This window comes from Aquimarina ulvae (assembly GCF_053613295.3).
Genome location: NZ_JBSIBP030000001.1, coordinates 230,687 through 346,029, shown reverse-complemented (window position 1 = coordinate 346,029; position 115,343 = coordinate 230,687). Strand labels below are relative to the sequence as shown.

The window sequence follows — 115,343 nt, the reverse complement described above, 5'->3', positions numbered from 1 at the left end:
AGAGCATATGAGCTTACCGACGATGAATCTTATTTAGAGGCAGCATACACTGCTATGGATTATATCTTTGGTAGAAACGGAACTGGGTATTCTTATGTAACCGGGTTTGGAGATAGACAGGTATTTGAACCCCATCATAGAATATCCGATGCAGATGGTATTTCTGCCCCCATACCAGGAATGATTGTAGGTGGACCACAAAATGAAAACAATCCAGATACGGGTGATTGTTCTGGTTCTGGTGTTAGTTTTCCTTCAAATCTACCAGCTTCAAAATATGTCGATCACTGGTGTTCTTATTCTACAAACGAGATTACCATTAATTGGAACGCCCCTTTGGTCTATGCGATGCACGCGTTAGATTTCTATCAAAAAGAAGCGGTTACCTTATCAATCGATGAACTTAACCAAAACGTAAACGCCATAAAAGTTTACCCCAATCCTACTAGTAACATATTGAATATAAAACTTCCAACAGTTTCTTCAGCTTCTACTATTGAAATTTATTCACTTCAAGGTAAAAGGATCTTAACTAAAGAAATAAGCACATCCTCTAGTGTAGATATTAGTAATCTTACTATTGGATTTTACCTGTTAAAGATCACTACCAACGGTCAAAGTAAAATAACCAAAATTGCTAAGCAGTAAAAAACCTGAGTTAACTAAGAAACTCTAAAGAACTAGAACAGTTTTATTAATCGGGGAATTATTAACAGTTATCTCCTGACAAAATTAGATTTAAAAGAAGGAAAATTGTGCCGCCCTTTTGCTAAATCTCTGTTAGTGTAATCACTGTTCATAAGTACCAATACTGACCAAATTCTAAACAAAAGGCTCAAAACATATTTGTTCTGAGCCTTCTATATTTTAAAACCAGATTATTATTTTGAGAGCTTGCGTAATGTAACCCATTGCTTGAGCATATCTCTAGAATCACAGGCAGGGTAGCCTAAAACAGTTTTCCCTGCAGGAACATCATTCATCACACCTGATCCTGCACCTACTATAGCTCCAGAATGAATTGTAGTATGATCTTTTATCGAAGCACTTCCACCAATAACGACTCCATCTCCTAACGTAACAGAGCCTGCCAGACCGCTACTCCCTGCCATGACACAGAAACGACCTAATACACAATTGTGACCAATTTGTACTAAATTATCAATTTTACAACCATCCCCTAATATAGTAGAACTAAACTTTGCGCGATCTACACAAGAATTAGCTCCAATTTCAACCCCATTACCTATGACAACATTACCAATATGCGGTATTTTTATAAGTCCACGACCGTCTTCACTAGGAAGATATCCAAAACCATCGGAACCGATACTGACGTTATTATGAAAAATACAATCATTCCCAATTTCAGAACGTTCTCTAATTACTGTACCAGACCAAATAATGGTATTATCACCTATAACAGAATCATCAAAAACAGTTACATTAGGGTAAAGTACAACACCATCTCCCAAAACAACGCCTTTACCTACATAACAACCTGCACCTATTTTACATCCAGCTCCTATAATAACGGATTTATCGATCACTGCTGTTGGGTGAATATCAACATCAAAAATCGGATCATTCAAGCGAAACATTTCTAATAATTTAGACATTGCTACATCTGCATTCTTCACCATAATAAATGCTCGATCCAGACCAGGTTCGATATCCAAGGTTTCATTCACAACAGCAATACAAGCTTTAGATGCACCCCATAAACGTGCATATTTTTTACTTCTTACAAAGGTAATCTGATCATTTTTTGCATTCTTTAATTGATCTAATCCTGTTATTCTTTGCTTTGCACTTCCTATTAACTTTCCTTGTAAAATAGTATTGATTTCCTCTATTGTAAATGATATCATTATGTTTTATTAATGGGTTATTTAATTCTTTGATGTATCATTCTATAAATTCACAAAGTCGTTTTCAAAAAAAGGAATATTAAAATAATAAAAAAACACAATTTAGCATTTTTTTAACAAATCCAATATCAAAAATCAAAATATATCATCTTTGCTTTCATTTTTCTATAAAACATAACCTGTTATATAGAGTATTAGAGCTACTTTAAATAAAAAAACCTCAACTCCTAAAGGAACTGAGGTCTTCGTAAAATATAAGATAACACTATAATTACATTTCTAGTGCCTTGTTTATATTGTTATCCATTAATAATTCTTCTGGGTTTTCTAATGCTTCTTTAACAGCTACTAAAAACCCAACAGATTCCTTCCCATCAATAATCCTATGATCATAAGATAAGGCTACATACATAATCGGAGCTACTACAATTTGTCCGTCTCTTACGATTGGTCTTTCTACAATATTATGCATTCCCAAAATTGCACTCTGTGGAGGATTTATAATCGGAGTTGATAACATACTGCCAAAAACCCCTCCATTTGTAATAGTAAAAGTTCCGCCAGTCATTTCATCGACCGTTATTTGTCCTTCACGAGCTCTGATCGCTAATCTTTTAACCTCAGATTCAACACCTCTAAAACTAAGGTTTTCGGCATTTCTAATCACAGGAACCATTAATCCTTTGGGTCCGGAAACTGCAATACTGATATCTTGAAAATCGTAAGAAATCATCTCTTTACCATCGATCATTGAATTTACAGCAGGATACATTTTTAATGCTCTTACGCAGGCTAAGGTAAAAAAGGACATAAATCCAAGGCTTACTCCGTGTTTACTTTTAAATGTTTCTTTATACTTCTTTCTTAGGTCAAAAATCGGCTGCATATCCACTTCATTAAAAGTGGTTAACATCGCTGTTTCGTTTTTTACAGAAACTAATCGTTCGGCAACCTTACGACGCAACATGGATAGTTTTTTACGTGACTCCCCTCTGCTTCCTGGTCCTGGAGTTCCCATAGATGGTTTAGCATCAATAGCATCTGCTTTTGTAATTCGACCGTCACGTCCAGTTCCTTTAACATCAGAGGCGTCTATTCCTTTTTCTGCCAACACTTTTTTTGCAGCTGGAGAGGCTGTTCCTGTCGCATATGTATCTTGTTTTTGTGCTGGAGTTGTGGGCTTAGATGGAGCTTGAGTCAATGCTTCAGCTTTAGGACTCTTTATTGTATCTTCAGATTTATCACGTTGTTCGTCTAGATCCATAGCTGCATTACCTGGACCACCTTCATCTCCTTCGTTATCTGCATTCCCGTCAGGAGCTTCTGCTTCTGTATCAATTAAGCACACCACCTGGCCAACTGCTACAGCATCGCCTTCTTCCGCTTTCAGCGTTATGATCCCGCTAGCTTCTGCAGGAAGTTCTAATGTTGCCTTATCACTATCTACTTCCGCAATTGCTTGATCTTTAGTGACATAATCACCATCTTCTACAAGCCATTGAGCTATTTCTACTTCTGTAATGGATTCTCCCGGAGAAGGGACTTTCATTTCTAAAGCCATAATTCTAAGTTTATACTTTATATCGCTTTCGCGAAAATATTTCTATTTGTCGTTATTTTACCTTATTATTTCTTTTTTCTTCTCTGATTATCTTTTGTCTTATCAAAAACATAATCAATCACTTCCTGATGTCTTCTCTTAGACCTTGTGGCACTACCTGCTGCAGGCGCACCATAAGGTCTTCTGCTGGCAAATCTAAATGAACTTGCCTCATCATAGTGCATCAAAACATGGCTCAATGCTCCCATATTACGAGGTTCTTCTTGCGCCCAAACGACATCGGTCGCCTTATACTTTTTAATCAGTGTATCCATTTCTTTTGACGGAAGTGGAAATAATTGCTCTATTCTTACCAAAGCAACATCTTTTCTTTCTAATTTTTCTTTTTCTTCCAACAGGTCATAATAAAATTTACCGGTGCAAAATACCAATGTTTTTGTTTCTTTTGCCTTGGCATCTTGATCATCAATGACTGTTTGGAAACTACCCTTTGCAAATTCTTCTACTGTAGAAACCACTTTAGGATGACGTAATAAACTCTTTGGTGTAAAAATAATTAAGGGTTTGCGATAGCCAGCTTTCAATTGCCTTCTTAGCAAATGAAACATATTGGCTGGTGTTGTTACATCTGCCACAAACATATTATCTTTTGCACATAATTGAAGGTAACGTTCCATTCTAGCAGAAGAGTGCTCTGCTCCCTGACCTTCATATCCATGAGGTAACAATAGCACCAATCCGTTCTGTAGTTTCCATTTATCTTCTGCAGAAGAAATGTACTGGTCGATCATAATCTGAGCACCATTACTAAAATCTCCAAACTGTGCTTCCCAGATAGTCAACGTGTCGGGACTAGCCATGGCGTATCCGTAATCAAATCCTACCACTCCATACTCAGAAAGTAAAGAATTATAAATATAAAAATCTCCTTGATCTCCTTCTAGATTATTGAGTAACAATACTTCTTCTTCACTATCTTCAACCTTTACAACAGCGTGCCTGTGAGAGAACGTCCCTCTTTCTACATCCTGACCGCTCATTCGAACATCATACCCTTCTTTTAGCAAGGATCCATAGGCAAGTAATTCTCCCATAGCCCAATCTAACTGATCCTTTTCGAAGTACATTTTATGTCTTTGATCAATCAATCGTTCTATCTTACGAAGAAACTTCTTATCTGAAGGCAATTTTGTAATCACCTCAGCAATTTCAGTAAGACTATCTTTAGGAAATGTCGTATCGACGGCTGTCATCATTTCATCCTCCTGAACTCTAGTAAATCCGGCCCATTCGTCTTGCATAAACGGAGTTATAACCGTTTTTTCTTGTTTACGAGAATCTTCTAATTCTTCTTCAAGAGACGCTTTATATTCTTTTTCAAGTTCAGCTACGTGATCTTTATTAATAATCCCTTCAGCAATTAATTTTTCTGCATAAATATCTCTTGGATTTTTATGCTTTGAAATGGCCTTGTATAACTTTGGCTGTGTAAAACGTGGCTCATCACCTTCGTTATGACCGTACTTTCTGTATCCCAATAAATCGATAAATACATCTCGTCCAAAATTCATTCTAAAATCCAATGCAAAATTTGTTGCGTGTACCACTGCTTCTGCATCATCCGCATTCACATGTAACACAGGAGATAACGTTACTTTACCAACATCAGTACAATAGGTAGAGGAACGTGCGTCTAGATAGTTGGTAGTAAATCCTATTTGGTTATTTACAACAATGTGGATTGTTCCTCCTGTTTTAAACCCATCTAACTGTGCCATCTGTACAATTTCATATACTATTCCCTGACCAGCGATAGCTGCATCACCGTGAACGACAATTGGTAAAACCTGTGATATATTTTCTTTGTAATATTTATCTTGTTTTGCTCTGGTAATCCCCTCTACTACAGCACCAACAGTTTCTAGATGAGAAGGATTAGGAGCGATATTCATATTGATTGCTTTACCAGAATCTGTTTTTCGTTTGGAGGTCCAACCTAAATGATATTTCACATCTCCGTCAAATACAGCTTCTTCATAATCTTTCCCATCAAACTCACTAAAAATATCTTTAGGACTTTTCCCGAAAATGTTAGTCAATGTGCTGAGACGTCCACGATGCGCCATACCCATTACGAACTCTTTAACTCCCATATCAGCAGCTTTCTCTACCAATGCATCTAACGCAGGTATTAATGATTCTCCTCCCTCTAGAGAAAAACGTTTCTGTCCGACATATTTGGTATGTAAAAAGCTCTCAAAAGAAACTGCTTGATTCAGCTTTTTAAGAATATGCTGTTTCTGCTCCTCAGAAAACTTGGTCCTATTTGTATTGAAATTTATTCGCTCCTGTATCCATTCTCTTTCTTCGGGATTACGGATATACATATACTCAATACCTATAGCGTCACAATATATCTGTTCCAGATGTACAATGATATTGTTTAAGGTATCTGGCCCCAAAGCGATAATCTCACCAGCATTAAATACAGTATTGAGATCACTCTGACTTAATCCAAAGTTTTCTAATGCTAGAGAAGGATGATACTTTCTTCGTTCCCGTACCGGGTTTGTTTTGGTAAATAAATGCCCACGTGTTCTGTAAGCATCTATGAGACGTACTACCTGAAACTCCTTCTTAAAATTCTCGGGAACTGCAATCGTGGTGTTCTCTGATTCTTTTTCTATGTAAATCGCTTCTCCCGTGTCATCTGCACTTTCTAATCCAAAATCAAATCCTTGAAAAAATGCTCTCCAACTAGGTTCTACACTATCTGGGTTTTGCAAATATTGATCATATAAATCTGCAAAAAATGCGGTATTAGCCGCATTCAAAAATGAATATTTATCCATATGTAAGTATTCAACCGTCTTTTTATTATAAAACATAACAAAAATACAATAATTACAGTATATTAAGTACCGAATTACATATATTTATTGTAACATTTTTTTATAAATTTAACAATGAAAGTGTTTCTTCTTCACAAAATCAAATTTCCGATCTTAGCTTTCTCGCTTTTACTTTATCTTCAGCAGGGATATGCTCAAGATGATAGTTTCTGGTCACATGTTAGGATTGGAGGAAACATTGGGATTGGATTTACTAATGACACCTTTAACGGTGTTTTGGCACCATCGGCGATATATGACTTTAACAATCAATTCAGTTTTGGGTTTGGTCTTAATTTTGGATATACTGATTCCAGAAATTTTACCGCTACTAACTATGGCGCCAGCATTATAACTTTATACAATCCACTACCTGCATTACAACTATCCACAGAGTTCGAACAAATGGGAGTAAGCAGAAGTTTTGAGATCGAAGGACAAAATATAAACGATAATTATTGGTACCCAGCACTATTTATAGGAGCTGGTTATCGAATTGGATTCGTCAGTATTGGTCTACGTTATGATGTTTTATATGATGATTATAAAAGTATTTATGCCAGTGCATACGCCCCTTTTGTGAGGGTTTTTTTCTAAAAAACCATACTATAAACCTCCAAAATGCGTTTTTAATCCATAAGAAACTACCAGTTATCTAATATACAAAGGAATACCTATGGCTTTATTTAATTTTTTTTATTTTTATCGATCATTTTATTATTAAAACCCCAAAATACAATGAAAAAGTATATACTTTTGCTATCAATTGGGATAGCCATCGCGTCATGTTCCAGTAAAAAAAATACGGTAACCACAAAATTTGATCCCAATAACAATCCTTATTATACCAAAAAGGAAAAAAAAGGATTAGGTGAAGTAAATGACCCAAAAATACAAAGGAGAATTAATACCATTATAGAAAAACACCTTGGTATTTCTATATCTTCTATTGCTATATCTCCTATTACACAAACAAATTCGGGCTATCACTGGAAATTTATGAATGTAAGAAATGGTAAAACTTTTGTTGGATCTACCGATCTTACATTTAAATCTGTTAAAATAGTAAAGAACAATAAAAAATCAAACACTCAAGTTTCTGATTTTTAGTAAATTACATTTACTTACCACATATGAAAAATGCAGTTAGGTTTTCGGTTCGAATAACTTTCTAGTTTCTTTTCCGCTTTTCGTAGCAATTTATATTTAAAACGTATATCTTCAACATCTTCTACGCAGTTCCCTTTTTCAAAGGAAAGGGAATTAAAATAATCTTGATCCCAGTCTGATAATTTTTTGCCGTGTCTTCTTTCGAAGCACATTTTGTTATGTTCATTTTTAAAAAACATTCGTTGTTCTGATACTTCTACAACTTTCTCTAGGCTTGTTGATGAAACGCCCTGACTGCTTTCTTTATACAAGGTATTCATAAACATTTCTTCAGAAATTGAAGATTTTATCCTTAACGTATCATTTTCTAAATAGTAATTTTCTAAAGATGTGGCATTGCCAAAGCCCTGTTTGTAAATATGAGTCATTAATAATAATTTCTTATTTAGATAATAAAACTCGATTCTACCAGACAAATCTTCTCCGCATTTATAATATTTTGTTCTCTTTTTAATCAACGTATCCTTATCCTTAATTCTCTTCATCAAGGATTCGTATGAGCTGTTGGTATCATCATAAACATCTTGACCAAAACCAAGGGTCAAAACAAACAAAAACAGAACATTGGTAAATATTTTCATAAGTTATCTGTACGTTATAATGTATTTCTAAAGCATACTTTTTGCCATTCTCTTTTTAAAATCAGAAATGTAGCATATTTTGCAATTACCATACTTTCATCTGATTGGCAATTTTTAATAGCATTTTCAGACACATCAACTGCATATAGCAAATTCAAGAAATCGTTAAATGTGTTATTCAACTTTTCTAAAAGTAATGCTTCTATTTCTAAGAAGAGTTTTTGGGGAGTGCGATTTTCGAATACCTTATAATCAATCCCAGCCCGATTAATATCTTTTTGAAGCTGCAAAATTAATTGAGGATATAATTGAGATTCCACAAGCTGCTTCATCAATTGATCAATAGATACAATATGCGAATTATTAGACATCTCTATTCATTAATTGTTCTCCAAAAGTTTGTAAAACTTTCTTTTTATCTTCCGAAATTGATAAATCATCCAAAACCTTAAAGGCTTTTCTGGTATATTGTTCTATTTCCTGTCTTGTTTTCTCTCTGGCACCAGTCGCTTCAAAAATAGTTTTTACTGTTTTGATTTTTTCTGAGGGGTTTTCAGGGTTCAAAGAAAACAAGCCTTCTAACTGCTTTCTTACACTGATATCTGCATGTTCTATTGCCATTAAGTACAAAAAGGTTTTCTTGTTTTCGATAATATCTCCTCCTACTTGTTTCCCAAAATTAGCAGGATCACCAAAGGCATCTAAATAATCATCTTGTAATTGAAACGCCAATCCCAACAATCTTCCAAAATTATAAATTGCCGATCTGCAAGTTTCTGAAGCATCTGCAATAATAGCACCCATCTGCATAGCAGCAGCGACCAAAACCGCAGTTTTATATTCAATCATTTTTAAATATTCAGGAATGGTTACATCATCCCTGGTTTCAAAATCAATATCGTATTGTTGCCCTTCGCAAACCTCTATGGCGGTTTTTGTAAACAATTTAGCCAATTGCCTAAACGTTTCGCCATCATAATTTTCAAAAAGTTGATATGCATTAATCAACATAGCATCTCCAGAAAGGATACCTGTATTAACGTCCCATTTTTCATGAACCGTTTCTTTACCTCTACGTAGAGGAGCATCATCCATAATATCATCATGAATTAGCGAAAAGTTATGAAACACTTCAATAGCCAAAGCAGCATCCAGTGCTTTTTTGTAAGAACTACCAAAAATTTCAGAAGTCATCAACACCAATGTCGGTCTTAACCTTTTTCCTCCAAGATTCAGAATATACGCAATAGGTGTATAAAGATTCTTTGGCTCTTTTTGTATGGTTTTTTTTGATAAATAGTCTAAAAAATACCCCTGATAATCCGAAATCGTATGCACTTTCAATTTTTTTTGTGCTAAGGTAAAATAAATATTAAAAAACTATTCATTTTGATGCGTTATCAATAAACAAAAAAATAAGTCCTATTTCTTTGAATTTAAAAGTTTTCGGACTTCAAAAAAAACCTTAAAGCTAGTTTTGCTCTAAACATTAACAATAACAATTTTTAAATCATGAAAAAAATCAAACTTAAAACCTTAATGATCCCGTTGCTTATCCTTGTTTTTTATTCTTGTGAACTCGAAGAAACAAATGAGGCAATCGATTTTGATCAAACTACAGTTGAAGCACCAGAGAACTTTGTTGAGAACCAGCCTAAAGCAAGCATTATCGCAACAATTCAGAATGATGGAATGGAGTACACATTTATTGAAATTGAAAACGAAAATAAGAATGACTATGATATATTTTTAAAAGGAAAAGTATATGATTATGAAAAACTAACTGATATAGATTGGATGCGAGATATTGAAGGAAGAAATCCATTTGAAACATTTGTAGCGATCACGGACGACAATATTTCGATTCCAGAAACATTAGCTAAATTAGGCGGTTTAGAAGCAGTAAAAGCATCTGGCAGAACTATTGAAAATGCTAAAACAGCCATCTATATTTCAGATCCTAATTTTGAGCAAATCAAACAGAAAAGTAGTGCATGCTATAACGAGAGTGAAAGCACTTTCAGAAATCAAAGGTGTTTAGTCCCGCTAAGTTCGAATCCGGATTATATCGAATTTTGTGATTCCGGAATTTGGACAAGTCATACAAGAAATTCTACTTTTGGTGGGAATTGGCGTAAATTAAATGAAGCTTTTACATGGACTAACGTAATCTGCGGAAGTACCTCGGTAAAATTTTATCGACATAAAGGCTCTTGGCAATTAAGAAAAGAAGTTCAACTCGACAGTGGTATATGGTATTCTAGTTACTGGACTGTAACCATAACCCAGCAAAACCCTTGGCTCCCTTTTAGTCCTGAAATTAGAACCGGTAGCAGATTAAGAGTAAAACGCAATCAAAATACTTCGAACAACTCTTTTAGAGCATATACCAGATTCCGGAAAAAATTATACAACTAATGTCTCTTATTGTAATCAGCGCACTATAATTAGTAAAAAAGGTTGTCCAAATTGGGTAACCTTTTTTCGTTATATAAAAAACCTTGTAGTACTAATTACATATCCGACCAACTGATAGTTTTTGTTAGGTCATTGTTAAAAAATTGTGAAACTTAGGAAACTTTTAATGTTTTTAAAGTTTCCTGTTCTATATTTGCGCATCATTAAATCCCCCCTTAGATGAAGGAAAAAATAATTGAAAAAGCAAATGATATGTTTTTGAACTTTGGTTTCAAAAGTGTAACGATGGATGATCTTGCTTCAGAGATGGGAATTTCTAAAAAAACAATCTATGCACATTTTCAGAATAAAACAAAACTGGTAGAAGCTACTACAGAACATTTGTTTTGTACAATTAGCGATGGTATTGATGCAATTTTGGAAGAAAAAAAAGAACCTATAGAAGAATTATACGCCATCAAAGCTTTTGTGATGTATCGTTTGAAGGATGAAAAAACATCCCCGCAGTATCAACTTCAGAAATACTACCCTAAAATACATAACAGTCTTAAAGTACGACAATACGAAACCATGCAGGAATGTGTTATTGAGAATCTGGAAAGAGGTATCAAAAAAGGTGTTTTTAGAAAAAATATTGATGTTAAGATCATCTCACGCCTATATTTTATGGGAATGTCAGGAATAAAAGATCAGGAAATTTTTCCAAGACAATTGTTTCCAGTATCAAAATTGATGACTGACTACTTAGAATATCATATACGGGGTATTGCCACTGAAAAAGGATTAGAAATTTTAAACAAGCTAATAAAAGAACAATAAATTATGAGAAACCACCTTTGGTCTTTATGCTTCTTTAGTTTATTCTCGGTAGTTGTTGTTGCGCAGGAAACACCTGTTTCCTCTCAATATACATTTACATTAGATGAAGCTATTGAATTTGCACTAGAGAACAGTTATCAGTCTATTAACGCTAGGCGTGATGTAGCTAAAGCCTTAAAACAAAAATGGGAAACCACAGCAACTGGTTTACCACAAATTAACGCAGCAATTGACTATCAAAACCAGTTAAAACAACAACCTATTTTATTTCCGGAAATCGATCAATCCACAGGACAGCCTATTGAAGGTCAGTTTCAGGAGTTTTTTACACCTCAGCAACAAGCTTCAGCAACTGCTACATTATCCCAGCTTTTGTTTGACGGCTCCTATCTTGTAGGGTTAGAAGCTGCCAAAAGTTTTTTGCAATACAGTAATGATTCTGAAGAAAAAACACAGCTTAGTGTACGCGAAAGTGTTATCAATTCTTATGGAAGTGTTTTAGTCTCTGAAGACCTTGTAAAAATTCTTCAAAAAAACAAAACTACTCTGGAACAAAACTATGAAGAAAGAAAGAAAATTTTCGAAAATGGTCTTGCCGAAGAAGAAGATGTAGAGCAATTACAAATTACATTACTACAAATTTCCAATCAATTAAGTAATGCAGAAAGGCTAGCCAAAATTGCATTACAAATGTTTAACCTTACTATAGGAGTCGATGTAGATTCTAATACAATCCTAGCCGACACCTTGGATAGCTTAACGCTTAAAAACGTGGATCAAACTGTAGGATTAAAACCCTTTATGATCGAAAATAATATTGACTATAGATTAGGTTATTTATTGACTGAGCAAAGACGGTTAGAGTTAAAACTAGAAAAAAGTAAAGCACTGCCAAAGTTATCCGCATTCGTAAATTATGGTACAACTGCTTTTGATAATGACTTTGTTTTCTTCGAAAGTGAAACCCGATGGTATCAATCTTCGGTATTAGGATTTAGTCTTAACATACCTATTTTTAGTTCTCTGGGAAGAAGCGCAAAAACGCAAAGAGCAAGAATTGCCTTTGAACAAGCAAATACTTCTTTTATAGAAGCGCAACAACAAATTCAACTTCAATATAATTCCACACTCAGTGATTACCAACTTTCTTTGGAAACGTACCAGACCTCCAAGCAAAATCTTGCACTGGCAGAAAGGATAGAAAATAAAAATCAAATTAAATATACTGAAGGATTAGCATCGAGTTTTGAATTACGGCAAGCACAATTACAATTATACAGTGCGCAACAAGAAGTCCTTCAAGCGATGCTTACTATTATAAATAACAAAGCCAAACTAGAGTCAATTCTTAATACACCAAATAACTAAACATACCCATGAAAAAGATACTTATCATATTATCTGCTTTCCTTCTTATCGTTTCTTGTGGGCAAGAAGGCGGAAAATCCATAGAAAAAGTCATTGAGAAAGGTGACTTAACAGCAATCAGAGCCAAAAGAAGTGAGATTGTTGCAGAACAACAAGCGATTAACGATAAACTAAAACAATTAGATGAAGCCATTGCTTCGTTGGATACAATTAAAAAACTTCCATTAGTTACAACAATTACTGCTAAGGATACTGTATTTACCCATTATCTCGAACTACAAGGAAGCGTAGAAACTAAAAAGAATATTGTGTTATACCCAGAAACCTCTGGTACACTGGTACGGGTTTTAGTAAAAGAAGGGCAGCGGGTTTCTAAAGGACAAGTGTTGGCCAGAATTGATGATGGTGGTCTTAGTCAACAAGTAGCACAAATGGAAGTACAGGCAGAACTGGCAAAAACTACTTTTGAGCGTCAGAAAAAATTATGGGAACAGAAAATAGGTTCTGAAATTCAATACCTACAAGCTAAAACAAATTATGAGTCAACAAAAAGTGGGGTTGCACAAATGAAGAGCCAATTGGCAAAAGCTACGGTAAGTGCACCATTTTCTGGAATTGTTGATGATATTATAGCTGAACAAGGAAGCGTAGTGGCTCCTGGACAAACTGCATTGATACGTATTGTTAACCTAGATGATATGTATATAGAAACAGAGATTCCTGAAAGTTATCTTTCGAGTATTGTAAAGGGTAAAGAAGCTAAAGTATACTTTCCAGTATTAGGTGAAACCGTCGACACAAAAATTCGTCAGGTAGGCAATTACATAAATCCTAATAACCGTTCGTTTACCGCAGAAGTAGCAATACCTAACAAAAACGGACTGATCAAACCCAACCTTACCGCCAAAGTAAGAATTAATGATTACACCAGCGAAAAAGCGATTTTAATTCCACAGAGTATTATCTCAGAAAATGCTGATGGAGATCAATACACCTACATAGCCAACAGTAAAGATGCTAAAAACATTGCAAACGCTAAAAGGGTCATTGTAAAAACAGGTAAAACCCAGGGTGATTATATTGAAATTCTTGAAGGAATCACTAATGGTGATAACATCATAAGCGAAGGAGCCAGAAGTGTAAAAGATGGTCAGAAAGTAGAAATCATAAACTAAATTGTATGGAAAAGAAGAAGAAAAATGTAGATAAAGAGTTTATTCTATCCTCTTGGGCAATAGATAATCCAACGACGATCTACGTGATGATAGGTATCTTTTTGGTCTTAGGTTTATCAGCATACTTTTCGATGCCCAGAGAGAATTTTCCTGAGATCAATGAAACTAAAATATATATCAGTGTTCCTTATCCTGGTAACACTGCAGAAGATATAGAACGTTTAATTGTTGATCCGCTAGAGGATAAACTAAAAAATGTTAGTAATGTTGTGGAAATTACATCTACTTCTCAAGAAGATTATGGTATCATAACTGTAGAATTTGATGAAGATCTAAGTGTGCCGGAAGCTAAGCAGAAAGTAAAAGATGAAGTAGACTCTGAAACGGCAAATGAAGACTGGCCCACATTTAATGGTGCCAAGGTAGAACCAAATGTTTTTGATCTATCCATCTCTGAAGAAACTCCAATCATGAATATCAATATTACAGGAGATTATCCAGTAGATAAATTAAAGGAATATGGTGAGTATCTAGAAGATGAGATTGAAGATCTTTTAGAAATCAAAAAAGTGGATATTAGAGGAGCACAAGAAAAAGAAGTAGAAGTAGCTGTGGATATCTATAAAATGATGGCAGCAAAAGTGAGTTTCGATGATGTGATAAACACTATTAGAAATGGTAATGTCACTATGTCTGCCGGAAATATGATCAGCAGTGGACAACGCAGAACCATAAGAATTCTTGGAGAAATTGATCAACCATCTCAATTGAATGATTTTGTTGTAAAATCTCAAAATGGCGCCGTGTACTTAAGAGATATCGCTAAAGTCACTTTTAAAGAGGAAGACAAAACCACCTTTGCCAGAGAATTTGGTGATAACGTAGTAATGTTAGAAGTCAAAAAACGTTCTGGAGAAAACATGGTAGAAGCCGCAGAACAGATCAACAAAATTGTAGAGGATGCTATAGAAAATATATTTCCAACAGATTTAAATATAAGCATTGCCAATGATCAATCTACTAAAACAATTAATCAGGTAGATGACCTTGTAAATAATATCATTTTTGGTATCATCCTGGTTGTTGGAGTATTGATGTTCTTTTTAGGATTTAGAAATGCCTTGTTTGTGGGGTTTGCAATTCCTATGTCGATGTTCATGTCATTTATGATTTTATCCTTATTAGGGTATACGATGAATACCATGATCCTCTTCGCATTAATCATGGGGTTAGGGATGCTTGTTGACAATGGAATTGTGGTTGTTGAAAATGTATTCCGCCTGATGGAAGAAGAAGGAATGTCGCGTATCGAAGCTGCTAAAAAAGGAATTGGTGAAATTGCGTTTCCTATTATTATTTCTACCGCCACAACGGTAGCAGCCTTTGTTCCGCTGGGATTATGGCCCGGAGTAATGGGACAGTTTATGATATATTTTCCAATTACATTATCTGTCGTACTGGGCTCGTCGTTATTCGTAGCCATTTTTATTAATTCTATGCTAGTCTCGAGATTTATGGAAATTGGTGAAAAAGTCTTAACCATAAAACAATTGATCAGATTAAGTATTATTCTTGGTGGATTTGGAATTTTTATATTGATTTTTGGTGGTCCCGTGAGAGGTTTAGGTACACTAATGATATTTACCGCTATTATGTTTTGGATATATCGCTTTGTCCTTAAAAATGCTGCTAATTTCTTTCAAAGAAGAATTTTAACTTGGTTAGAAAATAGCTATCAACGCTTTTTAAACTTTGCATTAAAAGGCTGGAGATCGTACGGTTTTGTAATTGGTACGTTTCTTCTTTTGTTTATAGTATTCGGGGCGTTTGGTGCATCTGTAGGGAGTCAACGTACTAAAATTGAATTTTTTCCTGATAATAAACCCAATCAAATTATCGTATACATCGAATATCCACAAGGAACAGATATTAAGAAAACCAATACAATTACTAAAGAAATTGAAAACCGGGTTTATGCTGTACTCAATGATGAAGAATATATCGAAGGTGAAGATTATAATTACTTGGTAGAAGCAGCAGTTTCTCAAGTAGGTGAAGGAGCTGGTAACCCTCAAACAGATGGAGGTAGTAGTGCAGAAATGCCACATCGGGCTAAAATTATTGCTGCGATGAGAGAATATAAATTTCGAAAAGGAAAAGACTCTGAAGTACTCAGACAAAAAGTACAGGATGCTCTTAAAGGGATTTATCCAGGTGTTGCGATTTCAGTAGAAAAAGATGCTGTAGGACCACCTGCTGGCTATCCTATTAATATAGAAATAGAAGGTTCTGACTATGATGAATTGATTACCATAGCAGAGAAAATGCGAAACTTTATTAGTGAAAAAAATATTCCAGGGATAGAGGAATTAAAAATTGATGTGAATAAAGGGAAACCTGCAATGCAAGTTGTAGTAGATAGAGAAAAAGCTGGTGAACTGGGCGTAGCTGCTGGACAGGTAGGTAATCAATTGAGACGTTCTATATTTGGAGAGAAAGCTGGGGTATACAAAAACGATGGTGAAGATTATGATATTTATGTTCGTTTTAATGAAGATAATCGATACAATACCAGTGCACTGTTTAACCAGAATATCACCTTTAGAGATCAAGCCACAGGAAAACTGAAAGAAATTCCTGTTGCTGCGGTTGCATCAAAAAAGAACACTTCTTCTTTTAGTGCTGTCAAGCACAAAGACACCAAAAGAGTAGTTACTGTCTATTCTGGATTACAACCGGGATATACGGATGCTGGAGCCATCGTATCTCAAATACAAACGGAAATGGCAAGTTTTGAAAAATTGCCAAGAGGTGTGAAGATAGATTATACCGGGCAAATTGAAGAACAGAATAAACAAATGTCTTTTTTAATGGGCGCATTTTTCTCTGGGTTAGGATTAATTATGCTATTGCTGATTTTTCAATTTAGTTCTATCTCTAAACCAACGATCATTATGATCGCTATATTTTTAAGTTTTATAGGAGTTTTTGGTGGTATCTTAATCACTGGAGCACCATTCGTAATTATGATGACTATGATGGGGATTATCTCACTGGCAGGAATTGTAGTAAACAACGGAGTGGTTTTACTAGATTATACGCAATTGCTCATTGACCGTAAAGCTGTAGAGTTTGATCTTGAAGAGGATGAATTATTACCCAATGATGAAGTTAGAAAACTAGTCGTACAAGGTGGTCGAGCACGTTTGAGACCCGTAATACTAACTGCAATAACAACAGTACTTGGGTTGATTCCGCTGGCAGTAGGGTTTAATGTAGATTTCTTTTCATTATTTACTGAGTTCGATCCTAAAATTTATATAGGAGGAGATAATGTAATTTTCTGGGGACCATTAGCCTGGGCGGTAATTTATGGGTTGATTATTGCCACATTCTTAACCTTAATTATTGTGCCCTGTTTATTTTTTATTGTGCATAAGGTGAAAGTGCGATTTAGCAGTAAAAAAATCGCAACCACTGAAACTCCTGTAACTACTGCAACCGCTTAGGTATTTTAATCTAATTATACAACATTACATAAACAAAAAAACGCCGCAAAATTGCGGCGTTTTTAAAACTAAATTTTATTTAAATTAAAGATTCTCTGATAATGGTATTGGTAAAACATTAAAAATTTGATCTCCTGCTCTATCAATTGGTAGTGTATTTGACAATCCATATCTTCTAAGGTCAAACATTCTATGATTTTCTGACCATAAAGAATATCTTCTTTGAGTTAACATCTCGGATGTTAAATCCGCGGCGTTTAAAAGTCCTCCATAATTTGGTAAACTAGCGGAGTTACGAATTACATTTAACGCATCCTCTGCATCATCTAGATTGTTCGCTAAGATACTCGCTTCTGCATATACCAAAATTAGTTCCTCATTTCTTATGATATCAATATCCGAAACATTAGAAGCATATAATCTAGTCTCATGAGTACCAGATAATCCATCCTGAGTACTTGGATCAGGTCTTACTGCTGTTTTAGTCGTTACTCTTGTATCCCCAGCCTCAGCCTCATTTATCCAACTGTTATGTACAATAATCTGATCTCCATTATTTGGTTCTGAAGCAGAAATAGAAGGTACTCTAAATACTGGATTTGCGATATCTCCTCCACCTAAACCAAAAACATGTTTTGGACCTAAATTAAGGTCTCCCGTTAAACTAAAATAGGAGGCGTTTAATGCCGTCAATGCAGCTACACCATCTCCATCGTACACTGCCGCAATAGAAAATATAGCCCTATTAAATTGAGTAAAAGTGGAAGGGGTGTTAAAACCATCGAAACCACCACTTAAAGGAAAAGCAAATGATGTTCCTGCATTTGCTAAATCTGTACTGGCTTCATTCAATAAACCTCTAACAAATGTTAGCACTTCTCCTATCTCAAGAACTGGTCCTAAATTGTTTGGATCAGCAACATCAACTCTAGCTCTCCCGTAAGATTTCAAAATCTGGAGTAATTCATAAGAAATCATTGTTTTTGCATATCCTAAATAGCCATTCCTTTCTTGATCTGTAACCGAATTTGTATTACTTACCGCTTCAATCAAAATATTAGCATTTTTTATGCATCTATAACTTCCGTTCCACTGAGCTGTACTATAAAAAGAATTATTATCAAGGGTTATTCCTTCTTTTCCTAGTAGGTCTCCGGTATTTCTTGGATCCGCATCAAACAAATACAATTCCCTAGCCATCGTACCACTTGCAGTAGTTTCAATCCCTAAACCATTTCTAGTCGTAGACTCTACTCCTACTGCTAGTTCATTTAATTGGGCTACGGATGCATTTGTAAGTACTCCTCCTATACTGGGCCCATTAGGATCAACGACCTCATCTATAGAACAAGAAGTCGTTATAAAAGCTAGTAAGAATACAACTATTGTATTTCTAACTGCTACTCTAAATATATTTTCCATTTTCATTTTATTAAAAATTAACATTTAAATGCAAGTAAAACTGTTGAGAACTAGGAAATGGTGTTACCTCTATACCACTAGATAACCCTGCTCCACCATTTACAGAAACTTCTGGATCATAACTACTATAATCTGTAATAGTAAATATGTTTCTACCTGACACACCAATTTTAATATCACTAACCGTATCTCCAAATAAAGACTCAAGGTTTCCCGAAGGGAAACGATAATAAATAGCTGCTTCTCTTAATCTTACATATCCAGCAGGTTCTACGAAACGGGCTGCATTAGCCGGGGTAGCTAAACGTGCCTGACCCTCTGGAGTCTCTAAATCAGGAGTAGTACCTCCTAAATCAGTAAGAAATCTGGATAAGTTTAAGTTATCTCCTCCTTCTTTCCACTGTAATAAAAATGACACATCCCATTGTTTAAATAATGTAAGTTGATTGTTGAAAGCCATTTGAAAATCAGGCTCTACATTACCAACTTGTGTCAAAGTTCCATCAATATTACCTACTAATTGTGTAACAGGCTTGCCTTCTTCAATAAAAAATGTACCTAATCCCGTTCCAAAACCAGCTCCAGGTTGTGCAAAAGCAGGAACATCTAACCGAGTTACTTCAGATCGATTTAGATAAAATTGAATTCCAGTATTCCAATAAAAATTATCCATATTCAAAACATCTGCTCTCAGTGCTAATTCTACACCTTCATTCTTCAGGTCGGCCAGATTAGTTGTCTCTGTTGTAAAACCCGACGATGCTGGTAAAGACCTTGATAATATTAGATCTTCGACGTTTTTATTATAATAAGTTGCTTCAAGAGAAAATCTACTATCTAAAAATCCAACATCAAAACCTACTTCAAATTCGCTTGCTGTTTCAGGTTCTACATCCGGATCTCCATTTAAACCTGCTACAGAGGCTCCTCCATTTCCTCCAATATTAGAAGAACCTAGACTTGTAAAAGTAGCTCCAAAACCTGCAGGATTACCAGTTTCACCATAAGCAGCTCTAAGCTTTAATTGATTCATCGCTTCCAAACTCCAAAAATTGAAGTTTGCTACATTAATCGCTAAAGATGCTTTTGGAAACCCATAAAATTTATTCGGATCACCATTCCTTGAAGATTTATCCAAACGATACCCTAGTGTTGCAATAAATTGGTTCTTATAGTTACCTTCAATTTGACCAAAATAACCAAAATCTTGCTCTTGGGAAATAAACTGATCTATAACCTGATTTACAGATTGATCTACGTTAGTTTGACCAACAGACAAGTTAGAACCTCTACTGTTGACTAGATTTGCCTCTTGATCCAAGAAAGTAATACCAACCTGTGTCGTCAAATCAAGATCATCGCCTAACATATCATGATCCCATATTGCTATTGCTTGAGCGTTAATTTGAGTGAAATTATTCTTCCCTTGAGAAATAAAGCCTTCTTGACCTCCAATCTGTGCTTGATGCTCTTTTGGAACAAAAACATATGTTTCATTTGCCAAGTAATCTATCCCTCCGTTGATAAGAAACCGAACTCTATTTGTTGTATTCGTGAATAGTTTAGTATTTAATTTAAAACCTTGAATTATTCTGTTGTTAGTATCTTCATTCTTTGCTTGATCTCTAACGAAAATTGGATTTCCTGGATAATTTGGGTTATTAGGATAATTTCCATTGGCATCAGGAAATAAATTATACCAAGGTCTGGTAAATGCTAATGTATACCCATAACTTAATCCTCCTTCATTTTCATTACCTGTAAAACTTCTACTCGAATTACTTCGAACATAGTTTGTTGTTGATGTAAAATCAAATACTTCAGAAATCTTGTGATCAATATTTGCTCTCAAAGAAAACCTATCAAATCCTGTATTTTTAATTATTCCTTCTTCATCACGATAGGAACCTCCTACATAGAATTTGGTTTTTTCATTTCCACCAGTTGCATTCAATCTTGTATCTGTTATGAAACCTGTTTCTCCATAGATCACATCTTCATAATCGATTAAACCTCCTGCGGCTATTGCGTCTTCAAATCTTTGTCTCTCGGCAGCATCAAATGTGTCTTCAACTGACTGTGCAGTCCAAGGTCTAAGCCCTAGTTTATTTTGTATGACATTAATACCAGTATCTTGACTGAAACTGATTTGTGTTTTGCCGCCTCTACCTCTTTTAGTTGTTATAATTACTACCCCTGCATTACCACGTTGCCCATAAATGGCAGCCGCAGAAGAACCTTTTAAAATCTCTATATTTTCTATATCATTTGGATCCAAATCTGCTAACCTATTTCCAGCATTTTCTTCATTTCCCCTATTTCCTCCAGATGCAAAGCGTAATCCCGATGGAATTTCTACGTTATTAACATATACACCATCTACTATGATTAATGGTTGGTTATTACCATTAATAGACGATATACCTCTTAATCTTAATGCGAAACCTCCTCCTGGAGCACCCGAAGAAGAAGTTATATTCACACCAGTTACCTTACCATATAAGGCTCCATCTACTGTGGTTTGACTTGTGTTACCCACCAATTCTTCAGAAGACACTGTAGAAACTGCATTAGCAAGGTTCGCTCTTTTTATGGAAGAACCTAATCCAGTTACAACTACCTCTTCTAATGACTCTGTAGATTCACTAATTTCAATTGTAATTGCTCCTGCTTGAGAAACATCGACCATTTTATCCGAAAAACCAAGAGCAAATACTCTTAATCGGGCAGGCAATGAACCTACCGTAATACTAAAATTACCATCGATATCACTGGCCGTACCGTTATTCGTACCATTCTCTACAACATTGACGAATGGCGCTCCTTCTCCGGTACTTTCAATGACTACTTTTCCGGTAATGGTTTCCTGTGCAAAAAGCATGACAGGAAAGAAAAACAAGAATAGCAAAAGCCCCTTGCTAATTTGTGTTTGTTTTTTCATAATGATTTGTTTATAAGTTTGGCTAAATCTATTAAAACATTCTTATAAAAAAAAGTTAAAGCTAACATATGTTAGTTAATAAGTATTTGATTATTAAATAAATAAACGTTAAAACCGTAAAAAAAGTATGGATAAAACACAACGCATGTGTTTACTCATACTTTCCCAATGCTAAACTTCATTTTCACATAAACTCAAGATTTTTAACATTAAACTTCTTATTTTTGCAGCCTTAATAACTAGTTATGTACAGAAGTCATTCTTGTGGTGAATTACGCACCTCAGACATTAATAAAGAAGTTACCCTATCTGGATGGGTGCAAAAAACACGTGATAAAGGTTTTATGATATGGGTGGATCTTCGGGATCGATATGGCATCACCCAACTAATTTTTGATGAAGAACGTACACCTACTGTAGTTGTAGAAAATGCTAAAACACTGGGGCGTGAATTTGTGATACAGGTTAAAGGTACTGTTATAGAACGAGAGTCCAAAAATCCAAAAATGCTTACTGGCGATGTGGAAGTTTTAGTAAAAGAGCTACAAATTCTTAATAAAGCGCAGGTTCCTCCATTTACGATTGAAGATGAAACAGACGGCGGAGATGACATCAGAATGAAATACAGATACCTCGATATTAGACGTAATCCCGTAAAAAACAGCTTGCTATTTCGCCATCAGGTAGCGATGAAAGTTCGTAATTATCTATCAGAAGAAGGGTTTATAGAGGTAGAAACACCATACCTTATTAAATCAACACCTGAAGGAGCACGAGATTTTGTGGTACCTTCTCGTATGAATGAAGGACAATTCTATGCGCTGCCCCAATCTCCTCAGACTTTTAAGCAGTTGCTAATGGTTGGTGGCATGGATAAATATTTTCAAATAGTTAAATGCTTTAGAGATGAAGACCTTAGAGCAGACAGACAACCAGAGTTTACTCAGATTGACTGTGAAATGGCTTTTGTGGAGCAGGAAGATATATTAGACATATTTGAAGGTCTCACCCGTCATTTAATAAAAGATATAAAAGGTCAGGAAATTAGTGATTTCCCAAGAATGACCTATGATGAAGCTATGCGTACCTATGGAAATGACAAACCGGATATTCGTTTTGGGATGAAATTTGGGGAACTCAATAACGTTGCGCAACATAAAGATTTTAAAGTTTTTAATGATGCTGAGTTGGTAGTTGCTATTGCTGTTCCTGGAGGAGCTTCTTACACCAGAAAGGAAATTGACAAGCTGATTGATTGGGTAAAACGTCCACAAGTCGGAGCATTAGGTATGGTGTACGTAAAATGTAATGAAGACGGAAGTTTTAAATCCTCTGTAGACAAGTTTTACGACCAAGAAGATCTCTCAAAATGGGCAGAAACTACAGGTGCCAAGGCCGGAGACCTTATTTGTGTACTATCAGGTCAAGCCAATAAAGTTAGAGGGCAGTTAAGTGCTTTGAGGATGGAATTAGCTGAGCGATTGGGATTAAGAAACCCCGAAGAGTTTGCTCCCTTATGGGTAGTGGATTTCCCGTTATTAGAATGGGATGAAGATACAGAACGTTATCACGCTATGCACCACCCATTTACTTCACCCAAATCAGAAGACATTTCGCTACTGGATTCTAAACCGGGTGATGTAAGAGCCAATGCTTATGACTTAGTGTTAAACGGAAATGAAATTGGTGGCGGATCTATTCGAATTCATGATAAGGAAACCCAGGCATTGATGTTTGATCACTTAGGATTTACGCCAGAAGAAGCCAAGGCACAATTTGGTTTCTTATTAGATGCTTTTCAATACGGTGCACCGCCACACGGAGGTATTGCATTTGGGTTTGACAGATTAGTTGCTATACTGGGAGGTCAGGAAACCATTAGAGATTTTATTGCCTTCCCAAAAAATAACAGTGGTCGGGATGTCATGATTGATGCACCTGCGAACATTGATCGGGAACAACTAAAAGAATTACATATTCAATTAGATTTATAAACTATAAGATCCCGCCAAAAAGCGGGATTTTTTGTTACCTTTAATCTAAACCAAGACTAACCGATATATGCCAACTAAAAAAAAGACACTACTCCATAGGTTTTTGATTTGGCGATATCGTCATATTTCTACTAAAAATTTTGTTCTTATCCTTAGTATTCTTGTCGGATTTTGTGCTGGTCTTATATCTCTTTTGCTTAAAAATATTACCCACTTAATCCAAGTGGTACTCGAAAGTGATATCATATCTTGGCAAACTTCATTTTATTTTGTTATTCCAGTAATTGGACTTCTTATTGTATATGTTATTACGAAATTTGTTATTAAACAGAATGTGAAATCCGCTATTCCCCTAATTTTATATTCTCTTTCTAAAAAAGATGGAAAAATAAAACCGTTGAGCGGTTATTTACCAATTCTTCTGGCTCCGATTACTGTTGGATTTGGTGGTTCTGTTGGATTACTAGGTCCGGCTGTAGGTTCTGGCTCGACGTTAAGCTCTAATATCAGTACCCTCTTTAAGTTAGATAGTAAAACCCGGTTTTTGCTAATTGGTTGTGCAGCTGCGGGAGCTATTTCGGCAGTTTTTAAATCTCCATTGGCTGGTTTAGTTTTTGCTGTCGAAGTATTTAGTTTGGATCTCACATTAACATCTTTACTACCATTACTCTTTGCATCAGTTTCTTCAATTATCACCTCCTATTTTTTTCTTGGTGATGAGGTACTATTTCGATTTGATGTTATAGAAAAATTCGATATATATGATACCCCTTTTTATGTTATGCTTGGAGTAGGTACCGCCATTGCTTCTATTTATTTTACCAAAATGTATTTTGGTATTCTACATTTTTTCGATCGTTTTCCTAAAAAAATTCACCGATTACTAATCGGTGGCTTTGCTATTGGGGTCATGCTATACTTTATTCCTCCTCTTTATGGTGAAGGATTGGGATTTATTAATGAGCTTCTTAACGGAAATCATCTTGCCGCTATTGGTAACACTCCTTTTGACGATATGACCAGCAATATTTGGATGGTAATAGCATTGCTGACTGGCATTACTATATTTAAGGCAATTGCAATGACAGCAACTTTTGCAGCTGGAGGATCAGGTGGTATTATCATTCCAACCATGGTGATGGGTAGTGCAATGGGTAATGTCGTTTCTAAGATTATAAATAATCTAGGAATGGGGTTTCAGGTATCTGAAGCTAATTTTACGTTATTAGGCATGGCTGGACTCATCGCAGGAGTATTACATGCTCCTTTAACTTCTATATTTCTTATTGCAGAAATCACCTCCAGTTACGAATTATTCGTTCCATTAATGATAACCACTGCGATATCATTTATTATTTCAAAAAATAGGATTGAACATAATATTTATACAAGAGAACTGGCAGAGCAGGGATTGCTGCTTACCCATGATAAAGATCAAACCGTACTCACTCTTATGAAATTAGATGATTGTATCGAAACTAATTTCATTTCAGTCAATCCTCAAAACACTTTGAAACATCTTTTAAGCGAGGCAGTTGCAAAATCTAACAGAAACTTCTTCCCTGTTGTAGACGAGTCAAATGTTCTAATAGGTATCGTATTTCTAGATGACATAAGAGATATTATGTTCGATATTTCTTTGTACCATAAGAATACCGTAGAGATGCTTATGACACAAGTAAAAACAGTTATCATTTATGAAGAGGATAATGCGAAGACAGCCATGCGTAAGTTTCAGGACACAGGCGCCTGGAACCTACCCATTATCAAAGATGGAAAGTACTTTGGTTTTATTTCTAAGTCAAAGTTATTAACTGCTTACCGTCGAAAACTGATTAACTTCACCAGATAAATTGGTTTACTTTATTCTATTGTGATACTTTTAAAACCGGATTATGCATTGAAACTTCGCAAAGAAGCTTTGATACTCAGTAAATAGTGGCTTTTTCTTGATTTCACCGTAGCGGTGCTACGGTGAAATAAAAAAAAGTGAAACATCAGTATTTGAAGTGGCTCACAGATGTAATAGATTTTCTAATGCATAATGCGGGTTAAACACATGCTGTACTAAAAAAACCTGCTAAAAATCCATTTCAACAGGCTTTTCAACACTTAAAAAAATTGAATGCTATTTTTTAATCAATTGAACCACCTGAATTCTATTCTTAACAGATATTCTCATTAAATACATTCCTTTGGCAAGATTAGAAGCTTCTATATTCATTGAATTCTCCCGAATTGTTATCTGCTTATTACTCAAAACTTTTTCTCCTAATATAGTATACATTTCTACTTGAGCATCTTGTGGTTTAAAATCTGCAACAGGAAATGAAACTTCTAAAGAATTTGTAAAAGGATTAGGCCACGCTTTTACAAAACCAGAACCTTGGACACTTACTTCATCTACACTTAAAATCCGCGAAGTTGGTTCTCCTATTAATACCAATCCAAAGGTTGTTCCAAACGTAATTGTTCCATTTGACACTGTTGCCAATGTTCCCGAAAAGTAATCCTGAAGTTCTGTACCATCCGGCCAAAGTTCGAATACATCCAAAGCTCCTGTAAAATTATTATCATTACCTGTATATACAAGCGTTTCATCTTCAAAACCATTTTTGTTGTATTCGCGTTTAAATGTATAGGGAGTGTCCAGCAATTTTGAGTGTTTTCCTGCCCCTACCGAAACATGTTCTCTTCTAAATTTACCTATTTTCTGATAGTGTGCTAATGTCTGTGATGCTATAGAGTTTGGATTATTTAATTCATCAAAATTCATAGTGGATCTTAGGGTAGCATCTCCCGTAGCTCCACCACCCGGAGTTAATGTTCTGGCAGTCTCATCACCATAATAAATTTGTGCTGGCCCTGGAGTAAGTAATAATTTAGTTCCGGCTTCAAAAGTTTTTTGTCGGTTTCTATCAAATACTTCCTCGGTATCGTGATTTGTTAAAAAATTCATGGCGCTTTTGCCTTCTCCCAATTGATTTTGTAACAGATTATCATAGCTGCTAAAAATACTTTCTAAGCCTTGCTCTGCATTAAATCTAAATTCAAAATTGATTAAGTTTGCAAATCCATTATCGTAATAATCCACATTAAAACCATCTCCCGTGAAATTTCTTCCCATTGTAGGGGCATTATAATTAAAAACTTCACCAGTCATCCAAAAGTCCAGATCGTCTAGTTTTTTATCAGGATGATTAGTTTTCCATTCTTTTAAGGCAATAATTCCTTCTGCTTCTAACTCTTTCCATACAGATTCCTCCACATGTTTTACGGTATCCACTCTAAAACCATCAACACCATATTTCCTTACATAGTCTGTTAACCACTTTACGATATAATTTCTTGGAGATCTTAGTTTCCCTGTTCGCGAAAAAAAGTTGTCCAGCTCGTTCTCTTGCTGATCTCTTCTTCCTTCCTGACTCCATTTATCTAATAGCCAATCGGGTAGACTTACATTCTCATTAGAATCCGTTCTAATATCCGGCAGATTATCAACTAGTTCACAAGGTATCGTACCATCAGGTCCTTGAAAATTACAATTTGGATCTCTTCGTACCCACTCGTCTGGCCAAGATTGATTTTGGTCTGTACTGGTATCCGGCCCAACGTGATTCAGTACTACATCTAACAATACTCTAATACCGTGCTCGTGGGCAGTATCCACAAAAGTTCCAAAAAGGGTATTGGTACCTATATTACGATCTATATTCGTCCAATCTTTAGCCCAATAGCCGTGAAAACCATATCCTGCTCCTGGAACAGCTCCATAAATATTTTCTATGGGTGGTGTTATCCAAAGGGCATTTATTCCCAAGTCATCAAAATATCCTTCTTCAATTTTATTGATTAACCCCAGCAAATCCCCTCCTTCAAAATTTCTTAGAGGCGGACCATCTTGTGGCCTACCATATGCAAGATCGTTAGAAGGGTCTCCATTCTCAAAACGATCTGTAAGCACAAAATATACTGTGGCATTTTCCCAGACAAATGGTAAGTTTCTGTCAGCTTGTGTATAGCTCCGCTTTGATAGGCAAAGCGTAATTATAGTCAGTAAAAGTAAGCTCTTTTTCATTATGAGTTTATAATTTTAGTTTGTGTTTGGTATGTATAAAATGTTTAATTAGTTTAGATTTGAACAGTAATGCAGCGTTTGTTTTTCTATTGTATAAGAGAAACGTTAGTTTTAGCGATCTATTAAATCTGGTTTTTACGAAAACCTTTGATTGTTAATAAATTATTTTGATAACCTGTCAAAACATCTCATATCATGAAATACCTTATTAGAATCTTATTTCTTGCCGTTATCCTTCTTGTTGCCTTTGGTTACTACCACAAGAATTCTGGTGACCACGCTATCGGAGACAAATGGGTTGGTATTGGGATATTAACTGCTTCTTTTGTCCTTATGCCATTGTTTATCTATCATCGATGGAAAAACAAAAAAGTAAAAGATTATATGTTGACCGAAGAAAACATTAAAAAAATGAGAGATTTTAACAACGAGGAAAAAACTGACAAAAACTAAAATTATGCAAATATTTACATTTAGATAACAAATTTTATTGTATTAAAAGTTACCTTTATATCTAATATTATTATCTTATTACAATGGAAGGAACAGTAAAATTTTTCAATGAATCCAAAGGCTACGGGTTCATTACCAACGACGAAACAGGAAAAGACATCTTTGTACACGCTTCAGGATTAAATGGTGAAGCACTTAATGAAGGTGACAAAGTAGAGTATCAAGAAGAAGAAGGAAGAAAAGGAGTTATTGCAGCTCAAGTGCGCGTAATTCACTATTAAGATAAAAATCTCTAAGTTTCACAGGCGCTACAAATAGCGCCTTTTTTATTCTCTGATTTTATATTTTTGTTTGAACACAGCACTCTGATCCATTAAATATTTCAATATTTTCAGCTTGTCTTTAGATTTTAGAATAAATTCTAAATCGGTTTGTTCACTTAAGAAATCTAAAAAATTATAGAATTCTGTTTCCGGAATTTTCAATTCCCTTATAAAAAAACCCTCTTTATAAAAATCTGTTATCTCCAGCTTTGGTTCTATTCCTTTAGTCTTCTGTTTGAATACTCCCGAAATTAAATTGACTAACAATCCCAAATCTATGGATACGCTTGCCTGACTATTGCCTCCTCCTAAAGCCAAATTTTCTACTGGTGATTGTGAATCATCCTGCCAGATAATCTTCATTTTTTTAATCTCGGCTGCATTCCATAGTGGCAATCGATCCTCATAAGTTGGAATTTCCTGAGCATCCTTTTGTATGTCTCCGGATAAAGAATATTGAGAAAGCCGTACCTCGTCCAATTCATTAATTACAGGTTCCAAAAAAATCGTAAAATTAGCTGATTGCAAATCTTTACCACTAACTACGTGCTTTATTAATCGAAATTGGACAGAAGAAAATACGATTTCATCACCTGGATCTGCCTTTATTTTAAAATATCCTAAAGGATTATTGATAGCACCTATCTCTTTGGTAAGATTGACTATGTTCACCGCTTCTAACTCTAGTGTATCGACAAGAATTCTTCCTTGAAGCCAAGAATCTTTCTGCCCAAAACTTAGAGAAATAATCAATAAAAAGAAGATATATGTAATTTTTTGCATTTGACTACTTCAATGATCTATTATTTTATAAAATGCTACTTTTTCAAACTATTATTAAAGACCTTACTTTGTGAAATTAGGTATTCGAGTATCGTTAGTTCATTTCCGGATTTTAGTACCTTTCTTGTTTCTACTTTTTGGTTCAGATAATCGAGGAAATTATATAATTGAGTTTCGGGTATTTTAAGTTCTTTGACCAAAAAATTACCATTATAAAAATCTGAAATTTCCGGAATTCGAACCTGTTTTGATTTTTGATTACCTTTTTTCTCAAAAAGAGTGGCTATCATTCTGCCTGCCGCTATAAAATTAAAAGCTGTTGCATTTTTTCGATGATCAATAGTAGTATTTCTAATCGTCGCCGCACCTTTTTCATGCACAAAAGGTGTAGAGTCTAAGAATTTAGCATTAAACATAGGTAGATTATCTTCATATGTTTTTATATTTTTTACATCTTCTTTTATCTCCCCACTTAAATCATATTGTGAAATAGTAACCTCTTCCAACTCATTTACTTTAATTGCCAACCTTATAGATAGATTAGCTTGTTTTAGATCCTTTTTAGTAACCACATGTGATTTTTGATCATGTTGAACTGAAGAAAAAACAATCGTATCTCCTGTAGCTGCCATAATTTGAAAAAAACCAGCACGATCATTAATTGCACCGATACCTTTTGTGATATTGATGATGTTTATCGATTTGGATGTAAGCGAGTCATTGATGATTTTGCCACGAAGCACATCGCCTTTCTGAGAAAACCCAATAAAACTGATGAGAGAAATAAAAAAATATAATGCCTTTTGCATTCAAGTTGATTATACAAAAAAGACGAAAACTCAACGATAGCGTTGCAAATCAAGTTTTATTATAATACAATTTTAAAAAAGAACAGCTACTTTATCGGTTTTATTAATCTTTAATTTTGACAAAACTTTTAAAAAAGCTATTGCTGTTATAAATGCATCACCAGAAGCTGTATGTCGATCACTTTTAGAAATCTTAAGATCATCACATAGTGCATCCAAACTATAGTGCGGGTGCTTTTGGTGATGATGATAAACCTGATGCTTGGTTTTACTAAAAAGTATTCCTGTATCCAGAAATCTATTTTGTAATTTCCCAAGTCCATTTCGTTGCAGCGCCTTGTTTATCATACTCTTATCAAAATCAGCATGATGTGCTATCAAAATTGAATTTCCTATATACCTTATAAACATCTCAATAGCCTTAGACTCCGTAACAGTCCCGAAATTATTATTTTTTCGGATACCATGAATCTCTACAGTTGCAGATTTAAAAACATCTTGCTCCAGATATAATTCTAACTGATCTGCAACGTCTATCACTGAATGGTTAATAGCAATAGCCCCAATTGATAACATTCTATCTCCTTTATAATCAAACCCGGTTGTTTCTGTATCAAAAACCACAAACCGAGTCTTATCAATAAGCAATTTTAAATTTCTTTTATCGAAAAGGTTCAAATATTCTTTCCAGAAATCGGGTTGTTCTTTGTACTTGCTATTTTTACGTACCCAGAAATTCATCTACATCAATGTTTTAAGCTGAAAACGCACTCGTAGTACTTCTTGTATATCTCGTATGGGTCTAAAACACCTTTTAAGTCGTAATTTATCTTTTTTACTAAGTATATCCAGCTTTATAAACCTACCGGAATCTTTATGAATTAATCCCTGACGGGCTCTAAACTTAAGCAGTACTCTAAAGGCCTTGGCACAACTATCAAAAAGCTCTTTATTATTAGGTTCTAATACTGCCAGTTGCTCATAACGGAGTAACGTATTATTAATTCCTTTCAGATTATGATATAAGGCCAAAATTCTTGCACTATCAATCAATACCATCATAGCTCTTGTTTTAATATCAAAAGTATCTTTATGTTCCCCATTTTGTTCGACCAAAAACTGCTTAAAAAACCCCAACGGTGATGGTTTTTGTAATGCACTAACTCCCATCAATCCTAAAAACCTATTACTTTTATTTACACCATCAAAAACTATATCAGACAACTGACTAATCATGTTTGCATCTCCATAAACCAATTGAAAATCAAAGAATATCGATGACAGTAGTGTACTTTCTTCAGAAGGAGTCGTCATCCAGGTTGTAAACTGAGTTTTCCATTCTGAAATTGACATACACCATCTTGGGTTACTCGCCATCATTTCTGCCGGACAATATTCAAAACCTATGGTATGTAAGCTTTTAGTAATGTTTCTTGCAAGATCCAAAAAGTACGTTTGAATAGATTGATATTTTTCACTATTCACATCTTCAAATACGATGGCATTGTCCTGATCTGTTATCAAAAGTTGCTCTCTTCTTCCCTGGCTTCCCAATACCAAAAAACTAAACTTCACTGGCGGTGGCGAAGACATTTCTTCTAGAGATATCTCTATCGCTCGTACTACCAGAGCATCATTAATTTCTGAAATGAGGTTTAAAATATGCTTGGTTGGTATGTCCTGTTCTAAATACGTTTGAAGCAGTTTCTCTACTTGTTTTCTGATATACCGAAGTCGTTGGGTTTTCCTTACTCTTTTAATCTCTTTAATTAGCACCGATGGATTATTTCCGAAAGACAACAACAAATCATGATTCGAAAAAACACCCACTAACTTCGTATTGCGGGTACCATCTTTTGTAATACATAAATGACTGATGTTATTTTTGATCAAAGCGATCTGCGCTTCTGCAACTGTCAATTTTTTAGAATAGGTTTTTACAGGAGTTGTCATTATCTCGGTAACTATGGATGTTGCCGGGAACAAACCCGTAGCAATTTTTGCCCTCAGATCACTATCTGTTATGATACCCAAAGGGTGCTTATTTTCATCAGAAACTATCACAGAATTTACTTTACGTGCGTTCATTTGTAAGGCGATATCTTTAACGATTGCTTTTGGTGAGCACACAAGGGGTTTTTTTCTATAAGAAATAGTTCGCAATGTCGAAAGATCATTTGCTGTATCTAAAGAAATCGTGTTATCTATTCTGTTCCCTTTTTCTGTTTCTGTATAATAGTTCCTAGCGTGAGCTGCAAACGTTTCCAGTAAGAATTTGTTTACTTCTTTATTTTCATCAATAAATGGTTTAAAAATTGAAGATGAAATTGCATATACAATAGATTCTTCGTCGGCCTTAGCAGACATTCGGTAATTTTTTTTAATAATCATAATTCGAAGACCAAACAAATCTCCCGAATCGCATATGTCTACTAAATTCTGATCATTATTAATGGTTCGATACAATCCGATTGCGCCTTCTCTTACTATATAAAATTCATCGTGACATTGCTGATCTTGTTTAAAAACGTGCTCTCCTTTTTCAAGATACATTACCCGTATTTGACTAGAAATTATTAGTAGCTCTTCCTTTTTGAGCATACTAAAAGGCGGAAACTCTTTTAAAAAATCCCGAATCCTTTCTGCAATAGTATTTTTCATAGTTTTACGAACTAGGATCAGTTTAGATTACGCTTTTCAACGAAAAAACGTTTGAGCAAACTGCTACATTCCTCTTCTAAAATTCCTCCAGTCATTTTCGTTTTGGGATGTAGTGTTGTTCCCATATTGATACAACCACGTTGCTCATCTCTGGCACCATATACGATATTACCTATTTGACTCCAGAACAAAGCTCCTGCACACATCTGACAAGGTTCTATAGTAACATATAGTGTGCATTCTTTAAGGTATTTACCTCCTAAAAAATTAGCAGCTGCCGTAATCGCTTGCATTTCAGCGTGAGCAGTAACGTCGTTTAAAAGTTCTGTTAGATTGTGAGCTCTTGCAATAACCCGATCACCAACTACTACAACGGCTCCAATAGGTATTTCTCCTTTATCGTACGCCGCTTCAGCTTCCTGAAGCGCTTTTCTCATAAAATGTGTATCGTCATATGGATCAAACATACAGTATTGAATTTTAAGTAAAGCTACTAAATATATTACTTTTTACATTCATCTTATGTTCGTATAAACAGAACTACTGAATGAATTTAGTTAAGAAAACGGCTTCATCTACCTTAACTAATATCAGTTTTAGTTGTGTAAACTTAATTGTTACACTTCATTTCAAAATAGTACTTTTACAACATGAAAGACACACTACTTTCACATATCCAATATCCTGAAGATCTTCGTAGACTTTCTGCAGGTCAATTATCTAATTTGGCCAAAGAACTACGTGATTTTATCATCAATATTGTTGCGACTAAAGAAGGCCATCTGGGAGCAAGTCTAGGTGTAGTAGAACTTACAATAGCGTTGCACTATATTTTTGACACTCCCAATGATCTATTAGTTTGGGATGTAGGGCATCAGGCATATCCTCATAAAATTCTTACTGGAAGAAAAGACCTATTCCATACCAATCGGCAATTAGGCGGTATTAGCGGATTTCCTAAACGAAGTGAAAGTGAATACGACACTTTTGGTGTTGGACATTCTTCTACTTCAATTTCTGCTACCTTGGGAATGGCAATTGCATCGAAGTTGAAAGGCAACACCAACAAACAACATATTGCTGTGATCGGGGATGCTTCTATCGCAAGTGGGATGGCCTTTGAGGGACTGAATCATGCTGGAGTTACTGATGCTAACATGTTGATCATTTTAAATGATAATTCGATAGGAATAGACCCAAGTGTTGGAGCACTAAAAGAATATTTAACCAAAGCCAAAGTTGGGTATAAGCCTAAAACCGATAATATAATCGAAGCATTGAATTTTGCATATTTTGGTCCTATTGATGGACACGACCTACCCGTATTATTAAAAACTTTACAAAAATTAAAAACCATAAAAGGCCCCAAACTTTTACACATCATCACCACAAAAGGTAAGGGATTAAAACAAGCAGAAGAAAACCAAGTAACGTATCATGCACCGGGGAAATTTAATGCAATTACAGGAGATTTATTTCCAAAACAAAGTACCCGAGAACCTCCTAAATTTCAGGATGTATTCGGACAAACTATTTTAGAATTGGCCAGAGACAATGAAAAAATTATTGGTATTACTCCTGCTATGCCAACCGGTAGTTCCTTAAAATATATGATGGAAGAAATGCCACATCGAGCTTTTGATGTAGGGATAGCAGAACAACACGCTGTTACATTAGCCGCAGGGATGGCAACACAAGGATTGATACCCTTTTGTACGGTTTACTCTACGTTTTTACAACGTGCTTATGATCAAGTGATACACGATGTTGCGTTGCAAAATCTACCGGTTATCTTTTGTATAGATCGTGCAGGATTAGTTGGCGCGGATGGAGCAACACATCACGGTGTTTTTGATATTGCCTATCTAAATTGTATTCCAAATATGATCGTAGCGGCGCCACTGAATGAAATTGAATTAAGAAACCTTCTGTACACGGCTTCTTTAGGATTAGCACATCCTATTGCAATTAGATATCCAAGAGGCAGAGGTACTATTGTGGACTGGAAAACGACCTTAACAGAAATCCAGATTGGAAAAGGAAAGTGCCTTGCAGAGGAGGTATCGGAAATTGCGATTATATCTACTGGAACGATCGCTAATAATGTCATTAATGCCTTAAAAACAATAAAAGAAAAGATAAGTCATTATCATCTTTGTTTCATAAAACCTTTGGATGCCGACTTATTAAAAAACATTTTACTAAAGTATAAAACCATTATAACCGTAGAAGAAGGAGCAATTAATGGAGGATTTGGAACTGCAATACTCGAATTTGCCAATACCAACAATCTTTCTCCAACATTCGAACTTCTCGGTGTCCCCGATCAATTTGTTCATCAAGGAACTACAGAAGAATTACACGAAATTTGTGGTATTTCTGCAGAAAAAATTACCGATACAATTCTTAGATGTATTTCATAAAAAAGAAGTCATCCTTTATAAGGACGACCTCTTTTATTTTATACATAATAGATTATTGATTATAGCTACTCTACTACGATCTTTGAGGTAGAAATAGCAGTACCATTTTGAGCTTCAATTCGTAATAAATATATTCCGGATTTAAGATTCGTTTCTACTCTATGTATATTCGTAAGCATAGCTTTATCTTTATACACTACTCTTCCGTTCATATCAAAGATAGAAATACTACTATCTCCAACAATTTCTGAAACTCTAATATTAAAAACACCATTAGAAGGGTTTGGTTCTACCCTAAAAATACCAGCATTAAAATCGTCTACACTCAGTGTGGCACAATCTAATTCGTTAGCTGGAGGCAGATCGAAAGCCGGGGTTTGATCGAAACGATTGTTGGAAGATCCTTCTTCAGCACTATATCCTACTCCTCTTCTAGCAAAAACATCCCATATAACACACTTATTAGTATCACTATTGGGAAGTAATTCTGCTGCCGCAAGAATCCCATCTCTACCACTTACAAATCCTGGGTTACAGGACTGAAGTTTTAAGCCATCAATTACTAATTGCATTGCTAAGTTATTACCTCCTGTTCCGTTATACAAGTCCGGATCAAAGCCATCTCTTTCTATCAAAGCCCAGGTAAGGTCCCAAATTATAGAGGCCCAGATCGATCCTATCCCATGAGGTCTTGAAAAACTTGCATCATTCTCAACATCCGCATACGTCACTGGATTTATGTTCATATCTGTACTATATGGAAAAGGTCTAATACCACCACCAGTAGTAGGTTGACCAGTTGCAAAAGTACCTATTCCTCTTGCATCAGTCGCAACATCTCCTGGTTCTATTGTCATCATTAACGCAAACCAATCTGACCAGCCTTCTCCCATTTGCTCGACATTACCCAGACAATTAGCATTAGCAGGCCCTCCTGTAAGACGGTTAGAAATCCCATGTCCATACTCATGAATTACGATACCATTATCAAAAGAGCCATCTTCTGCAAAAATATTTAATCCAGCATCAGAAAGCGTAACATTTACAGTACTAGTCGCCATCTCAGCAATTATTGCTTCTCCATCAGCCTGGTTGATACTTACAGCTGGTATTTGAACCAATGGTCCTTCACCCCCCATATTTATATCTCCGGGAACATTATTTACAACTAACACTGCTAAAGCTCCAGCTTGCTGGCATACTCCTACTTTTGCTGTAAAATTACATTCCCCTCTTCGTACAACGGCAATTTTTCCATTTAAATCGGCTGGGTTCGTTAGCGTACTACAAGCATCATTCTGATCGGGAGTAGGATTGTCGTCAATAGCCAATACCAAATCCGCTGTAATTCCATCAGGAAAAGCCGGTGCATCCACTTGACCAGGATCAAAATTATTATCAACTATTGTATAGGAACCATCTAAGTTCGCATTATTATTTATTTTAAATACTTCTACACTAGGGTCGGATACCGGGTTCCATAAAAACATTTGCATTCTAGGATTAAATCCATCTGGAGGAGTTCCAAAATTAGCATTGTTTGTACCTGACCCATCAATAGCATCGGCCACTACTTCATCACTTCCGTTTCCTCCTTTGTCATAATTGTTAAATTGAAAATTTCCTGACACTTCGTCAAAACCATATTGATACCAAACATCATGGATGACATTATTAGCGTAGAATAAATTTGCGATGGAAGCACTCTGATAAGAATCTACAGTTCCTGATGGATCGTATGGGAAATCAAAAACGAGATTAGCACCACCATCTGGTTGAAATCCTGGTTGATTATTACCATTAAAATCCTCTGATGCCAAAACATTATTCCCCTGAGTAGTAGTAAACTCAGGACCCGCTACACCATCGGTATCGTGCCACCCAAAAGGAGAAGCATTGATATCTTCCTGACCTGATATTAATTGTCTGCTACCGTGATTAGGACTCTCTACAGATGGAATAGGAAATGCATTATACACTGGATCCATCAACAATGTAGACTCCTGCAATTTTGATTCTAATAAAGAAACTCCTGTATTTATTTTCTTTTTATTGTGTGTGTGTGAATCAAATGAACACCGAACAATCCAATCGTCTTGACTTAGTAAATCCCCATCCTTTGCACCAATTCGTACGCTAAACCAATTCTTACCATCTTTGGTATGAATACTTAAATCCCAACATAATAGTAATTGATTTTCTTTTAGTTCGTAAACCAGTGTTACAGGTATTTCATCAGTAGAAATATTACTTTTGGATACCATATATGAGGCATCTTCTGGAGATCTTCTTCTAATAACCCTTACATCCTGAGGACTGTCTAGGTTTAATCCATTTGCAGCACTGATAACAGCGTCCTCAGGAGATAAAACCGGAGATATTACATTTATTTTATTAGAAATATCATTTATATACGTTCCCTGAAAAGAAACTACTTTTCCATTCTTCATCGCAAAACTACCTACTGAATTTCTAATAGGTATACCTCTGTATTCCTGTATTACATAAACTGTAGTTGCATTCATACTTTTAGAGAAAGATTCTGATTGAATCTTTAGACTATTTATATCTTCAACATCCATTCCTGAATCTATCAGATAATCCTTGATAGTATCAATTTTAGTCGTCTGAGAAAATCCCAGATGAAGCCCGAATATAAATATCAAGAGCTTACAATAAATTTGTTTCATAATTTGATTTAATTGAGTTTGTGAGATAGGTAAAAGAGTATTTATAAATAATTCAATCGTAATTGAAACTATAAATCCTCCTTTTAAGCTTTTCCACAAAAATAGTCAATAAGTTTTCTCTTGCAAATCTTAAAATAACAAGTTAATTATTAGTGCTTATATATTTTGTTAAATAATTAACAATTAGCAGCAGATTGTTACATTAACTTATTTTAGGAAAGTCATATTCGTATTTTTGAGTTTTATTCATCAATACTGTATTCTATATTTTAGATGATGATTTAAATCTCCTTAAGTTTCTATTCGTGCAAAAAACTATAAATTTATTGATACTTTCAAGCTATGCTCCAACTTACCCATCAACAGGAATCGACAAGCATTTTTATGAATAAGATTTAAGTATGTACGATTACGACGTTTCCGAAAAATAGAATAACAGCATTGCCTAGAGAACTTTTTTATACCTGTAACCCACGTATTTTCTGAAATTTTAACAAAGCATTCCCATCGGTCAGACTCGCAACATAATTACTGATACCTATTAATCTTGTATATAGGTCTTCATTGGTATAGTCGAAATTACTTCCTTCCGCTTTTAGAATTAATTTATCATAATTCGAAGACTTATTGTTATTAAAATTATCCATCGCAGTACAATATCGATCCAATAAAGTGGCAAGAATCTCGTATCCTGCAATCTCTTTCTCTACAACCTCTGAACTTTGATATATTTTGTCTACACTAATTTTGATAATATCATCTATCTGTGCCTGGTACTTACTTTTATCAATTAGTGCAATGTCAAGCTTCCCAGATAGTATCTCCTCTTCATATTGGACAAAAGTACTTGCTGCTTCCTGTATTAACGTATTTATTGCCAGCGCTCGAAGGTAACTAAGTCGATCTGCTGTAGTAGCAAGACTGTTATATTTTGATGTATTGATGGTATCCTTAACTAACTTAATTAGGTATTCTAGCGCATATTCTTCTTGTATCAATCCTAAATTAATCCCATCTTCAAAATCTATAATTGTATAACAAATATCATCTGCTGCCTCTACCAAAAATGTCAATGGATGACGACTATAGGTAGTTTCGCTTCCTATTTTGTGTGATAGTAATCCCACTTCTTCTGCTACTTCTTTAAAAAAAGCACTTTCGTTCTGAAAATATCCGAATTTTTTATGTGCAATATGAGCAGTTGGTCTTTTAGGTAAAGATTCTTTAGGGTATTTCATAAAAGCACCAAGCGTAGCATAAGACAATCTCAATCCGCCTTCTATACCTTCTCTGGATTCTGTTAAGATTTTAAATCCATTTGCATTTCCTTCAAAATCTATAAGGTCTTGATACTGTTTTGGAGTCAAAACATCTTTATACTTCTTCCCTTTTCCTGTAGCAAAATATTCTCCTATTGCTTTTTCCCCGGAATGTCCAAATGGTGGATTCCCAATATCATGAGATAAAGAAGCTGCGGCCACGATAGCTCCAAAATCATTAAACTGATATCCAAGAATGGTAGTAAGATGCGGATGCTTTTCTACAATCTTTTTTCCTACTACTCTACCCAAAGAACGACCCACCACAGAAACCTCTAAACTGTGTGTTAATCGGGTGTGCACAAAACTGGTTTTGGATAATGGGATGACCTGCGTTTTATCTTGTAAACTTCTAAATGCTGAAGAAAATATGATTCTATCATAATCTACTTCAAAACCTAATCTAGTTTCATCTTGTTCATTACGTAATCTTTTGTGCGTATCTCCTTGTCTTTTTAAGGACAAAAGCTGTTCCCAGTTCATCATATTTTTAAGAAAAATCGAATATACAAAAAAGGAAAGCTCATAATTAAGCTTTCCTTATTAATCACTATAAATTATATTTAAGCAACATCATCTATATCATCAAAAGACGAATCTTCAATATTTCCTATACAGATAAAACATGCCTTAATTAAACTATTCAAAACAACCTCACCATCCAAAACATCAATTAAGTTTGTAATATCCATATTTGATCTTATTTTAGACTTGCCTTTTACATAAAAAGTTTTAGTAATCCTATCTAAACTTAATACAAACGAAATCTCATCGAATTCTACACTGCCGAAAAAGTTTATTTTCTGAAATTCAGAATACTTAATCATAAACAGCTTAAACAACTCATTCTTTAATAAAGTGGTATTAGATTCCTTATTGAATTTACAAACTTGTTCATTTCTATTTACTCTGGCTTTATCAAGAACTATAGAATATGGTTGCCCATTAAAAATTAATGGATTTTCCTTAATCAAGTTCATCTCTTTTAATTCGCCATCAATAATCATCTTTCTAAGATATTTATAATCAGGAGCATTTTCAATACTCAAATTATAGTCTATATATCCTGCTTTCTTCAAAAACATATTTAGTGTACTTTCTACTATTGTTTTAACAGCAAAATTTTCCTTTTTTTGAATACATAAATACCCATATTTAGAACCTTTTGGAATATAGAACATTGAGAATAGTTCTCTACTCTGTAAATCCATTCTAGAAGCACTATATTTTAGAGAATTCGTAATACCATCCTTAACCTTAAATTCATCACCTGTGTAACCTGGTTCAAAATTAACAGCTATAAATCTTTTATCTCTATCAATTAATGGTAATCTGGATAAAGTAAATGTTCTTGATCTACCTTTACTATCATAGTACCTATAAATTTCTGTTAATCTATAATTACAGAAATTATTAATTACTTCTAAGAAATCTGTCTCACCATTAAAGTGATCTAAAACTTCATTCTCCTTTTTGCTATTTTCAATACTTAGCCTGTATATATTAAGTATAACCATAGTTATATTTTTTAAATTATGAAAATGAAAAAGTTATCAACAACGTTTTACCGGAGTTACGAACACTTTTCCTGTATTTTAAAAAAACTTTTAACTTGGAAAGAAGATTCTTATTATATACTTTTGAAGTATTAAAATAATAAGGAGAAGAGATAATCTCAACTCTCCAATTTCTTAATTTATTATCTGGTCACCACACCTTAAATTTTAATTAAGAAAAACAAGTTAGGGATATGTTCGCGCGTGTCCCTTTTTTATTTCCTGGTTTTACATCTCTTCATTAATCTTTTCTTTATTCTTATATAATCCTTTTTAATTAATCTTTTTTAATCAAAAAAGAGGAAGATCCTTTTGAAGGAAACTCCCTCTTTTGCCCTATATAAATGGTCTTTTAAGACCCACACATTAAACAATCATCTCCTTCGGCTTCTTTTGATTGTGCAATAATTGCACGAAGCTCTTCTGGAGTCAGCGCTGTACCTTCTGCAGAAACTTGTACTGCTTCTGGTTTTGCTTCAGTTTTAGGAGCAGATTTTGCTTCCATTACCTGAGCTGCTGCAACAGCTACTTTTTCTGCTTGTGGTTGTTCTTTCTTTTCAGTTTTCAGCGTAAACTTAATAGCATCCACTGCAGATTTGGTTCGTAAGTAGTACATCCCTGTTTTTAATCCGCTCTTCCATGCATAGAAATGCATAGACGTAAGTTTTGCCATCGTAGCGCCTTCCATAAATAGATTTAGTGACTGAGACTGATCTATGAAGTATCCTCTATGACGAGACATATCGATAATGTCCTTCATACTCAATTCCCAAACCGTTTTATAAAGTTCCTTAAGATCTTGCGGAATGATATCTATATTCTGGATAGATCCATTGGCACGCATAAACGTATCTTTCAGATCATCACTCCATAGATTTAATTTTACAAGATCTTCTAACAGGTGTTTGTTTACTACAATAAACTCTCCAGATAATACACGTCTTGTATATATATTACTTGTATACGGCTCAAACGCTTCATTATTTCCTAAAATCTGGGATGTTGATGCTGTTGGCATCGGTGCTACTAACAATGAATTACGCACACCGTTTTTCAAAACTTTTTTACGAAGATCAGCCCAATTCCATCTTCCACTTAATTCTTCATCTTTAATTCCCCATAAGTTATGTTGGAATTCTCCTTTAGAAATTGGAGACCCTTCATAAGTCTGATATGGACCATCAGCTGTAGCTTCTTCCATAGATGCTGTAACAGCAGCAAAGTATAAAGTTTCGAAAATCTCTTGGTTCAATTTCTTAGCCTCATCACTAGTAAATGGTAATCGCAACATGATAAAAGCATCTGCTAATCCCTGCACTCCTAATCCAACGGGACGATGACGCATATTAGAGTTTTCTGCTTCTTTTACAGGATAGTAATTACGATCTATGACTCTATTCAGATTTTTGGTTACTCGTTTTGTAATTTTAAACAGTTCTTTATGATCAAACGCTCCGTTTTTCACAAACATGGGTAAGGCAATAGATGCCAAATTACATACTGCTATCTCATCTGGACTTGTGTACTCCATGATTTCTGTACACAGGTTAGAGGAACGAATCGTACCTAGATTCTGCTGATTAGATTTGCGATTTGCTGCATCTTTATACAACATATATGGTGTTCCTGTCTCGATTTGAGATTCTAAAATCTTCTCCCAAAGCTCTCTGGCTTTTATTGTTCTGCGTCCTTTTCCGGCAGCTTCAAAACGAAGATAGGCTTCTTCAAACTCATCACTATGAATATCAAATAATCCAGGACATTCGTTAGGGCACATTAAGGTCCACTCTGCATCTTCCTGGACACGTTTCATAAATAAATCGGGAATCCACATTGCATAGAATAAATCACGCGCACGCATTTCTTCTTTACCATGATTTTTCTTAAGATCTAAGAAATCAAATATATCTGCATGCCAAGGTTCTACATAGATTGCAAAAGAACCTTTACGTTTTCCTCCTCCTTGATCCACATAACGTGCAGTATCATTAAACACCTGTAACATCGGTACAATTCCATTAGATGTTCCATTTGTCCCTGCAATATAAGAACCTGTAGCTCTCACATTATGAATAGATAAACCTATCCCTCCTGCTGATTGAGAAATTTTAGCAGTTTGTTTTAATGTATCATATATTCCATCAATACTATCATCTTTCATCGATAATAGAAAACAAGATGACATCTGTGGTTTTGGTGTTCCTGAATTAAATAAGGTTGGTGTAGCGTGTGTAAAATACTTCTTAGACATCAACTCATAGGTTTCTATCGCTGCATCCAAATCGTTAAGATGAATACCAATAGAAACTCTCATAAGCATATGCTGAGGACGTTCTGCTATCTTACCGTTTATCTTTAGCAAGTAGGAACGCTCTAATGTTTTAAAACCAAAATAGTCGTAGCCAAAGTCGCGATTGTATATAATTGTAGAGTCTAACTTCTCTCTATTAGCCATGATCACATCGTACACCTCATCAGAGATTAGTGGCGCTTTTTTCTCTGTTCTGGGGTTTACATACTCATATAAGTCTGTAACCACTTCAGAAAATGTCTTCTTTGTATTTTTGTGTAGGTTAGAAACTGAAATACGAGCTGCCAATTTAGCGTAATCAGGATGCGCAATTGTCATGGTAGCAGCAATTTCTGCAGCAAGATTATCCAGTTCACTTGTTGTTACACCATCATACAATCCTTCTATCACTCTCATGGCAACCTTTACCGGATCAACCAGCGTATTTAATCCATAACATAACTTCCTTACCCTTGCGGTAATTTTGTCAAACATAATTGGCTCCTTATGACCATCTCTTTTTACTACATACATACGCTTTTGGTTTTTATAAAATTCTTCAGTTAGAAGAATGTGATATTAATTTTGTTAATCCTTTTTTGTTTTTTAAAGCTATATAATGGATTTCCCCCGAAATCAGATACCAAAAAAAATCCCTGTATCGCTATAACCAGAGTATTTCTACAAGTAAAATATAATTATATAACTGTCGCCTTTCTTGTTTTTTGATAAAGCTTTTAGAAAACTTTATCAAACTGAGCTAACCACTAATCAAACAGCAAACCCGTTTTTGATCAGCTCAGAATGAATAATATGCTTATTTTGAAGTGATTCTCAGAGATTAAAAATCGGCATCAAAACTTATTTTATTTTCCTCGGTGTCTTTATTAAGAACTCCTGCTTTTTGATACTCTGAAACTCGTTTTTCGAAAAAGTTTGTCTTTCCTTGTAAAGAGATCATATCCATAAAATCAAATGGGTTTGCAGTTCCATATTCTTTTTCGCAATCTAGTTCCATCAACAATCTATCTGTAACGAACTCTAAATACTGTGTCATTAATTTAGAATTCATCCCTATCAAACTTACAGGAAGCGATTCTGTAACAAATTCTCTCTCTATATTTAAAGCATCCACTATGATTTCACGAATTCTCTCTTTTGGCACTTTATTTACTAAGTGATTATTGTGTAAATGCACGGCAAAATCACAATGCACACCTTCATCTCTGGAAATTAATTCATTAGAAAAAGTAAGCCCGGGCATTAAGCCTCGTTTCTTTAACCAGAAAATAGAACAAAATGCTCCCGAAAAGAAAATACCTTCTACTGCTGCGAAAGCGATTAGGCGTTCTGCAAAAGAATCAGATTCGATCCATTTTAATGCCCAATCTGCTTTTTTCTTGATGGCAGGAAAGTTATCGATTGCTTTGAATAAAATATCCTTCTCTTTTTCGTCTTTTACATAAGTATCGATTAATAAAGAATACGTTTCAGAATGAATATTCTCCATCATAATCTGAAAACCATAAAAGAATTTTGCTTCACTATACTGAACTTCATTCACGAAGTTCTCTGCAAGATTTTCATTTACAATTCCATCAGAAGCTGCAAAAAATGCCAAAATATGTTTAATAAAATAACGTTCATCATTTGTTAATTTGGTTGCCCAATCTGTAATATCCTGATGTAAGTCAATTTCTTCGGCTGTCCAGAAACTAGCTTCTGATTTTTTATACCAATCCCAAATATCATGATGTTTAATAGGAAAAATTACGAATCTGTCTTTGTTTTCTTGTAAGATTGGCTCTACTGCATTCATCTTTTTTTCTTTTAGCTAGTTTTACGATTTTTTTGTTTCCGTTACGGACTAACAAAGATCAAAAAATGCTTAGGAAGTTTCACAAAAAGTTAGCAAACGTTTTCAACAAAGTTTTCAACATGAAGGGAAATCACCTTTAAAATTCAATAATTAACACAATCGAATTAACCATTTGATTATCAGTGTTTTAAATAGAATTAAAAGATATAAACAAGACTGTTAGTAACCCCAACAAATCTCTTATTTTACACTTACTAACAAGATTTTTTACACAAAAAAAACGAAACCTAAAAATGATCATTTTTACGGCAAAACCGCACCTTACTAATTATAAATAAAATTCAATTTTTTATTGCTTATAATTAAAAAAAAAGAAAAATCATAGGTGAATTATACCTATGATTTTTCTAAAACAATCTTTTATCTTTTTATTTTCTTTTATGGCCAAGAAAAAGTTTCTCCTGTAGCATGATTTGTATATGTACCTGTTCCATTAGACAACCAAACATAGCTTTCTGACAAAACACCTGCGCTATATACCTCTATAGTCCCAGAACGATCAGTTTCATTATAGGTGAGTTCTAAACTATTATCTCCCGTTACTATATCCAATTCAATGATATTATCCATTTTTCTATAGGTTATTATGGACAATACTGTTATTCCATCATCCTCATAAACCGTTACATCAAAATAATTTCCATCTTTACTTATTTTACCTTCGTATAATGTTCTACGAACACCCGCTTCTTCTATATCATATGCGAAATAATCAAAATTAGCATCTGATGTAACAGTATAGTATAATGTTAGACCTCCAAAACTCCATACCCATACATCAGTAGTAGCAGAATTTTTAGCAAGAGAACTTTGTTGTGCTGGCGTATCTGGTATTTGCAGAAATGCCTCAGAAATGGCTAGTGCATTAGACTTCAAGGAAACTAAATATATACTGGCGGATGAAGCGTATACATCATCACCTATATATGCATCCATAGCCTCCGGAGTATCTATGTTTTGAATAGATTCTTGTTGCTCTCTAACACGGTTCTGAATATCCTCTAATTGATCCTCGTTCTCAATAATCACTTCATCATCATTACTACAAGATTGAAACATTATTGTTACTGCCATCATTATAATTACACTTATATTTTTAAATTTTGTTTTCATCATTTTTTCTTTTAATTGTTAGATAATTTACTTCTTAGTGTTCACCGAGCTATTAAGGTAAACATTTAGAAAATTTTTTTTGAAAAAACTTAAAGTTTTTTAAATTCTACTCTTCGGTTTTTTGCTTTGGCTTCTGGCGTGTTTTCGTTGGCAATCGGATCGCTTTCTCCTTTACCACTAGTTTCTACTCTTGACGCATTAATATCAAATTCATTCACCAGTAAACTTTTAACAGAAATAGCTCTTCTTTCTGATAACTTTTGATTGAAAACGGCATCTCCATCGGCATCAGTATGACCAGTTATCAAAACCTTTACTTTGGAATTTTCTGAAAGCACATTTGCAATTTTTTTAATAGTGCCATAAGATTCTGATTTTACCGTTGTCTTTCCGGTATCGAATGTGATTCCATAGGTCACCAATTTCCCTTCTGTAATTAGTTTGTTACGCATATCCGGCTTGCCTACTGCATATCTTATATTACCCAGGTAGTAAAATGTGTTTTCTGTTGTTGTTTGAGAATAAAATTTCAGGTTTTTGATTGTTGTATTTTTTTCTAAAGCTCTCGGAATGTCAAATACTTTTTGCTCATCAATATACACTCTTATCCTTTGTTTCTGTTTCCAAATGGAAACGTGCATTTTTTTACCTCTACCATTATTATCCTTATGCAATTGACCGATTTGCTTATTAGAACGTAAATTCAGATTGCGATCCTCGCAGTATTTATAAACATCAACTTTACCACCGCCACTGATACCTCCTCGAATTGTAAAAATAAATCCATTTTTCCCGGGAGTGTCTTCTTGCAATTGATATCCAGGATTTTCTACATCAGAAAAAATGACCATAAGATCACGTTGATAGGCATACTTAGATACATCAAAATCAAACACTACATCATATTCTAATGTAAAATTTTCCGGAAATTCTTTAATAAATTCTGGCACATAAGATCCTTTTCCTGTTCCTATCTGAATATAACGCCCTTCTGTACTATTTAATGTCACCACTTCAGCAGAATTAGAGGAGTTCCAACGTGCGGGTAAATCACCTATTTCATCCTGAGTAAAATCCTCGAATGCAATAATGCTTTCGCCAGGAACAAAATCAAACTTAGAATATGCAGCGAAAGAAGGTTCTGCTTCCTCGGTTTCTATGGTCGTACTTTCTCCTGTAGTATCAGAAGAAATCACTACTCCTTTATCCTTCTTGCTTTTTTTCTTGCTTTTCTTCTGTTTTTTTGGTTTCCCATCAACAGTGTCATCAATAGTTTTTTCTGTTTTTTTAGATACTTTTTCTTCTGTTTTTTTTAGAATGGTTTTCTCTGCCGCTTTTTCAGCAGTTTTTGCTACTTTTTTCCAAAATTGAGCTGCTACATTCTGAGGCACTAATATCAAAAAAAGAAATGTGAGCAATACGACGATTTTCTTTAGAGTTTTCATACGTTTATATCTTTTAATTAGAAAATTGAGAACACATATAACCAATACGCTCTCACATTAAAAATTTTGATCATCCCTTTTTCAAAGGAATTTTTAAAATTTATTACTGTTCATTTTATAATTAATCTGTTTGATTTTAAACTTTAGTGCGCTTTTTATAAAAAAGGTTAACTTTATCTTCGGAAAATAAGATCAACCTATTACCCCATTGTCAGGTTACAAAGTATGAAGGAAGAACTATTAACGTTAAAAAAAGGTCAAAATCAAGGTTTAGAGAAAATTTACAACGAGTATCGTAATGCTTTTCTACAATTTGCTAAAAAATATGACCTGGATCACGATACTCTTATTGATATATATCAAGAAGCGTTTATCGCCTTACGAGAACATGCTATCAACGGCAAACTAGACGACATAAAAAGTTCTGTTAAGACCTATTTATTTAGTATTGGAAAATATATGGTCTACGATCAGCTTAAAAAACAAAAAAAAACCATTTCTTATGAAAGCAGTGTAGCGTACAAGGAAACATCAGATACCGAAGAGATTTTTGAAGAGCCACAACTAACTCCAGAACAGGAATTATTAAGGGAGCACTTTAAAAATTTGGGGAAACGTTGTCAGGAAATGTTAACCTTATTCTATTATCGCGGACTAACCATTGATGAGATTGCTAAAAGCTTGGGTTACGAAAGTAAAAATGTAGTAAAAAGCCAGAAATCTCGTTGTTTAAAATCCCTAAAAGAATTAATTAAAACCCCCGCTTAAATGGAACGAGAAGAACTAATAGACAAATACTTACGGTCAGAACTGACTTCTTCTGAAAAGGATCAGTTTGATACGTTATTAGAGAATGATATCACATTTAGAGAGGATGTTGAACTTCTTAAGAACTTAAAGGTCGTTACTGGTACAGAAAGCCGAAATGAACTAAGAAAAACCATGACCAATTTTGAGGCAAAAATTGCAGTCAAAGAAACCAAAGTCATTCCATTATTTAATTATAAGAAATTATTGGTTGCGGCTTCCATATTACTCTTAGTTGCTATAGGTGGAACGATGTTTTTTGACCCTTTTGGTGTGAGCGCCGATACCTTATATGCTGATAATTTTGAACCTTATAAAAATGTAGTAACACCGATTGTTCGTGGTTCTACTGACGATAACGACGAAGTACTTGCTTTTACTTCTTATGAAAACAAAAATTATAAATTAGCAGCAGATCAGTTCGGAACATTATATGAAACTACAGAAAGGCCTTATTTTTTACTATATCGGGCAAACGCTCTATTAGCAATTAGCAACATAAAAGAAGCGATTCCATTATTAGAAGCACATATTGCTCTCCAGGGTCAATTATCCGAAAGAGGAAAATGGTATTTGTCTCTTGCATATCTTAAGGATAACCGAAAAGAAGAAGCCATTACTTTATTAGACGAAATAGTACAAAACGGAAGCTTCAAAACAGGGGATGCCAAAAAACTTCTCCAACAACTAAAATAATTGAACTGCCTATTTTTTTTTACTTTTTCGAATCATTAAATAAAGTATTGGAATACCTAGTAAAAGTAACCACCATAGATAAGAAGTGTCTTTATGAAGTGGCATGGTGTCTCCAGAAATCATAAATCCTGACCAATAATAGGGGTGTGTCAGTAATTCATCCTCGGCAGTATTTAGATAGGTTAATTTAGCTTCGCGCAGTGCTTTATCTTTTGGTAATGAGGCTTCTAGGTTTTTATAAAATTCCTGCATTAACTCTGAGGTAGTCTGATCATTAATTTTCCATAATGTTGTGACCAAAGACTTAGCTCCTGCATAGCTAAACCCTCTTGCTAGGCTTAACATACCCTCTCCTTTTTGAAGCTTTCCCAATCCTGTTTGACATGCACTTAGTGCTACCATATCGGCGTCAACTTTAAATCCATAAAGATCTTTGACATACAACAGATTGGCATCTCCTTCTTTATTGGGTGCAAATGCGAGATAAGAATAATCAGGATGCTCATCATTAGTTGCTGCGTGTGTAGCAAAATGAAGCATATTAAAGTTTTGTGCGTTTTGAGAAAAAGACACTAAAGAGGCTTCACTCCCCGTTATGGCTTCTCCGTCAAAATATTTTGTAATCTGATTTACCTCGGTTGTATTGTACAACAACGGTCCAAAATCAGCCCTATCTTTTTGATTATCTGTACTGGCTGTACCAAAACTTGGGGCATACGCTAGCAATAGGTTCTTCTCTGCTTTTACTTTACTTTGTTGTTCTCTAAGGAGTGTAGCAGAATTGGTATAAGAAATTTGGTATTCTTTAATTAAATAATCTGGTGATTTTATTGATGTAGATAACGCTTCGAATGGTAAATAATTTAATATGCCCTCTGGGATAATAATCAATTCTCTCGATTCAATCTTCTGTAATGGTTTTTTTAAGAGCTGTTCATATATTGCATGTCCCTCTTTATAAATCTCAGCGATGCTTTCAATATTCACTGTTGATAATAGTGAATAGAATTCTGTAACCCTATCTCGATCACCCTTAGTAAAAGGAATTTTATAAAAATTTTTCTGATCATTTTCTGCAGTAATTACAAACAAGTCTTCATTAGTAGAGAAATAACTTATCAATGCCTTGTTTTTGGTAATATGAGAAGTGGTGTTCTCTAGGCTTACTACTTCGGCATTATACTTTAGATCATAATATTTTGGATATTCACGTTCGATATCTGAGATAAAATTATAATACTTGTTCTTAAGTTGGAATAAGGAATCAAAAACTACCATATCGGACTTTTGATTAAAAAATTTTTTCTCTAAATGAATAATATTTGCCCTAAACTGTTGCTCTTTATCAATAACCTGTTCTGGCACACCCCCATAAGAATTCGCTTGTGCGCTTCTGGTTGCTTCTAACAATAAAACACTTTTACTTTTCTCCATGAAATAAAAGGCATCGCTAATGTATTTTGAATCTTTGGTTCTAGCATAAAGATTATAAGCGACTGTCACCATACTATGAAACGCGGGATACATTTCTGATATCAGAAATTGCTTGTCTATCTTACTTTCAAATTCTGGTTTTAATAAATCTAGGGTTTCTACAATATTATATGATGTAGTAAAAGCTGTCTTAAGATCCTCTAATCGCTTGCTTTTTTGATATAATAGCTGTAGTGCTTCTAGCTTTTCCTTTAATATTTTGACTAACTCCAACTTAGATAACACCTTTTTAGGATTTGGGTTGTTTTCAATTTCCTTATTGTTAAAATCCGGTGCCAGTTGTATCAAAGATTCCTGATAAAAACCTAGGGCTTTCTCTGGATCATTCTGAGCCACATATAATTTTCCTAATCTAGAAAAAACCTCCGCAATATCCTGATGCTTTTGATTTAGTCTATATATCTTAGTTTTGGAAAGATACGATTGGTAAAATGTTTCGGCTTTGTCAAATTGCGTATCGGCTGTATAGATGTCACCGTATAACAAATCTGCAGACCGTATGAAAGCATCGTTTTCTGCATAGTACGTCTCGCTTTCCTGAAGCACGCTAATCGCTTCAGTAATGCTATCCTGTAATACATAATTCTTGGATATGCGTTGATAGGTAGAGAGTATATTATTCTTAAATCTTGGATTATCTTTTTGTTCTAAATAAAATACCAATGCTTCTTTAAGTAATCTACTGGCTTGTATATAGTCTTTTTGTTTTTCATAAACTTTTGCAAATCGCATTTTCGTATTAGAAACTTGGCGACTCAAATCAAAATCAGGAAATGTTTCTGCCAGTGACAAAGTTTTTTTATGATACTCTTTAGAAAGTTCAAGTTTCTCAGTGTTTTCATAAATTGATGCCAAGAAAGAATAAGCTGAGTTGAGTTCATTAAGCTCTCCTATTGTTATTTCCTCTTTTGGTATATTTTCTAAATCCTTTATTAAAAGAATAATCCATTTAATGGATTGATTATAATTTTTTAGTTTGTAGAAATATTGTCCTTTTTCTAACAAAAACCGCCTCTTATATATTATACCGTATGTTATTGTATCTAACCTAGAGCTATTTCCGACGAGTTTCTCAAATTTATCCAGATTATTTTTTAATGCCCCCAGATCAAAATGATATGCATTTGCCCTTGTCAAATATGGTAAGACATTTAATTTTCCATCTATATAATCGAGTTCTTCCGCTATTTGATAGCTTTTATTTAAATAATAATATGCACTATCCTTTTGAGAATACAAAAATGAACCTCCTTTACTTAAAAAATAATCATAATTCGCTAATTGTTGATCGGTCTGGGAATTACCTAAACAAACAACAGAAAAAAAACATATTGTCAAAATTAACCTCATAAAAAAAGCCCTCAAATAATTGAGAGCTAATTTAATTATTATTTTTAAAGGTTACTATGGATTAATATTACCTTCTAAAGAATAAGTTACAACATCACCTATAGGCTCAAAATACTTACTGATTTGTATACTTACATTCCCCTGAAAGTTAATAGTATTATTAATTGAGATTACTTGTAAACCAGTATCTTCAAAATCAGATAGATCTCCAAATTCTGCTAGTACTTCCTGATTTTCAGAGAAAATTGTTACATTAAAGCCCTCTCCATTACCAGCGATTAACACACTAAGCAATTCTGTAAAATTTATACGATCTTCACAACTACATGGAAGTGGTGGTGGTGGAACAGGGGGAAGTCTTGGAACTCTGGGCCTTATTGCTGTATTACTTAAAGCGTCTTCAATTTGTCCATTCAAAAAGTTAATCTGTTCTGTGTTTGTATCTCTATTTGCTTCCAGTTCTTCCAGTTGCGCTTGCAAATCTTGGTTGTCTGGGTCGTTTGCTAGTTCTTGTTCAACTGAAGTGATTTCTTCTACTATGAGGTCATCTTGTCTGCTTAAATACAAAAGATGAAGATCTTGCTCTAAAAATGTTCCTGTTTCTTCAGCATCAGGAATAATAATATCATCTACCCCATCATCATCACTGCAACCGTAAGGAACAGCAGCGAGTACACATAGCCAGATACATACTTGAATTGTTTTCATAAAATTATTGTTTTGGTTTTTTTATTAGTATTTCTTTCCCCACTGGGGTAAACATTATTACTATAAAAATATAAAATTTATTTTTTGATGTCTTTTGCTACCTTTTCCAGTTCCATATACCAATCTTCCCCAAATTTACGAATCAATGCTTGTTTTACGAATTTATACACTGGAACTTGCAACTCTTTCCCTAATGAACAGGCATCATCACATATTTCCCATTTGTGATAATTTACGGCCGAAAACTCTGTGTAATCTTGTACTCTCACCGGATAAAGATGACATGATATCGGTTTTTTCCAATCTACTTCTCCTTGATTGAAAGCTTCTTCTATCGCACACAACGCAGTGCCTTTTTTATCAAATATAACATAGGCACAATCGGCTCCTTCAATAAGAGGAGTCTCCAACTCATTATGAGGTGTTGTAATATAAGTCCCTTGTTCTTCTATCGCTTGAACCCCTTCTTTTCTTAGATATGGTTTTATAATAGGATAGATTTCCTCTAGTTTTTGGGTCTCTGATACTTCCAAAGGGGCACCTGCTTCTCCATCAATACAACAGGCTCCTTTGCAAGCAGAAAGATTGCACACAAAATCTTTTTCTATGATGTCTTCTGAGACTATCGTTTTTCCTAATTGAAACATACTGCGAAGATAGTTTTTATGAATAATAATACCATTTGCTCGCTAAATTTATTCCATAAAAATATTCTTTTCTCTTTTATTTTAGAATAAAGATAAACCACAGCTACGACAATGCTAAATTTTTCTTGTCTCTAGGATATAGCGCATCTGATTTTTTATTATTATCGACTCAGCATGCAAATGATAAATATTTTACTGATTATTTCTCTTTTTATGCTACTTTCATGAAAAAAAGTCTATGTATTTTTGCGCCAACCTTAAAAAATCTACCAAAATGAACGTAGACCTCAGAGAAATATTAACAGCCAGTATGATTCTTTTTGCAGTCATTGATATTGTAGGCAGTATCCCTATTATTATTGACCTTCGGAAGAAAGTAGGGCATATTCAAAGCGAAAAAGCCTCTATCGTCGCAGCTATCTTAATGATCCTTTTTTTGTTTGTTGGTAAAGAAATTCTTAATCTAATTGGTATTGATGTAAATTCATTTGCTGTTGCGGGTGCCTTTATCATATTCTTTTTAGCGCTGGAGATGATTTTAGGAATTCAGTTATATAGAGACGATGAACCGGAAACAGCTGCCGTTGTTCCCTTAGCTTTTCCTCTGATTGCAGGTGCAGGTACAATGACTTCTATCCTATCTCTAAGAGCTGAATACCAACCGATTAATATCGTAATTGCAATTGTTATAAATATTATTTTTGTTTACCTTGTTTTAAAGTCCTCTGGAAAAATCGAAAAAGTACTTGGTAAGCAAGGAATTAATGTGATTCGCAAGATATTTGGCGTAATTTTATTGGCTATTGCCGTAAAATTATTTGCAACCAATATAAAAGATCTATTCTAAATGAAATATTTTATCTATTTGCTTATTGCAGTAGCTTGCTCTTTAATTGTATACAATGCTACAGTTTTGGATTTCCAAAACATATTACAAGGTGATAGTAAAACTGCCCTTATCAGCATCCTTGCATCTGGATGTGGAATTATTTTGTTATTAATCTTATTGATTTCCAGAACTATTCAGAAAAAAAGAGGAGGGAGATAATTTTTTAATAACCTATGCTATAAAAGGTATTAAAAAGCAGGCTATTATTACTGGTGGTAAAGATATTACAGCAAGAATCATAAAAAGATTATGAAGCTTTCTAAAAATCAGTGCCTTTTTTAATGACTTTTTTAGCTTCACATCTTCGGTACCATCTATATGCTCCTTTATCAAATCTCCAGAAACATAAGATGAGTTTACCAAAATCTCGTTGTCTAAAAACAAAGAGGCACTATTATCTAACAATCTAAATGCTACCGCCACTATAAAGAAAAAAAGCGGGGAACAAATTGCAACTGCGATTAGATATTCTGTTAACTCTGACATACTTTGGGTTTAGATTTATACTCTTCTATATTACTTCTATAAAATAATCCACCCGTAACCGCCATCACGAAGCAGCTAAAAGATTTAACATTAGAAATTAATATATTATTCGATTTATTCTAACTAAATCCTATTGAGATATTGATAAAACCTTTTGAATCATTTTATCATCTTTATTAATAATTTTTTCAAAAGCATTCGTCCCAAATAATTGTTGAGCCATAATCGCTTTTAGGTATTTTTTTAATTGTTCTCGATAATTTTGTAGGCTAATATCGATTCCTCTTTTTCTAGTATAGGTCAAGAATCCGTCTGCAAAATCATCATCGATTTCTATTTCCTGTTTGAATTTCTCCTCGGTCAATTTATTATAAAAACCTCTATTCTTATCAAGTTCTTCAAATATATATCCACCCATTCTTCCGGAACGTAACATGTAATTCAGCGTCTCTCTGACTCTGGTGGTATCTTTGCCAACAAAAATATCAGGTATGATACCACCGCCTCCATATACCGTTTTACCAGCAGGAGTTTCAAATTTTAAAGAATCTGCTACCTGTATACTATCTACATTTTGTAATTCTCCGTTTTTATACCGTTCCAAATACTCATTAAAATACTCCTTATTGCCATTTTCATATGGTTTCTGAATAGATCTTCCCGTAGGCGTATAATACCTTGAAATTGTTAATCTAATAGCGCTACCATCTCCTAAAGCCATCTCCCTCTGCACTAATCCCTTTCCATAAGACCTTCGACCTACAATTGTACCTCTATCATTATCTTGTATTGCTCCTGCAAAAATCTCACTGGCCGATGCAGAGTTTTCATTAATCAATACATATACATTCCCTTTTTCGAAGCTACCATTGCGTGTCGCATAGTTATTTTCAATCGCACCTTTCTTGTTTTTGGTAAACATAATGAGTCTATCATTTTTTAAGAACTCATCTGCCATTTTTAACGCTGGAGCAATAAATCCTCCTCCATTATCTCTAAGATCGACCACTAAGTTCTCTGCTCCAATATCTTGCAGAGAGTCTAAAGCTTTCTTGAATTCCTTAAAAGTTGTTTCTGCAAATCGATTAACTTTTATATAACCAAGATTTTCCTTGAGCATATAACTAGCATCTATACTTTTTAAAGGTACTCTTCCTCTTTTTACTACTACATCAAATATACCTTTCCCTTTTCTATAGACTTTTAACTGAACCTGACTGTTTAATTCTCCTTTAAGTTTATCCGCAAGTCCATCTCTTCTTAAACGCTCTCCAAATAGTGTATCCTGATCTGCCATAAGAATTCGGTCACCAGCCATAATTCCTGATCGTTCACTTGGTCCGCCTTTGATTGTTTGTATTACCGAAATAGTATCTCTGAAAGGGTAATAGCTAACACCGATACCAATAAAATCACCTTGCATGCTTTCAGTAATCCCTTCTAATTCCTCGGGTGGTATATATACAGAGTGTGGATCTAGATTTTCGAGAATTCTGTTTACAGTAACATCAACTATACTATCTGTATTGATTTCATCGACATATTCATAATCAATATAATCAATGAGACGATTTAATTTTTCTTTTTTTGCATTGTAGGAAAACAGTTTTGCTGATGGATTACTAAAATCGAGTTTACTTCCTAAAAAAACTCCTGCACCCATCGCCAAACCAATAAATAATGGTAAATATTTTTTTGAATAACCCATTAATTGTCTAAATCTGTAATCTTTTCTATTTCTACTCCAGCTTTCTCTAAAAAAGAAAGTCCTGAATTATCTTTGTAACCTCTTTGATACACTATTCTTTTAATTCCCGCCTGATGGATCAATTTGCTACATTCCTTACAAGGTGATAGCGTTATATATAATGTAGCTCCTTTGCAAGACTGTGTTGAAGAAGCTACTTTAGAAATTGCATTTGCTTCTGCGTGAAGCACATACCATTTTGTATACCCTTCTTCATCCTCACAAGGATTTTCAAAACCAGTAGGAGTTCCATTAAATCCATCAGAAATGATCATTCTATCCTTTACAATAACCGCACCAACTTTTTTCCTGTCACAATGGGACAACTTTCCCCATTCTCTTGCTATCCTAAGATAGGCTTTATCATATTTTAGTTGTTTTTTTTTTGGCATATGCAAAATTGGATAGTACTTTATTATAGTACGAATATATTATGACTATGTTTCAAATACAACCCTAATTGACAATAAATTACCATATTTTGTTTGAAATCAGCATCGGGATCACCATCCCAATTACTATGGAAGAAACAACCAGTACCCAATCCCTCTTAGAGAATCTAAAAATCGTTTGAATCACAAAACTAATAACAAGAACAATTAATACTACAACAAGTTGTGCCAATTCTATCCCTAAAGCAAACTCAATCAATGGTAAAATTTTTGAACTCACATTGCTACTAACCGCATTAAAAAAACCCGAAAAGCCTAATCCATGAATCAATCCAAAGAATATTGTCGTGGCATATAAAACGCCAATTTTATTCTTACCTGCAGCCTTTCCTGCCGTAAACACATTAAAAATTGCTGCCACTAGTATCGTTAAAGGAATTAAAAATTCTACTAGTTTAGAATTTACAGAAACCACATCATACGCTGCCAAAAAAAGTGAAGTTGTATGACCAAAAGTAAATAATGTAACCAGCAAAAGAATTCTTTTCCAGTTATCAAAAGTATAGGCAATTGTTAGTAGTATTAAAAATAGGATATGGTCGTAAGCCTGCCAATCTAATACGTGATAAAAGCCTAGCTTTACATATAACCAAAATTCTGACATGATTTTATTTTTGAGGTTGTCTAATGTACAATTAAAAAAGAATAATCCAGAAGATTTGTAGGAACTCTTATAAAAAATTTAGGATTATCCGCTTTTTAAAGAGATAGAACCGCTATTTACCGATTTTCGGTATTTATTAAATAGTGAATTAATGTATCTCAAAACATAAATAAATCATTAATTAAAATATACATTATGGATATTCAAAAATTGTTAGATGAAAGTATCATATTTATCCTGGATTTTGGGCCAAAAATAATAGGTGCCATACTGATTTGGCTTATTGGATCGTGGATCATCAAAAAATTGACTAAGGGTATTTCTAAACTCATGATAACTAGGAACTATGATGAAAGTCTTCAAAAGTTTCTCGTGAATCTACTGGGCTGGGGTCTAAAAATACTGCTAATTCTAGCGGTTCTAGGAACTGTAGGCGTGGAAACTACTTCTTTTGCAGTCATACTTGCTGCCACGGGTTTGGCTATTGGTTTAGCTTTACATAGGTCTTTAAAAAAATTTACAGGAGGAATCTTAATAATGATGTTCAAACCTTTTAAAATAGGGATTTAACAGAAGTGCAAGATGTATTAGCTGTAGTAACTAAAATTGAAATTTTTACAACCAAATTGTCAACACCACAAAATAAGGAAGCTATTATTCCAAATGGAACTTTATCCAACAGAAATATCATTAACTCTTCTTCTCGGGGAACATTAAGAGTTGACCTAACTATTGGTATAGGCTATGGGGATGACATTAAAAAAGCCAAAGAAGTCCTGATAAACGTTCTCACCGACAATCCAAAAGCCCTAAAGGATCCCACTCCAAATGTCGCTTTTAGTGAACTAGGAGACAATGCGATAAACTTAGTGGTAAGACCTTATACAACCGTTGCAGATTATTGGAATGTATACTTTAGTGTCTTAGAAGATTCTAAAAATGCATTAGATGGCACCGGAATTTCTATCCCTTATCCACAAAGGGATGTGCATATGCATAATTTGAACTAATTCTTTACATCAAAAAAAGGAATTAAAGCAATTCTAAACCAAAGCCTATTACTGTAATTTCTCTACAGTTTAAAAAAAATATAATATCGGGAGGTTACTGAACAATTCTTTACCTAAAAAAACATCTTTAGATCCCGCTTGGTAGGTATATTGCCAGTGTATAATGACCAAAAAAAATAGATATATGCTAGCTAAGTCTTCTTTTATCCATAATGACTTTTTACTCCAAAATAAATTCTCCAAAATACTATACCATACGTATGCTAAACATTTACCTATTATAGATTATCATAATCATCTCTCTCCAGTGGATATTTGTACTAACAGACAGTTTAGTACTATTACGGAAGCTTGGCTAGAAGGGGACCACTATAAATGGCGTGCCATGCGAACATTGGGGGTTAACGAAGATTTCATTACCGGAAAATCTACTGACAAGGAAAAATTCCTGAAATGGGCAGAAACTGTTCCATATACTATTAGAAATCCTCTGTTTCACTGGTCACATATGGAGCTTAAGAAGCATTTTTCTATTAATTATTTGTTATCACCAGATACCGCAGAAAGAATTTATACAGAAAGTAATGAGCAACTCCAAAACGCTGATCATTCTACGCAAGGACTACTTCACATGAACAATGTAGTTGTAGTCTGCACCACCGATGATCCGATTGATACGCTTACATATCATACTAAGTTTGCTACTCAGGAAAAACCAGTGAAACTACTACCAACTTTTAGACCAGATAAATCTTATACCATAGAAAACTCTTCGTTCTACTTAGAATATCTTGAATTATTAAGTGAAAGGTCAAATATTAATATAAACAATTTTGAAGATCTTCTTAACGCATTAGAAAATAGAATTGATTACTTCCACACTATTGGCTGTAGATTATCAGATCATGGTTTAGAACATTTATACTTTTATACTGAGGGGGCTTATAATATTACACAGATATTCAACAAAATAAAATCAAAAAAGACTCTTGAAATCGACGAAATCAAATATTTTAAATTTAAGGTTTTATTTTTTTTAAGTACTTGTTATCACAAAAGAGGATGGGTTCAGCAATTTCATCTTGGAGCAATTAGAAATAACAACGATAGACTGTTACAAAAGCTCGGCCCTGATACGGGTTTTGATTCTATTGGGGATTATTCTCAGGCCAAAAGTGTAAGTGGCTTTTTAAATTCGTTAGACCAAACGGATCAATTACCTAAAACTATTCTATACAATTTGAACCCTGCAGATAATGAAGTTTTTGCCTCAATGGTTGGTAATTTCAATGATGGGACGATAAAAGGAAAAGTTCAGTATGGTGCAGCCTGGTGGTTCTTAGATCAAAAAGATGGCATAGAAAAACATCTAAACACGCTCTCTAATCTGGGCTTATTAAGCTGTTTTGTAGGGATGCTTACCGATTCTAGAAGTTTTTTATCATTCCCCAGACATGAATATTTCCGCCGTATTCTTTGTAATTTACTTGGCGATGATGTTCAGAAAGGTTTGTTACCAGCAGATGAAAAATGGTTGGGAAAAATTGTTTCTGATATATGTTATTATAATGCTAAAGAACATTTTCCATTTTGAAAAAGCAATAGGGAAGGTGTTTTATATAACATCTTCCCTAAAAAACAATTCAAAAACTAACAAAATGTGAACTCTAATTATGTTTTAGGTATGGTTAAATAGGTACCTTTAAAACTTTGATTTAACACCGTCATTTCTATGTTGTCACTTACTTTATCCGGAACAACTTCAATTTGCGCTCTTCCATTGGACATTTTTAAGGCCTCGCTACCCATCGGAGTCCCCATATGTCTTTTTGTCTCCCCTCCTGATAAACATTGAAAATATACTCTTTCTTCGTAATCCAAACATCGTAAGCCTGCTTTATCTCTGGCAGTAGCGATGATTAAATAATTTCCATTCTCTAATTTGTCATACGACAGTGATAGTGAATTTGCTACATCATTTTTCTTATATCTATAACTAACACTAAGACTATCCGTTACTTTTTTTCCATTTTTAAAGCCAACTGCTTTTAGTTTGTTACTTCCTTCTTTAAAAACGACATCCCACGTAAATCCCGATGCAGGAAACATATTAATATCTTTATTCTTTGTTCCCAAGGTTTTTCCTTCAAAATATAGTTCTACCTGATCGCAATTGCTATACACATTTATTGTTCTTGACTTATCTTTAATACCTTGTCTTTCAGTCCACGTATGTGATTCTATATATACAAAAGGGTCTTTTGCCCAATAACTTTTAAAAACATAATAAGCGTCTTTAGGATTCCCTTCTCGATCCATAATACCTTTTTGATTTACGTAAGGGATATCATTTTCAGGTCTTAGAGGCGTACCGAAATCTTTAAATGCCCATTGTACATTACCTACAAAAGAATCATTGGTTTCTGCAATTTTTAGATGCCAGTCAAAAAGATCTACTATATAATTTTCACTCCAGTCCCCAATTTTCGCAATATTAGTGACAGAAGTTTGTGTTATAGCTTCTGTCCAACCATCAGGATCCATCGCTCCTCTGCCATCTACGGGATTTTCAGTATGCCTTCCATAATGACTAGAACCGCCATACTCTGCATGAATAAAATGGGGATATTCTTTTATGTACTTTTTTAGCGCTTTCTCATAGGTAGTATAACTTCCAGAATACCATCCCGACCAGATTGAAGGTGAGAACACATCTACTATACCAGAACCTGAATAATATTTTCTGATAGCCGTCTTTCTGCTAGGATCTAGTGTATGCGATAATGTATTTAATTCTTTTAAAAAACTATTTAACTTTTCTTCATCATCTCCATTTTCAAAATCTGGTAACCAATAAATTTCATTTCCCAAAGACCATATAATGACACTTGGATGATTAAAGTTTTGATTGATAATTTCTTTTAGCATATTTTTTGTGTTGGTTTTCCAGGTTTCATTACCTATCCCTCCTCTACACCAAGGCAATTCATCCCACACTAAAATTCCTAATTCATCACACATTTTATAAACTTCAGGGTCCTGTGGATAATGTGCTAAACGGATGAAATTAGCACCCATTTCTTTGATAGCCAAAATATCTTTGCGATGCAATGAATTGGGCATGGCTGCACCATATCCCGCATGTTCCTCATGACGATGTGTTCCTCTTAATAATACCCTTTTACCATTAAGGTAGAAAGGACCATTCTTTTTAAACTCAAACCAACGGAAACCAAATTTTTCAGTCAATTGATCAACCTGTTTGCCAGATTCCAATAATAAAACGTTCACTTCATATAGATTGGGAGTATCAATATCCCAGAGTATCGGTTTAGCGAGATTTTTGAAATCTAATTTTAATTGGGTGTTATTGAGTTTTTTAGAAATCGTACGGATTTTTTTTCCATCTGGTTGAAATAACTCTGCGATTACTTCATACTTTTCTTTATTTTCTAAACCTTCTATTTCTATATCTAATTGAAGAGATGCTTCTTCTTTCGAAACCTTTGGGGTCATGATTTTTATATCAGAGATGTTGGATGTATATTTTTTCATAAGCCATACATCTCTGGTGATTCCTCCATATATAAAAAAGTCACTTTTCTGAGAAGGTATTATCTCTCGATCATAACTATTATCCACACGTACCAATAGCTCATTCTTTCCTACCTGTAACTGATTTGAAATATCAACAGTAAAACCTATATACCCACCTATATGTTCTCCCGATAATTTACCATTTACGTACACTTGCGTGGTAATATTAGCTCCTTCAAAATATAGTTGATACACTAAATCTTTATTAATAGCGTCTATCTGTAAGTTTTTTCTATACCAACTTGCACTTCTCCTATATCCTGGCGTAAGGTCCATCGTATCGTGATCATTCCAGGTATGTGGTAAATTCACCGAAGTCCACCCGGTTTGATTATGTACTTGATCTATACTATCGATATTCAATTCGAGATAGTTCCAATCATTATTTATATTTTCTTTTGATCTGTTCATCTGAGCAGAACAATAGGTAGACAAAAAGACACATACTACAATTCGTATACAAGAGGAAAAAAAAGCATTGTTCATAAATCAAGACTTATTTAAGATTACTTCTTCTTAGAATTGCTTCTAAAAAATAATAATCAGCATAATTAATAGGGCCATTAATCTCATCATTTTTTGGCCAGTTTCCGGTACTATGATTTAGAATAAATGGAATGTTGGATTTATTTTGGACCACATATTTTTCTGACGAAAGACTACTCATAATTCGATCAGAAAAATCTAAATATTTTCTATCTTCTGTATGTTCATATAGTTCTATTAAACCCGATGCCATAATTGCCGCGGCAGAAACATCTCTGGGCTCACTAGGAATATTAGGAGCGTCAAAATCCCAATACGGAACAGCGTCCACGGGTAAGTTTTCATGATTTATAATGAAACTTACAATTCTTTTAGCCTGTTCAAGAAATTCAATATTCTCTGTATATCTATACGCCATTGTAAACCCATAAAGACCCCAAGCCTGTCCACGAGCCCAAGAAGATTCATTTCTAAACCCTTGGTGTGTTACTTTAGATCGTACATCACCCGTAATTGTATCATAATCGACTACGTGGTAACTACTATTATCATCTCTAAAATGATTTCTTACTGTTGTTTTTGCGTGTTGATCGGCGATTTCATAATACTTGTTCTCTTCAGTGTAGTTTGATGCTTCAAAAAGCAATTCCAGATTCATCAGGTTATCTATAATTACTGGAAACTGCCACTCCTCTTTATTAAAATCCCAAGATCGAATTGCACCAACTGTATCATTATACCGTGTAATTAATGTCTGAGCACTTTCTACGATAACTTTCTTATAATGTTCTTTATTGGTAATCTTATACCCATTGCCAAAACTACAAAACACTTTAAACCCCATATCGTGGGTTCGATCATTATACTTCTCTTTTTCTATATACGCTGTCCATTCTTTGGCTTTTTCACTATATCTAGTATCTCCAGTAATTTTAGATATTAGCCATAAACTCCCTGGAAAAAATCCACTGGTCCAGTCTTTTGAAGGAACTTTTTTAATAACACCATCTTCATCAGCACTTCGCGGAAAAGCTAATGAATCTACTGAATACTGCAGCAAGTAAGAAAATCTATCAACATATTTGACAACAGTATCTTGCTGTACTATACTCTCAGGTTTATGATCTGACGAAGCATCTTTACACGCTGTAAAAAACACAAAAACCATCATCACTCCTACCAGAGCTAGAAAACTTTTTTCTTTTATCATAGAGTTAATTAGTATCCTGGGTTTTGCGGCAATAAATTCAGATTTCTTCCTAATTCATCATTAGGAAGCGGAAATAAATAATCCCTGCTTGGATCGAAATTAGGCTGTGGATCCAGAGATGTCGGTCCAAAAACTTCCATTCCTAAATTTAATCTTTTAATATCATACCATCTTTTGAACTCAAAAGCTAATTCGATTCTTCTTTCTTCAATAATAAGATCTCTAAAGGCGTCTTTTGAAAATCCTGTATTTATATCTTCAGGAAAGTTATTCATTGTTCCGGCAGCATTTCTGGCTCTAGCTCTAATTTGATTGACATAATCCACAGCCTCTCCGGTTGGCCCCGAAAGTTCATTTGAAGCTTCTGCTGCGATTAGCAATACTTCTGCATAGCGCATCGCTCCATAATTATGGTCAGAATCACGGTTATTGGTTCCGGCTGTTCCGGGAAGGCGATAATATTTTGCAATATGTGGTCTGGAAACCCCTCTATTTGCGGTTCCGAATTGTTGCCAAGGCACCAGAACTCCATCGAAAATAGCCTCTGTATCAAAACTAACTGATTTTCGATAATCATTATCGTCAAAAGAATCATAAACTTCGACCGTTGGTACAGCTACGCTCCATCCTTCGTTAGCCGGTCCTCTCATACCGGTAAGTGGTGGAATAAAATCCCTACCTAAGTTACTGGTAGCGTCAATTCCTTTAAAATCTACAGAAAAAATATGCTCTACCAATCCATTTGCTTTTGTAGCATCAAATAAATCCTGAAAATCTGCTTCTAAATCATAGCCGAACCTTCCTTTATTATTGATTACAAAAGTAGCCTCATCATATGCATTTTGCCAATCACCCAAAGTAAGATAAACTGACGCCAAATAGGAAGCTGCAGTTCCTTTTGAGGGAATAGATCGAAACGGTTGTTGATCCGGAAGCCAAGTTCTTGCATACTCAAGATCTTCAATGATATTTGCGTAAATCTCATCTACCGAAGTCTTACCAACAGTAAATAAGACTTCCGGCTCTCTTACTGCAAAATCTATATAAGGTACTTCTCCAAAAACCCTTACTAAGTGATAGTACGTAAATGCTCTTACAAATCTTGCCTGCGCTACTATTGCATTCTTCACTTCTTCACTTGCCTCTACAGATGCAGCTCCTTCGATTGCATTGTTTGTGGCTCCAATGATCGCATAACTTCTGGGCCAAAAAGCGGTAATCATTCCATTATCTCCATCCATATCCATTAGGTCTACCTGAATCCTTCTTCCAGAAGTTGTGGGGTCTCCTATGGTTACCATATCCCCCCTTAACAATAAACTTAACGTAAGTTTTCTTCCCCAGAATTCTTCTGAAGCAATATAACTGTAGGAACCATTTACGGCCGCCTCCAGGTCATCAGTTGTGTTGAAAAACGATTCTGGAGCTAGTACTCCTATTGGTTCTTCTTCTAAATCCGTACAACCAATCATTGTAGTTGCAATAACTAATGTGAAAATTATCTTTTTCATTTGTCAGATTTTAAATTATTTACATTTACTGTTTGTTCTTTTCTTAGAAAGAAACATTTACGCCTAAGGTATAAGCTCTTGTGTTCGGGTAACTTCCATAATCTAAACCTAGATTTACATTACTTCTGCTATTATTATCAGACCGGTATAGTACCTCAGGATCTAAACCCGAATAATCCGTAAAAGTCAATAGATTTTGACCACTTAGAAAAACTCTTAATTTAGACATCTTTAATCTATCCAAAAGTTGAGAATCAAAACTGTAGCCCAATGTCATATTCTTAAGTCGCACATAAGATCCGTCTTCTACCCATCTCGAAGAAATTCTTCTATTTCTTGATGCTGCACTTGGTACATCTGTATTAGGATTTGTTGGGCTCCATCTATTCAAAGCTTCCGTGGTAGCATTGCTGGCACCATTGAGAGTATTCAATTCCAGCAATGTAAAGTTAAACATATCTCCACCTACAGATCCCTGGAAAAATATGTTCAAATCAAAACCTTTGTACATAAACGTATTGTTAATACCAAAAACAAAGTCGGGATGTGGGTTTCCAATGATCGTTTGATCTTCATTATTTAACTCTCCATCCCCGTTAAGGTCTCTATATCTTTCTCCTCCAGCTTGTTGTTCAAAACCAGAGCCTGGTATTGGAGTATCTGCAAATTGATACACTCCGTCATACACGTAACCAAAATACACACCAACTGGTTCACCTTCTCTTAATAAAGGTACATTTGGTAATAGCAAATGACCCGGACTAGAACTAGACCCCAAATCTCTAATATCTTCTCCGTCAGGGAGCTCTAAAATTTTATTTCTGTTTCTGGTGAAATTAATATCAGTATTCCAAGTGAATTCGCCAACCAGGTTTCTTGTAGATACTTCTATTTCAAAACCTTTATTTTCCAAACTACCAATATTTTGAGTTTGAACAGGGTTACTTAATCCGGATGTTTCGGGAAGCGGTCTGTCTAAAATCAAATCTTCTGTTACCATATCATAGTAATCCGCTGTGATGTTGATTCTGTTATCAAAAAAACCGATATCAATACCGAAATTCAATTGCTTGGTAGTTTCCCATTTTAGATTATCATTAGCCAATCGATCTATAGCTACGGCATTTACGAGTTCTCCTCCTTGAATTGAATATATACTTCTAAAATTAGCCAATGTACCAAAAGCTGCAATAGCTCTATTTCCCGTTAGACCATAACTGGCTCTCCATTTCCATTGTGAAATCAAATTAGAATTTTTGAGAAAAGTTTCATCTCCCATATTCCAGGCAATAGCACCTGACGGAAAGAAACTCCATTTATTATTGGCGCTAAACGTTGAAGAACCATCTCTTCTTGCAGAGAATGTGATTAAATACTTTTCTGCAATATCCAGATTGATCCTTCCAAAATAAGATGCTAGTTCAGATTCTACTAATCTGGATTCGGCAGGTAAAAGATTGGCTGCACCGTCTAAGTCCCAAAAACTTACGGCATCTGTCACAAATTCACTCCCCGCAGCAGTAAACCTTTCAGATCTTTCTTTCTGATAGGAATACCCAAGCGTTGTGGTTAACGCTCCAAAGCTAAAATCTTTTTTATAGGTCAAGTAATTTTCTGAAAGTATATTTGTCCTTTTTTGAGTACCTAATCTTGCTTCTCCTCCAATACCTGCTCCTCTTATTACGGTAGTTGGATAAAAAATTCCTTCCCGATCATTTCTAACATTATACCCTAAGGTCGTTTTAAAGGAAAGTCCTTCTACTAGCTTATAATCTGCATAAATATTGGTTTGAAATAGATCATTTAGCCTTTCATTAAATATTTGTGTTGCACTTGCAAATGGATTGTCGATATCATCACCAACACTTGGCAGGGTAAATTCGCCATTCGTATTAAAGATACCGCGATCCGGGCTGAATCGGAATGCTGAGGAAATTACTCCAGCGCTTCCACTCCCTCCGGATTGCTCTTGTGTCTGAACCCCTTCTCTGGTTGATCTTCTTCCAAAAGTACTCATTCCTACTTTAAGCCGACCAGAAACATTCACATTGATATTACTGGTAAAGGAAAAACGCTCTAATCCAGATCCTATCACAACTCCTTCCTGGTCAAAAAAGGTTCCCGAAAGGTAATAATCCACATTTTCTGCTCCTCCAGATAATGCTAGCTGATGGTTAGAAATCTGACCTGTTTTAAAAATGACATCTTGCCAATCCGTATTTGCAGAACCTCTTACATATGCTGGATTAATCTCTTCTATATAATCGCCAAATTGATCAGCTTCTAATAAGTCTAAGGTATTACTAACAGTTTGAGTGGAATATGAGGTGTTAAAATCAATTCTCATTTTTCCTTTTTTACCTTTTTTAGTGGTAACAATAACAACACCATTCGCTCCACGGGATCCATAAATAGCTGTTGCAGAAGCATCTTTTAATATTTGTATTGACTCGATATCTTCTGGTGCCGGAAGTGCTCCTCCCACAAATCCATCTACCACAAAAATTGCATCACTACTGGCATTTATAGAAGTTGCTCCTCGTATCCTGATACGAATTGGAGATCCAGGCTCGCCACCATTTTCAGATTGTACTGATACACCAGCGGCTCTACCTTGTAGTGTCTGTTCTGTAGAAGCAGCAGGATATGCTGTAATATCTTCTGATTCAACTGAAACTACAGATCCTGTGAGGTCTTTTTTTCTTCTAGATCCATATCCCACCACCACAATTTGCTCTAAAGACTCTACTGAAGCAGATAAGGTAACATTGATCTTTTTTTGACTACCTACTTTGATTTTTTGATCCATATACCCAACATAAGAAAACACCAAAACTGAATTTTCATCGGGTACACTTATTGTATATAGGCCATCAAAATCCGTAGTGGCTCCAATAGCCTTGTTTTGTACTGTAATATTGGCTCCAAGAATAGGCACCCCATCTTCTGAAGTAACCGTTCCGCTAATATCAATTTGCGCAGATAAACCTGACCCTATCATTAGTAATAGAATTGGAATACACTTTCTTAGTAATTTTAAGTATGTATACTTTTCATTCATGAGTATTGATTTATGTTAGTGAGTATTTTCTAATAGAGGTAAATGATTAGAAGACAAAAAAATATGATACACACTGAAAAAAACAGTTGCAGAAAAAAATATCTATTTCGTTTCCAATTCATACTCAAACCTAAATAAAAGACGATATATAAAAGTTCAAAAAAGGGTGTATTTCTGTACTACACACTGATTATGAGTAAGTAAGAGGAATTGTTGCCGTAAAAACTGGCTTTTTTAAGAATAAAATTTTGATGCATATTCTGATGGTGTTTGATCAAAATGTTTTTTAAAGCATTTTGTAAAATATTTTGGGTTCCTGAAACCTACTTTATAACAGACCTCTGAAATATTTATCTGACCCAATTCCAGTAATTGGGTTGCCCTTTTCATTCTTATGGAATGAATAAACTCATTAGGCGTTAAATTCGTCCATCCTTTAATTTTAGAAAACAGCATTGTTCTGCTAACCCCTAACTCTGAACTGAAATATGGAATATCAAAAGACGTATTGCTTATATTATCTTCCACTATTTTTACTGCTTTTTTTAACAGTTCCTCATCGATAGAGGTTACGGTAATATCAGAGGATTTAAAGTCATTAGACGAAAACTTTTCTTTCTGCTTTTCTACGGAAGAAAGCAGGTTTCTTATAGTTAATAAAAATTCTTTAACATTAAACGGCTTATTAATATAGGCATCAGCTCCTGACTCCAGCCCATCAAATTTATATATAAGTGATGTCCTTGAAGTCAGCAAAATCAAAGGTATGTGACTCGTTCTAATGTCACTTTTAATTTTAGAACAAAGTTCTGTTCCTTCCATTTTTGGCATAATAACATCACTTATGATTAAATCAGGGATTTTTTGCAACGCTTTTTTAAAAGCTATCTGCCCATTCTCTGCTTTGATTATCTGATAATACTCCTTAAGCATATCACCGATAAAATTTCTCAATTCATCATTGTCTTCAGCTATTAAAATCACTGGCTTTTGATCATGCTTACATACCGTTTCTATATCCAGGTCCTTACTTTTCTTTACCGTAGTGATTTGATTTTCATACTGACTAATATCATCACTTATTTTAAAATCTTTGATAATGTCTGACTCATCGAGATGATCCTTTCCTGTTTTTAGTTTAACTCTAAAAACAGTGCCTTTTTCTACATTGGAATCTACAACTTCAATAACCCCTTTGTGTAAATCAACTGCTTTCTTTGCGATAGACAACCCAATACCGCTAGCTTGATTAAATTGTTTTTGATACCCTTTATCACCTGCCACTTCGTAAAAACGATCGAATACTTTATCAACAAACTCTTTATCAATACCTTTACCACTATCTTGTATTTCAATAATTACCTCTTTATCTTCCTCAAAAATTCTAATATTGATCTCTCCACCTTCTGGTGTATATTTAAATGCGTTAGAAATTAAGTTATAAAAAACCCTTTCTAATTTATATCGATCAAAATATATTTTAATAATTTCGGAAGATGCTTCGAATGTATATGTATACGACCCTGCTTTGGCAAATTCGTTGAAAGACAAATAAATTTCTTTTAAATATTTAACCAGATTACCTTCTGCAACTTCTAGCTTGGAATGTTTGTTTTCAAATTTTCTAAAATCCAGCAACTGGTTTATCAGTGTAAGTAATTGATCTGCATTACGTTCAATAACCAATAAACGTTTATACATTTTATTACTTCCTTGATAGTTTTCTATTAGCTGTTGCAAAGGTGCTATGATCAGCGCAAGTGGTGTTCTGAATTCATGTGAGATATTAGTAAAGAACTCTAATTTAGAACGATTCATCTCTTCTTTTTTGATGTTTTCTAAATGTTCCAAATCTAGCTTATGCTTCAACCTTGTTTTTGCTCTATTAATTTTATTCAACCCGAATAATGCCAATACGATGATGATAATATACCCCAGAAAAGCCATGGGGCTTCTCCACGGAGTGGGCTCTACAGAAATTCTTAATTTAGTAGAAGTATTATTCCAAATATTATCATTATTGGCACCTTTAACCTCAAAAATATAAGTTCCTGCTTTTTGAATAGTATAATTCACTTCAGTATTTTTTGTGTACTGCCACTGATCATCTAAACCTACTAATCGATACGCATATTGATTATTTGATGCATTAATAAAATTAGGAATCGCAAAACTTATTCCGAAAGACGATTGATCATGTGACAAGCTTAACTTATCTACATACGAAATGCTTTTTTTTAGTATCGTTTGATCTCCATAGCTATCTATTCTTTTTCCCTGTATTTTTAGATCTGTTAGAATTACCTGAGGTACGAATGTGTTCTTTTGTATTCGATTAGGATTTAAAAAGGACACTCCTGATGGACCGCCAAAGTAGAGATCTCCGTTAATAGATTTCAGACAAGAATTATTATTAAATTCGTTTCCGATTAAACCATCTGTCTGATTATACAAAACAGACTTTTTCTGATCAGGATTATATGCTACGATACCTTTATTAGAACTTATCCATATCGAGTTGTTATCATCTTCAACAATACCAAATACCGTGTTTATTTTTGTGCCTAGAACATTTAGCTTGATTCTGGCAAATTTATTCTCATCGTACTTATATATACCATTTGCCTTAGTCCCTATATAAAGAATCCCTTTTTTGTCTTGATAAATTGTCAATATATCATCTCCAGACAATTGCTCTTCGTTAAAGAAAAAGCGCTTTACAGCCACTTTTTTATTCTGCAAAGCATTATTATTTATAAAATTTAATCCATTCTGAGTACCGATCCATAAATTTGAATGTTTATCTACAAAAAGAACGCGTATTCTATCATTGGAAAGAGAAGTTTTATCCAGATCATCTTGTGTAATAAATTTGAATTTTTCGTTCTCCAGATGATACTGAACCAGACCACTTCCAAAAGTACCGAAATACATGAATTTTTCGGATTTCTTAATACTATAAACGCCTACTCCTTTAAGAATTGATTGTAATTCACTACTTATTTCATTTGTGATGAATTTTTGTAAGTCTGTGTCATACAGTGCCACTCCTGCATTATAGGTTCCGATCCATAATTTTTGTTTATCAAGAAATAAAGATTTTATGTTCAAGCTTGGAAGTCCATTTTCAGAAACTTTTTGAATACTCGTAGATTTATCTGTTTTCGTATCTAGTATTGAAATCCCTTTTCCTTCAGTACCAAAATAAATTGTACCACTATCACTATCCTCAATAATACTACTTACCACACCATAAGCAGTATCGTCATTATCGTTTTTACGCAGGGATATAAAATTAGAATTAGATTCATCCCAAATATTGATACCTCCATAATAAGTGCCAATCCAAACAGAACCTTTTTGATCCATAAAAATAGTTTTTAGTGTATTTCTGCTTAAACTCTTTGGATTATTTTGTTGATGCTTTATTGCAATAAACGTATGATCTCTTTTCTTTATGTATAACCCATCATAGGTTGCTATCCATAACACTCCATTTTTATCTAAGGATAAACTTCTTACATCTTTATTGATCAAGCGATTTTCACTAGCTCTGTTAACCTGACGAAATACTCTGGTTGATGAATCGTATACATTAAGCCCTCCATATTTAGTACCTATCCATAAATTGTTCTCGTCATCTTCTACAATAGTCTGAATATAAGAGTCACTTAAACCAATTGATCGATCATTGCTATAAAATCGTTCAAAACCAAAATCACCTTTATTCCTCACTATCAACTTATTAAGTCCATTTGCGGTACCAACCCAAACACCTTGTTTTTTATCCTGATAAATGCTTAAAACGTAATTATTAGAAAGACTGGTAGCATCTGCGGGGTCATTTTTGATGGTTATAAATGAGTCAGCAGCTCTATTATAAACCATCAGCCCATTTGAAGAACCTACCCATAGTTCTCCGTTATCCAATAATTCAATATCCCAGATTGTATTATCAGAAAGACTTGCTTCATTACTGGAATGAAAATAGGATTTGAATACATTTAATTTTGGATCGTATCGGTTTAGTCCATTATACGTGCCTATCCAGATATAGCCATCTTGATCTTCTTGTATTGATAAAATATCATTATTACTGATCGAAGTTGTGTCATTGGGGATATTTCGGTAAACAGTAAACCGATTCCCATCATACTTATTCAAACCGTCTCTGGTTCCAATCCACATATGCCCTAACTGATCCTGATGTATCGCTATGACAGAGCTTTGGGATAACCCATCAGAAGTAAAAAGGTGTAAGAATTTGTTGTAAAAATTATCTTGAGCTGTAGATATAATAGAAATAAAGAATAAAAGCGCTACGTATATGTTTTTCATCAATTTCCTTAAAATTTTCTCTTAATAACGTTTAGATCCCTAAAATATTAAAAAAATGTTAATACTATCAATAATCTACTCTCTTTCCATCAAGCTATTCTTTAATGATCCAACCGTTCTGTAAGTTGATAGTTATACAATGAAGGTATCGAATCAACAGTTGAGTTTGTGAAATTTACATAAGCATTTGGTTTATAGTCAATTTCAATTTTTTTATTCCCCCAAACACCAATAATTCTGGCGTTAGGCCCATCATTCATACCATCTAGTTTTATAAATCCTTGCGACCTAAGTCTGCTCAGAAAATTCACTTTTATATTCCAAAAAGTACTATATGATGCGTGAGAGGGTTTCCAATATCCAGCTCCGCCACCGGCAAAAAGCGGATATGAATTATTTTTAAGAGGGTCTAGATGCACTGTTATTTTATCGAAAAGATTTTGATGATTGACCCCAGAATGCTGATCTAAAACAGGGTTTTTAAAAATTTCACAGTTGCTATACACACTTTTTGTTGAAAATGTATTAAAACTCAATGGATGCATAGTATCGTTATGAACCGATAAATTTTTTACCAAAACATTATGAACACCTCCCATTTGTACCGTATAATGTCCTTTTTTTTTACCAAGAGTTGTAATGTCTTGTATCGTGACATTAGCAATTGCTTCTGTTAGTATACCACTATCCGCATTTTCTATGACTATATTCTGAACCCAGCTATTAAATGTTCTGGTCAAGTAAATACCATTATATCCTTGTTCTACGTGGTGAGCAATACGATTGGAAAACGGAAAGGTTATTTTGAAGTTTTGAATTCCTATTTCTTCCAGAGAATTCCAGGCTATTATCCTTACATCATACTCAGGAATAATATCCAATAATAAGGGCGATTTTATCGTAATAGTGTTTCCGATTACTTTTTGAATTTTTACCTGCTGACGTACCAACGGTAAATCAGGATAGTTCCAATGATGGGATCCGATTTTCAAGTCTTTATTTGCATACAACTCACTGATTATCTTTCCGTCTTTTCCTTTTTTGTTAAACCATTGAATCTCTACTACATTTCCTGCTTCCAATCCTAAATTTTCATCAACTTTAAATGTGAGTATTCCTCGTTTTGCTTTAGGAACAACTGCCAAAACATTTGGCGCAACATCATATTCTTTTAAATATGATTTTACTCTGGCACCAGGAACTCTTGTCCACAACATACCACCAGACCAGGCATACTGGGAAAATGGAAGAAAAATATTATTTTCTTTCTCTTTTTGAATTTTATCAAGTTTTACCAAATACGCTCTTAGTTCTTTTAAGTCTTCTGGATCCTTTAAGTACATCATGGGTCTAGGACAAAAAATTTCTGTTCCTTTTTCTCCAACTCCGTATCCATTAAGAATTATATTACTACGTTCAAAATATAGTATTTCACTCAAAATAATTCTTCCGAAGGGCAATTGAATCAACACTGGATCTTTTAGTTCATGAGCCTTTTTAAAAACACTTAATAATGCTTTAGAATCATCCTTTTCATCATCTGCAATAACTCCAAAATCCGAAGCATTTAGTATGATACTATTCTCAGGAATTTTGATCTTTTTTTCGCCAAATTGGTATCCGGCATAACTATAATTAGGAATAAAAGGACCTTTACTTTCTGCCAAATCAATCAGAGATGATTGCTCCTGAGCCGAAATCCTAAAAATTAGTGCTAACGATAGTAGCCAAAAAAGAATTTTTAGACTATATATATCCTTTCCCCGCATAGTAAACTATTGTTTTATAATTCTGTAAACATACGTGTTCAAAGAGCTAGTAGTTTTAAGAATATACATGCCAGTGTTCAAATGACGGACATCAATTTCCTTATTCATATCAGAAGCTAATAGTTTACCCTGAAGATTATAAAGGTTAAAAGTTACATTTGGACTTACATTTTTAAGAAATATCTTTTCTGAAACAGGATTAGGGTAAAAGCTAAAATTATTTTCGTCAAATTCTCCAATACTAAGCAATTGATCCTTTTCTATAATAGAAAAATCCGCAAAATATACAGTTTCGTCTCTTAATGGCATAGAAGACTCAAGGCTTCGATATATCCCCCATTTGGGACGTAAGAAAACAGAACTACCTTCTCTTAACATATCAATATCTAAATCTTCGTAGTTAAGCAATTCTGCTCCAGACATCACATCTTTGATCGTAAGTTTTATGAATCCGGGATCTTCATCCGATGGAATGGTTGTACTATCCTCATTAACATACACCTCACAAGTTGCTTCTACCCAATTTCCTAAGAATGGTGCTAAATCAATCTCTCTAACAGTTACATACTCAGGTCCAGATGGTGGATTATCGCCTTGGCTATAACGTACACGTAGTTTTCGAACTGCTGATGATGAACTTGACTTGAACGGAGAAATGGTAAGTACGGGATTAGAATCATCACTACCTCCCTTAGCTTTGATCTGAAAAATATGTGTAAATCTGTTTGTAGGAAGAAAATCTACATCTAATTTAAATTTCCATTTATAAACAACTAACTCTCCTTTAATTGCTTTTAACTTATCTGGCGATGGATCGTATGTTTTGATCTCATTTCGTTGTCTATCAATATTTATGCGACACCGATCTGTATCCACATCTGTATGTATATCGAATTGAAATACATTTTTATTCAAATCATTGTCAAAAACTTCTGTAATATGATCAAGTCTTGGGGTATGATCACAGTCAGGCACCTCATACGGTGTGCCGCTGTATGTATCTTCAAGAAGTTGATAGGTATCACCTGGACCGTCAGCTTCTAACAAAGTAATCACATCCTGGGCACTACTAGTGGTAGATAAAACTAAAAGTGCGCAAAGTAATATTTTCATAGGTATAGTATCAATCATGATCATATATTTTGAAATAGATTATTTCAAAACTATTAAAACTTAACCTTGCAGTAGTTCAGATTAAGGGGTTCAATTGTTCAAATACTAAAAAATAAACGTAAAATAAACGTAATCTTTATTTTTTAACGCTAAAATTTACGGGATAATCAATCTTTTAAGAAAAATATAATTTTTAATAGCAATAATTATAAACGTCTAATAACCAGTTTATTGTACTTTTTTGTCCTATTTTCTGTATGATCCTTTTTCAAAAATTGATTTGTAATTGTCATAAAAGCTCCAATTTTGAGATCATTAATATTTTTCTCTTTTTTATATGGATAACAAAGTAATAATCCTTACTGGTGGTGGCGGAGTATTGGGTAAAACAATGGCAATAGCCTTAGCTCAAAAAGGTGCTAAACTTGCTGTTTTGGATTTAAGAAAAGATGCTGCAGATGAGGTTGCTTCAATTATTACAAATCAAGGAGGAATTGCAATAGGAGTTGCCGCAGATGTACTTAGTAAAGAATCATTGTTGAAAGCACGAACCGAAATTAACTCAACATTAGGAAGTTGTGATATTTTAATTAATGGCGCAGGTGGTAATCACCCAAAAGGAACAACATCTAATACACATTTGGTTTTAGAAGATCTCAAAAATAAACAGAAGGACTTTAAAACATTTTTCGATTTAGATTCAGAAGGAATTCAATTTGTCTTTAACCTTAATTTTATCGGCACGCTATTACCTACCCAGGTTTTTGCTAAGGATATGGTTGGAAAAGATAACTGTAGCATTCTAAACATCTCATCTATGAATGCTTTTACACCCTTAACCAAAATTCCTGCATATAGTGGAGCAAAAGCAGCTATATCAAATTTTACGCAGTGGCTTGCTGTTCATTTTGCCAAAGTAGGTATACGGGTAAATGCTTTAGCACCAGGTTTTTTTCTAACAGATCAGAACAGATCATTACTCACCGATTCTGAAGGAAACCCAACACAACGAGGTAAAACGATAATAGAACACACCCCAATGGGCAGATATGGAGAGCCTGAGGATCTTATTGGAACTACAGAATGGTTATGTGGAGAAGGATCCAAATTTATAACTGGTATTGTAATACCGATCGATGGAGGTTTCAGTGCATTTAGTGGCGTATAAAAATAGTATATGAATTTAGAACAAACGTGGCGATGGTATGGTCCTAACGATCCAGTATCATTATCCGATATAAAACAGGCAGGAGCGACTGGTATCGTATCCGCATTACATCATATTCCTAATGGTGAGGTTTGGACCATTGAAGAAATAGTAAAAAGAAAAAATCTCATAAAAACATCAGGGCTGCAATGGTCCGTGGTAGAAAGTGTTCCCATACATGAAAATATTAAGACCAAATCCGGAAAGTATCAGAAATATATAGAAAATTATAAAATTACTATTAAAAACCTAAGTGCCTGCAAAATCAATATTATCTGCTACAACTTTATGCCCGTGCTAGATTGGACCCGAACCAATTTAGAATACAAAGTTTCTGATGGGTCTACGGCTTTACGTTTTGATGCTACAGAATTTGCTGTTTTTGATTTGTTATTATTAAAAAGACCAGGTGCAGAAAAAGATTATACAGATACTCAAATAAAAACTGCAAAGGCATTAGAAAAACAAATGTCTGAAACTCAGAAAGACCTTCTGGTCAATAACATCATTGCTGGTTTACCCGGAGCAGAAGAAGGGTATTCATTAAGCGATTTTAATACCATTTTAGAAACGTATAAAGATATTGGGTCTAAAGAATTAAAAGAGAATTTATATTCTTTTCTAAAAGAGGTTATTCCGGTTGCAGAAGAAGCGGGAGTTCGTATGTGTATCCATCCCGATGACCCTCCTTATCCTATTCTAGGTTTGCCCAGAGTTGTGAGTACAGAACAAGATATTCTTGATATATATAGCGCAGTAGATTCTCCTAATAATGGACTAACCTTTTGCACAGGATCTTTTGGACTACGCTCGGATAATGACTTGCCAGGAATGGTAGAACGACTTGGGAACCGTATACATTTCATACATCTAAGAAATACTAAAAGAGATGAAAAAGGAAATTTTTATGAAGCCAATCATCTGGAGGGTGATGTAGATATGTATGAAGTGATGAAAGCGTTAATCAAAGAACAAAGCAAAAGACAAGAAACGGGTCGTTCTGACCTAAAAATACCAATGCGTCCTGATCATGGCCACAAGATGTTAGATGATCAACATAAAAAAACAAATCCCGGCTACTCTGGTATTGGAAGGCTAAGAGGTCTTGCAGAACTTAGAGGTCTAGAATTGGGAATCAGAAAATCATTACAATAAAGAAATTAAAATATAAAATTATGGCTACTGCTTACGAATCGAGATATGCGTCCCATCCCAAAGCTGTTAAAACAATGGACACTACAGCACTAAGGAATGAATTTTTGATAGAAAACCTGATGCAATTGGGACAAATAAATCTAACGTACTCTCATTACGACCGATATATTGCAGGATCTGCAGTCCCTAAAGACACCTTAAAACTAGAACCGATAGACCCTTTAAAAGCCGAATGCTTTTTAGAAAGAAGAGAGCTTGGAATCATCAATGTTGGTGGAAAAGGAGCAGTTGTGGTAGACGGAACTTCTTACGATCTAGAATATAAAGAAGCATTATATGTCGGAAAAGGAAATAAAGAAGTTTTATTTAAAAGTAAAAACCCTACCGATCCGGCTAAATTTTACATCAACTCTGCGCCAGCACACCATATTTATCCAACAGTAAAAGTTACAAAAGAAAAAGCAAATAAGATAGAATTAGGGTCTTTAGAAACAGCTAATCATAGAACGGTATTACAGCTCATTGTTGGTGGAATTGTAGATACTTGCCAATTACAAATGGGAATGACCGAATTGAAAAAAGGTAGCGTATGGAATACCATGCCAGCTCATTCTCACGATCGACGGATGGAGGTGTATTTTTATTTTGAAGTACCAAAAGACCAATCTGTATGCCACTTTATGGGGCAAACTCATGAAACCAGACATATTTGGATGCAAAATGAACAAGCCGTTATTTCTCCGCCTTGGTCTATTCATGCAGGTTCAGGCACCTCTAATTACACGTTCATCTGGGGAATGGCAGGAGAAAATCTAGATTATGGTGATATGGACAAATGTGAAATAACAGCTCTTAAATAAATGAAATTATGTCATTATCTCTATTTGATGTCAAAGGTAAAAATGCACTCATAACCGGCGCAACTCATGGCTTGGGAATGGCTATGGCAAAAGGACTAGGATTAGCCGGTGCAACTATCATTGTAAACGGTAATTCTTCTCAAGAAAAAATTAATAACGCGATAGAAACCTATAAAAACTTAGGTATAGATGCCAAAGGGTATAAATTCGATGTAACTGATGAAGAACAAGTAATACAAGCAATACAGCAAATTGAAAAAGAGATTGGGACAATCGATATCTTAATCAATAACGCCGGTATCATAAAACGTGTGCCTCTTGAAGAAATGGAAGTTTCTGATTTCAAACAAGTTATTGATGTAGATCTCGTGAGCCCATTTATAGTATCAAAGCATGTGGTAAAAGGAATGATCAAACGAAAATCAGGAAAGATTATCAACATTTGTTCTATGATGAGTGCATTAGGCCGCAACACAGTCGGGGCTTATGCAGCTGCAAAAGGAGGACTTAAAATGCTTACTCAAAATATGGCTACCGAGTGGGCAAAACATAATATACAGGTCAATGGTATCGGTCCAGGATATTTCGCTACAGAACAAACAGCTCCCATACGGGTTGATGGACATCCTTTTAATGATTTTATTGTTAATCGTACACCAGCTGCAAAATGGGGAAATCCCGATGATCTGGCAGGCACAGCTATCTTTTTAGCTTCTAAAGCAAGTGATTTTGTGAACGGTCATATTCTTTATGTAGATGGTGGTATACTAGCCACTATTGGTAAACCCACAAATGAAAAGTAATGAAACATTTATGTATTCTCATCTCTTTAGTTTTCTTGATTTTTTCGAGCTGTACAAAAGGTAAAAAACATAATTCCGAAACAAAATACATCAGTTTCGAGAATACTTTAGCTATAAACCGTATAGATGAAAATATCGTGATTTCTAAAGATAAAATAATATCCATATTAGATAGTATTTCAAAAAATAGAGTTCCTGTGCTAAAAGATTCATCAGGGAAAATAATTCCTTTGCAATTAGATGACTTAGAAAAGGATGGTACTTGGGATGAACTGAGTATCATCCTTGATTTCAAGCCAAAGCAAACGCTGAAGCTAGAATTAACAACAATCGCTACAGAAAGTATTCCTTCTTTTACGCCAAGAACAAACATCCGGTTTGGTATCGGAACTAGCAAAACGAATGTGTCAGAAGTGTTAGAACAAAAACGCATCGGTGATCCTCGAGCAAATGATAGTATTTTTTATCAAATGGAAGGTCCGGCCTGGGAAAATGATAAGGTTGGATTTAGGTTCTATTTTGATCCTCGCAACGGTATTGACATTTTTGGTAAAACTACATCAGACCTCGTTTTGGATAGAGTTGGTCTGGGAGATGGAAACTATCACAAATTGAATGATTGGGGAATGGATATTCTAAAGGTTGGAAACTCACTAGGTGCCGGATCATTGGCTATAAAAAACAAAGATTCTCTTATTAGGATAACCGGAAAAGATCAAGCGAAATTCAGAGTTCTTACCGAGGGACCGATACGATCTATTTTTGAGATGATCTATGAAAATTCAAAAATAGGTGATAAAAATATAGACATAGTACATAGAATTACTATATGGAAAGGGCAATGGGGATACCAAAGTGAAGTCTATTTTAAAGGTGTAACCGATCAAATGAAATTAGTAAGCGGTATCGTAAATCTAAAACCGAACCAATCCCATTCTAAATCTTTAGAAAATTATTCTGTCTTAGCAACTTTTGGCCCTCAATCAGAGAATAATGATGCACTGGGAATGGCGATCATAGTATCTAACGAAGATTTTATTGCTACTAGTGAAGCGCCAAAAGAAAAATCAGATATTGTACAAACCCATTATACAACGATGAATGCTTCAGATAGAAAATCTGTAACCTTTTATTTTCTTTCTGGTTGGGAACAATCCGATAACCAATTTACAAGCTATAAAGGCTTTGAGAAAATGGTTGATAAAACGATCCAAAGACTATCCAATCCTGTATTGATACAATAACATGAATAAAAAAGTTGTGACTTTAGGTGAAGTATTAATGCGACTTACTACCGCATCTAATGAACGATTCGAGCAATCAGAAAACTATGTTGCTCATTTTGGAGGAGCAGAAGCTAATGTGGCAATTTCATTAGCGCAGTGGGATATTTCAACAACTCATATCACTGGATTTCCGGATCATTCCGTTGGAAAAGCTGCGTTTAATTATTTGAGAAAACTTGGAGTAAATACCGATTACATAAAGTTTAGTGATGGTAGAATGGGGTTGTATTTTTTAGAAAATGGAGTTATGCAACGATCTTCTAAAATTATTTATGATCGTTTTGATTCTGTTTTTGCAAATTTAAACCCTACCAATTTCAACTGGGGTAACATCTTGGAAAATGTAGATTGGTTGCACTGGACAGGAATTACTCCAGCCATCTCAGAATCAGCAGCCCAAATATGTATGGATGCCCTAACTACAGCTAAAAAGCTAGGAATTACAGTAAGTGGCGACATCAACTATCGTAGAAACCTCTGGCAATATGGAAAATCGCCTTTAGCTATCATGCCTGATCTAATCAGTAGGAGCAATGTGATTGTAGGTGGATTAACCGATTTCGAAAATTGTTTGGGTATTTCAGCTGATAGTTTTGAAGAAGGATGCAAAAAAGTACAACAAAAATATCCCGAAGTACATACTTTATCAAATACTCATAGAGAAATTCTTTCTGCTTCCCGTAATAAATTATCCGCTATGCTCTGGAAACACGGAGAACTCAAAACATCCAAAACCTATGATTTAGAAAATATAGTAGATCGAATCGGTGGTGGAGATGCTTTTATGGCAGGATTAATTTATGGACTACTACAAAAGGAAGATCAAAATGCATTAGAATTTGCAGTGGCTTCATCCGTATTGAAGCACGGAATTGCGGGTGATGCCAATTTAGTTTCAATAGAAGAAGTAGAACAGCTACAAGAGGGCAACAACATAGGAAGGTTATTACGATAAATGAAATACCAAAACAAACATATCATCAACACGATGGAAAATACTGGATTAATTCCAGTATTCAATCATACCAACATTTATATTGCCAAAGAAGTATTGGATGCGTCCTATAAAGCAGGCATCAGAGTCTTTGAATTCACAAACAGAGATGAAAATGCATTAACTGTATTTACCGAACTATATGAATACACATCAAAGTATAATGATCTTATTCTGGGTATCGGTACCGTTTTTACCGAAACTCAAGCAAAGCAATTTCTGGATGCTGGAGCAGATTTTATTGTATCTCCAGCGTTGATTCTTGAGATTGCTGATTTTTGCAATAAAAAAGGAAGAGTATGGATTCCTGGCTGTGCTACCATTACTGAAGTATATAAGGCTCATCAATTAGGTGCACAACTAATTAAAGCTTTCCCTGGCAATGTTTTGGGGCCAGATTTTATAAAAGCCGTTAAAGCAGTATTACCCCAAATAAAAATAATGCCTACAGGAGGTGTACAGCCCACTCTAGACAATCTAAAACTATGGTTTAACGCTGGTGTAAGTTGCGTTGGGATAGGGTCACAACTTTTCAATAAAAACGACATTAAAAATGGAAACCTCCTAAAATTAACTAAAGATATTGAGGAGGCACTGCGGCATGTTCAAAAAGTCAAAAAAAACAAAAACCTATGAAAATCAAGAGGCTATTATTATTGTCTATAGGGTTGTTCGTATTCGGATCTTGCGCTACAAAAAACCAGACTAAAATACTAAGACTTGCACATACCTTAGACACCAAACATCCCGTGCATAAGGCAATGGTTATTTTAGGAGAAAAACTTGAAAAAAAATCGAACGGCACCCTAAAAGTAAAATTGTACCCTAGTGGTCAATTAGGCGCAGAACGTGAATGCCTGGAATTATTGCAAATAGGAAGCCTTGATGTGACCAAAGTTTCTGCCGCTGTTTTGGAAAACTTTATTACCGAATATAAAGTTTTTAGTATTCCCTACCTGTTTAGGGACAGATCACACGCTTTTCAGGTTTTTGATGGTTCTATAGGTAATGATATGCTCACTAAAGGGGATAAGTATCGATTAAGAGGACTTACTTTTTATGACGCGGGAAGTCGTAGTTTTTATACCAAAGAAAAACCAATAAAAACTCCGGGAGATTTACAAGGACTTAAAATAAGAGTTCAAAAAAGCAATATGGCCGTGGCCATGGTAAATTCTTTAGGAGGTTCCCCTACTCCAATTTCGTGGGGAGAATTATACACAGCCTTACAACAAGGCGTTGTAGATGGAGCAGAAAATAATCTCCCTAGCTTTTATACTTCTAAGCATTACGAAATTTGTAAATATTTTAGCATGGATCAACACACCTCTGTTCCTGATGTTTTATTGATAGGCTTAGACACTTGGGAAAGGCTATCTCAACAAGAACAGATTTGGTTAAAGGAAGCAGCCAGAGAATCTACTGAAGAGCAACGAAGATTATGGGCTGATTCTGAAAAAGAGTCTCTAGACGCCATTACTGCTTCGGGAGTCGAAATTATTACACCAGATACAGTTTTGTTTGAAAAGAAAACAGAAAGCATCCAAACTATGTTTCAGGATGATCCAGAAATGCTCTCTCTTATTAAGAATATCAAAAATACGAATCAATGAAGAAAATGATTGATACAATTTTGGAAAAAGCATTAATCTTCATATTCTCTTTGATGTTATTAAGTGTTATCTGGCAGGTGTTTTCCAGATTTTTACTCCAATCTCCAAGCACTATTACTGATGAAATTTCCAGCTTTTCTTTAATCTGGTTAGGACTTCTCGGAGCAGCATATGCTACAGGAAAACGCTTACATCTTGCAATAGACCTAATTCCCGCTCGTATTGTAGCAAAAAAGCAAAGACTTTATGATGGTATTGTACACGGAGCCATCTTCGTTTTTGGTTTCTTGGTAATGGTAATTGGTGGCATCAGACTTTGCTGGCTTACGTTTGTGTTTCAGCAAAAATCCGCAACCTTAGAGATTCCTTTAGGATTTATTTATTTAGTGATACCTATAAGTGGTTTATTGATATGTTATTATTCTTTGGAAATATTGCTTCGAAAAAAAAGATTTTAAAATTCGCCTTATGAACTATACTGAAGTTTTAATTCTGACCCTAAGTTTTTTGGTATTGCTTTCCTTGCGTGTTCCTGTCGCCTATGCTATTGGACTTTCCGGATTGTTTACATTAATGGTCGCCATGCCTTTTATGCCCTCCGTAACAACTTTAGCTCAGCGTATGGCAACCTCTTTAGATAGTTTTACACTTTCTGCAATTCCATTTTTTATTTTAGCAGGTCAGATCATGAATAGAGGAGGCATTGCAGTAAGGCTTATAAATTTTGCAAAAGCTATAGTAGGCCCCTTACCTGGTGGGTTGGCATTTGTAAACATTTTTGCCTGTATGCTTTTTGGTGCAATCTCTGGTTCTGCTGTTGCCGCTGCTTCTGCAATAGGTGGGTTTATGAATCCAATGATGGAAAAAGAAGGTTATGATAAGTCTTTTAGCGCGGCTGTAAACATCACAAGTTCGACTACCGGCCTATTAATTCCACCTAGTAATGTATTAATCATATATTCTCTTGCTAGTGGTGGTGTTTCTATAGCTGCTTTATTTGTTGCTGGATATGTACCTGGTTTATTGATAGGACTTGCTTTGATGTTCGTTGCAGGAGTTTATTCTATAATCAAAAAATATCCTACAGAAAAACTAGTAAGCTTTCAAGTGTTTTTAAAGAGGTTTTTAGACGCATTACCGAGCTTACTTTTACTGGTAGTGGTTATCGGAGGGATTGTAGCAGGAATTTTTACAGCTACAGAAGCCTCTGCAATTGCGGTTATTTATACGTTTGTTTTGGCTATGGCGTATAAAGAAATATCTTTTAAAAGTATAGGGTCTATTCTCATCGAAACAGTGAAAACCTCAGCAATTGTACTCCTCCTAATCGCCACTTCTATCGCCATGTCTTGGGTAATGTCATATGAAAATATTCCTCAAGAAATTAGCAACGCTTTACTTTCAGTAAGCGAAAACCCCATAGTTATCTTGATTCTCATCAATTTGATTTTACTATTTGTTGGAGTTTTTATGGACATGACTCCAGCAATACTGATCTTTACTCCTATATTTTTACCAATCGTTACTGATTTAGGAATGAATCCTATTCACTTTGGCATTGTAATGATACTAAATCTTTGTATTGGATTATGTACACCTCCTGTTGGTTCTGTACTGTTTGTTGGATGTAGCGTAGCAGAATTAAGTATTCAAAAAGTAATTAGGCCTTTACTGCCGCTATTTTTGATTATGATTGTGGTCTTGGTTATGATTACCTATATTCCAGAACTAAGTTTATGGTTGCCGAGAGTTTTCGATTTATAATTTTTGTACAAAACATACTAAAAAAGGCTTCCGAACTAATATTTCGAAAGCCCTTCAAATATTTTTAAAAAGGTATCTTTTGCATTCAACTATTTATCCTAATCAACCGCATAAAATCGAACCTTTGCAGCACCTCCTTTTTGACCCGACCCGTTAGTATTGTTTAGAATATAAATTCCGGCCTTAAAAAGAGCTTTAGAAGAATCTTCGAGTGTTGGATCGTTATATAACGTATAAAAGTTACCACTGCTGTTTTTGATTTGTACTTTTATTCTATTATTTCCTGATTGAATTTTAAATTCGTAAGCTGTATTCATATTAAATTTCAAACGACTTCCACTACTATTGGTTATAAGACCGTCGCTCTTTAATCTATCAGCTCCTCTTTCACCGCATCTCCACGCATTTTTAAATAAAACTGGTTACCGGTGCTGCTTAGCTGTTGTGTATACAACAACATAAGGTCATCACTTCCTGTATGAATTTGAGCAAAGCCTAATTGCCTGGAATCAGAGAACTGTGTAATACGAAGCTTTAATTTTAAAGTTCTAGTATTATTACTATTGGTATTCCATTCTGTATTTTGGCGCAATTCTGTACGAGTTCCTCTGGTACCGCAAGAAGTACTTGGACCTTTTCCCGGAGCCACATACGCCACACTATAACGATCATACACTTCAAAATAAGTCCTATGACGATATCCGTTTTGCGGGCTGGAATTAGAGACATTTAATACTCCATATTTATACGTTTTTCCACTACAAGATTTAGCATTTTTTTCAATCGGAAGTTGGATTTTCCAGTCAGAATCAGATAATTCCCATTTGTCATATGGACTATCTGATGCCTTAGAGATAGATTGAGAATGTAATTCTGTTTCTTCTGTAATGTCTTGAAGATCATCATTTACGCAAGAAATCATTAGGTTCGTTGGTAGAACTAAAAAAAAGAACTTTTTAGTTCGATTACAAATAATTTGGTAAGAACGTTTCATAAGTAATAATTTGTGTTATTGTTCTTGAGTTATTGAGAAATATTTAAACAACCTCAAGGCAAAATTTGCTTGAGGTTGTATTTTTATAGATGAAGCTTTAAGTGGTTTTAGAGTAATCAATGTTCGAAAGTAAAAACTGTCCAACATTCTTTAAGTTATCGCTTCAGTTTTAACCAAAACAAAACAGAATCTATCAAGGCTTTATAGACTATCCCGGCAATCTGAATTGTTTCATTTTTTTTGAAGAATAATAGCTACACCTTTTAAAGTTCTCGATACATCAATAAGTCATAATTGACACATAAGATGAGCGAAGTACCTTTAGAATATATTATCTTAGGGTAATTTACTATTGTGTCAATCGGTCTTTATAATCTTGTAGATCATTGGTACTTTTTGGCTATTATTTACATCAATAATTTGAACCAAATAGATTCCATTAGACAATTTGCTTAAATTAATTTCATTATCGTTTTCACTAATTGATTTACTGGTTCTAACTGCGCCCAATAGATCATATATTTTAATCATTTTATTAAAAATATTATTTCCAGATACAAATAGAGAATTCCGAACTGGATTAGGATATATTATTAAAGCATCTTGATCTTCTACATCATCAATGGATAACGTATTTTCTTTAACGATGATAGTCATAATTTGAGTAGTAGTAGCTCCCTGATTATCTGTAGCGACCGCCTTTAATTCATAGCTTCCTAAAGCGATGTTCAATAAAGCTACGTCATTTTGACCTGGATTAGCTGCACCCCATTCGTATGGCGCTACTCCTTCTTGTCTTACTAACTCATTATTTACGTAGAGTTCCACATTTGCAACATTTCCATCACTATCTGACGCATTAATTGTGACTCCAACATCATCTCCTTCTATAAATTCGTTAGTACTAGGACTTTGGAAACTAACTTGTGGAGGTGTGTTATCCGTACTGTTATCTTCAGGCTCATAATCATTGGTAGTACAAGGCAATGGTATAATGTTATACGATCCTTGCCCTGTCCATTTGAGAAAAATATTTATCCTATCATTCCCTCCTTTTGCTCTTAATTTCAAATATACATCTCCATTTCCAGCAATAAAGTACGCAAGATCTGTTGAAGCCTCTACAGCGGCTTTAGATGTTAGCCTTACAATGCCAGAGCCGCTTACATTAAAACCACTAAGCTTTCCTAATCCCTTAAAATTTACCAAAGTTAAGTCTCCGGCATCTCCTTGATACCATATTAGATGTATGCGTTTACTAGTGGGGACTTTAGACAAGTAATAGTTGTAGGTAAACCCCTCATTAACAAATAATCCAGCTTTGTATGTTCCAGTATTTGCTCCTATATCGTATACACAAGCAGTTTCTGTTCCGGGCTTCATACGCTGAATTGCTATGGCAGGATCATTGCCCATACCTGTCAACCATAAATTGGCAAGATAAAAATCCGATCGTATCATATTTTCCCAAGATGAATGTCGGTATTCATTCCCAACTCTATTAAACGCAACATCCCGCACCAAGGTGGTATGCGCTTTGCCTAAAAGTCCTCCATCGTAATCTTTAAATCCCAAAGCAATCTTTCTTGGGCGAGCAGTTGGGTTTGGTTGTAAAAATCTAAATGGAAAGGGTTCTGAAAATCCTTTGGTCGTTCCTCTAAATGTAGGGTTCAAATTTTCGGTGGCACCCGCTCCTTCTTTCTGTTGCATCATCACTGCATTTCCAAGGTTCCAGCCTTCAAAATGACAGTCGATATGTCGTCCTGGACCATCATAAAATTTATAGAATTCACGTGTCCCTGAAAAAACACCTAATTCAGCATCCACATTAAAAAGACTATTTTCTATTTTGATGTCAGAAGCGAGCATCGTAATCGTTTTGTTATCACTAAAAATACAATTCCTATACACAACCTTAGTAGCATCGCCTTTGACCCCTAATCCACTATATATGGCTTGATCATTTCCGTAAAACAATCCGTTTTGTATATATTGTTCTGTCTGTACGTCCCAACCAAAATTCTTTTTTATAGAATGATCGTCGTTAAGTTGATCAAAAACATCCCAACCATTCATACACGTATGTGCCACAAAACCATCAAATTTCCCTAAAGGTTGTTTCCAAACCACCATTCCTTCATAATATGTAAGATTCCCAGAAGCAAACATAGGACCATTTTCAGGAAATGCAAACCAGAAACCAGTACCTTCTGTTCCAGCAGCTACATTATTTTCGAAATAATTATTGGGATTTGTGATCCAATAGGAAGCAGGCGTTCTATTTTGAAGTTGATTAAACTCATTATCAGAAGGTGTTACTTCTTCTCCTCTTTTAGGTCGTCTGGTTACAAACACTACATTGTTTTTAATGGTATTGAAGCGTTCAGCACCATCCTCTAAAAAAATACCGTGACCGATATGATCATATGCAAATACTCCATCTACGGTAACATAGTCCGTTCCATGTATCGTTACTGCCCTGTTAAATGATTTGTGTACACTACTGTTTCTTAAATAACTGCCTTGCGCCTTATCTTCATTTAAATGCCAATGGAATGGGTATCTTCCTAAAACTGCTTTCTGTCCCATTTTATACAGCTCTATATATTCTACGTGAGCAGTGGAGTTTTTCATTAACATAATATGACCGCCAAATCCAGTTTGTTCATTGTTTCCATCCATCTTCCCCTGAATCTTGATATAGTGAGATAACAAGCCTACCTCACCCTGGATATTCACATCCCAGGTTTTTCCATCTCTTGCCCTGGTATATGATTTTGATCCTCCTATATGCTTATATTGTAACGGCTCTTTTAGTGTAAGGGTTCTTCTATTACCACTAATGGCAACGATCTCAGCTTCATCAACATCGTTCCAAGCTTTGCCACTATTAGTAGCTAAACCTGTAGCAGTCAATGCAATTTGATCTCCTATTTCCCAATTAACAGCTTCTTTTAAGGTGATTTGGGTAGCTCCTGCATTTGCGGTAGCAGAAAGGTTAGTCCAACTCATTCTTTTCTTTCCGTGTAGCTCTAATCGGCCTCCACCCATAACCATAATGGATTTATAGGATGCCGGTGCATCTACTATTTTAGTACCGCTGAGTGTTATCTGACAACGAATCTCATTACTATTTTTATTTGCTTGATAAGGTTGGCCTTCAGTTCCGATTTCCATATAACCGCCATCTGCTACCATAATACGTTGCGTTTCTAAATCAATCCAAGCTCCTTGTGGTTGCCAATTTACAGCACTTAATTTTCCGTTTACTCTAATGCTTTTTGCTCTACAAGTACCTACCATCACCAGGTCTATTCCTGATGGGATTACCACATCATCATTTAGTGTCGGTTTAACGCCATTAGGCCAAGTAGAAGCACTTGTCCATAAACCAGAACGAATAGGTTGGATCGTTGCTAGATTTATCGTGGGAGGTACGCAATTAAATGAGGAAATACTATTTGTTGGAGAATCGGAAGCAATAGCAATACGCTTGCTCATACAAAACGCTAGTAACACTAATAAAGTTAATGTTATAACACTATTGTGTTTGGCATACTTTTGCCATTTTATAATGAAATTTTTGAAGGTTTTCATAATTAGTTAGGTTTTAGTTTTGAGTTTGTGTTATGTAATAGAATATTTACCATCGAAATAAAAAAACCAGTTCTCATAGACTTAAACCGTCTTAGAACTTTTAAAGGTTTCGTATTTTAATGTTGTTCGAAAAAATGTGATTTCTATCATTAATTTATTCAATATGGTTAGATCCACTTCATGAAATAATTCACGCTTCGTGGATGTGTATACTCATATCCATATTAAAATATTAAAGATCTAAGGGAAGAAATATTTTAAAAATCAAAATGCTTAATACGACATGGTATTTATAATAATTTACTTAAGATTGATATGATCATACATAAATTTTAAATTATAGATTAAAATTCCCAATTGTATTTGTTAAGTGCATTGTAATTATCGTAAAAATAATAATAAGAATGTCTGAATTTCCTTATTAAATATTTACAATACAATAATACTTGTTTATTCTAAAAAATTCAAGTTTAAAACACTTGACAAATACATTAAAATCCTGATATTTAGTTTTTAAAAATTAAAGATACTTTATAGATAATTTTTAGGTCCTTTTTGGATCATTTTACTTTGTATTTAGACATACTTCAAAAGAATTACAATTTCAACTCGACATATGAATTCGAAAACATATAATGGAGCGAGGTATTATTAGTTTTTAACGTGGTATTCTACCATTGATTATAATTCAAAATTGGTTTTTAGTTGGTGATTTGAAGAGTTTTATTCAACTTCATTTTTTAACAAATAGCTTGGACACGTTTCTTTTAGTATTCTGGATCGTAATAATGTATAGTCCAGATGGGATATCGCTTACATCGATCGTTTGGTCATTGCTTGTCATTGTACTCTTTTTTATGATTCTTCCATTTAACTCCACAATTACTATATTCATCGTACTATTGATAAGTGCCTCGATATGTAATTGGTAATCCGCAGGATTTGGATACATTTTTAAATTTAAACCTCCTGTTTCAAAATCTTCAATGGACAGCGTTTCTTCTACAGTTATTGTTTTAGAAACCTCATTAGTTGCTCCATCATTATCTGCGACTATTACTCTTATGGTATACTCGCCTGGCTGTATGTTATCGATAATGTGGGGTGTAAAATATTGACCATCCGTATCAACCAGTTCTTCGTTTACAAAAATTTCGTGTTTTATGATGGTTCCATCAGTATCATTAGCGTTAATAGCTACCGTTATGTCATCACCTTGTACATAACTATTTTGAGCTGGACTTGTTAATGACAATGTAGGCATTTGATTTTCTTCATTATCCGTATCAGAACAATTGGTCCATACTTTGAAATCGTCAAAGTACGTATAATCGTCTTGTGGTGATTGCCACCATTCGTCTGTACGATTACCTCCTCTGTAGGTATGCATTACAACAGAGTTAATTTTAACACTACCTTTTCCGGGTAAACGAAAAGTTACATCATTAAGATCAACTAATTTTTCACCATCGATAAACATTCTTAAAATACCGTTTTCTTGACCTGGCGTATTTAGCTTTAGGTATTGTTTTACGGTATACCATTTATTTCTTTCAAGCTTTAAATTACCTAGTCGGGTGTCACCTCCACATCGAGTTTCTCTGTTGGGTAAATAATCATAAACAATAAGATACGGTGGTTGTGTTTGTGCAGTATTAGACCGCCACATCAAACGACAAGAAAAAGCATTTTCTATAGTGTTTTGATTTTGTGTACAGCCAGCCGGTTGTGACCCATTTGGTGTAGAAGCTCCTCCTAAACCTGGCAGTTTTCCACCAGTTGCCCATACAAAGTCATCAGCAAATTTTACCCGATACTCCAAGATTGCTTCTTCAACCCCATCAAAACTGCTATCAAAAACGAAACCACCTGTTCTGCCACTCGCATCATCTTTGGTATATTCTGCCCGTAGTTCGCCATTAATCACTCGGTTTCTTTGAGGAAAATCGTTGCTTAGTCCCCTGACATTACCGCCAGAGGTTCTTCCTGCAAGTTCTGGGAAATCATTGTCCGCCATACTTCTGGTATACAAGCTATTTTCATCATTGTATTGGTTGAAATTTTGATCAAAAATCAGTCTTGAATTATTACATTCCTGTGCATTAATAGCAGGTATACCGATCAAGAGAAACATACTTGTTGTACACTTCAGATGTTTGTGTAGGTTTTGAATTTTCATAATGAATTTTTAGGTGGGTTCTATCTTAGTTTTAAAAGGAGCCTTTTTCAGCAGAAAACTGATCATAGATATTTTGATTTTCTGATATTAATCATTTTATTGGTTTAGCTAATTCTCGGTTGTTATTTAGTAGTAGAAATTCACTTTAGCGCTTTACAAAAAACACAGATTCTTGATCTTTCATTCCTTTTACTAAAAGAATATAGGTGCCAGGAGCTATAGCTGAAACGTCAATTTTTTGATCATTCGGGTGAAGAGTTTCAGATATTACTGTTTTTCCAAGAAGGTCAACCACCACTAGTTTTTTTTCTTGTTTGGCAATTGATGTTACATAAAGATACTGTTGGTTGATGGGATTCGGAAACACCTTGAACTGCCTTTCTATATTAGAAAAATCAGAATTTGACAATACAGAATTACATTCTGGAGCCACTTCAGAATTATTAAAATATAAGGTGAATCCATTATTTTTTGATACCAACACAAAATTATCTTCATCCTTTGCAACCCAATAAGCTCCATCCCATCCTGGCAGGTTTGAGTTGCTTAATGTTAGCTCCGGTGAAGTAGTATTAAATTCGTAACTAACAGCATCTCTTAGATCCATATAAAAATCAGGCACTCCATCTGATGTATTGATATCAAAACGGTTAAGCTCGTTTTGTTGTAAATTCCACGAAATTCTGAAACGGCTAATATTACTTATATTGGGCCCCTGACCTAGTACGTGCACATTAGAAAAAGAAACGTTATCAAAAGTAGGCAATGCACTGGCAATTGGTGTTCCAAAACTACAATCATCATCGTCTCCTGTATCCTCGTTTTGTACCGTTAGTATAAATTCTGCTACTGTAGTTTTACCTTTATCATCAGTGGCTTCAGCTTTAAAAACATAAGTACCTAAGGGCAACCCTAATAATTCACTAGCATTACTTCCTAATCCCCATTGATAAGGAGGTTCATTGATTGTTCTAATTGGTGAGTCATCTATAAATAACTGAACCGCTGATATGGTCCCATCAACATCAGAGGCATTAACTTCTACTATAAGAGCGTCGTATCCTGCTAACACTGTTATATCCGACGTAGGGTCTATAAATGAAACGGTTGGTGCCTGATTTTCTGAATTATCACAAGGTTCTTTATTCCAATCAGGGCAAGATTGAGTGATATATCCAAGACTACCGTCACTAATAGGAAAATCCGGAGTGTTGGGATTTCTAATATTGTCCCACACATGAATTTCGGATGGATCTCCTTGTTTTTTTCTTGCTGTTTGGATTTCAGTACCGCGTCCTTCTAAATTGAACGTGTTATTGAATATGGCATTTCTAAATCCTGTATTATAGCCTGTGCCCCGATCTAAGAAGTCTACTCCTGCTTTAATGATCGTTGATCCATCTAAATTAAAGGTATTATCATATACAAAACCATAGGCTCCTTTAAGATCTATAAACGCATCTGCGCTATTTTCTCCAGAAATTCCATCGGCCGAGAAGATACAGTTACGTATAATAGTATTTTTCGTACCTTCTTTTATATCAGCCCCTTCTGCTGTAACATTTGGTCCAATAATACATCCCTCAATAGTATTGTCATTACAATCCGGATCATACTTACTATTATCATTTTCATCATCTGGTCCTGCGTGCTGATTTTTATCAGAACCAACATAAAGACCTTCACCGATTCCTGGCTTTTTAATCCCAACGTTATAAACACGACACCCTGTAACCAAATTAAAACTAGACCCATCTCTGAGGTGGATCCCTTCTTCTCCAAGTTCACGAACGGTTATATTTTCAATAATTCCATAATTTGCGTTGTCGAAAACAATCCCTTTAGAGCCTTCTTCAAATATGATATCTCTAACAACCCAATAATCTCCTAGTATATGGAGCACGTATCCGTCATAGATACCATCAGGGCCTTTTAGAATGGGTGGATTTGAAGCACTTTCTCCTCTTAATATAATTGGATTTGATGAAGTGCCATCTCTGGAGGAAGCAAACCTAGAAGCTTTTCCCAGATTATTAAATTTTTCTGGCGCGATATACGTTCCGGGTTGAACGATTATTTCATCTCCTGGTGCCGCGTTTGTCATTGCGTTCAGAATACATTCTACCGTATTACAAGTAATACTAGTCATTTTATTTTCTACCGTCTGAGCTACGTTTGATTGAGTATAAAATACAAGACTAAAAAATAGTATTGCCATTATTTCAAATGAAAACGAGTTAGTTGAGATTCTCATGTTTGGAATTTTGAATTATCTTAATTATTAATTTACGTTCATCTATGGTTTAGGAGCAAAATAAGCAGGCTTATCTTATCCTAAAAATGCATTCACAAAATGCCTTTACATATCAAAAGATCAAAGGGAAGAAATATTAAAGGATTTCAAACGAAAACTACCGTTTGAAACAATGTTTTGAACTACTATTATTAGCATATATAATTTTACCAATGTTACACTACAAAATCTGCAGAACTATACATGTTTCTTAGAAGCTCGGTGTTTTAAAAAACTTGCTTGAAGGTCTGGAACTTCACATTGTTTTTTAAAACTTTGACACAAAAATAACAAAACTTCAGGTCAATAAGTACAGAACAAGGATGATAAAAATTCAAACAATTGATTATTAGGTTTTTAAAATGAATTTTTTAATGTTTTTTAAAGATCATACGCATTCAATATTATTGATTCCCTCTCTAAAACAAGGATCTGTCTTAAAATTATATAAGAAAGTTTCCTGTTAACCTGTATAAAGTATTTGATGAATAGTGAATAAGAATTTTGTTTCCAAAAAATGGTATTTTCTCTCAACAATGGTTTTTTGATTGTTAGTGTGTTAATCAATAAAAAAATTATAATAACCAGGATGTTTCGTATACGAAACATCCTGGTTAAACTTATTTAAAACTATTTCTTTACAAACAGAAGGGATTCTTTAAATCGAACTGATTTTATCAGCAGTAAATAAGATCCAGACGGTAGTTCTGAAAGCTCTAAAGTTTCTGTTGTGTTTTTGCTGCTCATTTCTTTTACCACACGTCCATCAAGACTTACTATTTGAAGTGTTTTCAATTCTGAGGACATTCCTGATACTGTGAAAGAAGATGAAAGAACTGGATTAGGATATGCTTTGATCTGTAACACATCATTTTCTGGTTGGGCACGGTTACAATTAGGTGCTGCAGCAGAATTACTGAAATAGATCGTATAATCCTTGTCCTTAGAAACTAATACAAAATTAGCACCATCTCTTGCTACCCAGTAAGAACCATCTAATCCTTCAAAACCTGTATTATTTAGAGTAACTTCTGGTTGTGCATTTTGCAATTGAAAAGTCATAGTATCACTAAAATCTACATACCAATCAGGAGATCCATTATTGGTATTAATAGCAAATTGATAAAGTCCATTATTTTGTGGAGCCCAATTAATTGTGAATTGTCTGAAATTTCCTAGTTTCGGTCCATCAGTTCCTAAAACGTGTGCCGTATTATAAGCAACCTTATCCATAGCGCTTAAACCTGCACTTGCCGGAGTATTGAATCCACAATTGTTGGAACTACTATTATCATTTTTGACTATTACAGTTCTTGATACTTCTTCAAATAAACCGTCTTTATCAATAGCTCTAGCTCCAATAATGTACGTTCCAGCTGTTGTAGGAGTCCAGGTTACGCTAAAGGGTCTCGTACGGTCTTGTCTAAAGAAAGAACCATTTATTTTAAAATTAACTCTATCTAGATTCCCGTCAGGATCTGAAGCATTTGCACTAAGCGTAACCGTTTGACCTAATTCAAATTCTTGATTTTGCTGGGATGGGCTTGTTAAAGAAACTGTTGGTTTTTGATTACCGGTTCCTCCATTAACAGTTAGCGTAAATGATTTACTCGTTTTTGCTCCATCATTATCTGTAGCTTCTGCTCTAATTGTATGATTACCTACTGAAAGATTTAAAAGCTCAGCGGCATTATCCCCCATACCCCAGTCATAAGGAGCGATATTTTCTTGGCGAACTAAATTTCCGTCTACAAATAATTTTACATTACTAATACTACCATCGCTATCTAAAGCGTTTACTGTAACTTCAAAACTTGCATATCCAGCTTGTACCGAAGTATTTCCATTTGGTGTGGCAAAAGAAACAGAAGGAGGCTCATTTTCTGTTGGATTAGAACCATTTTTTGTAATTAGGATTACCCAGTCCTGACCTCTATTATTAGGAGCATTTCCTAATGATCTATTTCCACCTCCATTTACGTTGGTTACAGAACCATTTCTCAAATTACCTCCATTACGTGGATCGTACCACTTCACAGTAAATTGACCACTTCGTCCACTCAAATTAAGATTCGTTGTACCTCCATTTTTTAAGTAAACCACATAGGCTTCTCCTTGTTTTGCATAGCAATAATCATTACTATTAGAGGATAGTGAATTATTATTTCTCATTTCTGTTAACGGAAGATCTGTTATATCAAAAAATCGAATCGCGTGACGGCCATAATCCCACCATTTATCTCGACTTCTAAAATCTTGTAACGAAAGGTCAGAATTGGCATGTCCATACCCAAAATACCATTCATTTCCCCATCCACCAGCGAGTAGTGTTCCCCACATAGCATTTTTTCTGCCATCAATATGGGAGTTCGCAGCGTCATTATCCGGGCGGATTGCGTGTTGCGCATCTCCAGGTTCGTCAGCAGCTACTGCCCACTTCTTCCCTGCATTTCTAGACTTATCTACCCACTCTTTTACACTAGAGAATACGGTTCTAAAATCTGATTTATTAGTTTGAATAGAATATCCTGTAAGATTCGATGTATTTCCTAACAGATCATCCGGTTGTAAAGGAACCGCATTGTGAATCACAATGTGATGACGATACGGATCGTTGTTCCAAAAATATCGAGTCATTGCTCTTCTCTGTGCCGTGTTCTGGTTCGTATCACCATAGATTCCATTCTCCTCTCCTAGATTCCAGTTAAGTGCCAAGTTATGTCCAAATCTAGCGATTAACTCACGGTAATATAATTTACGTTGTGTTCCTACATTTCCGTTATCCAATAACATTTCATTTTCGGTTTCTTGCGTTTTAAAATGTGCGAAAATTCCATTTTTTTGCATATGTTCTATCACTATTGCCCATTGTGCTAGCTTAGATACATCCATACGAGTTCGTTGATTACTTCCTACATATGGATATACATTTTCGTCATCTCCATTAATATTCATAGTTAGGAATGACATAGCATTAAGCCCTTCGCTGGCAATATAGTTTACTGCTCCAATTAGTCCTTTCCCTTTACCATTTTTCCAAGTAGGGTTTCCAGATTCCCAATCCCCAACATGTGGTTGATAATCTTTTCTTCTGTTTCCTGTGTTTGGTGTATTATCGAAATCTTCATAAGCTAATAAGTTTTCTGGCGAATCAGATCCTTGCTTTATCATATATTCTCCAGTCTCAGCAAAACGCAGATAATGTTCTCCAACATATTGTAAGCGACCTTTTGCTCTAAAATCTCTGCCTGATTTGTTAGAAGCACCAATATTAAATGATCCTGTTTCTCCATTCATAAACCCAGCTACAGTTCCTGCATTAACCCCATCATTGACAGCTACATTGTTTCCTTTTCTAAAAGAAACTTTATAATTCCAAGTACCTGTTTTATCCGGAGCAAAATGAGCCCTCCATTTATTACCACTAGATGCAGATGATTGTGCTGCATTTCCATCAGCAGCATAGTAACCAGGAACAACATACGATGGTGAACCACTTTGATGTGTAAAAGTTACGTTCAGTCTATAATTCAAAAATGGATTGTTTCCAGCAGATTCTGAAGTATTAGGCCCATTAAAGGTTAAGGTTACATTATGCCATTTTTTCCGCTCACCTGTAATGGATGCACTAGTATTGTTTCCTCCACCACCGTTATCATCACACGTTGTTTCAGCTAGGTTAGCATTTGTAGCATCCGCACTAGACTTATTTAGTGTTACTCTATCTACAATATGATGTTTTGAACGACCAGAAATTAGCATTGTATATATCCCAGGAGAATCAAACTCAACGAATATATCATGAGGATCATTGTCACTTGTTTTTGTAGCCCAAGTCCAGTTTGTCGTTCCAGTAGAATATACTTTGAAATATCCTTCGCCACCAGCTCCTTCAGGATTAGGTGATTGACCAGATCCTTTAGGATATATTCTTTCGTTGCCCTTTTGTGCATAAAATTTACTGGCATTAGGAAATTTTAACCATGTATCGTTTGCTTCAGTTGGGCTGTCTCCTTCTCCAACTTTAGATCTCCAAAGAAACTTATAACGTCCTGGAGAATTAATCTTAATTTTGGTATTAATAACACCATTACCAGGGTCATTGAAGTGATCGGGACCTGTCCATTCCAGATAACCTCCACCTGTAAAGCCAGAAATTGCACTCCTTTTTTTCCAATTTCCTGATATAGATAGATTTTCTGTTTCAATAACGACAAGTCCATTTTTCTCTTCATATGCCGCGTCACAGTTATCTCCGCCACCAGTTGAACTTGATACTGTAAAGTTTTTAGTAGCTTCGTCCGTAGCACCATCATTATCGGTCACCACCACTTTAACAGAAAAATTACCTGCTTGTACGTTTGATATTTGATGAGGCGTGTAATTTGTTCCGTCGGTATCTACCAAAGTTCCGTTAACAAAAACCTGATGTTTCGTTATCGTTCCATCAGAGTCATTGGCATTAATGTTAACGTTAATATTAGCTCCAACTGAGTATGTGTTATTAATTCCAGTAATGGATACAGAAGGAGCATTATTGAACATCTCATATGTTAATTTCTCTTTTGCAAAGCCAGAAAAACTGGTGCTGAGTAATAAAAGGTTCGATAAAAGGAACACTTTCATCCCTTTTGTGTATTTAAAGTAAATTTTCATAATTGTGTGAATTATATTAATGGTTAATAATTATTGTTTTGTAAAGAGTATAGTCTTTCTTGATTTTAAACTTTTGATAACAAGTATATAGGTTCCTGAAGATAGATTGGACACATTTAATTCTGCACTATTTGTTGTTTCTGTTTGATGATGGATCACTTTTCCATACATATCTGTTATTTCAATGGTTGAAAGCCCGTTACTCATACCAGAAACATTAAGTCCTTCATTATTGACTGGATTAGGAAAAACAATTATGGTAGATTCTTTTGATACCTCAGCATTATTGTCTCTATCAACACAAGGTACTTGTTCTGATGAGTTACTGAAATACAGTGTAAAGTCTTTTGTTTTAGAAACCAATACAAAATTGTTTCCATCTCGTGCTACCCAATAGGATCCATCCAATCCATCAAAGCCTGTATTACTTAGAGTAACTTCGGGATTAGCGTTCTTTAGCTGGAACGTCATGGTATCACTAAAATCTACATACCAATCCGGTGATCCGTTATTGGTATTGATGGCGAACTGATATAATCCATTATTCTGAGGAACCCAATTAATCGTGAACTTTCGGAAATTGCTTAGTTTGGGTCCATCACTTCCTATGATATGTACATCAGAATAGGTGATTTTATCCATCGCAGGTATACCGCCATTTGCAGGGGTGTCAAATGAACAATTGTTAGTACCACTACTATCATTTTTGACAACCACAGTTCTTGAAAGTTCTTCTGACAATCCTTCTTTATCAAATGCCCTGGCTCCTATCGTGTAGGTTCCTACTGCTGTAGGTGTCCAGGTTACACTAAAGGGTCTCGTACGATCTTGTTTAAAGAAAGAACCATTTACTTTAAAATTGACATAATCCAAGTTTCCATCTGGATCAGACGCGCTTGCCCTGAGTGTAACAGTTTGTCCCTGCTCAAATTCTTGGTTTTGATGAGATGGGTTTGTTAAAGAAACCGTTGGTTTTTGATTACCAGTTCCTCCATTGACCGTTAACGTAATCGTTTTACTGGCTTTGGCACCATCATTATCGGATGCTTCGGCCTTAATCGTATGCTGTCCAACAGATAATCCTAAAAGTTCGGATGAATTATTGCCTTGACCCCAAGTGTAAGGAGCGATACTTTCCTGGCGAATTAAGCTTCCGTCAACGAATAACTTTACATCACTAATAGTACCATCGCTATCTGACGCGTTTACTGTAACTTCAAAACTCGCATATCCTGTTTGTACCGAAATATTTCCAGCAGGAGATACAAAAGACACATTGGGGGACTGATTACTGGTTTCTTCTTTAATAATAATAGTTCTGGATACTTCTGTAGAGAGTCCTTCTTTGTCAATAGCTTTGGCTCCGATAGTATAAGTCCCAGCTGTTGTAGGAGTCCAGGTTACGCTAAAAGGTCTGGTATCATCTTGCTTAAAGAAAGAACCATTTACTTTAAAATTGACATGGTCAAGATTTCCATCGGGGTCCGAGGCATTTGCACTAAGTGTAACGGTTTGTCCCAATTCAAATTCTTGATTTTGCTGCGATGGGCTTGTTAAAGAAACTGTTGGTGGTTTATTATCTTCATTATTAATTCCTAAATCAATAACCTGTAGGAATAATGGCTGTTTATCTCCGGATTTATTTTCCATCAGATAATAATACAGTTTTCCATCAGTGATAAAAGGAACACCATGCCTAAATTTCTTTCCTCCTCTTGGCGCATAGATTCTGGTAAAATTATTTTTACCTCCGTCTGCTTTCTCTACATAAACACGGTTATTATTAATACCAATAATGTAAATATTATTATTGTAAGTATATAATTGATCCCCTCCCGAAAAATTTGTTGAAGTAATAAATCTTGAACTACCCGCTGGCTTATACGTATGTACATTTTTGGTTACGTTATTTTTAGTATCTCTAACTTTACCTATGATATGCACATCTCCTCTGTCCGTAACAGTCCAGTCAAAACCTTGTACGATATAAACCTCGTCTTTTCCTGTTGCTGAAACCAAATTACCAGGTTCGTAAACTTTCAATAAATCTGCATTTGCAAAAGGAATATCCACCGAACTTCCTGAGTGATCTTTCCATTGACTTCTACCACTTTGGTCGTTAGAATACCCATAATAGAAACCATTTTGATATTGGTACTTATCATTTTTGTTAGCACTTCTTCTTTGAAAACCAACTCTTAGTTTACCATTTACATATTTCATACTTCCATAAAGTCCCCAATTAAATTGTTGACCATTATTTTTAGCATTTAATTTATTAAATTGAGTAAGTCGATCCCATTTCGAAGTTGCTGCATTATATTTGCTAAAAACATATGCCCCGTTATCATTACCTCCTCTTCTCATATGCATTAGTAAGTCTCCATCATCATTTAGGAAAAACTTAGGATACGTAAGATCTTGAAACTGCTGAGGATCGGGAGTACCGTTTAGACTTACATGGGTGTAGTCATTAGCCCCATCAGGAACAAAGAGACTTAATTTAAAGTCCGAGTCTGGAACTGTAGCCGCATCCTTTTCAGAGTATGCATATCTAAAATAATCATTCCTTGAAAATCCTGTATTATTATAAGAATGCATATCATAAAGCATATGGATAGTTCCATTCTTAGGACTAACTCCAACTGCTATTGTGTTATGAGACTCTCCTATCCACCATTTACCGTTTAATCCAGTATGTGTATGAGGAAATTCAATAGTTTTAATAACACCAGTATTAGTATTATATCTGGAAAGCATCACATGCCTATTATATTTCCCTCCTTTATACCAAGTCATAAAAACAAATTGTTTATACTTCTTAATACAATCTCCATGGGCTGATATTCTATTTCCAAAAAAATAGTCATATCCTGACCCATTGTTTGGAGCATTTCGCCCAACTTTTTCTCCATCGAAAAATAGGCCTATATCCGTAATCTTAGTTTCTTCTTCTAATTGAACTTGTGCTATGCTATAATAACTTGTAAATAAAAAACATATTAAATAGGCAAATGTTCTTTTTGTTTTATTTGAGTTAGTTGAATAATTCATGATTGTTTTACTAATGTTTTGAGGTTAAATTTTAATAATAGAAACTTAATTAATCTAGCCATCTGTTTTTGATAGCTAAAAATTGATGTAAAACAAAAAATAGTGTGTTACATCAGTAATATTTTATTTTACCTTTTTGAAATAGTATACATAGGTTGATCTTTATTTATCAACCTACGTATACCAGTTTAGATTTAGATATAATCCTTATTTTACAAATAATAAAGATTGTTTTGAGTTCTTACTTCTGCTAATCAATAAATATGGTCCTGAGGGAAGTTCGGAGATGTCCACAGTTTCTGATGTATTCAGAGAATTAAATTCTTTGATAATTCGCCCTTGAAGATCCACCACTTGCAGTACTTTGTTTTTTGAAGACAGCCCACTAATGTTTAGAATGTTTCCTTGTACTGGGTTTGGATAGACCAACATATTATTCACATCTTTTTCAACATCCGGTGATCGGTTACAACCAGGAGCAGAAGAGGAGTTACTAAAATATAACGTAAAGCCTTTTGTTTTGGAAACCAATACAAAATTAGCACCATCTCTGGCAACCCAGTAAGAACCATCTAATCCCGAAAATCCAGTATTCGTTAACGTTACTTCTGGTTTAGCATTCTTCAACTGAAAAGTCATACTATTCTTAAAATCAACATACCAATCAGGGGAACCATTGGTCGTATTGAACGCAAATTGATACAAACCATTGTATTGTGGATTCCAATTGATAGAAAACTCCTTAAAGTTATTCAGACCAGGACCACCATTTCCTAAAATATGAACATTTGAATACGAGATATTATCCATCGCTGAAATTCCTCCATTGACCGGGGTGCCAAAAGAACAATTATCGCCTCCACCAGTGTTGGTACTTTGAACTGTTAATGTAAAGGTCCTCTCGCCTTTTTTGCCTTCGTTATCCGTTGCAATTGCTTGTACCGTATACACTCCTGCAGAACGTCCATTGACTTCTTGGGGATTAGGAGAACCTTCGTGACCCCATTCGTATGGAGCAAAACGTTCTTGACGAATCAATTGATTGTTAATATATAGGTTTACGTTGGCTATACTCCCATCCGGATCCGAAGCATTGACTACCATTGTAAGATCATATCCTTCCTGTACGGTGATATTACCAGATGGTGAGACAAAAGAAACATTGGGTGCCTGATTACTGGTTGCTGCTTCAATGATTACTGTTCTAGAAGCTTCTGTAGAAAGTCCTTCCTGTCCTGCTTCAAAAGCTCTGGCACCTACTGTATATGTACCAGCCGTTGTTGGTGTCCAAGTAACACTATAAGGAGCAGTCTGATCTTGACCGTAATAGCTTCCGTTTACTTTAAAATTAACTCGATCCACATTACCATCAGGGTCTGAAGCGTTGGCTCTTAGTGTAACCGTTTCTCCCAAAGTAAAAACTTGATTATTCTGTGATGGGTTCGTTAAGGAAACTGTTGGCGGCTTATTATCTTCTCCAGGTGGATTTCCACATCCAGTCCAAACTTTAAAATCATCAAAAAACGTATATTCTGTTCTTGGAGAATGCCAAACTGGATCTGTTCTACTTCCTCCACGATAGGTATTCATAATCAAAGCATTAATTTTTAAGTTGCCTTTTCCTGAGTTTCGAATTTTGGCATTATTATCACGATACGTCTCCTCCCCATCAATCCACATGATTACAGTACCGTTTTTTTGTCCAGGTGTGTTCATTTTAATGTATTGGCGAATGGTATACCACTTATTGTCTTTCAGGTTAGAAAAAATTCTTTTTCCGTCCCCACAATCTCCATCCCTTCTGGGGTCTCCATTTTGTTTGTCGGCGAAGTAGCTATAAAGAATGAGGTAAGGTGCATTAGTTTGCGCTCTATTTCTTCTCCACATCAGACGTGCAGACCATCCGTTTGTGTTGTATTTACATCCAGATGGAATGGTTCCACGACCAGTACTTTCACTGTTAATACCATTCGTTGAACCTCCAAGGCCAGGCAATTTACCTCCTGTAGCCCAGAAGAAATTATCGTCAAATTTTACTTTATATTCTAAATAAGCTTCATCTACTGCGTCAAAATAAGGATCAAAGAGAAAACCACCTGATCTACCCGAGGCATCATTCTTTAAATACTGCGCTCGTAATGTTCCATTGACAATTCTAGTCTCTTGTGGCGTGTTTTCTATTAAATTATTAGCCGCTCCAGGACCTTCTACTCCTCTGTAGGTAGATGCTGTCCACGGCTTTACTTTATTATTAAAGTCACTTTTTATATCTGCAATAGAGTACCGTCTGTTATTCCAATTATCAAAATCGACATCGATCATAGTATTGCAGTCTTGCGCATTCATTTTCCCTAGTATTAATAAAACAAATAATAGGAAAATACCTTTTGTAGTTTTACGTGTTTTCATTGTGTGTGAGTTCGTGTTAGTTTAGTTCTTCAATATTTTTAGTTTTTAATCATTTTATATCTCTCTGCTTCTTTGTTAGATGACCTCAACTCTATAAAATAAAGTCCTTTATTTAGTGATTCGACATCAATAGAAATTGAATGTTCTTTATCCAGCTTTATCCTTTTAACGACTTTACTATTCATACTATAAATTATTATTTCATATACTGATGAGTCAACACCTTTCATGAAAACTGAGGTATTGACAGGGTTGGGATAGTAAGAAAATGACTCTTTATTTACCACGTCTGGCCTGGCTCTATTAGCACAAGAAGGAGCTTGATCATCATTACTGAAATACAATGTAAATCCAGCAGTTTTTGAGACCATTACAAAACTATTGCCTTCTCTGGTTATCCAATAGGAACCATCTAAACCTGAAATTCCAGAGTTATTAATTGTGATTGCGGGGTTTGATGTCCCCAGCGTGTGGGTTACCTTACTTTTTAGATCTACATAATAATCAGGTATTCCATTAATGGTATTTATAGCAAACTGATATAATCCATTATTAGCAGCATTCCAATTGATTGTAATCTTTTTGAAATTTTCTAAAGCGGGTCCATCATCTCCTAAAACATATACCTTAGAAAAAGATGTTTTTTCGATACTAGCTATACTATTACCAATAGGGGTTTCAAAAGAGCAATCATTTCCATCATCTGTGTTTTCACTTTTTACGATAAGGGTGAAAGTAGTTTCAGAAATCATTCCCTCATTATCGCTTGCTATCGCTTTGAGAATGTGAGTCCCAACTGATAAATTGTTTACCTCATTTGGGTTTGGCGATGTTGCATGACCCCATTCATAAGGTGCTACGCTTTCTTGTCTTATAAAATTATCATCGATAAAAAGCTTTACATTACTAATACTACCATCTGCATCAGAAGCATTTACTTTAACATCAAGATTATATCCTTCATCCACTGTAATATTATTACTAGATGGTTTTATGAATGCAACAACTGGAGGTTGATTCGTATCACTACCGTTGTCTCCATCTCCTCCATTGCCGCCAGAATTACCAATTCTTGTCTTTGATACAATGAAGTCATCAAAGTAAGCTTCTAGATCTTTTGTGGGCTGAAAAGTTTCATCACTACCCCCAAAAAAAGTAGATAAATAAATGGTATTGAGATGAATGTCTTCTTCACCAACCTGTCTATAATCGCCATTATCTGTAATATCTATTGCTAAATTTCCATTAAGCCATCCTCTCATAATTCCATCATTCTGCCCAGGAGTATTTAGTTTATTATACATTTCTACATGATTCCATTGTCCTTTTTTAAATTTCACCTGATCTGGCTGAGGTTCTCCATTGGGTTCTTCATATGGATCTGTCAAGCTCCAATTAATAGATGCCCGCCATCCATCCCAAGTAGGTTCTGTATTATAATGTACATAGAATTCAATGAGTCCATCATATCGCCACATAAGCCTTAATGACATATTTCTTTCTGAGGTCTGATAAGCTAGCCCTGGTAATTTACCTCCTGCACGAAATTCAAAGTCTTCAGGAAAATACACCCAATAACTGATATATAATTCATCAAACTCGCCTGCTACATCAAAAGGAACTTTTGTGTGCATGCCACTTTGTCCGGTTTTGACTTGTCCTTTCGGGTATTTGACATCTAACACTTTACCACGGTTCTCAAAATCAGAAATATGTACCCTTCCTTCATCTGCTCCTTTACAAAAGGAAACATTCAAGGCTTCTTCCACCTGATCTCTATCATATTGACCAGAAGGCAAATGGTTAAAGTCATATTGATATACATGGTTTTCCTGAGCGAATAAAAATGAGGTAAAGCCTAATAAAACTAGTGTAAAACTGTTTTTTATGTATTTGTAATTCATGTTGTATATGTTTTGAATTATTAGAATAATCATCAGATAGCGTTGTTACTACCTGATGATTATGATGGCTAAGACTAATTACTGTTTAGTAAACAGAATTGATTTTCTGAATTTTAATCCTTTTATGATCAAAACATACATCCCAGATTTAATGCTTGAAACATCCAAATCTGCTTCTGTGTTTTCGATAAGTTTTTGAAGTACAACTTTTCCTTGCATATCAGCAATTTCTAATGTTGATTTTTCTTGAATGATCCCAGTTACATTCAAAATATTATCATTTACCGGATTTGGGAATAACTTAATATTAGTTAGCTTGTCCTCATCCGCAGGTTCTTTATTATCATCACAATTAGGAGGTGTATCAGAATTACTGAAATATATAGTAAAGCCTCCGTTCTTAGAAACCATCACAAAATTTGCTCCATCCTTGGCTACCCAATAAGAACCGTCTAAACCGTTAAATCCAGAGTTATTTATAGTTACTTCAGGATTATTGGTGTTAAATTTAGTCGTACTAAAAGGTCTAAGATCTACATAATAATTTGGCACACCGTTATTGGTATTTATTGCAAATTGATATAATCCATTGTACTGAGGATTCCAATTAATACTGAACTTTCTGAAATTATTTAAAGCTGGCCCTCCGTTTCCTAAAACGTGTACCTCAGAAAAAGAAACGCTATCAAATGCTGGTAAATTACCTGAAGTTGGTGTCCCAAAGTCACAAGTATCGCCGCCGCCAGTATTTTCGCTTTCTACAGTAAGAGTAAAAGTAGCTTCAGAGGTGGTTCCTTCATTATCTGTAGCTACAGCTCGGAATGTATGATTACCAACAGGTAAATTGTTTACTTCATTTGGGTTTGGTGATGTAGCGTGCCCCCACTCATAGGGGTCGAAATTTTCTTGTCTTACAAAGTTATTATTTATATAAAGTTTTACGTTTGTAATATTTCCATCACTATCAGAAGCATTTACTTTTACATAAAGGCTATATCCTTCATCAACGGTTAAATTACCTGAAGGTGAAGCAAATGAAACTACAGGTGTCTGATTCCCTCCGGTATCACCTGAAACTGTAACATTTATAGTACTAGTAGTTGTAAATGCTCCATCATTGTCAGTAGCTCTAGCGGTTAGTGCATAAGTTCCTTCTGTAGCATTATTAATTGTATAAGAATACGGTGCACTAGTATCTTGCCCCAGTCTTGTGCTTCCCCTAAAAAACTCTACTTTGGTTACGGATCCATCAGAATCACTGGCATTAGCGTTGATCTGAATATTTGCTCCTGTATCAAAATTAGTTCCGTTAGACGGAGATGTTATACTTACGGTAGGGTTTTGATTACCACCTCCTCCACATGGTACGATATTCCAATTAGGGCAAGATTCTGTTACGAAATTTGTTGTTCCGTCACTAATAGGAAAATCAGGAGAATTTGGATTACGAGTATTATTCCATACATGAATTTCTGAAGGATCTCCTTGTTTTTTTCTAGCTGTTGGGATTTCATTTGCTCTGCTACCCAAATTAAAAGTATTATCGAAAATTGCATTTCTGAACCCAGTATTAAACCCAGTTCCTCGATCTAAGAAATCAACTCCAGCATTAAGAATATTAGATCCATCTCGATTAAAGGTATTGTTATATACAAATCCATACGCTCCTTTTAGGTCGATAAAGGCATCGGCACTGTTTTCTCCAGATAAACCTTCAGCAGAGAAAGTACAATTACGAATAATTGTGTTTTTTGTTCCTTCCTTTACGTCAACTCCTTCAGCTGTAACATTAGGACCAACAATACAACCTTCTATAGTATTATTATCACATCTAGGATTGTATTTATTATCAAAAATATCACCTGCTTGTCCAGAACTTTCGTGTTGTCCTTTGTCAGATCCTACATACAAACCTTCACCTATACCTGGTCTTTTAATACCTACGTTATATACACGGCAATTTTTAACTAAATTGTTACTAGATCCATCTCTTAGGTGAATTCCTTCTTCTCCTAATTCACGTACTACAACATTTTCAATAATACCATTATTGGCATTATCAAGAACGAGTCCTTTAGATCCTTCTTCAAGAATTAAATCTTTAAGTATCCAATAATCTCCCAGAATGAACATTACATATCCATCATAGTTTCCGTTCGTTCCTTTCAGAATTGGAGGGTTCGAAGGGTTTTGTGCTCTTAATGTAATTGGTTTTGATGCAGTACCATTTTTATCTGAACCAAATCTTGTTGCTTTGTTACCAAAATTGAATTTATCTGGTGCTGTATATGTCCCAGGTGCAACTATTATCTCGTCTCCAGGTTGTGCATTTCGCATAGCATTTCTAATACAATCTACCGTATTACAATTAATCGTTCCGCTAGGACCATCAGGATCACCTCCACCGTCTTCTGACCAGTTTTCAATAAGGTCTTTTATATAATCTCCGGTTTGTGTTAACTGATTGTTTTTTAATCCACTAATCCCTTTACCTAATTCTACTACAGAAGATCTCTCGGCTCTAGTAGGATCATTATTACTAGGCTTGTCACTAACTGACCAATTAACGTGGCTGATATTATTGTCTTTGAAGAATTGCATCCACCTTTCGGTTTCTGGAATTTCTAAAGCTCCATCACCACTAGCATCTACAGCTCCCCATTCAGTTACAAATAGTGCAATGCCATTATTCATAGCGGTAGTTGCTTTATCTCTCAAAAACTGAGTATGTGTACCAGAATAAAAATGTAATGTATATGCAGTGTTAGCATCGCTTACAGGATCATTAGATGCAACATCAACATCCTGAGACCAAGTTGGAGAACCAACAATAACTAGGTTATCAGGGTCTTCGGAACGAATAGCAGCAATCACCGTATTCGCATAGCTTTTTACTTGCGACCAAGATTGATTGATAGGTTCATTATAAATTTCATAAATTACATTAGGTTGGTCTCCATATAATTGTGCCATTTCTTTGAAGAAATTTGCGGCTTCCGAAGTATAATTTTCCGCCTCGTGTGTATGCCAATCAATGATTACATAAATTCCGCTTGCGATAGCTTGGTCAATTACTTTACGAATTTTGGCTTTCTGAGCAGATGGACTGTCAATATAACCAGTTCCGCCATCCCAATTTTCTTTAACTCCCATCGCAACACGAATGATTGAGCTGTTCCAATCACTTGCAAGATGTGTTACTGTTTCGCCATCGTAAAAATCAGAGGTGTCACCTGCATTACTCCAAAAGAGACTATTTCCTGCCAGGCTTACCTCTTGGTTGTTTTTATCAACGATTCTGTTGCCTTGGACTTTTAACCTCCCGTGTTTCTGGACGACTGTCTGAGCGGTTCCTCCCGCCAAGATAAATAATAACATCACTAAGCAGAATAACTGATTAGCTGAAAAATGTTTTTTGTGTGTGTAATACGTTTTCATAGTTAAGTTTAATTGTGTGTTATTGTTTTTTTTGAACTACATCATATATCAAAACCAATAGGCATACCTATATAGATTTCTATACATACTATTTACCAAAGAAGATATTATAGGCTAAACCATTAACAATGATAATTGACTAGCTTTTTTCTGGTTGACTTAAGGAAGCTTTATACAAAACCTCTTAAGCCAGACGAAAACGTCTAAGCTGGTCTATAACCATTGCCAATGTGCCAGAAATTCTTCTGGTACGATCCAATATTTAAAAATGATATATCTTAATTCCGGAAGGGTGGGAGATAGAATTTAGATATCGAAACTTACTTGCGATTTTGTTTTTTACAGATTCTTGGTTCTAAGAACAATTCATAAATAATAAGTTTTCTTTTTAATTTTTACTTAATAATTTCCTAATTTCTGTATAAAGCCATTTATTTAAATCTTCCATTTTAAAGGAAGAAATGCAAATCTTATTTATTTAACGTCTAAAAAGGGTAGAGATTCAGACGATCTTTTAATAACTCATTTTATTTGTTTTTAGTATGCCATCTCGTCAAAACGTTCCAAAGCATTTTATAACAAGATGCTATTGGTGTATTCCCATTTATTTTATATTATTCTGCAATATTTAAGGGACCTCCTTTTGTAATGTAAACATTATCTATATTCAGCGAGTATTCGCCATCATGCTCTCTTCTGGATGCTATGGCATATCTCGTTAATGTTTCTACTGCATATACATCCCAGGATCCTGCACCTCCTCTTGGACCTGAATTCAGAAACTGATCAAAAGTTATAGAAAGTGTATACCAGCCATCAGCGTTAGGGATGTATCCAAAATCTGCAAGATTTTGTAAAGTTGGTCTGAATTCAAGATATTCATCACTTGTAGACCCGTCATTATCCGCATCATATCCTTCATCAAATCGCAATCTAAAACCAGCCAAAGCACCTGTATAATCATCAGGGATTCCTTGGAAATTAATTTGAATATTAAAAAACAATTGTGTTAAGTCTCTACTATCTTCATTAAAAAAATCTGCAAAAAAACCGGAAGACTCCTGAGAATGCCCTATTTGTCCTGTATAAGAACCTGAATCACCTGTATCACTCGTTCCTCCTATATAATAAAAATTATTGTCAATAGGATTAGGAACCAAAATAGCTTCTGCAGGCAATCTATTATTAACTCCAAAATAATCGATTTCTGCATCTCCTCCAGAGCTGAATAATATTGTTTCACCATCAAACGTATCCGAGTACGGGGTAAGTAATTCAATCACATAAAATACGTTGATATCAGGAGCGGTAGAAGACGTTCCTCCTTCGCTTGTCAATTCGATAGCACTTAATCCAATTGGTGAATCTCCAAGGGTAAATACAACTTCTGTATCCGAAGTACTAATAATTGATCCTTCTACTCCACCTACATTTACCACATTAGTAGTTGCCATATTAGTTCCTGTTAGGGTAATTTCTTCTCCTGCTTGTGCAGATCGTGGTGAAATATTGTTCACTTCGGGAGCCCCAATGACTCTTACTCGAAAATTATCAATACTAATTGTCAAACCTCCTGCTGTGGTTGCCGATATTTTTCCTGTGGTAGCGCCCTCTGGTACAGTGGTTAATATTGTTCTACCTGTGTTTTCGGTAATGGTGGATGCTATACCGTTAAAAGAAACTGAGGTAGCATTGGCAAGATCAGTACCCGCAATCACTATTTCATCTCCAGGCTCACCTATTTCTGGAGAAAAAGATACTATCGCAGGAATTCTTATCCCTTCAGAATCATCATCGTTACAACCTGTAATAACTGTTATAGCAATTCCAAAAACGATTGCGTATGAATATATATAAACCTTATTAAGATATTTGTGACTCATAGTAAAAGTATTAAGATTTAGCCAATGCAATATTAACACTAAATAAGATTTTGATAATACACTTTTAGGGGCAAATAAATACAAGTTATTGTTTTTCAATTATTTAAAATTTAAATAAAAACAAAAAAAGCTATTTATATATTTAGAATATGCAGTTAACCCCACCAATATCCAAACCTATAAAAGTAGTTTGCTCGATTTTTTATGATCTTCATTCATGAAAATAATACATCACAGTTTTAAAAAATAAAAAGGGTTTTGAGTTCTAACTCAAAACCTTTTTCAAGACCCGTCGAAATTTTGTTATAAGTCAAATCCCAGTGAAAACTGCCAAACTCTATTTTTAGGGGCGCCTTCGTCATAAATATCACCTAAACCTAAATGATACCGCACTCCTATGCTAATTCCGGAATTAGTTTTGAACCCTCCGCCAAAATTAACTCCCCAATCAAAACTATTAGGGTCAAATTCATTGGAGGTATCAAAAATATCAAACCCGCTATTAAACTCTTCTTTATGTGAAATTGCTAACCCTATTTGTGGCCCTGCTTCCAAAAAGAAGTTATTATCCGGATATGCTTTGAACATCAAAGGAAAATTTATATAATTAAGTTTTTGTGTAAAAGTCCCACTACTATTACTAATTTCATATCCTTGTTGAGAATATAGTAATTCCAACTGAAATGCCAAGGCTTCACTAATAAAAGATTCGCCATAAATCCCTAAATGAAAGCTATGCCGTTGTCCTGTTTCTCCTTCACCATCAAAATTTACTGCAGCTAAGTTGTATCCACCTTTAATACCGAAATTAGATTCTTTTGAGATATCGTCTTGAGACCATACCGTAAAGGCATATAAAAGTATGCTACCTATCAAAAATTGCTTTTTCATGATGTTTTTAGTTTTGTATATACACCGTATATACGAATAATTATTTCTTTTGGTTTTTACAAAATGACTAATTCTAAACCAGAATGACTAAAATCCAAAATTTAAACCAAATGATAAACCACTATATTCAGCAAAGGTATAATCAATGTTTACTCTGAAAAATGATAAAGCGACCTTAGCGCCTAGTGTTCCTCTCACACCAGAAACTTCACTTTCTACCGAAAAAGGATCAACAATCGTTTCTGAACTTACAAATCCCGACTGTACTCTATAAGTCCCTTTTAGATCCGTGGTAGATTTTCCTGAAAGATACCCTATTCCACCGTACACATTAAAAACGGGCAGTTTTGTCGATCCGATCACTTGGAATAACCAAGTATTCGTATCATTTTCAAAACGCTGATCCTCTCCCTGAACAATATTTGTGTCTGTAAAATCATAGCTTCCATCAAGATGTGTGTAAGCAATAAGTCCAGAAATAGCTACAGGAAATAATTTATCCGCGGGAAGCCAGGAGGTTATTTCGTGTTGTAAACCAACTCCATAAAACCCAACTTCCGCATCATTAGTTTTAACTTTCGGAAAAAATCTGGCTTTTATCTCTGTCCCTTTTACGAGTCCTAAACTAGCTTGTAAAAAAGCAGTAGGCACAAAATTGATATTAGATTCTCCTAAACCGGTTGGTAGTTCGAACTCCGCATCTTGTGGAGGAAGTCCAGGAACGGTACTTTCGCCTTCTACTACAACAATAACATTTTGGATATCTCCAAAGGCTGTTGCAACAGGTCTGGCAACCCCAGGATTATCACGAAAATCTAAGTTTTCATAATTCGCAGGATCTAACACAAATGACTTATTATCATCCCCTACAAAGGAGGCATTAACAACAAGTGAGATTTCAAAACCAAAACGCTTTTTTGCTTTAGCTCCATTAAACCATCCGTTATTCATACTGTACATTAAACCATCTGAAGCGGGATTTAAATAATCCGAAGTAAAACGTTGAGCATCATTAACACCAGCAGCTAACAAATCATCTATATTTTGTTGAGCATAACTAATAGATATGCTAAAAAAACTTAAAAATAGTACACTGTTTTTCATAAGATTTGGGTTCTAATTAGATAACTAAAATAGTAAAATTTCCCAAGTGTATGACATAATCAAAAGATTAGCAATCTTGTATAGATGATTGTTATAAAGCATTATCTATGTATAACTCAGCACCAAAAACAATAACAAACAGAATTAAACAAAGGTGCTATAAACAAAATAACCTTCTGAAAAACAGAAGGTTATTTATAAAAGTACTCAAGGTGGGAATCGAACCCACACGACCGAAGTCACTGGATTTTGAATCCAGCGCGTCTACCAATTCCGCCACTTGAGCTTTTTTAATACTTTATTTTTTCTTGAAGCACTCAAAACTTCATTTTCCAACTCGCTATTTTCCAATCATTTGTTACTATGATGTAATATAGTTCTTTTCTATGCTTAATACTGCATAAAACACCATCATAATTTCAATTGTTGCGCACCTACTCTGTAGGCAAGCGAATACTTAAACATATTCATCCAAATTGGATGGCAAAATTAAAAAAATATTTTATCACATCCATTAAATAAGTGATAAAATAAGGGTAAGAGTAGAAATAAATTTTTAAATTTGCACCTTGTTTTTAGAAAATAAGTTTTAACTCATTACAAAACAATAGTTTACCTATGCCTAATTCAATTACAGAAGCAAAATTTTTTGCGTGTACCCAAAGTACAGAACTAGCAGAAAAAATCGTACTAGCGTATGGGGCTAAGTTAGGCAATGTAATTACATCAACTTATAGTGATGGCGAATTTCAACCTTCTTTTGAGGAATCTGTAAGAGGATCTAGAGTGTTCATTATTGGTTCTACACATCCAAGTTCTGATCACTTGATGGAGATGTTGTTAATGCTGGATGCTGCCAAAAGAGCTTCTGCGAGACATATTACCGCAGTATTACCTTATTATGGATGGGCTCGTCAGGACAGAAAGGATAAACCCAGAGTTCCAATCGCCGCAAAATTGATAGCTAAAATGCTGGAAACTGCGGGCGCAACAAGAATTATAACGATGGATCTGCACGCAGATCAAATCCAAGGGTTTTTTGAAAAACCTGTGGATCATTTATTTGCATCCACAATATTCTTACCATATCTACAATCATTAAACCTGAATCATCTCACTGTAGCATCTCCGGATATGGGTGGTTCCAAAAGAGCTTATGCATATTCTAAAGCATTAAAAAGTGATGTGGTCATTTGTTATAAACAACGTGCAAAAGCAAATGTGATCTCGCATATGGAATTGATTGGTGATGTAACAGGAAAAAATGTTGTGCTTGTAGATGACATGGTGGATACGGCTGGCACCCTAACAAAAGCAGCAGATCTGATGATGGAGCGAGGTGCAAAAAGCGTGAGAGCAATATGTACACATCCAATTCTCTCAGGCAATGCGTACGAAAAATTAGAAAATTCAAAATTAGAAGAATTAATCGTTACCGATTCTATTCCTCTGAAACAACAAAGCAATAAAATTAGAGTCATTACTTGTGCAGACTTGTTTGCAGATGTTATGAGTAGAGTTCACAACAATAAGTCTATTAGCTCTAAATTTATAATGTAAATTAATAACTATTAATATATTTTAAAATGAAGTCATTAACAATCAATGCATCTCAAAGAGAAAGCGTAGGCAAGAAAGCAACTAAAGCCTTACGTAATGCTGGACAGGTACCTTGTGTTATTTACGGTGGAGACACTATTGTACACTTTGCAGCGCCAGAAATTGCTTTCAAAAACTTAGTG

80 protein-coding genes and 1 tRNA gene (2 of these 81 running past the window's edge) are annotated in these 115,343 nt (G+C 34.8%); 32 read left to right on the top strand and 49 right to left on the bottom strand.

The annotated features are described in order from the left end of the window. On the top strand, window positions 1-648 hold the 3' portion of the coding sequence (locus ACWGOQ_RS01510) for a glycoside hydrolase family 9 protein (protein ID WP_452056784.1). The gene continues 1,863 nt to the left of window position 1, outside the view; only the last 648 of its 2,511 coding nucleotides appear in the window; its start codon lies beyond the left edge, outside the window; its stop codon occupies window positions 646-648. A 233-nt stretch (window positions 649-881) separates the two neighbouring features. Here ACWGOQ_RS01510 and lpxD read toward each other — a convergent pair whose 3' ends face one another. The 3 genes from lpxD to ACWGOQ_RS01495 form a co-directional block, all read right to left on the bottom strand. Continuing rightward, a complete protein-coding gene (lpxD, locus tag ACWGOQ_RS01505; RefSeq protein ID WP_452056783.1) occupies window positions 882-1,871 on the bottom strand; it encodes a UDP-3-O-(3-hydroxymyristoyl)glucosamine N-acyltransferase in 990 nt (329 codons plus the stop codon). Between the two features lie 271 nt (window positions 1,872-2,142). After that, entirely contained in the window at window positions 2,143-3,432 is a 1,290-nt protein-coding gene (odhB, locus tag ACWGOQ_RS01500; RefSeq protein ID WP_452056782.1) for a 2-oxoglutarate dehydrogenase complex dihydrolipoyllysine-residue succinyltransferase, read from the bottom strand. 65 nt (window positions 3,433-3,497) lie between these two features. After that, window positions 3,498-6,284 (bottom strand): 2-oxoglutarate dehydrogenase E1 component, encoded by a 2,787-nt coding sequence (locus ACWGOQ_RS01495; RefSeq protein WP_452056781.1) that lies wholly within the window; start codon window positions 6,282-6,284, stop codon window positions 3,498-3,500. A 114-nt stretch (window positions 6,285-6,398) separates the two neighbouring features. Here ACWGOQ_RS01495 and ACWGOQ_RS01490 point away from each other — a divergent pair, with 114 nt between their 5' ends. Next, on the top strand, window positions 6,399-6,920 hold the full coding sequence (locus ACWGOQ_RS01490) for an alpha-ketoglutarate decarboxylase (RefSeq protein WP_452056780.1): 522 nt from the start codon (window positions 6,399-6,401) through the stop codon (window positions 6,918-6,920). 141 nt (window positions 6,921-7,061) lie between these two features. Further along, the gene (locus ACWGOQ_RS01485) at window positions 7,062-7,433 is read left to right on the top strand and encodes a hypothetical protein (RefSeq protein WP_452056779.1); all 372 of its coding nucleotides are present in this window, start codon (window positions 7,062-7,064) and stop codon (window positions 7,431-7,433) included. A 14-nt stretch (window positions 7,434-7,447) separates the two neighbouring features. Here ACWGOQ_RS01485 and ACWGOQ_RS01480 read toward each other — a convergent pair whose 3' ends face one another. Genes ACWGOQ_RS01480 through ACWGOQ_RS01470 form a run of 3 tightly spaced genes read right to left on the bottom strand, consistent with a single transcriptional unit; the run spans window position 7,448 to window position 9,412 of the window. Continuing rightward, the gene (locus ACWGOQ_RS01480) at window positions 7,448-8,074 is read right to left on the bottom strand and encodes a hypothetical protein (protein ID WP_452056778.1); all 627 of its coding nucleotides are present in this window, start codon (window positions 8,072-8,074) and stop codon (window positions 7,448-7,450) included. Window positions 8,075-8,088: 14 nt separating this feature from the next. Then, window positions 8,089-8,445, bottom strand: coding sequence for a hypothetical protein (locus ACWGOQ_RS01475; protein ID WP_452056777.1), 357 nt, complete (start codon window positions 8,443-8,445; stop codon window positions 8,089-8,091). After that, window positions 8,438-9,412, bottom strand: coding sequence for a polyprenyl synthetase family protein (locus tag ACWGOQ_RS01470; RefSeq protein WP_452056776.1), 975 nt, complete (start codon window positions 9,410-9,412; stop codon window positions 8,438-8,440). The genes ACWGOQ_RS01475 and ACWGOQ_RS01470 overlap by 8 nt, the downstream gene beginning before the upstream one ends. A gap of 174 nt (window positions 9,413-9,586) precedes the next feature. On the opposite strand from ACWGOQ_RS01470, the gene ACWGOQ_RS01465 reads away from it, so the two are divergent. The 5 genes from ACWGOQ_RS01465 to ACWGOQ_RS01445 all read left to right on the top strand — a co-directional run bounded on the left by ACWGOQ_RS01465 (window position 9,587) and on the right by ACWGOQ_RS01445 (window position 17,363). Next, entirely contained in the window at window positions 9,587-10,492 is a 906-nt protein-coding gene (locus ACWGOQ_RS01465) for a hypothetical protein (RefSeq protein ID WP_452056775.1), read from the top strand. 219 nt (window positions 10,493-10,711) lie between these two features. Beyond that, a complete protein-coding gene (locus ACWGOQ_RS01460; RefSeq protein WP_452056774.1) occupies window positions 10,712-11,311 on the top strand; it encodes a TetR/AcrR family transcriptional regulator in 600 nt (199 codons plus the stop codon). 3 nt (window positions 11,312-11,314) lie between these two features. Beyond that, window positions 11,315-12,679: a TolC family protein gene (locus ACWGOQ_RS01455; protein ID WP_452056773.1), complete on the top strand. Its 1,365-nt coding sequence runs from the start codon at window positions 11,315-11,317 to the stop codon at window positions 12,677-12,679. Window positions 12,680-12,687: 8 nt separating this feature from the next. Then, window positions 12,688-13,854: an efflux RND transporter periplasmic adaptor subunit gene (locus ACWGOQ_RS01450; protein ID WP_452056772.1), complete on the top strand. Its 1,167-nt coding sequence runs from the start codon at window positions 12,688-12,690 to the stop codon at window positions 13,852-13,854. Between the two features lie 5 nt (window positions 13,855-13,859). Beyond that, on the top strand, window positions 13,860-17,363 hold the full coding sequence (locus ACWGOQ_RS01445; protein WP_452056771.1) for an efflux RND transporter permease subunit: 3,504 nt from the start codon (window positions 13,860-13,862) through the stop codon (window positions 17,361-17,363). Window positions 17,364-17,447: 84 nt separating this feature from the next. Here ACWGOQ_RS01445 and ACWGOQ_RS01440 read toward each other — a convergent pair whose 3' ends face one another. Continuing rightward, window positions 17,448-18,785, bottom strand: a complete 1,338-nt coding sequence (locus tag ACWGOQ_RS01440; protein WP_452056770.1) for a RagB/SusD family nutrient uptake outer membrane protein — start codon at window positions 18,783-18,785, stop codon at window positions 17,448-17,450. Between the two features lie 10 nt (window positions 18,786-18,795). Next, entirely contained in the window at window positions 18,796-21,726 is a 2,931-nt protein-coding gene (locus ACWGOQ_RS01435; protein ID WP_452056769.1) for a SusC/RagA family TonB-linked outer membrane protein, read from the bottom strand. Window positions 21,727-21,971: 245 nt separating this feature from the next. On the opposite strand from ACWGOQ_RS01435, the gene aspS reads away from it, so the two are divergent. Next, entirely contained in the window at window positions 21,972-23,720 is a 1,749-nt protein-coding gene (gene aspS / locus ACWGOQ_RS01430; RefSeq protein ID WP_452056768.1) for an aspartate--tRNA ligase, read from the top strand. A 67-nt stretch (window positions 23,721-23,787) separates the two neighbouring features. After that, complete coding sequence (locus tag ACWGOQ_RS01425; protein WP_452056767.1) at window positions 23,788-25,572, top strand: chloride channel protein; 1,785 nt, start codon at window positions 23,788-23,790, stop codon at window positions 25,570-25,572. A gap of 276 nt (window positions 25,573-25,848) precedes the next feature. On the opposite strand, the gene ACWGOQ_RS01420 is transcribed toward ACWGOQ_RS01425, so the two are convergent. Beyond that, window positions 25,849-27,798, bottom strand: a complete 1,950-nt coding sequence (locus ACWGOQ_RS01420) for an alpha-amylase family glycosyl hydrolase (RefSeq protein WP_452056766.1) — start codon at window positions 27,796-27,798, stop codon at window positions 25,849-25,851. 195 nt (window positions 27,799-27,993) lie between these two features. On the opposite strand from ACWGOQ_RS01420, the gene ACWGOQ_RS01415 reads away from it, so the two are divergent. Further along, the gene (locus ACWGOQ_RS01415) at window positions 27,994-28,251 is read left to right on the top strand and encodes a hypothetical protein (RefSeq protein ID WP_452056765.1); all 258 of its coding nucleotides are present in this window, start codon (window positions 27,994-27,996) and stop codon (window positions 28,249-28,251) included. 83 nt (window positions 28,252-28,334) lie between these two features. Beyond that, on the top strand, window positions 28,335-28,532 hold the full coding sequence (locus tag ACWGOQ_RS01410) for a cold-shock protein (RefSeq protein ID WP_452056764.1): 198 nt from the start codon (window positions 28,335-28,337) through the stop codon (window positions 28,530-28,532). Between the two features lie 45 nt (window positions 28,533-28,577). On the opposite strand, the gene ACWGOQ_RS01405 is transcribed toward ACWGOQ_RS01410, so the two are convergent. From ACWGOQ_RS01405 to ACWGOQ_RS01385, 5 genes are all read right to left on the bottom strand, one after another. Continuing rightward, the gene (locus ACWGOQ_RS01405; protein ID WP_452056763.1) at window positions 28,578-29,357 is read right to left on the bottom strand and encodes a peptidase associated/transthyretin-like domain-containing protein; all 780 of its coding nucleotides are present in this window, start codon (window positions 29,355-29,357) and stop codon (window positions 28,578-28,580) included. Between the two features lie 35 nt (window positions 29,358-29,392). Then, window positions 29,393-30,166 carry a BamP family beta-assembly machinery protein gene (locus tag ACWGOQ_RS01400; protein WP_452056762.1) on the bottom strand — a complete coding sequence of 258 codons (774 nt, stop codon included), beginning with the start codon at window positions 30,164-30,166 and terminating at the stop codon, window positions 29,393-29,395. Between the two features lie 72 nt (window positions 30,167-30,238). After that, window positions 30,239-30,907, bottom strand: a complete 669-nt coding sequence (locus tag ACWGOQ_RS01395; protein ID WP_452056761.1) for a 3'-5' exonuclease — start codon at window positions 30,905-30,907, stop codon at window positions 30,239-30,241. Further along, window positions 30,908-32,827 carry a DUF294 nucleotidyltransferase-like domain-containing protein gene (locus ACWGOQ_RS01390; protein WP_452056760.1) on the bottom strand — a complete coding sequence of 640 codons (1,920 nt, stop codon included), beginning with the start codon at window positions 32,825-32,827 and terminating at the stop codon, window positions 30,908-30,910. A 17-nt stretch (window positions 32,828-32,844) separates the two neighbouring features. Next, window positions 32,845-33,294, bottom strand: a complete 450-nt coding sequence (locus ACWGOQ_RS01385) for a nucleoside deaminase (protein ID WP_452056759.1) — start codon at window positions 33,292-33,294, stop codon at window positions 32,845-32,847. A gap of 183 nt (window positions 33,295-33,477) precedes the next feature. Between ACWGOQ_RS01385 and ACWGOQ_RS01380 the strand changes: the two genes are divergently transcribed. Next, window positions 33,478-35,250, top strand: a complete 1,773-nt coding sequence (locus ACWGOQ_RS01380; protein WP_452056758.1) for a 1-deoxy-D-xylulose-5-phosphate synthase — start codon at window positions 33,478-33,480, stop codon at window positions 35,248-35,250. Window positions 35,251-35,315: 65 nt separating this feature from the next. Here the strand turns inward: ACWGOQ_RS01380 and ACWGOQ_RS01375 are convergent, their stop codons facing one another. The 7 genes from ACWGOQ_RS01375 to ACWGOQ_RS01345 form a co-directional block, all read right to left on the bottom strand. Beyond that, entirely contained in the window at window positions 35,316-37,940 is a 2,625-nt protein-coding gene (locus ACWGOQ_RS01375; protein WP_452056757.1) for a T9SS-dependent M36 family metallopeptidase, read from the bottom strand. A gap of 458 nt (window positions 37,941-38,398) precedes the next feature. After that, the gene (gene dgt, locus ACWGOQ_RS01370; protein WP_452057200.1) at window positions 38,399-39,742 is read right to left on the bottom strand and encodes a dGTP triphosphohydrolase; all 1,344 of its coding nucleotides are present in this window, start codon (window positions 39,740-39,742) and stop codon (window positions 38,399-38,401) included. A gap of 80 nt (window positions 39,743-39,822) precedes the next feature. Continuing rightward, complete coding sequence (locus ACWGOQ_RS01365; RefSeq protein WP_452056756.1) at window positions 39,823-40,776, bottom strand: hypothetical protein; 954 nt, start codon at window positions 40,774-40,776, stop codon at window positions 39,823-39,825. 391 nt (window positions 40,777-41,167) lie between these two features. Beyond that, the gene (locus ACWGOQ_RS01360) at window positions 41,168-43,639 is read right to left on the bottom strand and encodes a ribonucleoside-diphosphate reductase subunit alpha (protein ID WP_452056755.1); all 2,472 of its coding nucleotides are present in this window, start codon (window positions 43,637-43,639) and stop codon (window positions 41,168-41,170) included. Between the two features lie 307 nt (window positions 43,640-43,946). Then, complete coding sequence (locus ACWGOQ_RS01355) at window positions 43,947-44,924, bottom strand: ribonucleotide-diphosphate reductase subunit beta (RefSeq protein WP_452056754.1); 978 nt, start codon at window positions 44,922-44,924, stop codon at window positions 43,947-43,949. A gap of 438 nt (window positions 44,925-45,362) precedes the next feature. Then, window positions 45,363-46,097 (bottom strand): hypothetical protein, encoded by a 735-nt coding sequence (locus ACWGOQ_RS01350; RefSeq protein ID WP_452056753.1) that lies wholly within the window; start codon window positions 46,095-46,097, stop codon window positions 45,363-45,365. 89 nt (window positions 46,098-46,186) lie between these two features. Further along, window positions 46,187-47,542 (bottom strand): OmpA family protein, encoded by a 1,356-nt coding sequence (locus ACWGOQ_RS01345; protein ID WP_452056752.1) that lies wholly within the window; start codon window positions 47,540-47,542, stop codon window positions 46,187-46,189. A 225-nt stretch (window positions 47,543-47,767) separates the two neighbouring features. On the opposite strand from ACWGOQ_RS01345, the gene ACWGOQ_RS01340 reads away from it, so the two are divergent. Together ACWGOQ_RS01340 and ACWGOQ_RS01335 are read left to right on the top strand one after the other, a co-directional pair. After that, complete coding sequence (locus tag ACWGOQ_RS01340; protein WP_452056751.1) at window positions 47,768-48,310, top strand: RNA polymerase sigma factor; 543 nt, start codon at window positions 47,768-47,770, stop codon at window positions 48,308-48,310. Then, window positions 48,311-49,045, top strand: coding sequence for a tetratricopeptide repeat protein (locus ACWGOQ_RS01335; protein WP_452056750.1), 735 nt, complete (start codon window positions 48,311-48,313; stop codon window positions 49,043-49,045). 9 nt (window positions 49,046-49,054) lie between these two features. Here ACWGOQ_RS01335 and ACWGOQ_RS01330 read toward each other — a convergent pair whose 3' ends face one another. The 3 genes from ACWGOQ_RS01330 to ACWGOQ_RS01320 form a co-directional block, all read right to left on the bottom strand. Next, on the bottom strand, window positions 49,055-51,778 hold the full coding sequence (locus ACWGOQ_RS01330) for a CHAT domain-containing protein (RefSeq protein ID WP_458202243.1): 2,724 nt from the start codon (window positions 51,776-51,778) through the stop codon (window positions 49,055-49,057). A 165-nt stretch (window positions 51,779-51,943) separates the two neighbouring features. After that, a complete protein-coding gene (locus ACWGOQ_RS01325; RefSeq protein ID WP_452056748.1) occupies window positions 51,944-52,597 on the bottom strand; it encodes a hypothetical protein in 654 nt (217 codons plus the stop codon). 77 nt (window positions 52,598-52,674) lie between these two features. After that, complete coding sequence (locus tag ACWGOQ_RS01320; protein ID WP_452056747.1) at window positions 52,675-53,244, bottom strand: DUF3109 family protein; 570 nt, start codon at window positions 53,242-53,244, stop codon at window positions 52,675-52,677. 274 nt (window positions 53,245-53,518) lie between these two features. Between ACWGOQ_RS01320 and ACWGOQ_RS01315 the strand changes: the two genes are divergently transcribed. After that, window positions 53,519-54,091: a MarC family protein gene (locus ACWGOQ_RS01315; RefSeq protein ID WP_452056746.1), complete on the top strand. Its 573-nt coding sequence runs from the start codon at window positions 53,519-53,521 to the stop codon at window positions 54,089-54,091. Further along, window positions 54,092-54,292: a hypothetical protein gene (locus ACWGOQ_RS01310; RefSeq protein WP_452056745.1), complete on the top strand. Its 201-nt coding sequence runs from the start codon at window positions 54,092-54,094 to the stop codon at window positions 54,290-54,292. It begins immediately after the preceding gene. 12 nt (window positions 54,293-54,304) lie between these two features. On the opposite strand, the gene ACWGOQ_RS01305 is transcribed toward ACWGOQ_RS01310, so the two are convergent. From ACWGOQ_RS01305 to ACWGOQ_RS01290, 4 genes are all read right to left on the bottom strand, one after another. Further along, window positions 54,305-54,619: a hypothetical protein gene (locus ACWGOQ_RS01305; RefSeq protein WP_452056744.1), complete on the bottom strand. Its 315-nt coding sequence runs from the start codon at window positions 54,617-54,619 to the stop codon at window positions 54,305-54,307. Between the two features lie 130 nt (window positions 54,620-54,749). Beyond that, window positions 54,750-56,327, bottom strand: coding sequence for a S41 family peptidase (locus ACWGOQ_RS01300; protein ID WP_452056743.1), 1,578 nt, complete (start codon window positions 56,325-56,327; stop codon window positions 54,750-54,752). Continuing rightward, window positions 56,327-56,758 carry a deoxycytidylate deaminase gene (locus ACWGOQ_RS01295; protein WP_452056742.1) on the bottom strand — a complete coding sequence of 144 codons (432 nt, stop codon included), beginning with the start codon at window positions 56,756-56,758 and terminating at the stop codon, window positions 56,327-56,329. Before ACWGOQ_RS01295 ends, ACWGOQ_RS01300 begins: the two co-directional genes overlap by 1 nt. A gap of 79 nt (window positions 56,759-56,837) precedes the next feature. Further along, window positions 56,838-57,422, bottom strand: a complete 585-nt coding sequence (locus ACWGOQ_RS01290) for a HupE/UreJ family protein (RefSeq protein ID WP_452056741.1) — start codon at window positions 57,420-57,422, stop codon at window positions 56,838-56,840. 195 nt (window positions 57,423-57,617) lie between these two features. Here ACWGOQ_RS01290 and ACWGOQ_RS01285 point away from each other — a divergent pair, with 195 nt between their 5' ends. The 3 genes from ACWGOQ_RS01285 (at window position 57,618) to uxaC (ending at window position 60,026) form a co-directional block, all read left to right on the top strand. Next, window positions 57,618-57,992 carry a mechanosensitive ion channel family protein gene (locus tag ACWGOQ_RS01285; protein WP_452056740.1) on the top strand — a complete coding sequence of 125 codons (375 nt, stop codon included), beginning with the start codon at window positions 57,618-57,620 and terminating at the stop codon, window positions 57,990-57,992. A gap of 5 nt (window positions 57,993-57,997) precedes the next feature. Continuing rightward, complete coding sequence (locus ACWGOQ_RS01280; protein ID WP_452056739.1) at window positions 57,998-58,432, top strand: mechanosensitive ion channel family protein; 435 nt, start codon at window positions 57,998-58,000, stop codon at window positions 58,430-58,432. Window positions 58,433-58,616: 184 nt separating this feature from the next. Then, the gene (gene uxaC, locus ACWGOQ_RS01275) at window positions 58,617-60,026 is read left to right on the top strand and encodes a glucuronate isomerase (RefSeq protein WP_452056738.1); all 1,410 of its coding nucleotides are present in this window, start codon (window positions 58,617-58,619) and stop codon (window positions 60,024-60,026) included. Window positions 60,027-60,103: 77 nt separating this feature from the next. On the opposite strand, the gene ACWGOQ_RS01270 is transcribed toward uxaC, so the two are convergent. The 7 genes from ACWGOQ_RS01270 to ACWGOQ_RS01240 form a co-directional block, all read right to left on the bottom strand. Beyond that, a complete protein-coding gene (locus ACWGOQ_RS01270) occupies window positions 60,104-62,515 on the bottom strand; it encodes a glycoside hydrolase family 2 protein (protein ID WP_452056737.1) in 2,412 nt (803 codons plus the stop codon). A gap of 10 nt (window positions 62,516-62,525) precedes the next feature. After that, window positions 62,526-63,725 carry a glycoside hydrolase family 88 protein gene (locus ACWGOQ_RS01265; RefSeq protein ID WP_452056736.1) on the bottom strand — a complete coding sequence of 400 codons (1,200 nt, stop codon included), beginning with the start codon at window positions 63,723-63,725 and terminating at the stop codon, window positions 62,526-62,528. 8 nt (window positions 63,726-63,733) lie between these two features. Continuing rightward, window positions 63,734-65,236: a RagB/SusD family nutrient uptake outer membrane protein gene (locus ACWGOQ_RS01260; RefSeq protein WP_452056735.1), complete on the bottom strand. Its 1,503-nt coding sequence runs from the start codon at window positions 65,234-65,236 to the stop codon at window positions 63,734-63,736. A gap of 43 nt (window positions 65,237-65,279) precedes the next feature. Next, window positions 65,280-68,297 carry a SusC/RagA family TonB-linked outer membrane protein gene (locus ACWGOQ_RS01255; RefSeq protein WP_452056734.1) on the bottom strand — a complete coding sequence of 1,006 codons (3,018 nt, stop codon included), beginning with the start codon at window positions 68,295-68,297 and terminating at the stop codon, window positions 65,280-65,282. Between the two features lie 234 nt (window positions 68,298-68,531). Next, window positions 68,532-72,635 (bottom strand): hybrid sensor histidine kinase/response regulator, encoded by a 4,104-nt coding sequence (locus tag ACWGOQ_RS01250; protein ID WP_452056733.1) that lies wholly within the window; start codon window positions 72,633-72,635, stop codon window positions 68,532-68,534. Window positions 72,636-72,736: 101 nt separating this feature from the next. Further along, complete coding sequence (locus ACWGOQ_RS01245; RefSeq protein ID WP_452056732.1) at window positions 72,737-74,404, bottom strand: hypothetical protein; 1,668 nt, start codon at window positions 74,402-74,404, stop codon at window positions 72,737-72,739. A gap of 6 nt (window positions 74,405-74,410) precedes the next feature. After that, window positions 74,411-75,535 (bottom strand): T9SS type A sorting domain-containing protein, encoded by a 1,125-nt coding sequence (locus ACWGOQ_RS01240; protein WP_452056731.1) that lies wholly within the window; start codon window positions 75,533-75,535, stop codon window positions 74,411-74,413. Between the two features lie 319 nt (window positions 75,536-75,854). On the opposite strand from ACWGOQ_RS01240, the gene ACWGOQ_RS01235 reads away from it, so the two are divergent. Genes ACWGOQ_RS01235 through ACWGOQ_RS01190 form a run of 10 tightly spaced genes read left to right on the top strand, consistent with a single transcriptional unit; the run spans window position 75,855 to window position 85,199 of the window. Then, a complete protein-coding gene (locus tag ACWGOQ_RS01235) occupies window positions 75,855-76,685 on the top strand; it encodes an SDR family oxidoreductase (protein WP_452056730.1) in 831 nt (276 codons plus the stop codon). A gap of 9 nt (window positions 76,686-76,694) precedes the next feature. Beyond that, a complete protein-coding gene (uxuA, locus tag ACWGOQ_RS01230) occupies window positions 76,695-77,879 on the top strand; it encodes a mannonate dehydratase (RefSeq protein WP_452056729.1) in 1,185 nt (394 codons plus the stop codon). Between the two features lie 20 nt (window positions 77,880-77,899). Then, complete coding sequence (gene kduI / locus ACWGOQ_RS01225; RefSeq protein WP_452056728.1) at window positions 77,900-78,739, top strand: 5-dehydro-4-deoxy-D-glucuronate isomerase; 840 nt, start codon at window positions 77,900-77,902, stop codon at window positions 78,737-78,739. A gap of 8 nt (window positions 78,740-78,747) precedes the next feature. Next, window positions 78,748-79,542, top strand: coding sequence for a gluconate 5-dehydrogenase (locus ACWGOQ_RS01220; protein WP_452056727.1), 795 nt, complete (start codon window positions 78,748-78,750; stop codon window positions 79,540-79,542). After that, window positions 79,542-80,786 carry a DUF4861 domain-containing protein gene (locus ACWGOQ_RS01215; protein WP_452056726.1) on the top strand — a complete coding sequence of 415 codons (1,245 nt, stop codon included), beginning with the start codon at window positions 79,542-79,544 and terminating at the stop codon, window positions 80,784-80,786. Before ACWGOQ_RS01220 ends, ACWGOQ_RS01215 begins: the two co-directional genes overlap by 1 nt. Window position 80,787: 1 nt before the next feature. Then, window positions 80,788-81,783, top strand: coding sequence for a PfkB family carbohydrate kinase (locus tag ACWGOQ_RS01210; protein WP_452056725.1), 996 nt, complete (start codon window positions 80,788-80,790; stop codon window positions 81,781-81,783). Further along, window positions 81,784-82,458 carry a beta/alpha barrel domain-containing protein gene (locus ACWGOQ_RS01205; protein WP_452056724.1) on the top strand — a complete coding sequence of 225 codons (675 nt, stop codon included), beginning with the start codon at window positions 81,784-81,786 and terminating at the stop codon, window positions 82,456-82,458. It abuts the gene before it with no gap. After that, entirely contained in the window at window positions 82,455-83,435 is a 981-nt protein-coding gene (locus ACWGOQ_RS01200) for a TRAP transporter substrate-binding protein (protein ID WP_452056723.1), read from the top strand. The genes ACWGOQ_RS01205 and ACWGOQ_RS01200 overlap by 4 nt, the downstream gene beginning before the upstream one ends. Beyond that, window positions 83,432-83,893, top strand: coding sequence for a TRAP transporter small permease (locus ACWGOQ_RS01195; RefSeq protein ID WP_452056722.1), 462 nt, complete (start codon window positions 83,432-83,434; stop codon window positions 83,891-83,893). The genes ACWGOQ_RS01200 and ACWGOQ_RS01195 overlap by 4 nt, the downstream gene beginning before the upstream one ends. A gap of 10 nt (window positions 83,894-83,903) precedes the next feature. Beyond that, the gene (locus ACWGOQ_RS01190) at window positions 83,904-85,199 is read left to right on the top strand and encodes a TRAP transporter large permease (protein WP_452056721.1); all 1,296 of its coding nucleotides are present in this window, start codon (window positions 83,904-83,906) and stop codon (window positions 85,197-85,199) included. A 98-nt stretch (window positions 85,200-85,297) separates the two neighbouring features. On the opposite strand, the gene ACWGOQ_RS01185 is transcribed toward ACWGOQ_RS01190, so the two are convergent. The 14 genes from ACWGOQ_RS01185 to ACWGOQ_RS01120 all read right to left on the bottom strand — a co-directional run bounded on the left by ACWGOQ_RS01185 (window position 85,298) and on the right by ACWGOQ_RS01120 (window position 113,887). Next, on the bottom strand, window positions 85,298-85,516 hold the full coding sequence (locus ACWGOQ_RS01185) for a polysaccharide lyase family protein (RefSeq protein WP_452056720.1): 219 nt from the start codon (window positions 85,514-85,516) through the stop codon (window positions 85,298-85,300). A 50-nt stretch (window positions 85,517-85,566) separates the two neighbouring features. Further along, window positions 85,567-86,193, bottom strand: a complete 627-nt coding sequence (locus ACWGOQ_RS01180) for a polysaccharide lyase family 7 protein (protein ID WP_452056719.1) — start codon at window positions 86,191-86,193, stop codon at window positions 85,567-85,569. A gap of 357 nt (window positions 86,194-86,550) precedes the next feature. After that, entirely contained in the window at window positions 86,551-89,790 is a 3,240-nt protein-coding gene (locus ACWGOQ_RS01175) for a G8 domain-containing protein (protein WP_452056718.1), read from the bottom strand. 733 nt (window positions 89,791-90,523) lie between these two features. Next, a complete protein-coding gene (locus ACWGOQ_RS01170) occupies window positions 90,524-91,969 on the bottom strand; it encodes a polysaccharide lyase (RefSeq protein ID WP_452056717.1) in 1,446 nt (481 codons plus the stop codon). 145 nt (window positions 91,970-92,114) lie between these two features. Further along, a complete protein-coding gene (locus ACWGOQ_RS01165) occupies window positions 92,115-94,223 on the bottom strand; it encodes a right-handed parallel beta-helix repeat-containing protein (protein WP_452056716.1) in 2,109 nt (702 codons plus the stop codon). A gap of 669 nt (window positions 94,224-94,892) precedes the next feature. After that, a complete protein-coding gene (locus tag ACWGOQ_RS01160; RefSeq protein WP_452056715.1) occupies window positions 94,893-98,918 on the bottom strand; it encodes an Ig-like domain-containing protein in 4,026 nt (1,341 codons plus the stop codon). Between the two features lie 30 nt (window positions 98,919-98,948). Beyond that, window positions 98,949-101,972, bottom strand: coding sequence for an Ig-like domain-containing protein (locus tag ACWGOQ_RS01155; RefSeq protein WP_452056714.1), 3,024 nt, complete (start codon window positions 101,970-101,972; stop codon window positions 98,949-98,951). 207 nt (window positions 101,973-102,179) lie between these two features. Next, window positions 102,180-104,381, bottom strand: coding sequence for a polysaccharide lyase (locus ACWGOQ_RS01150; protein ID WP_452056713.1), 2,202 nt, complete (start codon window positions 104,379-104,381; stop codon window positions 102,180-102,182). Between the two features lie 38 nt (window positions 104,382-104,419). Beyond that, on the bottom strand, window positions 104,420-106,285 hold the full coding sequence (locus tag ACWGOQ_RS01145) for a polysaccharide lyase (RefSeq protein ID WP_452056712.1): 1,866 nt from the start codon (window positions 106,283-106,285) through the stop codon (window positions 104,420-104,422). 78 nt (window positions 106,286-106,363) lie between these two features. Beyond that, a complete protein-coding gene (locus ACWGOQ_RS01140) occupies window positions 106,364-109,723 on the bottom strand; it encodes a cellulase family glycosylhydrolase (RefSeq protein ID WP_452056711.1) in 3,360 nt (1,119 codons plus the stop codon). Between the two features lie 614 nt (window positions 109,724-110,337). Then, entirely contained in the window at window positions 110,338-111,606 is a 1,269-nt protein-coding gene (locus ACWGOQ_RS01135) for an IPT/TIG domain-containing protein (protein WP_452056710.1), read from the bottom strand. A 303-nt stretch (window positions 111,607-111,909) separates the two neighbouring features. Continuing rightward, window positions 111,910-112,497: a porin family protein gene (locus ACWGOQ_RS01130; protein ID WP_452056709.1), complete on the bottom strand. Its 588-nt coding sequence runs from the start codon at window positions 112,495-112,497 to the stop codon at window positions 111,910-111,912. An 87-nt stretch (window positions 112,498-112,584) separates the two neighbouring features. Beyond that, a complete protein-coding gene (locus ACWGOQ_RS01125; RefSeq protein WP_452056708.1) occupies window positions 112,585-113,601 on the bottom strand; it encodes a DUF6588 family protein in 1,017 nt (338 codons plus the stop codon). A gap of 204 nt (window positions 113,602-113,805) precedes the next feature. Continuing rightward, window positions 113,806-113,887: transfer RNA gene (locus tag ACWGOQ_RS01120), tRNA-Leu, on the bottom strand. A gap of 332 nt (window positions 113,888-114,219) precedes the next feature. Here ACWGOQ_RS01120 and ACWGOQ_RS01115 point away from each other — a divergent pair. Further along, on the top strand, window positions 114,220-115,161 hold the full coding sequence (locus ACWGOQ_RS01115; protein WP_452056707.1) for a ribose-phosphate pyrophosphokinase: 942 nt from the start codon (window positions 114,220-114,222) through the stop codon (window positions 115,159-115,161). A gap of 26 nt (window positions 115,162-115,187) precedes the next feature. Further along, on the top strand, window positions 115,188-115,343 hold the beginning of the coding sequence (locus ACWGOQ_RS01110) for a 50S ribosomal protein L25/general stress protein Ctc (RefSeq protein WP_452056706.1). It continues 471 nt past the right edge of the window; only the first 156 of its 627 coding nucleotides appear in the window; it begins with the start codon at window positions 115,188-115,190; the stop codon falls past the right edge of the window.

Excerpts from the sequence above, each read along its gene's own strand:
- ACWGOQ_RS01450 (WP_452056772.1), top strand. The coding sequence starts at position 12,688 with ATGAAAAAGATACTTATCATATTATCTGCTTTCCTTCTTATCGTTTCT.
- ACWGOQ_RS01150 (WP_452056713.1), bottom strand. The coding sequence starts at position 104,381 with ATGAAAACACGTAAAACTACAAAAGGTATTTTCCTATTATTTGTTTTA.
- ACWGOQ_RS01445 (WP_452056771.1), top strand. The coding sequence starts at position 13,860 with ATGGAAAAGAAGAAGAAAAATGTAGATAAAGAGTTTATTCTATCCTCT.
- ACWGOQ_RS01435 (WP_452056769.1), bottom strand. The coding sequence starts at position 21,726 with ATGAAAAAACAAACACAAATTAGCAAGGGGCTTTTGCTATTCTTGTTT.
- ACWGOQ_RS01400 (WP_452056762.1), bottom strand. The coding sequence starts at position 30,166 with ATGCAAAAGGCATTATATTTTTTTATTTCTCTCATCAGTTTTATTGGG.
- ACWGOQ_RS01440 (WP_452056770.1), bottom strand. The coding sequence starts at position 18,785 with ATGGAAAATATATTTAGAGTAGCAGTTAGAAATACAATAGTTGTATTC.
- ACWGOQ_RS01290 (WP_452056741.1), bottom strand. The coding sequence starts at position 57,422 with ATGTCAGAATTTTGGTTATATGTAAAGCTAGGCTTTTATCACGTATTA.
- ACWGOQ_RS01240 (WP_452056731.1), bottom strand. The coding sequence starts at position 75,535 with ATGATTGATACTATACCTATGAAAATATTACTTTGCGCACTTTTAGTT.
- ACWGOQ_RS01335 (WP_452056750.1), top strand. The coding sequence starts at position 48,311 with ATGGAACGAGAAGAACTAATAGACAAATACTTACGGTCAGAACTGACT.
- ACWGOQ_RS01125 (WP_452056708.1), bottom strand. The coding sequence starts at position 113,601 with ATGAAAAACAGTGTACTATTTTTAAGTTTTTTTAGCATATCTATTAGT.
- ACWGOQ_RS01475 (WP_452056777.1), bottom strand. The coding sequence starts at position 8,445 with ATGTCTAATAATTCGCATATTGTATCTATTGATCAATTGATGAAGCAG.
- ACWGOQ_RS01270 (WP_452056737.1), bottom strand. The coding sequence starts at position 62,515 with ATGAACAATGCTTTTTTTTCCTCTTGTATACGAATTGTAGTATGTGTC.
- ACWGOQ_RS01320 (WP_452056747.1), bottom strand. The coding sequence starts at position 53,244 with ATGTTTCAATTAGGAAAAACGATAGTCTCAGAAGACATCATAGAAAAA.
- ACWGOQ_RS01205 (WP_452056724.1), top strand. The coding sequence starts at position 81,784 with ATGAAATACCAAAACAAACATATCATCAACACGATGGAAAATACTGGA.
- ACWGOQ_RS01415 (WP_452056765.1), top strand. The coding sequence starts at position 27,994 with ATGAAATACCTTATTAGAATCTTATTTCTTGCCGTTATCCTTCTTGTT.
- ACWGOQ_RS01295 (WP_452056742.1), bottom strand. The coding sequence starts at position 56,758 with ATGCCAAAAAAAAAACAACTAAAATATGATAAAGCCTATCTTAGGATA.
- ACWGOQ_RS01350 (WP_452056753.1), bottom strand. The coding sequence starts at position 46,097 with ATGAAAACAAAATTTAAAAATATAAGTGTAATTATAATGATGGCAGTA.
- ACWGOQ_RS01495 (WP_452056781.1), bottom strand. The coding sequence starts at position 6,284 with ATGGATAAATATTCATTTTTGAATGCGGCTAATACCGCATTTTTTGCA.
- ACWGOQ_RS01425 (WP_452056767.1), top strand. The coding sequence starts at position 23,788 with ATGCCAACTAAAAAAAAGACACTACTCCATAGGTTTTTGATTTGGCGA.
- ACWGOQ_RS01165 (WP_452056716.1), bottom strand. The coding sequence starts at position 94,223 with ATGAGAATCTCAACTAACTCGTTTTCATTTGAAATAATGGCAATACTA.
- ACWGOQ_RS01385 (WP_452056759.1), bottom strand. The coding sequence starts at position 33,294 with ATGTTTGATCCATATGACGATACACATTTTATGAGAAAAGCGCTTCAG.
- ACWGOQ_RS01380 (WP_452056758.1), top strand. The coding sequence starts at position 33,478 with ATGAAAGACACACTACTTTCACATATCCAATATCCTGAAGATCTTCGT.
- ACWGOQ_RS01190 (WP_452056721.1), top strand. The coding sequence starts at position 83,904 with ATGAACTATACTGAAGTTTTAATTCTGACCCTAAGTTTTTTGGTATTG.
- ACWGOQ_RS01420 (WP_452056766.1), bottom strand. The coding sequence starts at position 27,798 with ATGAAAAAGAGCTTACTTTTACTGACTATAATTACGCTTTGCCTATCA.
- ACWGOQ_RS01185 (WP_452056720.1), bottom strand. The coding sequence starts at position 85,516 with ATGAATACAGCTTACGAATTTAAAATTCAATCAGGAAATAATAGAATA.
- kduI (WP_452056728.1), top strand. The coding sequence starts at position 77,900 with ATGGCTACTGCTTACGAATCGAGATATGCGTCCCATCCCAAAGCTGTT.
- ACWGOQ_RS01460 (WP_452056774.1), top strand. The coding sequence starts at position 10,712 with ATGAAGGAAAAAATAATTGAAAAAGCAAATGATATGTTTTTGAACTTT.
- ACWGOQ_RS01130 (WP_452056709.1), bottom strand. The coding sequence starts at position 112,497 with ATGAAAAAGCAATTTTTGATAGGTAGCATACTTTTATATGCCTTTACG.
- dgt (WP_452057200.1), bottom strand. The coding sequence starts at position 39,742 with ATGAACTGGGAACAGCTTTTGTCCTTAAAAAGACAAGGAGATACGCAC.
- ACWGOQ_RS01285 (WP_452056740.1), top strand. The coding sequence starts at position 57,618 with ATGGATATTCAAAAATTGTTAGATGAAAGTATCATATTTATCCTGGAT.
- ACWGOQ_RS01355 (WP_452056754.1), bottom strand. The coding sequence starts at position 44,924 with ATGAATGCAGTAGAGCCAATCTTACAAGAAAACAAAGACAGATTCGTA.
- ACWGOQ_RS01195 (WP_452056722.1), top strand. The coding sequence starts at position 83,432 with ATGAAGAAAATGATTGATACAATTTTGGAAAAAGCATTAATCTTCATA.
- ACWGOQ_RS01480 (WP_452056778.1), bottom strand. The coding sequence starts at position 8,074 with ATGAAAATATTTACCAATGTTCTGTTTTTGTTTGTTTTGACCCTTGGT.
- ACWGOQ_RS01345 (WP_452056752.1), bottom strand. The coding sequence starts at position 47,542 with ATGAAAACTCTAAAGAAAATCGTCGTATTGCTCACATTTCTTTTTTTG.
- ACWGOQ_RS01245 (WP_452056732.1), bottom strand. The coding sequence starts at position 74,404 with ATGCGGGGAAAGGATATATATAGTCTAAAAATTCTTTTTTGGCTACTA.
- ACWGOQ_RS01315 (WP_452056746.1), top strand. The coding sequence starts at position 53,519 with ATGAACGTAGACCTCAGAGAAATATTAACAGCCAGTATGATTCTTTTT.
- ACWGOQ_RS01215 (WP_452056726.1), top strand. The coding sequence starts at position 79,542 with ATGAAACATTTATGTATTCTCATCTCTTTAGTTTTCTTGATTTTTTCG.
- lpxD (WP_452056783.1), bottom strand. The coding sequence starts at position 1,871 with ATGATATCATTTACAATAGAGGAAATCAATACTATTTTACAAGGAAAG.
- ACWGOQ_RS01485 (WP_452056779.1), top strand. The coding sequence starts at position 7,062 with ATGAAAAAGTATATACTTTTGCTATCAATTGGGATAGCCATCGCGTCA.
- ACWGOQ_RS01250 (WP_452056733.1), bottom strand. The coding sequence starts at position 72,635 with ATGAAAAACATATACGTAGCGCTTTTATTCTTTATTTCTATTATATCT.
- ACWGOQ_RS01180 (WP_452056719.1), bottom strand. The coding sequence starts at position 86,193 with ATGAAACGTTCTTACCAAATTATTTGTAATCGAACTAAAAAGTTCTTT.
- ACWGOQ_RS01235 (WP_452056730.1), top strand. The coding sequence starts at position 75,855 with ATGGATAACAAAGTAATAATCCTTACTGGTGGTGGCGGAGTATTGGGT.
- ACWGOQ_RS01210 (WP_452056725.1), top strand. The coding sequence starts at position 80,788 with ATGAATAAAAAAGTTGTGACTTTAGGTGAAGTATTAATGCGACTTACT.
- ACWGOQ_RS01300 (WP_452056743.1), bottom strand. The coding sequence starts at position 56,327 with ATGGGTTATTCAAAAAAATATTTACCATTATTTATTGGTTTGGCGATG.
- ACWGOQ_RS01375 (WP_452056757.1), bottom strand. The coding sequence starts at position 37,940 with ATGAAACAAATTTATTGTAAGCTCTTGATATTTATATTCGGGCTTCAT.
- ACWGOQ_RS01490 (WP_452056780.1), top strand. The coding sequence starts at position 6,399 with ATGAAAGTGTTTCTTCTTCACAAAATCAAATTTCCGATCTTAGCTTTC.
- ACWGOQ_RS01390 (WP_452056760.1), bottom strand. The coding sequence starts at position 32,827 with ATGAAAAATACTATTGCAGAAAGGATTCGGGATTTTTTAAAAGAGTTT.
- ACWGOQ_RS01365 (WP_452056756.1), bottom strand. The coding sequence starts at position 40,776 with ATGGTTATACTTAATATATACAGGCTAAGTATTGAAAATAGCAAAAAG.
- aspS (WP_452056768.1), top strand. The coding sequence starts at position 21,972 with ATGTACAGAAGTCATTCTTGTGGTGAATTACGCACCTCAGACATTAAT.
- uxaC (WP_452056738.1), top strand. The coding sequence starts at position 58,617 with ATGCTAGCTAAGTCTTCTTTTATCCATAATGACTTTTTACTCCAAAAT.
- ACWGOQ_RS01405 (WP_452056763.1), bottom strand. The coding sequence starts at position 29,357 with ATGCAAAAAATTACATATATCTTCTTTTTATTGATTATTTCTCTAAGT.
- ACWGOQ_RS01265 (WP_452056736.1), bottom strand. The coding sequence starts at position 63,725 with ATGATAAAAGAAAAAAGTTTTCTAGCTCTGGTAGGAGTGATGATGGTT.
- ACWGOQ_RS01360 (WP_452056755.1), bottom strand. The coding sequence starts at position 43,639 with ATGTATGTAGTAAAAAGAGATGGTCATAAGGAGCCAATTATGTTTGAC.
- ACWGOQ_RS01160 (WP_452056715.1), bottom strand. The coding sequence starts at position 98,918 with ATGAAAATTTACTTTAAATACACAAAAGGGATGAAAGTGTTCCTTTTA.
- ACWGOQ_RS01260 (WP_452056735.1), bottom strand. The coding sequence starts at position 65,236 with ATGAAAAAGATAATTTTCACATTAGTTATTGCAACTACAATGATTGGT.
- ACWGOQ_RS01305 (WP_452056744.1), bottom strand. The coding sequence starts at position 54,619 with ATGTCAGAGTTAACAGAATATCTAATCGCAGTTGCAATTTGTTCCCCG.
- ACWGOQ_RS01115 (WP_452056707.1), top strand. The coding sequence starts at position 114,220 with ATGCCTAATTCAATTACAGAAGCAAAATTTTTTGCGTGTACCCAAAGT.
- ACWGOQ_RS01135 (WP_452056710.1), bottom strand. The coding sequence starts at position 111,606 with ATGAGTCACAAATATCTTAATAAGGTTTATATATATTCATACGCAATC.
- ACWGOQ_RS01200 (WP_452056723.1), top strand. The coding sequence starts at position 82,455 with ATGAAAATCAAGAGGCTATTATTATTGTCTATAGGGTTGTTCGTATTC.
- ACWGOQ_RS01155 (WP_452056714.1), bottom strand. The coding sequence starts at position 101,972 with ATGAATTATTCAACTAACTCAAATAAAACAAAAAGAACATTTGCCTAT.
- ACWGOQ_RS01455 (WP_452056773.1), top strand. The coding sequence starts at position 11,315 with ATGAGAAACCACCTTTGGTCTTTATGCTTCTTTAGTTTATTCTCGGTA.
- ACWGOQ_RS01255 (WP_452056734.1), bottom strand. The coding sequence starts at position 68,297 with ATGAATGAAAAGTATACATACTTAAAATTACTAAGAAAGTGTATTCCA.
- uxuA (WP_452056729.1), top strand. The coding sequence starts at position 76,695 with ATGAATTTAGAACAAACGTGGCGATGGTATGGTCCTAACGATCCAGTA.
- ACWGOQ_RS01220 (WP_452056727.1), top strand. The coding sequence starts at position 78,748 with ATGTCATTATCTCTATTTGATGTCAAAGGTAAAAATGCACTCATAACC.
- ACWGOQ_RS01340 (WP_452056751.1), top strand. The coding sequence starts at position 47,768 with ATGAAGGAAGAACTATTAACGTTAAAAAAAGGTCAAAATCAAGGTTTA.
- ACWGOQ_RS01310 (WP_452056745.1), top strand. The coding sequence starts at position 54,092 with ATGAAATATTTTATCTATTTGCTTATTGCAGTAGCTTGCTCTTTAATT.
- ACWGOQ_RS01145 (WP_452056712.1), bottom strand. The coding sequence starts at position 106,285 with ATGAATTACAAATACATAAAAAACAGTTTTACACTAGTTTTATTAGGC.
- ACWGOQ_RS01170 (WP_452056717.1), bottom strand. The coding sequence starts at position 91,969 with ATGAAAATTCAAAACCTACACAAACATCTGAAGTGTACAACAAGTATG.
- ACWGOQ_RS01465 (WP_452056775.1), top strand. The coding sequence starts at position 9,587 with ATGAAAAAAATCAAACTTAAAACCTTAATGATCCCGTTGCTTATCCTT.
- ACWGOQ_RS01395 (WP_452056761.1), bottom strand. The coding sequence starts at position 30,907 with ATGAATTTCTGGGTACGTAAAAATAGCAAGTACAAAGAACAACCCGAT.
- ACWGOQ_RS01410 (WP_452056764.1), top strand. The coding sequence starts at position 28,335 with ATGGAAGGAACAGTAAAATTTTTCAATGAATCCAAAGGCTACGGGTTC.
- odhB (WP_452056782.1), bottom strand. The coding sequence starts at position 3,432 with ATGGCTTTAGAAATGAAAGTCCCTTCTCCGGGAGAATCCATTACAGAA.
- ACWGOQ_RS01140 (WP_452056711.1), bottom strand. The coding sequence starts at position 109,723 with ATGAAAACGTATTACACACACAAAAAACATTTTTCAGCTAATCAGTTA.
- ACWGOQ_RS01325 (WP_452056748.1), bottom strand. The coding sequence starts at position 52,597 with ATGAAAACAATTCAAGTATGTATCTGGCTATGTGTACTCGCTGCTGTT.
- ACWGOQ_RS01175 (WP_452056718.1), bottom strand. The coding sequence starts at position 89,790 with ATGAAAACCTTCAAAAATTTCATTATAAAATGGCAAAAGTATGCCAAA.